The sequence below is a fragment of the Streptomyces sp. NPDC005494 genome (assembly GCF_042872025.1).
Classification (GTDB): Bacteria; Actinomycetota; Actinomycetes; order Streptomycetales; family Streptomycetaceae; genus Streptomyces.
The window spans coordinates 1,133,709-1,243,981 of the sequence record NZ_JBIAJR010000001.1; the positions used below are offsets into that span (position 1 = coordinate 1,133,709).

General features: G+C 70.6%; 106 protein-coding genes, 2 tRNA genes, 1 pseudogene and 1 riboswitch (1 of these 110 only partly in view). Of the genes and pseudogenes, 52 read left to right on the top strand and 57 right to left on the bottom strand.

What is annotated here, in order from left to right; genetic code table 11:
* Positions 1–63: 63 nt before the first annotated feature.
* Positions 64–1,191: an ROK family protein gene (locus ACFYQ6_RS05045; protein ID WP_388760585.1), complete on the bottom strand. Its 1,128-nt coding sequence runs from the start codon at positions 1,189–1,191 to the stop codon at positions 64–66.
* A gap of 56 nt (positions 1,192–1,247) precedes the next feature.
* On the opposite strand from ACFYQ6_RS05045, the gene ACFYQ6_RS05050 reads away from it, so the two are divergent.
* Together ACFYQ6_RS05050 and ACFYQ6_RS05055 are read left to right on the top strand one after the other, a co-directional pair.
* Complete coding sequence (locus tag ACFYQ6_RS05050) at positions 1,248–2,354, top strand: Gfo/Idh/MocA family oxidoreductase (protein WP_388760588.1); 1,107 nt, start codon at positions 1,248–1,250, stop codon at positions 2,352–2,354.
* On the top strand, positions 2,351–2,824 hold the full coding sequence (locus ACFYQ6_RS05055; RefSeq protein WP_388760591.1) for a heme-degrading domain-containing protein: 474 nt from the start codon (positions 2,351–2,353) through the stop codon (positions 2,822–2,824). The genes ACFYQ6_RS05050 and ACFYQ6_RS05055 overlap by 4 nt, the downstream gene beginning before the upstream one ends.
* A gap of 79 nt (positions 2,825–2,903) precedes the next feature.
* Here ACFYQ6_RS05055 and ACFYQ6_RS05060 read toward each other — a convergent pair whose 3' ends face one another.
* From ACFYQ6_RS05060 to ACFYQ6_RS05075, 4 genes are all read right to left on the bottom strand, one after another.
* A complete protein-coding gene (locus tag ACFYQ6_RS05060) occupies positions 2,904–3,764 on the bottom strand; it encodes a fumarylacetoacetate hydrolase family protein (protein ID WP_388760594.1) in 861 nt (286 codons plus the stop codon).
* 125 nt (positions 3,765–3,889) lie between these two features.
* Positions 3,890–4,660, bottom strand: coding sequence for a YidC/Oxa1 family membrane protein insertase (locus ACFYQ6_RS05065; protein WP_388760597.1), 771 nt, complete (start codon positions 4,658–4,660; stop codon positions 3,890–3,892).
* 87 nt (positions 4,661–4,747) lie between these two features.
* The gene (locus tag ACFYQ6_RS05070; protein WP_356734745.1) at positions 4,748–5,080 is read right to left on the bottom strand and encodes a DUF6412 domain-containing protein; all 333 of its coding nucleotides are present in this window, start codon (positions 5,078–5,080) and stop codon (positions 4,748–4,750) included.
* A 45-nt stretch (positions 5,081–5,125) separates the two neighbouring features.
* A complete protein-coding gene (locus ACFYQ6_RS05075) occupies positions 5,126–5,656 on the bottom strand; it encodes a winged helix-turn-helix transcriptional regulator (RefSeq protein WP_388760600.1) in 531 nt (176 codons plus the stop codon).
* 126 nt (positions 5,657–5,782) lie between these two features.
* Between ACFYQ6_RS05075 and ACFYQ6_RS05080 the strand changes: the two genes are divergently transcribed.
* Both ACFYQ6_RS05080 and ACFYQ6_RS05085 read left to right on the top strand, forming a co-directional pair.
* Complete coding sequence (locus tag ACFYQ6_RS05080) at positions 5,783–7,195, top strand: MFS transporter (protein ID WP_388760603.1); 1,413 nt, start codon at positions 5,783–5,785, stop codon at positions 7,193–7,195.
* A 316-nt stretch (positions 7,196–7,511) separates the two neighbouring features.
* On the top strand, positions 7,512–8,519 hold the full coding sequence (locus tag ACFYQ6_RS05085) for an SEC-C domain-containing protein (RefSeq protein WP_388760606.1): 1,008 nt from the start codon (positions 7,512–7,514) through the stop codon (positions 8,517–8,519).
* Positions 8,520–8,610: 91 nt separating this feature from the next.
* Here the strand turns inward: ACFYQ6_RS05085 and ACFYQ6_RS05090 are convergent, their stop codons facing one another.
* The 4 genes from ACFYQ6_RS05090 to ACFYQ6_RS05105 form a co-directional block, all read right to left on the bottom strand.
* A complete protein-coding gene (locus tag ACFYQ6_RS05090; protein WP_361571868.1) occupies positions 8,611–10,062 on the bottom strand; it encodes an extracellular solute-binding protein in 1,452 nt (483 codons plus the stop codon).
* Between the two features lie 29 nt (positions 10,063–10,091).
* Entirely contained in the window at positions 10,092–12,941 is a 2,850-nt protein-coding gene (locus ACFYQ6_RS05095) for a substrate-binding domain-containing protein (protein WP_388760611.1), read from the bottom strand.
* A gap of 5 nt (positions 12,942–12,946) precedes the next feature.
* Positions 12,947–13,447, bottom strand: a complete 501-nt coding sequence (locus ACFYQ6_RS05100) for a hypothetical protein (RefSeq protein WP_388760614.1) — start codon at positions 13,445–13,447, stop codon at positions 12,947–12,949.
* A gap of 308 nt (positions 13,448–13,755) precedes the next feature.
* Entirely contained in the window at positions 13,756–15,816 is a 2,061-nt protein-coding gene (locus ACFYQ6_RS05105; RefSeq protein ID WP_361571877.1) for a HEAT repeat domain-containing protein, read from the bottom strand.
* Between the two features lie 231 nt (positions 15,817–16,047).
* Here ACFYQ6_RS05105 and ACFYQ6_RS05110 point away from each other — a divergent pair, with 231 nt between their 5' ends.
* Both ACFYQ6_RS05110 and ACFYQ6_RS05115 read left to right on the top strand, forming a co-directional pair.
* The gene (locus ACFYQ6_RS05110; RefSeq protein ID WP_361571879.1) at positions 16,048–16,254 is read left to right on the top strand and encodes a hypothetical protein; all 207 of its coding nucleotides are present in this window, start codon (positions 16,048–16,050) and stop codon (positions 16,252–16,254) included.
* Between the two features lie 116 nt (positions 16,255–16,370).
* A complete protein-coding gene (locus ACFYQ6_RS05115) occupies positions 16,371–16,577 on the top strand; it encodes a DUF4287 domain-containing protein (protein ID WP_356734731.1) in 207 nt (68 codons plus the stop codon).
* 16 nt (positions 16,578–16,593) lie between these two features.
* On the opposite strand, the gene ACFYQ6_RS05120 is transcribed toward ACFYQ6_RS05115, so the two are convergent.
* Positions 16,594–18,972, bottom strand: a complete 2,379-nt coding sequence (locus ACFYQ6_RS05120; protein ID WP_388760619.1) for a SpoIIE family protein phosphatase — start codon at positions 18,970–18,972, stop codon at positions 16,594–16,596.
* A 326-nt stretch (positions 18,973–19,298) separates the two neighbouring features.
* Between ACFYQ6_RS05120 and ACFYQ6_RS05125 the strand changes: the two genes are divergently transcribed.
* From ACFYQ6_RS05125 to ACFYQ6_RS05145, 5 genes are all read left to right on the top strand, one after another.
* Positions 19,299–19,865, top strand: coding sequence for an SMI1/KNR4 family protein (locus ACFYQ6_RS05125; protein ID WP_388760622.1), 567 nt, complete (start codon positions 19,299–19,301; stop codon positions 19,863–19,865).
* 121 nt (positions 19,866–19,986) lie between these two features.
* Positions 19,987–21,834 (top strand): protein kinase, encoded by a 1,848-nt coding sequence (locus ACFYQ6_RS05130; protein ID WP_388760625.1) that lies wholly within the window; start codon positions 19,987–19,989, stop codon positions 21,832–21,834.
* A gap of 253 nt (positions 21,835–22,087) precedes the next feature.
* Positions 22,088–22,528, top strand: coding sequence for a very short patch repair endonuclease (locus ACFYQ6_RS05135; protein ID WP_388760628.1), 441 nt, complete (start codon positions 22,088–22,090; stop codon positions 22,526–22,528).
* Positions 22,529–22,895: 367 nt separating this feature from the next.
* Complete coding sequence (locus ACFYQ6_RS05140) at positions 22,896–23,348, top strand: HNH endonuclease (RefSeq protein ID WP_388760950.1); 453 nt, start codon at positions 22,896–22,898, stop codon at positions 23,346–23,348.
* Positions 23,349–23,475: 127 nt separating this feature from the next.
* A complete protein-coding gene (locus ACFYQ6_RS05145) occupies positions 23,476–24,285 on the top strand; it encodes a DUF6551 family protein (protein ID WP_388760631.1) in 810 nt (269 codons plus the stop codon).
* A gap of 157 nt (positions 24,286–24,442) precedes the next feature.
* Here ACFYQ6_RS05145 and ACFYQ6_RS05150 read toward each other — a convergent pair whose 3' ends face one another.
* From ACFYQ6_RS05150 to ACFYQ6_RS05160, 3 genes are read right to left on the bottom strand one after another with little or no spacing between them, the layout of a single operon-like run.
* Positions 24,443–25,108 (bottom strand): hypothetical protein, encoded by a 666-nt coding sequence (locus ACFYQ6_RS05150; protein WP_388760634.1) that lies wholly within the window; start codon positions 25,106–25,108, stop codon positions 24,443–24,445.
* A gap of 39 nt (positions 25,109–25,147) precedes the next feature.
* Complete coding sequence (locus ACFYQ6_RS05155; protein WP_388760637.1) at positions 25,148–25,342, bottom strand: DUF397 domain-containing protein; 195 nt, start codon at positions 25,340–25,342, stop codon at positions 25,148–25,150.
* A complete protein-coding gene (locus ACFYQ6_RS05160; protein WP_388760640.1) occupies positions 25,339–26,196 on the bottom strand; it encodes a helix-turn-helix domain-containing protein in 858 nt (285 codons plus the stop codon). The genes ACFYQ6_RS05155 and ACFYQ6_RS05160 overlap by 4 nt, the downstream gene beginning before the upstream one ends.
* Positions 26,197–26,369: 173 nt before the next feature.
* Here ACFYQ6_RS05160 and ACFYQ6_RS05165 point away from each other — a divergent pair, with 173 nt between their 5' ends.
* The 4 genes from ACFYQ6_RS05165 (at position 26,370) to ACFYQ6_RS05180 (ending at position 30,144) form a co-directional block, all read left to right on the top strand.
* Positions 26,370–26,801 carry an ATP-binding protein gene (locus ACFYQ6_RS05165; RefSeq protein ID WP_388760643.1) on the top strand — a complete coding sequence of 144 codons (432 nt, stop codon included), beginning with the start codon at positions 26,370–26,372 and terminating at the stop codon, positions 26,799–26,801.
* Positions 26,802–26,951: 150 nt separating this feature from the next.
* A complete protein-coding gene (locus ACFYQ6_RS05170; RefSeq protein WP_388760646.1) occupies positions 26,952–27,389 on the top strand; it encodes a hypothetical protein in 438 nt (145 codons plus the stop codon).
* 47 nt (positions 27,390–27,436) lie between these two features.
* The gene (locus tag ACFYQ6_RS05175; protein ID WP_361571926.1) at positions 27,437–27,754 is read left to right on the top strand and encodes a hypothetical protein; all 318 of its coding nucleotides are present in this window, start codon (positions 27,437–27,439) and stop codon (positions 27,752–27,754) included.
* A gap of 179 nt (positions 27,755–27,933) precedes the next feature.
* On the top strand, positions 27,934–30,144 hold the full coding sequence (locus ACFYQ6_RS05180) for a HelD family protein (RefSeq protein ID WP_388760953.1): 2,211 nt from the start codon (positions 27,934–27,936) through the stop codon (positions 30,142–30,144).
* 108 nt (positions 30,145–30,252) lie between these two features.
* Here the strand turns inward: ACFYQ6_RS05180 and ACFYQ6_RS05185 are convergent, their stop codons facing one another.
* Positions 30,253–30,717: a hypothetical protein gene (locus ACFYQ6_RS05185; protein ID WP_361571929.1), complete on the bottom strand. Its 465-nt coding sequence runs from the start codon at positions 30,715–30,717 to the stop codon at positions 30,253–30,255.
* A gap of 508 nt (positions 30,718–31,225) precedes the next feature.
* On the opposite strand from ACFYQ6_RS05185, the gene ACFYQ6_RS05190 reads away from it, so the two are divergent.
* On the top strand, positions 31,226–32,485 hold the full coding sequence (locus tag ACFYQ6_RS05190) for a MarR family transcriptional regulator (protein ID WP_388760650.1): 1,260 nt from the start codon (positions 31,226–31,228) through the stop codon (positions 32,483–32,485).
* 50 nt (positions 32,486–32,535) lie between these two features.
* On the opposite strand, the gene ACFYQ6_RS05195 is transcribed toward ACFYQ6_RS05190, so the two are convergent.
* On the bottom strand, positions 32,536–33,090 hold the full coding sequence (locus ACFYQ6_RS05195) for a peptidoglycan DD-metalloendopeptidase family protein (RefSeq protein ID WP_361571934.1): 555 nt from the start codon (positions 33,088–33,090) through the stop codon (positions 32,536–32,538).
* A 303-nt stretch (positions 33,091–33,393) separates the two neighbouring features.
* Between ACFYQ6_RS05195 and ACFYQ6_RS05200 the strand changes: the two genes are divergently transcribed.
* Positions 33,394–33,621 carry a hypothetical protein gene (locus ACFYQ6_RS05200; protein WP_145801301.1) on the top strand — a complete coding sequence of 76 codons (228 nt, stop codon included), beginning with the start codon at positions 33,394–33,396 and terminating at the stop codon, positions 33,619–33,621.
* Positions 33,622–33,845: 224 nt separating this feature from the next.
* On the opposite strand, the gene ACFYQ6_RS05205 is transcribed toward ACFYQ6_RS05200, so the two are convergent.
* On the bottom strand, positions 33,846–34,934 hold the full coding sequence (locus tag ACFYQ6_RS05205) for a tyrosine-protein phosphatase (protein ID WP_388760655.1): 1,089 nt from the start codon (positions 34,932–34,934) through the stop codon (positions 33,846–33,848).
* A gap of 396 nt (positions 34,935–35,330) precedes the next feature.
* Between ACFYQ6_RS05205 and ACFYQ6_RS05210 the strand changes: the two genes are divergently transcribed.
* Positions 35,331–36,197 carry a GyrI-like domain-containing protein gene (locus tag ACFYQ6_RS05210; protein WP_388760658.1) on the top strand — a complete coding sequence of 289 codons (867 nt, stop codon included), beginning with the start codon at positions 35,331–35,333 and terminating at the stop codon, positions 36,195–36,197.
* 183 nt (positions 36,198–36,380) lie between these two features.
* Here the strand turns inward: ACFYQ6_RS05210 and aac(3) are convergent, their stop codons facing one another.
* Positions 36,381–37,250, bottom strand: coding sequence for an aminoglycoside 3-N-acetyltransferase (gene aac(3), locus ACFYQ6_RS05215; RefSeq protein WP_388760662.1), 870 nt, complete (start codon positions 37,248–37,250; stop codon positions 36,381–36,383).
* Positions 37,251–37,565: 315 nt separating this feature from the next.
* Between aac(3) and ACFYQ6_RS05220 the strand changes: the two genes are divergently transcribed.
* Positions 37,566–38,246, top strand: coding sequence for a hypothetical protein (locus ACFYQ6_RS05220; RefSeq protein ID WP_388760665.1), 681 nt, complete (start codon positions 37,566–37,568; stop codon positions 38,244–38,246).
* A gap of 65 nt (positions 38,247–38,311) precedes the next feature.
* Here ACFYQ6_RS05220 and ACFYQ6_RS05225 read toward each other — a convergent pair whose 3' ends face one another.
* Positions 38,312–38,680, bottom strand: a complete 369-nt coding sequence (locus tag ACFYQ6_RS05225) for a YrdB family protein (RefSeq protein WP_388760668.1) — start codon at positions 38,678–38,680, stop codon at positions 38,312–38,314.
* Between the two features lie 296 nt (positions 38,681–38,976).
* On the opposite strand from ACFYQ6_RS05225, the gene ACFYQ6_RS05230 reads away from it, so the two are divergent.
* From ACFYQ6_RS05230 to ACFYQ6_RS05245, 4 genes are all read left to right on the top strand, one after another.
* Positions 38,977–40,656: a cellulase family glycosylhydrolase gene (locus ACFYQ6_RS05230; protein ID WP_388760671.1), complete on the top strand. Its 1,680-nt coding sequence runs from the start codon at positions 38,977–38,979 to the stop codon at positions 40,654–40,656.
* 329 nt (positions 40,657–40,985) lie between these two features.
* Complete coding sequence (locus tag ACFYQ6_RS05235) at positions 40,986–42,326, top strand: SGNH/GDSL hydrolase family protein (RefSeq protein ID WP_388760674.1); 1,341 nt, start codon at positions 40,986–40,988, stop codon at positions 42,324–42,326.
* Between the two features lie 236 nt (positions 42,327–42,562).
* Complete coding sequence (locus ACFYQ6_RS05240) at positions 42,563–43,051, top strand: DUF6882 domain-containing protein (protein ID WP_388760677.1); 489 nt, start codon at positions 42,563–42,565, stop codon at positions 43,049–43,051.
* Between the two features lie 190 nt (positions 43,052–43,241).
* Entirely contained in the window at positions 43,242–44,201 is a 960-nt protein-coding gene (locus tag ACFYQ6_RS05245) for an ATP-dependent DNA ligase (RefSeq protein ID WP_388760679.1), read from the top strand.
* 499 nt (positions 44,202–44,700) lie between these two features.
* On the opposite strand, the gene ACFYQ6_RS05250 is transcribed toward ACFYQ6_RS05245, so the two are convergent.
* The 3 genes from ACFYQ6_RS05250 to ACFYQ6_RS05260 all read right to left on the bottom strand — a co-directional run bounded on the left by ACFYQ6_RS05250 (position 44,701) and on the right by ACFYQ6_RS05260 (position 47,083).
* The gene (locus ACFYQ6_RS05250; protein WP_388760682.1) at positions 44,701–45,633 is read right to left on the bottom strand and encodes a Ku protein; all 933 of its coding nucleotides are present in this window, start codon (positions 45,631–45,633) and stop codon (positions 44,701–44,703) included.
* A 160-nt stretch (positions 45,634–45,793) separates the two neighbouring features.
* Positions 45,794–46,270 carry a GNAT family N-acetyltransferase gene (locus ACFYQ6_RS05255; RefSeq protein ID WP_388760685.1) on the bottom strand — a complete coding sequence of 159 codons (477 nt, stop codon included), beginning with the start codon at positions 46,268–46,270 and terminating at the stop codon, positions 45,794–45,796.
* 117 nt (positions 46,271–46,387) lie between these two features.
* A complete protein-coding gene (locus ACFYQ6_RS05260) occupies positions 46,388–47,083 on the bottom strand; it encodes an SDR family NAD(P)-dependent oxidoreductase (protein WP_361571965.1) in 696 nt (231 codons plus the stop codon).
* Between the two features lie 142 nt (positions 47,084–47,225).
* On the opposite strand from ACFYQ6_RS05260, the gene ACFYQ6_RS05265 reads away from it, so the two are divergent.
* The 4 genes from ACFYQ6_RS05265 (at position 47,226) to ACFYQ6_RS05280 (ending at position 50,949) form a co-directional block, all read left to right on the top strand.
* A complete protein-coding gene (locus ACFYQ6_RS05265; RefSeq protein WP_361571968.1) occupies positions 47,226–48,074 on the top strand; it encodes a helix-turn-helix transcriptional regulator in 849 nt (282 codons plus the stop codon).
* A gap of 148 nt (positions 48,075–48,222) precedes the next feature.
* The gene (locus ACFYQ6_RS05270; RefSeq protein WP_388760688.1) at positions 48,223–49,110 is read left to right on the top strand and encodes an excalibur calcium-binding domain-containing protein; all 888 of its coding nucleotides are present in this window, start codon (positions 48,223–48,225) and stop codon (positions 49,108–49,110) included.
* Positions 49,111–49,300: 190 nt separating this feature from the next.
* The gene (locus ACFYQ6_RS05275) at positions 49,301–50,143 is read left to right on the top strand and encodes a ketose-bisphosphate aldolase (RefSeq protein ID WP_388760691.1); all 843 of its coding nucleotides are present in this window, start codon (positions 49,301–49,303) and stop codon (positions 50,141–50,143) included.
* 26 nt (positions 50,144–50,169) lie between these two features.
* On the top strand, positions 50,170–50,949 hold the full coding sequence (locus ACFYQ6_RS05280; RefSeq protein ID WP_356734663.1) for a DeoR/GlpR family DNA-binding transcription regulator: 780 nt from the start codon (positions 50,170–50,172) through the stop codon (positions 50,947–50,949).
* A 39-nt stretch (positions 50,950–50,988) separates the two neighbouring features.
* Here ACFYQ6_RS05280 and ACFYQ6_RS05285 read toward each other — a convergent pair whose 3' ends face one another.
* Positions 50,989–51,519 (bottom strand): hypothetical protein, encoded by a 531-nt coding sequence (locus tag ACFYQ6_RS05285; protein WP_361571974.1) that lies wholly within the window; start codon positions 51,517–51,519, stop codon positions 50,989–50,991.
* A gap of 170 nt (positions 51,520–51,689) precedes the next feature.
* On the opposite strand from ACFYQ6_RS05285, the gene argG reads away from it, so the two are divergent.
* Positions 51,690–53,138 carry an argininosuccinate synthase gene (gene argG / locus ACFYQ6_RS05290; RefSeq protein WP_361571976.1) on the top strand — a complete coding sequence of 483 codons (1,449 nt, stop codon included), beginning with the start codon at positions 51,690–51,692 and terminating at the stop codon, positions 53,136–53,138.
* Between the two features lie 167 nt (positions 53,139–53,305).
* Positions 53,306–53,608 (top strand): hypothetical protein, encoded by a 303-nt coding sequence (locus tag ACFYQ6_RS05295; protein ID WP_361571979.1) that lies wholly within the window; start codon positions 53,306–53,308, stop codon positions 53,606–53,608.
* A gap of 236 nt (positions 53,609–53,844) precedes the next feature.
* Here the strand turns inward: ACFYQ6_RS05295 and ACFYQ6_RS05300 are convergent, their stop codons facing one another.
* Entirely contained in the window at positions 53,845–55,185 is a 1,341-nt protein-coding gene (locus ACFYQ6_RS05300) for a DUF445 domain-containing protein (protein WP_361571982.1), read from the bottom strand.
* A 153-nt stretch (positions 55,186–55,338) separates the two neighbouring features.
* Here ACFYQ6_RS05300 and ACFYQ6_RS05305 point away from each other — a divergent pair, with 153 nt between their 5' ends.
* Positions 55,339–56,601: an SGNH/GDSL hydrolase family protein gene (locus ACFYQ6_RS05305; protein WP_361571985.1), complete on the top strand. Its 1,263-nt coding sequence runs from the start codon at positions 55,339–55,341 to the stop codon at positions 56,599–56,601.
* 70 nt (positions 56,602–56,671) lie between these two features.
* On the opposite strand, the gene ACFYQ6_RS05310 is transcribed toward ACFYQ6_RS05305, so the two are convergent.
* Genes ACFYQ6_RS05310 through ACFYQ6_RS05325 form a run of 4 tightly spaced genes read right to left on the bottom strand, consistent with a single transcriptional unit; the run spans position 56,672 to position 60,054 of the window.
* The gene (locus ACFYQ6_RS05310) at positions 56,672–57,346 is read right to left on the bottom strand and encodes a DUF1707 domain-containing protein (protein WP_361572413.1); all 675 of its coding nucleotides are present in this window, start codon (positions 57,344–57,346) and stop codon (positions 56,672–56,674) included.
* 55 nt (positions 57,347–57,401) lie between these two features.
* Positions 57,402–58,370 carry an ATP-binding cassette domain-containing protein gene (locus tag ACFYQ6_RS05315; RefSeq protein ID WP_361572416.1) on the bottom strand — a complete coding sequence of 323 codons (969 nt, stop codon included), beginning with the start codon at positions 58,368–58,370 and terminating at the stop codon, positions 57,402–57,404.
* A gap of 18 nt (positions 58,371–58,388) precedes the next feature.
* The gene (locus ACFYQ6_RS05320) at positions 58,389–59,261 is read right to left on the bottom strand and encodes an ABC transporter permease (RefSeq protein ID WP_388760696.1); all 873 of its coding nucleotides are present in this window, start codon (positions 59,259–59,261) and stop codon (positions 58,389–58,391) included.
* Positions 59,254–60,054 carry an ABC-2 family transporter protein gene (locus ACFYQ6_RS05325; RefSeq protein WP_361571990.1) on the bottom strand — a complete coding sequence of 267 codons (801 nt, stop codon included), beginning with the start codon at positions 60,052–60,054 and terminating at the stop codon, positions 59,254–59,256. Before ACFYQ6_RS05325 ends, ACFYQ6_RS05320 begins: the two co-directional genes overlap by 8 nt.
* Before the next feature lie 148 nt (positions 60,055–60,202).
* Here ACFYQ6_RS05325 and ACFYQ6_RS05330 point away from each other — a divergent pair, with 148 nt between their 5' ends.
* The gene (locus ACFYQ6_RS05330; RefSeq protein WP_388760699.1) at positions 60,203–62,734 is read left to right on the top strand and encodes a transglycosylase domain-containing protein; all 2,532 of its coding nucleotides are present in this window, start codon (positions 60,203–60,205) and stop codon (positions 62,732–62,734) included.
* A gap of 39 nt (positions 62,735–62,773) precedes the next feature.
* Here ACFYQ6_RS05330 and ACFYQ6_RS05335 read toward each other — a convergent pair whose 3' ends face one another.
* The 3 genes from ACFYQ6_RS05335 to ACFYQ6_RS05345 all read right to left on the bottom strand — a co-directional run bounded on the left by ACFYQ6_RS05335 (position 62,774) and on the right by ACFYQ6_RS05345 (position 63,984).
* Positions 62,774–63,094 carry a multidrug efflux SMR transporter gene (locus tag ACFYQ6_RS05335; RefSeq protein ID WP_361571995.1) on the bottom strand — a complete coding sequence of 107 codons (321 nt, stop codon included), beginning with the start codon at positions 63,092–63,094 and terminating at the stop codon, positions 62,774–62,776.
* 36 nt (positions 63,095–63,130) lie between these two features.
* A riboswitch (guanidine-III (ykkC-III) riboswitch) is annotated at positions 63,131–63,196 on the bottom strand.
* Between the two features lie 55 nt (positions 63,197–63,251).
* Complete coding sequence (locus tag ACFYQ6_RS05340; protein WP_033298980.1) at positions 63,252–63,587, bottom strand: co-chaperone GroES; 336 nt, start codon at positions 63,585–63,587, stop codon at positions 63,252–63,254.
* Positions 63,588–63,663: 76 nt separating this feature from the next.
* Positions 63,664–63,984: a DUF3618 domain-containing protein gene (locus ACFYQ6_RS05345; protein ID WP_361571998.1), complete on the bottom strand. Its 321-nt coding sequence runs from the start codon at positions 63,982–63,984 to the stop codon at positions 63,664–63,666.
* Positions 63,985–64,113: 129 nt separating this feature from the next.
* On the opposite strand from ACFYQ6_RS05345, the gene bcp reads away from it, so the two are divergent.
* The 4 genes from bcp (at position 64,114) to ACFYQ6_RS05365 (ending at position 67,809) form a co-directional block, all read left to right on the top strand.
* A complete protein-coding gene (bcp, locus tag ACFYQ6_RS05350; protein WP_361572000.1) occupies positions 64,114–64,581 on the top strand; it encodes a thioredoxin-dependent thiol peroxidase in 468 nt (155 codons plus the stop codon).
* Positions 64,582–64,712: 131 nt separating this feature from the next.
* Positions 64,713–66,209, top strand: a complete 1,497-nt coding sequence (proP, locus tag ACFYQ6_RS05355) for a glycine betaine/L-proline transporter ProP (protein ID WP_361572003.1) — start codon at positions 64,713–64,715, stop codon at positions 66,207–66,209.
* Between the two features lie 148 nt (positions 66,210–66,357).
* Entirely contained in the window at positions 66,358–67,011 is a 654-nt protein-coding gene (locus ACFYQ6_RS05360) for an HNH endonuclease signature motif containing protein (RefSeq protein ID WP_361572006.1), read from the top strand.
* A gap of 714 nt (positions 67,012–67,725) precedes the next feature.
* Positions 67,726–67,809 (top strand) — tRNA-Leu (locus ACFYQ6_RS05365).
* A 57-nt stretch (positions 67,810–67,866) separates the two neighbouring features.
* On the opposite strand, the gene rdgB is transcribed toward ACFYQ6_RS05365, so the two are convergent.
* The 4 genes from rdgB to ACFYQ6_RS05385 all read right to left on the bottom strand — a co-directional run bounded on the left by rdgB (position 67,867) and on the right by ACFYQ6_RS05385 (position 70,360).
* On the bottom strand, positions 67,867–68,469 hold the full coding sequence (rdgB, locus tag ACFYQ6_RS05370) for an RdgB/HAM1 family non-canonical purine NTP pyrophosphatase (protein ID WP_361572009.1): 603 nt from the start codon (positions 68,467–68,469) through the stop codon (positions 67,867–67,869).
* A 20-nt stretch (positions 68,470–68,489) separates the two neighbouring features.
* Positions 68,490–68,879 (bottom strand): hypothetical protein, encoded by a 390-nt coding sequence (locus tag ACFYQ6_RS05375; protein ID WP_361572012.1) that lies wholly within the window; start codon positions 68,877–68,879, stop codon positions 68,490–68,492.
* Positions 68,880–68,981: 102 nt separating this feature from the next.
* Entirely contained in the window at positions 68,982–69,719 is a 738-nt protein-coding gene (gene rph / locus ACFYQ6_RS05380) for a ribonuclease PH (RefSeq protein WP_145801265.1), read from the bottom strand.
* A gap of 368 nt (positions 69,720–70,087) precedes the next feature.
* Positions 70,088–70,360 carry a glucose PTS transporter subunit EIIB gene (locus tag ACFYQ6_RS05385; protein WP_078597797.1) on the bottom strand — a complete coding sequence of 91 codons (273 nt, stop codon included), beginning with the start codon at positions 70,358–70,360 and terminating at the stop codon, positions 70,088–70,090.
* A 182-nt stretch (positions 70,361–70,542) separates the two neighbouring features.
* Between ACFYQ6_RS05385 and ACFYQ6_RS05390 the strand changes: the two genes are divergently transcribed.
* Positions 70,543–71,802 carry a PTS transporter subunit EIIC gene (locus ACFYQ6_RS05390; protein ID WP_388760707.1) on the top strand — a complete coding sequence of 420 codons (1,260 nt, stop codon included), beginning with the start codon at positions 70,543–70,545 and terminating at the stop codon, positions 71,800–71,802.
* Positions 71,803–72,061: 259 nt separating this feature from the next.
* Positions 72,062–73,324, top strand: a complete 1,263-nt coding sequence (locus ACFYQ6_RS05395) for a PTS transporter subunit EIIC (protein ID WP_361572019.1) — start codon at positions 72,062–72,064, stop codon at positions 73,322–73,324.
* Between the two features lie 77 nt (positions 73,325–73,401).
* Here the strand turns inward: ACFYQ6_RS05395 and ACFYQ6_RS05400 are convergent, their stop codons facing one another.
* Positions 73,402–74,154, bottom strand: coding sequence for an MBL fold metallo-hydrolase (locus tag ACFYQ6_RS05400; protein ID WP_361572418.1), 753 nt, complete (start codon positions 74,152–74,154; stop codon positions 73,402–73,404).
* A gap of 172 nt (positions 74,155–74,326) precedes the next feature.
* Here ACFYQ6_RS05400 and ACFYQ6_RS05405 point away from each other — a divergent pair, with 172 nt between their 5' ends.
* Positions 74,327–74,797: a type II toxin-antitoxin system PemK/MazF family toxin gene (locus ACFYQ6_RS05405; RefSeq protein ID WP_361572022.1), complete on the top strand. Its 471-nt coding sequence runs from the start codon at positions 74,327–74,329 to the stop codon at positions 74,795–74,797.
* Positions 74,798–74,941: 144 nt separating this feature from the next.
* On the opposite strand, the gene ACFYQ6_RS05410 is transcribed toward ACFYQ6_RS05405, so the two are convergent.
* The 7 genes from ACFYQ6_RS05410 to clpS all read right to left on the bottom strand — a co-directional run bounded on the left by ACFYQ6_RS05410 (position 74,942) and on the right by clpS (position 79,734).
* Entirely contained in the window at positions 74,942–75,892 is a 951-nt protein-coding gene (locus ACFYQ6_RS05410; protein ID WP_361572024.1) for a cysteine synthase, read from the bottom strand.
* Entirely contained in the window at positions 75,892–76,170 is a 279-nt protein-coding gene (locus ACFYQ6_RS05415) for a MoaD/ThiS family protein (RefSeq protein ID WP_361572027.1), read from the bottom strand. The genes ACFYQ6_RS05410 and ACFYQ6_RS05415 overlap by 1 nt, the downstream gene beginning before the upstream one ends.
* A 113-nt stretch (positions 76,171–76,283) precedes the next feature.
* Positions 76,284–76,397 (bottom strand): putative leader peptide, encoded by a 114-nt coding sequence (locus ACFYQ6_RS05420; protein WP_361572029.1) that lies wholly within the window; start codon positions 76,395–76,397, stop codon positions 76,284–76,286.
* Between the two features lie 121 nt (positions 76,398–76,518).
* Positions 76,519–76,953: a M67 family metallopeptidase gene (locus tag ACFYQ6_RS05425; RefSeq protein WP_361572031.1), complete on the bottom strand. Its 435-nt coding sequence runs from the start codon at positions 76,951–76,953 to the stop codon at positions 76,519–76,521.
* A gap of 112 nt (positions 76,954–77,065) precedes the next feature.
* The gene (locus tag ACFYQ6_RS05430; RefSeq protein ID WP_388760714.1) at positions 77,066–78,496 is read right to left on the bottom strand and encodes an amino acid permease; all 1,431 of its coding nucleotides are present in this window, start codon (positions 78,494–78,496) and stop codon (positions 77,066–77,068) included.
* Between the two features lie 302 nt (positions 78,497–78,798).
* Complete coding sequence (locus ACFYQ6_RS05435; protein WP_361572037.1) at positions 78,799–79,386, bottom strand: DUF2017 domain-containing protein; 588 nt, start codon at positions 79,384–79,386, stop codon at positions 78,799–78,801.
* A 39-nt stretch (positions 79,387–79,425) separates the two neighbouring features.
* Positions 79,426–79,734, bottom strand: a complete 309-nt coding sequence (gene clpS, locus ACFYQ6_RS05440; RefSeq protein ID WP_031100168.1) for an ATP-dependent Clp protease adapter ClpS — start codon at positions 79,732–79,734, stop codon at positions 79,426–79,428.
* Positions 79,735–79,822: 88 nt separating this feature from the next.
* On the opposite strand from clpS, the gene ACFYQ6_RS05445 reads away from it, so the two are divergent.
* Entirely contained in the window at positions 79,823–81,151 is a 1,329-nt protein-coding gene (locus tag ACFYQ6_RS05445; RefSeq protein ID WP_361572039.1) for a nicotinate phosphoribosyltransferase, read from the top strand.
* Between the two features lie 210 nt (positions 81,152–81,361).
* A complete protein-coding gene (locus tag ACFYQ6_RS05450) occupies positions 81,362–81,946 on the top strand; it encodes an isochorismatase family protein (protein ID WP_361572042.1) in 585 nt (194 codons plus the stop codon).
* A gap of 15 nt (positions 81,947–81,961) precedes the next feature.
* Here the strand turns inward: ACFYQ6_RS05450 and ACFYQ6_RS05455 are convergent, their stop codons facing one another.
* Together ACFYQ6_RS05455 and ACFYQ6_RS05460 are read right to left on the bottom strand one after the other, a co-directional pair.
* Complete coding sequence (locus ACFYQ6_RS05455; RefSeq protein WP_361572044.1) at positions 81,962–82,306, bottom strand: hypothetical protein; 345 nt, start codon at positions 82,304–82,306, stop codon at positions 81,962–81,964.
* Between the two features lie 122 nt (positions 82,307–82,428).
* Positions 82,429–84,828: an immune inhibitor A domain-containing protein gene (locus ACFYQ6_RS05460; RefSeq protein ID WP_388760719.1), complete on the bottom strand. Its 2,400-nt coding sequence runs from the start codon at positions 84,826–84,828 to the stop codon at positions 82,429–82,431.
* A gap of 380 nt (positions 84,829–85,208) precedes the next feature.
* Between ACFYQ6_RS05460 and ACFYQ6_RS05465 the strand changes: the two genes are divergently transcribed.
* Positions 85,209–85,499, top strand: coding sequence for a hypothetical protein (locus ACFYQ6_RS05465; RefSeq protein ID WP_361572049.1), 291 nt, complete (start codon positions 85,209–85,211; stop codon positions 85,497–85,499).
* Between the two features lie 21 nt (positions 85,500–85,520).
* On the opposite strand, the gene ACFYQ6_RS05470 is transcribed toward ACFYQ6_RS05465, so the two are convergent.
* The 3 genes from ACFYQ6_RS05470 to ACFYQ6_RS05480 all read right to left on the bottom strand — a co-directional run bounded on the left by ACFYQ6_RS05470 (position 85,521) and on the right by ACFYQ6_RS05480 (position 88,776).
* A complete protein-coding gene (locus ACFYQ6_RS05470; RefSeq protein WP_361572051.1) occupies positions 85,521–86,189 on the bottom strand; it encodes an RDD family protein in 669 nt (222 codons plus the stop codon).
* Between the two features lie 162 nt (positions 86,190–86,351).
* Entirely contained in the window at positions 86,352–87,152 is an 801-nt protein-coding gene (locus ACFYQ6_RS05475; protein ID WP_361572053.1) for a GNAT family N-acetyltransferase, read from the bottom strand.
* Between the two features lie 61 nt (positions 87,153–87,213).
* On the bottom strand, positions 87,214–88,776 hold the full coding sequence (locus tag ACFYQ6_RS05480; RefSeq protein ID WP_388760724.1) for an RDD family protein: 1,563 nt from the start codon (positions 88,774–88,776) through the stop codon (positions 87,214–87,216).
* Positions 88,777–89,026: 250 nt separating this feature from the next.
* On the opposite strand from ACFYQ6_RS05480, the gene ACFYQ6_RS05485 reads away from it, so the two are divergent.
* Positions 89,027–89,503 carry an SsgA family sporulation/cell division regulator gene (locus ACFYQ6_RS05485; protein ID WP_388760727.1) on the top strand — a complete coding sequence of 159 codons (477 nt, stop codon included), beginning with the start codon at positions 89,027–89,029 and terminating at the stop codon, positions 89,501–89,503.
* A 17-nt stretch (positions 89,504–89,520) separates the two neighbouring features.
* Here ACFYQ6_RS05485 and ACFYQ6_RS05490 read toward each other — a convergent pair whose 3' ends face one another.
* Positions 89,521–90,888, bottom strand: coding sequence for an FAD-linked oxidase C-terminal domain-containing protein (locus ACFYQ6_RS05490; RefSeq protein ID WP_361572061.1), 1,368 nt, complete (start codon positions 90,886–90,888; stop codon positions 89,521–89,523).
* Between the two features lie 97 nt (positions 90,889–90,985).
* On the opposite strand from ACFYQ6_RS05490, the gene ACFYQ6_RS05495 reads away from it, so the two are divergent.
* The gene (locus ACFYQ6_RS05495) at positions 90,986–92,614 is read left to right on the top strand and encodes a tetratricopeptide repeat protein (RefSeq protein ID WP_388760730.1); all 1,629 of its coding nucleotides are present in this window, start codon (positions 90,986–90,988) and stop codon (positions 92,612–92,614) included.
* A 995-nt stretch (positions 92,615–93,609) separates the two neighbouring features.
* On the opposite strand, the gene ACFYQ6_RS05500 is transcribed toward ACFYQ6_RS05495, so the two are convergent.
* Positions 93,610–94,659: a hypothetical protein gene (locus tag ACFYQ6_RS05500; protein ID WP_388760733.1), complete on the bottom strand. Its 1,050-nt coding sequence runs from the start codon at positions 94,657–94,659 to the stop codon at positions 93,610–93,612.
* 602 nt (positions 94,660–95,261) lie between these two features.
* Here ACFYQ6_RS05500 and ACFYQ6_RS05505 point away from each other — a divergent pair.
* Positions 95,262–95,545, top strand: a pseudogene (locus ACFYQ6_RS05505) (IS630 family transposase); the annotation flags it as partial.
* Positions 95,546–95,684: 139 nt separating this feature from the next.
* On the opposite strand, the gene hppD reads toward ACFYQ6_RS05505, so the two are convergent.
* Entirely contained in the window at positions 95,685–96,830 is a 1,146-nt protein-coding gene (gene hppD / locus ACFYQ6_RS05510; protein ID WP_388760737.1) for a 4-hydroxyphenylpyruvate dioxygenase, read from the bottom strand.
* Positions 96,831–96,951: 121 nt separating this feature from the next.
* Between hppD and ACFYQ6_RS05515 the strand changes: the two genes are divergently transcribed.
* The 7 genes from ACFYQ6_RS05515 (at position 96,952) to ACFYQ6_RS05545 (ending at position 103,456) form a co-directional block, all read left to right on the top strand.
* Positions 96,952–97,425, top strand: a complete 474-nt coding sequence (locus ACFYQ6_RS05515) for an Lrp/AsnC family transcriptional regulator (protein ID WP_145801239.1) — start codon at positions 96,952–96,954, stop codon at positions 97,423–97,425.
* A 16-nt stretch (positions 97,426–97,441) separates the two neighbouring features.
* Complete coding sequence (locus tag ACFYQ6_RS05520) at positions 97,442–98,089, top strand: ABC transporter permease (RefSeq protein ID WP_361572073.1); 648 nt, start codon at positions 97,442–97,444, stop codon at positions 98,087–98,089.
* Complete coding sequence (locus tag ACFYQ6_RS05525) at positions 98,082–99,359, top strand: ABC transporter ATP-binding protein (RefSeq protein ID WP_388760741.1); 1,278 nt, start codon at positions 98,082–98,084, stop codon at positions 99,357–99,359. Before ACFYQ6_RS05520 ends, ACFYQ6_RS05525 begins: the two co-directional genes overlap by 8 nt.
* Entirely contained in the window at positions 99,356–100,210 is an 855-nt protein-coding gene (locus ACFYQ6_RS05530) for an ABC transporter permease (protein ID WP_361572076.1), read from the top strand. Before ACFYQ6_RS05525 ends, ACFYQ6_RS05530 begins: the two co-directional genes overlap by 4 nt.
* Positions 100,207–101,178 carry a glycine betaine ABC transporter substrate-binding protein gene (locus tag ACFYQ6_RS05535; protein ID WP_388760745.1) on the top strand — a complete coding sequence of 324 codons (972 nt, stop codon included), beginning with the start codon at positions 100,207–100,209 and terminating at the stop codon, positions 101,176–101,178. The genes ACFYQ6_RS05530 and ACFYQ6_RS05535 overlap by 4 nt, the downstream gene beginning before the upstream one ends.
* Before the next feature lie 145 nt (positions 101,179–101,323).
* Entirely contained in the window at positions 101,324–101,938 is a 615-nt protein-coding gene (locus tag ACFYQ6_RS05540) for a helix-turn-helix domain-containing protein (RefSeq protein ID WP_361572081.1), read from the top strand.
* 195 nt (positions 101,939–102,133) lie between these two features.
* Positions 102,134–103,456, top strand: coding sequence for an MFS transporter (locus tag ACFYQ6_RS05545; RefSeq protein WP_388760748.1), 1,323 nt, complete (start codon positions 102,134–102,136; stop codon positions 103,454–103,456).
* Here ACFYQ6_RS05545 and ACFYQ6_RS05550 read toward each other — a convergent pair.
* From ACFYQ6_RS05550 to ACFYQ6_RS05575, 6 genes are all read right to left on the bottom strand, one after another.
* Positions 103,386–104,174, bottom strand: coding sequence for a S16 family serine protease (locus ACFYQ6_RS05550; protein ID WP_361572088.1), 789 nt, complete (start codon positions 104,172–104,174; stop codon positions 103,386–103,388). The two genes, ACFYQ6_RS05545 and ACFYQ6_RS05550, sit on opposite strands and share 71 nt — an antisense overlap.
* A gap of 125 nt (positions 104,175–104,299) precedes the next feature.
* A complete protein-coding gene (locus tag ACFYQ6_RS05555) occupies positions 104,300–104,941 on the bottom strand; it encodes a helix-turn-helix domain-containing protein (RefSeq protein ID WP_361572091.1) in 642 nt (213 codons plus the stop codon).
* A gap of 703 nt (positions 104,942–105,644) precedes the next feature.
* The gene (locus ACFYQ6_RS05560; RefSeq protein WP_388760751.1) at positions 105,645–107,426 is read right to left on the bottom strand and encodes a DEAD/DEAH box helicase; all 1,782 of its coding nucleotides are present in this window, start codon (positions 107,424–107,426) and stop codon (positions 105,645–105,647) included.
* Between the two features lie 165 nt (positions 107,427–107,591).
* Positions 107,592–107,960, bottom strand: a complete 369-nt coding sequence (locus tag ACFYQ6_RS05565; protein ID WP_388760754.1) for a type II toxin-antitoxin system death-on-curing family toxin — start codon at positions 107,958–107,960, stop codon at positions 107,592–107,594.
* Positions 107,960–108,157 (bottom strand): Arc family DNA-binding protein, encoded by a 198-nt coding sequence (locus ACFYQ6_RS05570; RefSeq protein ID WP_388760757.1) that lies wholly within the window; start codon positions 108,155–108,157, stop codon positions 107,960–107,962. The genes ACFYQ6_RS05565 and ACFYQ6_RS05570 overlap by 1 nt, the downstream gene beginning before the upstream one ends.
* A gap of 32 nt (positions 108,158–108,189) precedes the next feature.
* Positions 108,190–109,656, bottom strand: coding sequence for an MFS transporter (locus ACFYQ6_RS05575; RefSeq protein ID WP_388760760.1), 1,467 nt, complete (start codon positions 109,654–109,656; stop codon positions 108,190–108,192).
* 198 nt (positions 109,657–109,854) lie between these two features.
* Here ACFYQ6_RS05575 and ACFYQ6_RS05580 point away from each other — a divergent pair.
* A tRNA-Cys gene (locus ACFYQ6_RS05580) sits at positions 109,855–109,929 on the top strand.
* 282 nt (positions 109,930–110,211) lie between these two features.
* Here the strand turns inward: ACFYQ6_RS05580 and ACFYQ6_RS05585 are convergent.
* Positions 110,212–110,273: the 3' end of a twitching motility protein PilT gene (locus ACFYQ6_RS05585; RefSeq protein WP_361572102.1), read on the bottom strand. It continues 331 nt past the right edge of the window; the window shows 62 of its 393 coding nt (coding positions 332–393); the start codon falls outside the window, past its right edge; it ends in the stop codon at positions 110,212–110,214.

Genomic DNA, 110,273 nt, shown 5'->3' on the forward strand with positions numbered 1-110,273 from the left:
GTACTCCCCCGCTCGCCGCCCGCCCGGTCAGCCGTACCCGGTACCGGCAGCCTCCCCGCTCGGTCAGCTGTGCTCGCCCGCCTCGCCCGCGCGGCCGAAGAGCGGCGCCAGGACGAGCTGGGCGGCCCCTTCCGCGACGGGCCGGTCGCCGCCGCCGGCGACGGCGACGGGTACGGCGGCGGGGACCCCTTCCCGTCGGGCGCGCTCCTCGACCACCTCGCGGACGCCGCGCAGATAGGCCTCCTCGTGCGCGGCCACGGTCCGGCCGCCGAGGACGACCCGGTCGATGTCCAGCAGCCCGACGAGGTTGGCGGCGCCCGCTCCGAGGATCCTGGCCGCCTCGGTGACGTCACCCCGGGCGGCGGCGCTCAGGCAGAGGGCCTCGATGCAGCCACGCCCGCCGCAGTCGCACGGGGGGCCGTCCAGCTGGAGGGTCTGGTGGCCGAACTCCCCGGCGCCGGTACGGGCTCCGCGGTGCAGGGCGCCGCCGAGGACGAGCCCGGCTCCGAGGCCGGTGCCCAGGTGGAGATAGGCGAAGTCGGCGTCGGCGGGCTCGCGCAGCGCGAGGCCGAGGGCGGCCGCGTTGGTGTCCTTGTCGAGGACGACGGGCAGCCCGGTGTGCGCGGCGAGGGCGTCACGCAGCGGGTAGCCGTCCCACTGCGGGAACCCCGTGACCCGGTGCAGGACCCCGCTGCGGTGGTCGAGCGGGCCGGGGAGGGCGGCGCCCACGCCGAACACCTGGCGGTCCCCCGCCCCGGGGGCGGCTGCCCGTACCGTCTGCACGGCGTGGGCCGCTGTCGCGAGCACGTCCGCGGCCGGGGCTCCGAGGTCGAGCGGGAGGGCGTGGGTCGCGACCGTCGTGCCGGCGAGGTCGGCCAGGACGGCGGTGAGCTCGTCGCGGTCCAGGTGGAGCCCCACGGCGTATCCGGCGTCGGGGACGAGCCGCAGGACGGTGCGGGGCTTGCCGCCGGTGGAGGCGAGGCGGCCGGCTTCGGCGGCGAGTCCCTCCGCGCGGAGTCTGGCGGTGATCTTGCTGACGGCCTGCGGGGTGAGGCCGGTGCGCTCGGCGAGCTCCAGCCGGCTGATGCCCTGCTCACCGGCCACGCGCAGCAGGTCGAGGACGAGCGACGCGTTGTGGTGGCGCAGGGCCGGAAGATTCGCCCCGCCGCTCCTGCTGCTGCTCCTGTTCACGCCACCATTGTCCCCATCGCTTGCACTTTGGCAACAGCGTTGCTTAAGTGGTCGGTATGACTGCCAACGCTCCTCTCCGCGTCGGGCTCGTCGGCTACGGCCTCGCGGGCTCCGTCTTCCACGCCCCGCTGATCTCGGCGACCGGGGGTCTCGTCCTCGACACGGTCGTCACGTCGAACGAGGAGCGGCAGGCTCAGGCCCGCGCCGAGTTCCCCGGCGTACGGTGCGTCGAGTCGGCCGACGAGCTGTGGCCGCGCGCGGACGAGCTGGACCTGATCGTGATCGCCTCGCCGAACAAGACCCACGTGCGGCTCGCCAGGACCGCCCTGGAGGCGGGACTGCCGGTGGTCGTCGACAAGCCGCTCGCCGGCACGGCCGCCGAGGCCCGCGAGCTGGCGGCGCTGGCGAAGGAGCGCGGGCTGCTGCTCTCGGTGTTCCAGAACCGCCGCTGGGACAACGACTTCCTCACCCTGGCCGCCCTGATCGAGGAGGGCGAGCTCGGCGAGGTGCTGCGCTTCGAGTCCCGCTTCGAGCGGTGGCGTCCGCAGCTCAAGGGCGGCTGGCGCGAGTCGGGCGACCCGGACGAGATCGGCGGGCTGCTCTACGACCTGGGCAGCCATGTCGTGGACCAGGCGCTCACCCGGTTCGGCCCCGCGGTGCAGGTGTACGCGGAGTCCGACGTACGCCGCCCGGGTGCGGTGACCGACGACGACACCTTCATCGCGATCACCCACACCAACGGGGTGCGCTCGCACCTGTACGCCTCGGCCGTCACCGCGCAGCTCGGCCCGCGCTTCCGGGTGCTCGGCTCGCACGCGGGCTATGTGAAGTACGGCCTGGACCCGCAGGAGGCGGCCCTCCGCGAGGGCGCCCGCCCGGTGGCCGGTGTGCCGTGGGGCGAGGAGCCGGAGCAGCTCTGGGGCCGGATCGGTTCCGGCGAGTCGCCGCTGACCGGGGGCGGTGATCCGGTCCGTACGCTGCCGGGCGACTACCCGGCGTACTACGCGGCCGTCGCCTCGGCCCTGCGCGGCGAGGGGGAGAACCCCGTGACGGCCCTGCAGGCCGCCGCCGCGCTGGACGTCCTGGAGGCGGCGCGGCGCTCCGCCCGCGAGGGCGTGTCGGTCACCCTTCTCCCCCACCCCGACGAGGAGCAGCACGCATGAGCCCCAGCTCTCCGACCATCTCCGAGCTGATCGCGCAGGAGCGCCGGCTGACGCTGCCGCGCTTCGGCTACGAGGACGCCTACGCACTGGGCGGCCTGCTGGTCGCGCTGGCCCGTGAGCGGCACGCCCCGGTGGCGATCGACATCCGGCGGGGCAGCCAGCAGCTGTTCCATGCCGCGCTGCCCGGTTCGAGTGCGGACAACGACGCCTGGATCGACCGTAAGCGGCGGGTGGTGGAGCGGTACGGCGAGAGCTCCTACCTGGTCGGTACGCGTTTCCGGGCGAAGGGCACCACCTTCGAGGAGTCCTCGCGGCTCGACCTGGACACCTACGCCGCGCACGGGGGCTCGTTCCCCATCGCGGTGGAGGGCGCGGGCGTGATCGGCTCGGTCACCGTCTCGGGGCTGCCGCAGGCGGAGGACCACGCGCTGGTCGTCGAGGCGCTGGAGCAGTTCACCGCCAAGCCCTGAGCGACGGGCGACGGAAGCGGGGGCGGGCCGCCGGGTGTGTGACCGGCGGGCCGCCCCCGCTTCTGCGCGCCGCCCGCTCCTACGCGTCCTTGAGCTCCTGGCGCTGGCGTCCGAGCCCTTCGACCTCCAGCTCCACGACGTCCCCGGCGCGGAGGTACGGCTTCGGCTCGGGGCGGCCCATGGCCACGCCCGCCGGGGTGCCGGTGTTGATGACGTCACCCGGGTAGAGCGTCATGAAGTGGCTCAGATAGCGCACGACCTCACCGACCGGGAAGATCTGCTGGGCCGTCGTGCCGTCCTGCTTCAGCTCCCCGTTGACCCACAGCCTCAGCGGCAGCGCCTGCGGGTCGGGCACCTCGTCCGCGGTGACGAGCCAGGGCCCCAGCGGGTTGAACGTCTCGCAGTTCTTGCCCTTGTCCCAGGTGCCGCCGCGCTCGATCTGGAACGCGCGCTCGGAGACGTCGTGCGCGGTCGCGTACCCCGCGACGTGCCCGAGTGCCTCCTCGGCGGAGTCCAGGTAGCGGGCGGTGCGGCCGATCACGACGGCGAGTTCGACCTCCCAGTCCGTCTTCCGGCTGCCGCGCGGCACGAGCACCGTGTCCTCGGGCCCGACGACGGTGTCGGGGGCCTTGAAGAACAGGATCGGCTCCTCCGGGATCGCGGCCCCGGTCTCGGCGGCGTGGTCGTGGTAGTTCAGCCCGATGCACACGATCTTGCCGATCCGGCCGAGGGGCGGCCCGATCCGGAGGCCCTCGGCGTCGAGCGCCGGGAGAACGTCGGGCGTCTGCGCCGCCTCCCGGACCCGGGCCAGGGCGGAGGCGTCGGCCAGGAGCTCGCCGTCGATGTCGGCGACGAGGCCCGAGAGGTCCCGCAAGGTCCCGTTACGGTCAAGCAGTGCGGGGCGTTCCGAGCCCGCCGTACCCACTCGAAGAAGCTTCAACGGTCCATCTCCCCTTGGTCGAGATCCAGCCCGTCGATGGGTTGCGGCCAGCGAAAGGCTTGGCCGATCCTCCAAGACATCGGATCACTCCGCAAGACCCTGTTCACACACTGGACCCGGCAGGGCTAGACGGCGGGGGCCAGGGCGGACTCGGCCGCCGGGGTGTCCCGGTAGAGGTAGGCGCGTTCGAGGGCGGTCCAGGTGGTGCTGGTGACGATGTACAGCGCGGCAGCCAGCGGCACGAAGGCCACGGAGAAGAGGGTGAGGAAGGACATCAGCGGCATGACCTTCGTCATCGCCCCCATGCCGGGAACGGGCTGTCCGTCGGGGCCGGTGGCCGGGGTCATCGGGTTCGCCGCCATCTGCCGCTTGGTGCGGCCGTAGTTGAACGTGGCGACGGCGGCGACGATCGCGAAGAGCGCGAGGTAGACCAGGCCCTGCGCACCGAACGGCCCGCCCTCGGCCAGCGCGTCGTGCCAGCGCTCGCCGAGCGGAGCGCCGAAGAGTTCGTGACTCAGCAGCGAGTTGGGGTCCCCGCCGATCGTCCGGCTGGAGAAGAGGTGGTAGAGCAGGAAGAACGCGGGCATCTGGAGCAGGCTCGGCAGGCAGCCGGAGAGCGGCGAGACCTTCTCCTTCGCGTGGAGCTCCATGAGCGCCTTCTGCATCCGGTCGGGGTTCTTGGCGTGCTTCTTGCGCAGCTCCGCGATCTGCGGCTGGAGCTTGGTGCGGGCCTTCTGCCCGCGCGCCGCCGCCCGCGAGAGGGGGTGGACCGCCAGGCGCACGAGTGCGGTGAACAGGACGATCGCGGCGGCGGTGGACGCGTTCTGGAAGAGCGGCTGGAGCAGGTCGGCGAACGCGCCGACCAGGCTCGCGAAAGCGGACATGAATGCGGACATGGGTGAGCCCTCCGGGGGTCTCGTCGTGCCGGGAAGTGGTGAACTCGGCAGGACGACCCACGCAGCGGGTCGGAAGAAGCGTGCCCTCTACGCGGCCGTCAGGAGGGCGGAGCCGGGCGCTCGGGGCCTGGTGCGGCCCCGGGCGTCGGGGTCCCGTTGCGGAAGGAACGCGGTGCGCTTCTCCCGGTCCCGGATGGCGGTGCGCACCTTCGTGCGGGGCACGGGGCAGGCGCAGCGCGCGCTCATGACGGAGCAGGCGAGGAGCGCCGAGCCGGCGGCCGCGGTGGCGGCGAGCGCGACGGCGGCGGAGAGGCTGCCGCCTTCGGCGAGCAGGACCTCGGTGAGGAAGAGGACGAGGAAGGCCGCGGGGCGGAACAGGCGGGCGACGGCTCGGCGTACGCGGTTCATGGCGTCGTCCATGGGCCCTCCCCCTTCGCGTTTCGCCCGATCGGTGTCCTTCAGCCGTTATACACGATCGGCGTCCAGCGGCTGAAGGAGCCGGCGCGGGGTGAGCAGTGCGCGGCTGACGGGGTCCTCGGGGTCGGGGTCGAGTCCGGGGCCCGGCCGCATCTCCACGTCCTCGGGCGGTACGCCGGTGCCGCAGGCCGGACACTGCCCGTAGGCCCCGAGTTCCGTGCCGCAGCCGGCGTGGACGAAGAGGCGCATGGGGAGGGTGCCCTCGATGTGCTCGCGGCCCCAGAGGCCGAGGGAGCGCACGGTGGGCCAGAGCGCCTTGCCGCTGTCGGTCAGGACGTACTCGTCACGCGGGGGCGACTCCTGATAGCGGCGCCGGGCCAGGACCCCGGCTTCCGTGAGCGCCTGGAGGCGGGAGGCCAGGACGGCGCGCGGGATGCCGAGATGGCCGAGGAAGTCGTTGTAGCGGCGCACGCCGTAGAAGGCGTCCCGCACGACGAGCAGGGTCCAGCGCTCACCGACCACTTCGAGTGCGCGGGCGATGGAGCACTGCTGTGCCGCGTAGTCCTTGCCGAGAGCCATGCACCTCACCCTACTCCAACGGTTCGATGAACGAACCTACTCGTGGTAGCGTCACCGCCGTCAGGTTCATTCACCGAACCTTGAACGGGCCCGGGCACCACGGCGGGCCATTCCCGGAGGGACGTCATGACCCAGCAGTCCGTACAGACCGGCCCGGCACCCGTGCGGCGGCCCGCCCGCCCCCACCCCGCCCGCCGGCCCGGCGCGACCCTCGCCGTGACGAGCGCCGCCACCACCGTCGCGCTGATGAACTACACCGCGCCCATGACGGCCCTTCCCGCCCTCTCCGCCGCCTTCGCCACACCGCCCGCCGCCCAGGCCTGGCTGCTCAACGGGGCGCCGCTCGGCCTCGCGGTCCTGCTGCTCGTCGCGGGAAGCCTCGCCGACGACTTCGGGCGCCGCAGGCTCTTCCTCATCGGCACCCTCGGCCTCGGCGTCACCACCGCGCTCGCCGCCCTCACCACCGGCACCCTCGGCTTCACCCTGGCCCGCGCGGGCCAGGGTGCCGCCAGTGCCGCGATCCTGGCCACCAGCCTGGGCCTGCTGGTCGACGCGTATCCGGTGGGTCACGCACGGATCAGGGCGATGGGGGTGTGGGGAGCGTTCGTGAGCGCCGGGATCGCCCTCGGCCCGCTCCTGGCGAGTTCGCTCGGGACCCTCGACTGGCGTCTGACCTATCTCGCACTGGGCCTCGGCGCGTTCGTCACGGCCGCCTTCGCCTTCCGTACGCTCCGCGAGTCCCGGGCACCCCGCCCCGGGCGCCCGGACCTGGCGGGCGCCGCCGTGCTCGGGCTGGCGATGACCGCACTGCTCACGGCCCTCACCCTCGGCCGGGACGGCTGGCTGCGCGCCCCTGTGGGACTGCTGCTGCTCGCCGCGCTCGCCCTGACCGCCGTGTTCACCGCGGTGGAGCGCCGGGCCGCCGCCCCGGTGATCGCCCTGTCGCTGCTGCGCAGCCGCGCCTTCCTGGCGGCGTCGGCGGGCGGCCTCTTCACCGGGCTCTCCGTGATCGGCCTCTTCAGCTATCTGCCGACCCTGCTCCAGCACTCCCTCGCGCTCTCGGCACTCGACTCGGCCTGGCTGTTCCTGCTCTGGTCCGGCACCTCGTTCGTCGTCGCACTGCAGTCGAGGCGGCTGGCGGGCCGGGTGGCCGCGCGCCATCAGCTGGCGGCCGGTTTCGCGCTCCACGCGGTGGCCCTGCTGCCGATGCTCGGGACGCTGACCGGCACCGGCGGTGCGAGTACCTCGGTCTGGGCGCGCCTGGTCCCCGCCCTCGTCGTGGCCGGCGCGGGCAGCGGCCTGCTGAACGCGGCGCTGCCGCGCCTCGCGGTGGAGTCCGTGCCCCCGGAGCGCGCGGCCATGGGATCGGGCGCCAACAACACGGCCCGCTACCTCGGCTCCTCGGCGGGTGTCGCCCTGACGATCGCGGTGGCGACGACCCCGGCCGGCGCCGACGGGGCGATCCTGCTGTCCCTCGCCATGGCCGTGGCCGCCACGGTGGGCGTCCTGTTCCTGCGGGACCGCCGAACACGCTCCTGACGCGGCCCCCCTCCGCGCATCCGCACACACGCGGGGGCGTCCCGGCCGGCATGTCAGCACGCACACGGAGGGTCCCGGCCGGCAGGCCCGCAGGCGGAGACGTCCCGGCCGGCAGGCCCGCACGCGGAGGCGTTCCGTCCGCCATGCCCGCGCGCACCCGGAGGCGTTGCCTGCGGCACATCCGCAGGCACGCGGAGGCGCCTTTCCCCGCATATCCGCAGGCAGGCGAGGCGCCTCACCCGGCCGTCCGGCGGCTCCTCCGGGACTCGGCCCCACTCCCTCTCACCTCGCCCCCGTACCGCAGTACCGTGTGGCCATGCGCCCCGACACGCCTGCTGACCACATCACCGAAGCCGAGCGCCTGCTGCGCACCGCGGCGCAGTACCCCGAGGATCACGAACCGCTGTTCCTCCAGGCCGCGGCCCATCTGGAACTCGCCGGTGAGCGCCCTCGCGCCACCACCCTCTACGACGAACTGCTCGGTTCGTCCGACACCGCAGTCGAGAACCCGCATCTGGTCAAAGCCCTCAAAGCGGCCAACCTCTGGGAGTACGGCCACGAGGCCGAGGCCCGCGCGATCATCGACGGCCTCCGCATCGCGGCGCCGCTCGAAGCGGCTCCCTGGGAGATCGCCGCCGAGACCCTCGAAGCACACGACGAGCTGGAGTCGGCCCACGACTTCTTCTCGGCCGCACTGACCCTCCTGATCGCCCCTGGCGAGGAAGTCCCGTACGCCACACAGTCGCTGCTCATCGGCCGGCACCGGGTGCGCCGGCTGATGGGCGTAGCGCACGACCCGTGGGACGAGCTGGCCGACACCCTGCACACCGCCGCCGTCCCCCTCGACGAGCTGCACGACCCGAAGCGCCTGTGGTCGCTCGGCTCATCGGACCCGGGCGAGCTCCAGGCCGAGATCACCCGGCTCCGCGCCGAACTGGGCACCTACCGGACGGCGTTGTCCCGGCCCTTCCCCGTGGCGGTGCTGCACTGGCCCGAGGACGAGCTGCGTGAACTCCTGGCCGCCTACCCGGAGCTGGCCCAGGAGTACGTCTCGCACCAGGACCATCTGGCGCGCCTGGAGGCCGCGTTGAGGGACCTGCACTCCGCCGGTACGCCGAATCTTGGCATCGTGACGGGCACGGTGCCCTCCTACGAGGCGTTCGCCGCGTCGGAGGCCGCGTCCCCGTCCGACCCCGATCTCCTCCCGCAGTACGCGACGACCCTGGCGGCCCGTGGACGCGCCGTCCCGTGGCCCCCGGCCCGCAGCGCGGCGTGCTGGTGCGGCTCGGAGCGCTCGTACCGGGAGTGCCACGGCGCCGCCTGACACGGCGGGGCGGTGCACCGGCCGGCGGGCCCGTCCCGCAGGCCGGGCCGGCGCACCGGGCCGTGAACGCGGCGCGCGACCCGGCAGCCGGTCACCGCCCCGCGAACACGTCCCGCAGCTCGTCGTCGAGCCGGGCGGCGGCCTTGGCGGTGTCGGGTCTCCCCTCGGCCAGCAGCTCGTACACCCGGGACTGCAACAGCTGGGTGAACGCGCCGTAGTACGGGGTGCGCGGGCGCTGCACGGCGTCGTCCAGCACCGCGCGGAGCGTCCGGACGTACGCCTTGCGCTCGTCCTCACCCTGTTCCTCCGGCGCGCCCTCCCCCCGGGCGCCAGTGCCCGCCGCCTTCGGCGCGTCACCGCCCGGGCGGAGCGCGGCAGCGACGTCGGGCCAGCAGGGCGCCGGGGCGCTTCCGTACGACGAGGCGCGGGTAGCGGCGAAGCCCGCGTCGAAGAGACAGCTCTCGCTCCTCCTCGACGTCAGGAAGGTGATGAGCTCGCGGGCGTCCGCGGCGCGGGGCGAGTCCGCGGTGACGGCGAGGTTCTGCCCGCCGAGCACGGACCTGCCCGGCAGCCGGTTCACGGAGTACTGGTCCGGTTTCATCAGGTGGCCCAGCGCCTTGTAGACGTACGGCCAGTGGCGCAGGAAGGCGGCGCGCCCCTCGGCGAAGTCGGTCAGGGAGGCCGTCTCGTCGGAGGTGGCCGCGGCGGGCTGCACGCGCCCCTTGTCGACGCGGTCGAGGAGCTCGTCGAGCCCCGCCTTCAACCGGGTGGCGTCGGAGACGTAGTGCCCCTCACCGTCGGTGAGCTCGACTCCCACGCTCGCGAACGCCTCGACGGTGTTGACGGTCAGCCCTTCGTAATCCTTCAGCTGGGTGGTCCAGCCGGCCCGGTCGCCGGGGCCGGCCGGGTTCAGTCCGAGGGTCCTGACGGAGGAGTAGAGCTGCTCCCAGGTCCACTTGGCGGTGGGCTGCTTGTCCGCCTTCATGTCGGCCTTCGCCATGAGGTCGGGCCGGTAGTAGAGCAGCCCCACGTCGGTGTTGAACGGCCGGGCGTAGGAGCGGCCCTTCCAGACGGTGGTGGCGTGGACCTCCCGGATGAAGTCGAGGTCGTCCTCGGAGGCCGGTCCGGTGCCGGTGCTGTCGACGGGCATCGGGCTGATCAGCCCGGCCTCGGCGAACTCGGGTATCCAGGTGATGTCGAGGTTCACCACGTCGTAGCGGGCGCTGCCCGACTGGAGGGCGCCGAGGAGCTGGCTGCGCTGCTGGTCGGCGCCTCCCGGCAGTTCGACGAGCTTGGCCTGCTTGGCCGGGGAGCCGGCGTGCTGCCTGTTCCACTCCTCGACGAGCTGCTGGCGCACGCTGCCCGAGCCGGTGACGTCGAGCCCGCTGGCCACGACGATGGGCCCCTCGGCCGCCGGGTCCCCGTCGGCCGGCGCCGGCGTGCCGTCAGGCCCCGTACAGGCGGCGGAGGCGAGCGCGAGCAGGCAGCCGAGGGCGACGGCCGCTCTCGCCCGGCGGCGGCCCCGCCGGTCCGACCCGGTCATTCCGCGTCCCCCGTACCGGTCCGACCCGGTCATTCCGCGTCCCCCGTACCGGTCTTGGCGACCTCAGCCGCCAGTTCGGCCGCGATGTCGTCGGCCGGGTCGAGGCAGCGCCCGCCGCTCGCCGTGGCGAGCCGGTCACCGAACCGGCCCTGCGCGCAGGCGCCGTTCCGCAGCGAGACGGTCACGATCCGCACGAGCGGCTCCCCCCGTGCCTCCGCGACCAGCTCGGTCTGCTGGGCCTCACCGACGTCCTCGAAGTCCTCGCCGTCGGTGACCACCACGAGGAGCCGCGGTTGTTCCTCCTCGTCGCGCCCGCTCCGCAGGGTGCCCAGCGCCTCCTTCAGGCTCTTCGCCACGCGGGCGTCGTGGGCGACGGCCTCGGCACCGGCGACGGACCTCTGCGCGGTGGCCCGGGTGTGCGGGCCGAAGAGCACGGCGTCCGTGGCCGCCTCGCCCTTGGGGACGGCCATCAGCCATACGCCGTACGCGTCCCCGGCGCCCAGCGAACTCATCGAGCGTGCCACGAGGTCCTTGGCGCGTCCCGGGCCCTCCCAGAGCCGCTCGGCCGCCATCGAGGTCGAGTTGTCCAGGAGATACAGCACCTTTCCGGGGCCGAGCGCCTCCCGGTAGTCCTTCAGGGTGTCGCTCAGTGACGCGGTCACGTCCGTGCCCGCTCCGGTCGCCGGGACCTGTTCGCGAACGGCCGACGTGTTGTCCTCGGACCCCAGGACCGAGTCGTCGCCGGGGTCGACGGGGCCGCCCTTGCCGACGCCCCGGAAACCGTCGTCGGTGAAGCACCTCTGCGCGTCCGGGTCCGTGGCGAGCCAGTCGTAGAAGCCGCGGACGGCCGCCTCGCGGGCCTCGGCGTCACGCTCGGCCCCGTCCCACGTGACGCGGACGAAGGGCAGGTCGAGCATCGGTACGTCGGAGGGGTAGTGCGCGACGCGGTGCGCCAGGGCCTCCGTCGCGCAGGCGGGCCGCCCGGGCCGGCCCGCCGCCAGGTTGAACTGCGCCAGTGTCTGCTCCGGTACGAGGACCGCGGCCCGGTCCTCCAGCGTGTTGCGGGTGCCGTCGGCCAGGGCGCACATCAGTTCCCTCGCGGTCGAGGGCATGGGACGCATCGCCTGTGCCATGCCCCGTTCGAGCGTCGACGCCGGCTGGGCACCGGAGGCGGCGTAGAGGGCGTCGGTGGCGAGCAGGGCGCCCTCCGTGGCCTCGGGGTCGGGGCGCAGGATCTCGACCGCGCCCGGCTGGGCGGCCTCCAGACCGGAGATGATCGCGCCGAGCGGATCGTCCGTCTGCAGGGACTGCGCCAGGCTCATGGTGTCGGGCACGCCGAGGACCATCGGCGTGTAAGCGACGGAGCCCAGCCGGTCGAGGTCCACGACGCTCTTCCCCGCGTCCGCCGCGGTGTCCGCCGTCCCCGCACCGGCCGCACCCGTGCCGCCGTCGCTCGGCCCCTCGGCCGTCGCCCGCTGCCAGGCTGTCCCGGCGGCCGGTATCCAGATGTCGGGCTGCGCGCCGACGTCCCGCTGGGGCTGCGGGCAGTCGCCGGAGACGGGGCAGGCTTCGGGCTCCTGCCAGAGCGAGGAGGAGCGGAAGGCCGCCACGGCGTCGGCCGCCTTGGCGTCGTACACGTCGATGCCGACCGTCCGGCATCCGTCGCTGTCCCGCTTCGGATAGGCGTCGGCCGCCTTCTGGACGGTGGGCCGCAGATCGGGGTCGGTGAGCACGCGCAGTTGCAGGGGCGAGGCGCAGGCGACGTCGTCCGTGGAGCGCAGGAAGTGCCACAGCCCTCCGCCCGCCAGCACGAGGACACCCGCCAGGACGAGGACGGTCACACGGTTCACGAAGCGGCCGGGAGCGGGCAGCAGGCGGCGGGCGAAGGCGGGGAGCACCGGCCTCGTCCACCCCCTCGGCCGTCGCTCCAGGGGCCGGTTCGCGGGCCCCTTCGAGAGCCCTTGCGGGAGTCGCGGTCCCGGGGGCTCCGGCGGGGGCGTGACCGGCGGTGCCGGGGGACGCGGCTCCGCGTCCGTGGCGAGCGCGAGCACCACGTCGTCGCCGTGGCGCAGTTCGTCCGGAATCCAGGGGTGGCCGTCGATGGCTTTCAGCGCCGCCATCTCGTCGCGTATGCCGGCGACGAGCCGGGTGAAGGTGACGGGTTCGCCCTCGCTCGTGGTCAGCAGCCGGTGCAGGGCGGCCGTGAACTCCGTACCGGTACGGGGGTCGCCGGGCGGGATCTCCACCCCTGGCTCCGCCGCGGTGAGCAGGGCGAAGTTCTGCCCGGCGGCGGGGCTGAAGGCTCCCAGGGCGTTCCCGGCGAAGCAGCAGTCGAGGATGACGACGACCCAGTCGGCGCCGGCGTTGCGCAGCTCCGGCATGACGTCGTCCCGCCAGGACAGGGTGTCGACGAAGGGATGACGCCGGTCCCTGGTGACCCGCGAGTCGGTGAACATCAGGTTGAGGTCGCTGCCGTCGGGACGCACGATGCCGTGGCCCGCGAAGTAGACGACGAGCAGCCCGGTCACCTCGTCCCTGGCGGCGCTCAGCGCGGCGCGCACCTGGAGCGGGCCGACGCGTCGCCCACCGCTCCCCCGGGCGACGGCCTCCGGGGACCTCTCGCCGTCGGTCACGGGGCCGTCGGTCGCGGGGCCCTCGCCCACGCGACCCTCGGTCACGGGGCCGTCCGGAATGACGACGAGGTCCTCCGGGCCGAGCACCCCGGTGCGTTCGGCGGTCAGGGCCTCGCGCATGAGGCGGAGGTTGGTCGCGACGGCCGGGAGGTCGTTACGGGTCCCCGTGTAGCGCTCGACGCCGATGAGCACGGCTCTGTGCCGCTTGGCTCCGTTCTCCCGGCCGCGCGCGTTGTACGGCGGCACGGCCGCTAGTCCTGTCCGGGCTCGTCGCCACCGCGCGTCCGGTTGCCTCCGCCGGGTCCGGGCCCCGTGTCCGGGCCCTGGGGGTTCTCGCCGCCGGTGTCGCGGTCGGTGTCACGGCTCAGGCCGGAGCCCGGCCCGGCGGCCGGTCCGTCGAGGGTGACGCGCGGCGTCTCCTCCGGATCGGCGAAGCGGCGCCGGTTGCGGATCCAGGTCTCCACCGAGCGCCAGGCGTTCTCGGCCACGGTGCGGGCCAGCTCGACGGAGACGACGAGGATGATGTCCTGGATCAGCTCCCCGGCCATGGCGTCGCTCTGGGTGAGCGAGTCCTTGCGTTCCAGGCCGACTTCGCCCCGCTCCAGGGCGTCCTCCAGGACGGGAGCGTTCTGCAGCCAGGTGCGCAGGGCTTCGAGGTCGTCGCGCCGCGTGTGCGTCCCGCTGAGGACGATCCGTAACTCGATGCTCTGCCGCTCCGGTTCGAGCGCGCCAGTCCCCGCCGCGTCCGCCATGCCCTGCCCCCATCGGCCCCGTTGCCGTCGCCCCGATCGGGACGCCCCGCTGAACACAGGATTATTTCACGGCACTTGACACGGGGCACCCCTTTGTCGCGGGACATGTGAATTCATTGAACACTCCGGGTCGCGAAGTTACCGGTCACACGACCGCCGGGCGGGATGCTCGTGCTGGTCGGGACCGACTTCCGGCAACAGGCCGGACCGTCTCCGCGAAAGGCACCTGCCGACGACCGCGTGAGCGACCCTCCCGCCCTTCCCGTGATCCGTGGCCGACGACCTCACGATGTGCGTAGAGGTCGCTTTCACGATCGCGTCCACCGTGCCAGTGCTGACTTTGCGGCTGCTCGGACGCTGTCGATCCGGCTGTGGACGAGGGTGGACAAGACTGCATGTGCCTCCGCATCTCCGTTCCACCCCTGGGCAAGACTCTCGACGGCGCCCACGGTGACCTGAACGCTTCCGTCGGCTGGTGCGACCAACCGCAGCACGATGTCGCGTGCTGCGGTGTCGTCCGCCCAGCCTGCCGCGAGGCTCTGCACGACCAGAACGCGCACGTATGACGTTTTGTCGTTGGCGAGCAGGGCAAGTGCGTCGCGAGCAGTGCGGTCGCCCGGCCATCCCGCCGCAAGACTGCGCGCTGCCGTCCCTCGTACGGGGATCTCTGGTCGGCGAGCCGCGCGGAGCACGGCACCGCGCGCCTTCGGATCGCCGGCCCACCCCGTCGCCAGTCCTTCGACTGCTGCGACGGCCACTGGTTCATAGAAATCCGCGCTGAGCATGAAGAACGCGGCGAAAGCCTTCTCGTCGCCTGCCCACCCTCGCGCGAGACTGGCAAGGGCAGGGATCGTCACCTCAGGAATCCTCGATGCAGCGAGGTTCAGCAGTCCGGCGCGGGCCCGCGCGTCGCCGGCCCAACCCAGGCCGAGACTCCTGGCAATCGCCGCTGCGACGGTCGCCGCAACGTCCGGCTGATCAGCGTCCACCCATCTCAGGACGACGTCGCGCGCGCGAACGTCCCCAGGCCAGCCCGCCGCCAATCCTTCCGTGATCGCTGTTCGAACCAGCGCGTCCTGTTCGTCGCCGGCCACCTGGAGGATGGCGGCGAAACCACTTTCGTCACCTTGCCAAGCGGCGGCGATTCCCTCCACCGCGGCCGCCCGAACCGCAGCGTGCTCGTCGCGCGTCAGGCGGACGAGTTCATCGCGGATCGTTTCGTCCCGGCGCCATATTTCGACCAGCCCCTTGGCTGCGGCAGCTCGGACCTCGGCATCGGTGTCCCAGGTGAGGCGGAGCAACGCTTCGTGGGTGCTGGGTTGCTCCGGCCAATTGCTCAGAAGGCTGGCCAACGCGCTGATCCGGGGCTCGGCGTCCGGCAATTTGGTCGCAGCGAGCAGAACGGCGAGCGCGTCACCGGGTTCGAGCGCGCCTGCCGAGTTCAAAATGGCGGTGAGTGCGTCGTCGCGCCGGTTGATTGCCTGCGCGGTCCGCAGCGCGCCGGCGATGTCGTCCAAGGCACCTTGTTCGAGAAGGTCGCTCGGGAGGAGGGGGGCCGAAACAGATGTGGCGGACTCCGGCGGACCGGCGGCAGCGGATTGCGCGATGTTCGGATTGAGCATCAGGCGGCATACGTTGCTGCGCGCCTGTTCCCAGAGCACCTCCAGCCTGGCGACACGAGCAGCCGCCAGCTCAGCTTCCTGTTCCGCGGTCTGTTTGTGAAAGATCGCCAGGCGGGATTCCTCCTGCAGGCGGTTGAGCTGCTCCGCGTCGTCAGGCGCACGATGAGCGAGGGAAGCACTGACATCGTGCCTGGAAATGGCTTCTCGTAGCGTACTGGTGATCTGCCACATGGTCGTGACGAGGAACTGTGCGTCACGAAGGGCGCAGCGCAACTGGAACTCTGTGTTGCGGGCGCTCTGCAGGTCCACTTCGAGGCGTAACCTTGCGACAGTCTCGACCTGTGCGACGGAAGCTTCCGGTGGGTGAGTCGGGGTCGCCGACCGGGGCTCCGCCGGGCGCTCCGCAATAGCTTTCAAAAGGGTCCGCGCCATGTTCCAGCGTTGCTGATGTTCTTCGGCACTCAGCCGGGCAGCTCGACTGGTGATCGCCAGGAAACAACTGGTGAACGGTACAGGTGGAGTGGGGAGGGCCTGACCTTTCAGTAGTCGATCGATGGTCGACTTGGAGCATCTCATCGCACTGATGGGATGCTCCGGATTCTTACCCGAAGCCTGCTCCGCCTGGGCAGCTCGCTGAAACGCGGCCGCGATGTCTCGCGTCGTCAGCCCTGCCTGCCGGACTTGGTCCCGCAAGAAGGTGGCGAAGTCCTGGCGGGGATCGACGCCGGCCCCCTTCCTGTCGTACATGCCGCCCACCTCACTTCTGTCCTGGGATCCGGTCCCGGAATGGCCCACCAGGTCCCGCAAGCCTCTGCACCTGCGTGGTCCGTGCTCGTACTGACCTGTACCGCACCGGTTTCCGTCCCAGCCGGTCCCAGCCTGTCCCAGCGACGCTTGAAGACCACCACGTGGCCGCTGATCCTCCCTGCACCCGCTCGAACTTGAAGGAGTTCGGGCCCAGCGAGGGGATCCTGAACCATGCACGGTACGTCGCAGTATGCCGCCGCCACGCAGGCCGGCGCACAGACTCTGGCCGCGGCGAGCGAACTGTTCCTGTCCGCCGTCCCTGAATTTCTGGGCGCGCTGACCGCCGCCGTCGTCATCGGCCTGGCCACACAGCTTCGACAGCGCCTGCGCCGTCGCGCGGAGAATCGACCCACACGCGGGCAGGACAACACGGAGTGAAGCATCCTCACGGTGTACAGAGCTCTTCACCTACGCACCGATTACTTCGTCGCCCTCCGGCAGTCATCAACACCGACAACCTCACCACCACGACGACGAACAGACAGGACACGGACATGACCGCAGCTGTGAAGGGCCCCGCCAGCTACTTTCCCTCCATCGAGAAGAAGTACGGCCGCCCGGTGGCGGAGTGGAAGGAACTCATCCGCTCCTCGCCCCTCACCCGCCACATGGAGCTCGTCGCCTGGCTCAAGACCGAGCACGGCCTGGGCCACGGCCACGCCAACGCCCTCGTCGCCCATACGCTCGCGGAGGGCGAGTAGGGCGTATCCGGCCTTGCTAGGGCCTTTCAGAACCCCCGGTGTTCTCGGGTTTCGCCTGGTCCCGGGGGTTCGCCCGGTCCCCGGGGTTCGCCGCACCCTCGGCGTCCTCTTCCTCCGCCTCGGGCATGGCCTGCTCCGACCAGACGGTCTTGCCCTCGGCGGCGTACCGGGTGCCCCAGAGCGAGGCGAGCTGCGAGATGATGAAGAGTCCCCGCCCGCCCTCGTCGACCGCTCCGGCGTACTTCATGTACGGGGCAGTGCTGCTGCCGTCCCGGATCTCGCAGGTCAGCCCCCGGTCGAGGATGAGGCGGAGCTCCACCGGCGGACTGCCGTACCGGACGGCGTTGGTGACCAGCTCGCTGACGATCAGCTCGGTCGCGTCACCGGTGTCGCCGTCGACGTGCCATCCGGCGAGTGTCTTGGACGTGAGGCGGCGCGCGGTCGCCGGCGCCGTCTTGTCGTAGGGGAGCTCCCAGGCGGCGTACCGGTCGTCGGGCATCGCATGGGTCCGGGCCAGGAGGAGTGCCCCTCCCCTCAGTTCCGCGGAGTCGGGCAGGGCGTAGGCCACGGCGTCGCACAGGTCCCGCAGCGGCCGGTCCGTCCGGGAGAGCACCTGCCGCAGCACTCCTGATCCCGGCTCGGCGTGACTGCTCAGCGCCGCGCTGTGCAGCGCCACCAGGCTGCCCTCGCGGACCGGGAAGGTGACTGCGGCCACGGGTTCGCGGCCGGTCGTCCCCAGGGGCGGCCCCTGGGGCACCTCGACCGCCGACGCGGTGCCGTCCACAGCGATGACGAGGGGCGCGGGGTGGCCCGCGGAGGCCACGGTGCACGACTCGGTGAACGGGTCGTACACGGCATACGCGCAGGTCGCGGTCAGTGGCTCCCGGTGCAGCGGATCGCTGGCGGGCAACTGGGCACGTTCCTCCGCGAGCCGCGCCGCGGTGTCGTACAGCCGCGCGAGCAGTTCGTCGGGTTCCAGGTCCAGCGCTGCCAGGGCCTGCACGACGGTCCGCAGCTGCCCCATGGTGGTGGCCGCGTGGATGCCGCGCTCGGCGACCTCCCCGATGACGAGCGCCGTCCGGGCCCCGGAGAGGGCGACCGTGTCGAACCAGCAGCCCGCGCCACCGCCGGGGAGCAGCAGATGGTCGGTCTCGACCGCGGGCTGGACCGCCGGACGCTGCGGCAGGAGACGGCGCTGGAGGGCGCTGGCGATCGTGTACTCGTGGACGTACCGGCGGGCGTTGTCGATGCCGAGGGCGGTCCTGGACGCCATCGCCTCCACTGCGGGGACGTCCACTTCGGTGAAGGGCTCGGAGTCGCCGCAGCGGTAGAGACTCACCAGCCCGAGGACCGCGCCGCGCAGGGTCAGCGGCGCCAGCAGGAGCGAGTGGGCACCGATCTCCCGGACGGAGTGCGCACGCGCGGGGTCGGCATCGGCCCACGTGATGTGGTCGACGGGAACGACGCGGATCTTCAGGTCGGTGAGGGCCCGCTGGTAGGGGGTCCCCGACGGCACGGCCCGTACGTCCCCGACGGGGTGCGCGGGCTCGCTGCTGCCTCTGTACGCGGCCCGCCGCAGCGGCACGTCACGGCCGAGCGGCCCCGGCTGAGGGTTCTCGCCCCGCAGTACGTTGTCGACGACCTCCACGGCGCAGACGTCCGCGTAACCGGGCACCAGTGCCTCGGCCAGGTCCCGGCAGGTGGTCTCGACGTCCAGCGTGCGGCCCACGGTGTCCGTCACGGCGGCGAGAGCCTTGCTCCGGACCTGCCGCCGTACGCGGTCGGTGATGTCGACGACGGAAACGGAGACGCCCAGGACCTTGTCGTGGTTGTCCTGGCGGATCCCGTGCCCCTCCTGGAGCCGGAACACCGTCAGGGAGAGGGTGCGCTGCCCACCCGGTACGCCCTCGGGCGCGGCCCGGAACGGGCGCTCCACGCCGGGCACCCCGGTGCGCAGAACCTCCCGCACGTAGGCCTCCATCCGCTCCGGCTCCTCGAAGGCACACACCTCGCGGAACGGCCGCCCTCGCAGCCGGGCGGTCTCGTCCGTGTCGGGGTCGGCGGACGGGTCGCTGATCCGCAGGAGGCGGAGCTCCGGATCGAGCACGTGGACGCGTATGTGCGCCTGCGTGAACATCACGTCGAGCAGCGCCGCCCCGAGGGCGTCCCCGCCCTGGTCGTCTGCCCAGACGCCCCACCCCTCGCCCGCGAGCGGCGCCAGCCGGAGCCCTTCGGACGGCCCCCCGTCACCCCGCTCGCTCTCCCGCGCCAGTACGTCCATGACGTGCAGTCCCAGCGCATCGGCGGTCGCGGGCCCGAAGCGCTGTTCGGCCGCACGGCTCCACCCGGTGACGACTCCGGCACCGTCCACGACCATCAGGGGCGCATCAGCCATGAATCCAGCTCCTTCGCCCCCTCACGGGACCCGCGACCGGGCCTCCGCGCACGACGACACGTACCGGACCAGCATCGGCCCCGGACCCGCCCCCCGCGACCGGAGCGCTACTGGGCCCCCGCCGGCGGGGGCCCTGTACTGGTGGGGGCGTGACATCGGTGAGGGCCGGCATGGGTGGGGGCCTGGCATGGGTGGGGCCTGGCATGGGTGGGGGGTGGCATGGGTGGGGGCTGGCATGGGTGGGGCCTGGCATCGGTGGGGGCCTGGCATCGGTGGCGCCGTGGGGGGCCTGATGGATGTCAGTGCAGCCGCATAGCCTGCGCCCCATGCTCGACGACACCGCACACGCGACCGACCGCAGTTTCCCCGCCGCCCTGGCCGCGGTGGCCCAGGTGGACTTCTACTACGGGCACGACACCACGGGCGAGGCCGCCGACGAAGGGGACTACCGCATCGACTTCGAGCCGTACACGGAGTTCATCTCCCGCGAGGCAACCGTCGAGTCGTTCCGCAGCTGGACGGGAGGCAAGGACATCGACGGGGACACTTACCTCATCTTCGGCCAGGACGGCACAGGCGGCCAGGCCATGATCTGGCGCACCCGCCCGGGCCGGCCCCTCGCCGACCAGCCGGTTGTCTTCCTCGGCTCCGAGGGCGAGTGCGGCATGGTGGCGGGGAACCTCTCCGACTTCCTGTGGGTCCTGGCGGACGGCTTCGGCCCGCTGGAGGTCACCTGGGAGGACGAAGAACTCACCTCCGCCCCCGACGAAGCCCTGACCCGCCTCGCAGAACGCCATGCGACGACACCGCGCCGGACGGCGAGGCAGATCGTGCTGGAGGCCCGGGCGGAGTTCCCCACGTTCGCGGAGGACATCTGGGCGATGTGTCGGTGAGTCGGGGTGGGGAAGTAGCTGCGGCGGTGACCACCGGCCCGGATCCGCCCCTGTGGCACTGCCTGCCGCGCCATACTGCTCCGTGGTCGGCAGTGACGAGCCAGACGTACACGGGGGACGGATGCAGCCACACGATGTGCTCGAGCAGCGTTACGCACTCGCCGAGCTGCTGGGACGTGGAGGGTTCGGCCAGGTCTGGCGGGCCTTCGACAACAGGGTCAGACGACAGGTAGCGGTCAAGATCGGCTATCCGCAGTCGGCCGACGAGGCACGGCGTTTCGCTCTGGAAGCCGAGCTCGCGGGCAATCTCATGCATCCGAACATCGCAGCTTTGTACGACTACGGCGAAACCCGGCACGCGGGCCGGGAACTCATCTATTTGGTGATGGAACTGGTCCCGGGCGAGACACTCGCCAGTATCCTCGGCCGCGGCGTTCCGCCGGTCTCGTCCTCCTTGGCCTGGGCCCAGGACATGTGCAAGGCGCTGGGAGCTGCCCACAGCAACGGCGTGGTGCACCGGGACGTGAAGCCCTCCAACGTGATCATTACAGGCCCCGGGACGGGAACGGCCAAGGTCCTCGACTTCGGTATCGCCAAACATCAGGCACACACAGCCATCACCGCTGAGGGGCAGATCATCGGGTCCGCTCCCTACATGGCACCGGAGCGCTGGAACAGCAGCGCACCAGTCGACGGACGAGCCGATCTGTACGCCCTGGGCTGTGTCCTGATGGAGCTGTTGACGGGGCAGCTCCCCTTCACCGGGAGGGAAGCACACGAACTGCTCGCCCAGCATGTCGCGGCCGCACCTCCCCGCCCCGGTTCACTGCACCCGGGTCTGCCGGATGCCGCCGACCGGTTGGTGCTGGATCTGCTGGCGAAGGACCCCGCAGAACGTCCTGCGACCGCCGAGCAGGTCTTCGCCCGCCTGGCGGAGATCATCGCTCATGCCCGACACCCCACCGCGCACCGCTCAGAGCCCGGCCCCCACGCCCCGTACTCCGCATACACTCCCACGGCACAGGAAGCCGCGACGGGCCGGAAGAGCGATCCAGCCGCCCGGCAGAGCGACGCGATAAGACAGGCACTCACCCGGCGACTCGACGCGGTCCTGGCCCATCATTCGACCGGCGACGAGGCGGAGTTCGTGCGTCTGCTGACACTGCTGGTCCACGACCTCATCCAAGAGCTCGGTCCGGACGATCCTCTTACCGTCGAGGCGGGCTATCAACAGGCGATGCACTCCTGGCAGTCGGTCCACGACCGGAGCAGGCTGGAGAACATTCTTCCCCGGCTGATCCGTGTTCTCGGAACCGAGCACCGCCGAACCATTGATGTCCATGCCGTCCTGACGGGAGACATCGCCGCGCGAGGCAACGTGGACGGCAGGCCCTACATCCCCGAACTCGAGGAGATCATCGCTCGGTCCGCACGGTTGCTGGGCCCGCACGACCCGATCACCCTGACCGCCCGGCTCGACCTGGCCGATGCCCTGGACCGCGACTACGTGCAAGGCCAGGCCGTGCGCACCACCGGCCCCCGCACAGACGAGCAGGCAGGCCGTCGTCGTGCTCTCCTGGAACCGCTCCTGCCCGACCTCGTCCAAGGGCTGAGCGCCGACGACGGCCGCGTCGTCGCTACGACACTTCGCCTGGCCCTGGACACCTACCAACTGGGCGACTACCGCGCGGCTCTCCCCCTGTACGAACGGCTGCTGCCGACCACACCAGCAGCGCTGGCGAGGAGCGACGTGCGCCTGCGGATCCAGCACGCACACTGCGTCGCGGAGAACGAAGAGCCCGAACGCGCCCTGGCATTGCTGGACACGTTGCTCAGCACGCTCAGAAACCGGCCCGGCAACGACTACGCGCGCCAGGCACCTCCGGCACTCGCGCTGCGTACCGCGCTCAAGAAGCAGTTACGGAGGCCCCAAGGGGCTGGAGACATCCGTACCTGGTTCCGCCGGTGAGTCCGACGCAGTCCTGCGAAAGCGGGCGCATGTCAGTTCGACCACGGTGGGGCACTCAGGGACCTGTGCGCTCCAGAGGGGCCATGCCGCGGCGTAGACCCCGGGGGCGTGCCTAACGCCTTCTCTCCAGTGGCCCCGACACCCCCGGAGGCGGCGTCGCAAGAGTCCGGTGCGGTTCCGCGCCGTCGATTCGAGCAAGAGCAATTTCGCTGTCATTGATCCCAAGAGGGCTGAGCGTAGGAAACTGGCAGTGATGAGCATCGCCAAGCCGTCCTCCCCAAGCGTCTCGGCCCGGATGAGCCGCCAGGCACGCCGCGATACCGCACCCGAAGTGGCGGTCCGGAAGCTGCTACACGCGTCCGGCTACCGCTATCGCCTCAACGAGCGTGTGCCGGCCATGTCCCGGCGGACGATCGATATCGCCTTCACCCGGGTCAAGGTGGCTGTGTTTCTGGACGGCTGCTTCTGGCACGGCTGCCCCGAACACGCCACGCAACCGAAGGTGAACGCTGGGTGGTGGCGTCAGAAGCTTGATCGCAACATGGCGCGGGATCTGGAGACCACCGAGCATCTGCATGCTGCCGGGTGGACGGTCCTACGCTTCTGGGAACACGAGTCGGCGGCGAAAGTGGCCTTGCAGGTGGCGCAGGCGGTGGATCGTGCGAGGTCGAACCGAGCTGAACGGCGGGAATGAGCCCACTCGCAGCGTGTAGCCCGGCCGCCAAAAGCGAGGACACGAACATCGGTACGATGCCCGCATGCGGAGCCCTTCATGGACATGGGACGAACTACTGCTGGTCTGCGCACGAGTAGTCGAGAACGACTGGCGTCAACTACGCACTTACCAGCCAGCCACCGAGCAGCTTGCGGACCTGCTGCGCTCCCTCCCTCTGCACGACACGGCAGCGCGAGCGCTACCAGAGTTTCGCTCCGCTGCGAGCGTCAGCCGAAAAAGCGCAGACCTGATTACGAATCGCCCTGGGTACGCCCGGCAGGCGACGCGCGGAGGCCACCTCACCGCGTTGGTCGCGGAAGCCTTCGTCACGCGCAGGAGCGAGATGATGGAGGCGGCAGTGGCGATCGAGAATGGAATCAGCTCAGGCGAACTGATCAAGATCCCGCCTCAGCCCGATGAGGTTGACACCGACGGGTACGCGGCCCGTGAAGGAAGACTTCTCGCACGCTGGGCACTCTTTCGCGAGCGAAACCCTTCTCTCCGCAGACGAAAGATCGCGGAGGCAAGCCGCCTTGGGCGCCGAATCCAGTGCGAGGTCTGCAGTTTTCACTTCGCAGACCTCTACGGCCCTATCGGTCAGGACTACATCGAGGTACACCACGTACAGCCCCTGCACATCTCGGGCCCACGCGAGACTCTGCTCCGAGACCTCGCTTTCGTCTGCGCCAACTGTCACAGGATGTGCCACAGGACTTACCTGGGTTCGACCTGGCGCACGCCTGACACCTTGCGTTCGATGATGGCCGGTCACCCTCGCCTACCTTGTAACGCCGTTTAAAACACGCTTGGTTGACGGGCCGTCACTGCAGTCCCAGTGGCAACCAGATGTGTAGTATTCATGGAGACGCTGCATCCCCTCCGGCATGAAGCCATCCTCCTGAAGGCAGCGTCGAGAGGTGCGAAACATGGCCAAGAAGTATGCCTACACGCTCCCGCAGCACCGCGTTGAGCATGGCGTTTCAATTCCCGTCGATGAACTGATGATCGACGACAAGGCTCAGCGGACTCTGAACGAGCCGCGAGCGCGGAGCATGGCAAACAACCTCGTCCCGGAGGCACTCGGCACAATCGTGGTGTCTCAACGCTCGGACGGTCTGCGCTACATCGTCGACGGCATGCACCGCTGGCACGCCTCCAAGCTGACAGGCATAGCCGAGTTGGTGGCTGAGGTCCATCACGGGCTCGACCAGCAGGAGGAAGCGGTCCTTTTCCTGATCAAGAACAGGGAATCGAGCAAACCCACCCCCCTCGACGAGTACAGGATCGGCCTGACCGCTGGCCTGCCACTGTTCGTCGACACTGAGTCCGCTCTGCAAGCACGCGGTTTGACGATGGGCTCCACAGGCACCAATACGGTGGGCGCGGTCGCCGGTGTTCTACGCATCACTGACCTCTACGGGCCCCAGGTGCTCGAGAGGACGCTCAAGGTGGCGGAGGACGCTTGGGGGCGCACGAAGGAGACTTGGGACGGCATGCTGCTCGGCGGAATTGGGATGTTCCTGGGACGTCACGGTGACGAGATCGAGGATGGTGCGCTCGCCTCCAAGATCGGCAAAAAGGACCCCGCCTTCCGCTGGCGCGCGAACATCACCGCCCTGGCATCCGCAGGAGGCACGCGCCACAGTGGCACTGGCTCCAGGGTCAGCACTTGCTACACCCTCATCGTGACCGAGTGGAACAAGGGTAGGCGTACAGAGAACCGCATCGACGCGTAGGTGTAGAGAGCGGGGGCTTCGGAGCCCTATCGCAACTTGGCGTCGGTCCCTTCGTGACGGCCCGTCGGAGGACTAGGCGGGCCGTTTCGGATCCGTGGTTGGTCGCGGGTGCGGGGAGGCGCCGTCGGCGCGTCGAACGGCCTGCCCGCCCTCACGGTCAGGACACGTTGATGTTCTGGTACCGAGTGTTCGGCTCTCCGCTGGCGTACACGCGTGGGGAGGTGAACACCCCGGCCAGGTTGGTGGCCTTGATCGTGCCGGCGGGCAGTCGCAGGCCGTAGTGCTCGCCCATCAGGCGGTACACGTCACGGATGTCGGGGATGTGCAGCCCCCACTCGTCCGGTTCGTCGGGGAAGTCGGGGTCCGGGTCAGCGGTACCGAGTGCGACCTCGGCGATCATCCGCTGAGTGAGCGGATGGTCCTCGCGGATCGACTCGTGCACCTCGCCCTCGTAGTAACTCCAGTCCAGTTTCCCGTCAACGATGACGTCCGCAGTCGGCGGGTCCATCGTCGTGTCCTGGACGATCAGCCACGTGCGGCCTTCCCACAGGTGCCGCAAGGATTCGGGGCGTTGCGCATAGAAGCCGTCGCTGCCCGCGCGCAAGGCGAACGCCCAGCCGGCGTACTCGCCCAGCCTCGCGTAGTCAGGGACGTCGCTGGTCCGGTGCAATGCGGCGTTGAACGCATCGGGCGACATGACCCCCAGGGCGGGATCGGCCCCCAGCATCGCCGCCAGTTCGGCGATACTTACGCCCTTGACCATCTCCAGGTAGAAACCCCAGTCGGCGTCGTCCTGTATGTGCTCGAACGCGTCATCGATCATGGCGTGCAGTGTGGCAGCCGCCTGTGACACACCAACGGCTCAGCGGCGAAGACCCTCAGCAACAAGCACCGTGAACGCGGACCAGGCCTCGGGGGAGACCGTCAGCGCCTGCCTCTGCGTGTCCTTGGAGTCCCGCACCCACACGCTCTCGGCGCTCACCGCGATCTCGACGCAGTTGTCGCCGGAGCTGCCGCTGTAGCTGCTCTTGAACCACGCCGGCTCTGTGGTGCTCATAGTGCTCCTCGCATCTGCTCCAGCAGGCTTACTGTGGCTTCGCGGCCGAGGGCCTGCGAGCGCAGCTTGCCATAGCGCTGGAGCATGGCGCTCACGTCTTTCGGTGACGTGATGAGAATGCTCGACTGCTGCCCCTCCGAGTATCCGACCCACTCGTGCTGCTGGGTCTCGGCGAGGTACATCAGACCGTCGATGCCCGCGTGGTCGTACTGGCACAGCGGCATCACCTGGATCTCGACGTTCCGTCGCCCGCCCTGATCCAGTAGGTGGTCCAGCAGTTGCCGGGTAACTTCGGGGCCGCCCATGCGACGTTCCAAGAGCGCCTGTTCGATGATGAAGCTGTACGCGGTGTTCGGCTTTGCGGTCAGGAGTTGCTGACGCTCCAGTCGTGCGGTCACCTGGTGCTCGATCTGCTCGCCGGACAGGGGCGGCAGGCGTCGCTCGAAGATTGCGCGGATGTACGCCTCGGGCTGCAACAGCCCCGGGATCGCCCGGCACTCGTAGGCGTACAGCGAGATCGCGTCCTCCTCGATCGCCGCCCACTGCAAGAACCACGACGCCAGCCCCACCTTTCGCGTCAGGCTGCTCGCCGCCGCCGCCAGTACCCGTGCCGCCGTCGCCCCCAGTACCTCCTCCGAGCGGTCCAGCAGGTCTCTCGGCGGGAATCGTTTGCCCTGTTCGATCTTGGCGATGTACGCCGCCGAGTACTGAACCCGGGGCGCGAACTGCTCCTGTGTGAGGCGGGCTTCGTCTCGGAGTGCCTTCAGCACCGCGCCGAACGTCTTGAGGCTGTCGGACAGCTCCGGCTCGCCGCAGTTCGCACCGGCCCTGACGCCGCCGTGGTCCATGGCCATTCACGGCCGCCTCTCCCCTGTGGTGAGCCTCCGGGCCCACCCGTGCCGTACCGTGCGCCACACCGATGGTCACGCATCGTGACCCTCCCAGTCCAGTGCGTGCACCAGTACAAGTCGATCTGTATGGGTGCCGTGCCTGCCGCCGGCCCCTCACCCCGGCGAGGCTGAGGCGCATGCCAGTCCTTCGCAGTCATTCCCCCGCCCCCGCGCGGGTGTTCGTCCAGCGTTTCTCCGCCACCCGGCGCGGTGCGCGTCTCGCGCGGCTTCTCGCCGCGCTTCAGCTCGTCGAGTGGGGGCGGCCCCGTGGGACGGACGGCCACGAGGCGGTCACGCTCGTGGTGGCGGAGTTCGCCGCGAACGCCGTGCTGCACGGCCGCGTCCCCGGCCGGGACTTCGCGCTGCTCCTCCGCCCTGACGATGTCCAGGGCGTCATCCGCGTCGAGGTGTCCGACACCCACCCCGCCCGGCCGGCCCTCGTCACGCCGGCTGCCGATGCGGAACGCGGGCGCGGGCTGGTCCTCGTCGACGCTCTCGCCACCCGTTGGGGTGTCCGCGACCGAGTGGGTCCGGGCAAGACGGTCTGGGCGGAGCTGCCCTGGGCCTGAACGCAGACGCGGAGCTGTCCTGGGCCTGAACGCCAACGCGGAGCTGCCCTGGCCGTGCATGCCAACTGGGCAGGCCCAGTACGGTCCGTCGGGCGCTTCCCGGCTCTCGCGGTCGTCTGTACCCTGTAGCCGATCTGGGGGGAGACGGAGATGACCATGCGCCCGAGGGTGCTGTTCGCCCTGCTCGTCGGCTCGCTCCTGCTGACCGGCTGCGGCTCGTCCGGGGCCGGTCAGGTGTCGGGAGACGCCGTCAGAGCCGTGAGCCTCAGAGTCAGCGGCGGTATCGCGGGGGTCGAGCGCGGCATCGACGTCAGCCCTGGCGGGGAGGTCTTCCTCACCCGCCGCGGGGGTGCCCGCGAGCCGGCGGACGCGTTGACGCCGGCCGAGTCCGAAGAGCTCAGCACCCTTGTCGAAGCGGTGGACTTCGGCGGTCTTCCCTCGCGCAGCATCTCCGAGAGCTCCAGCGACCGCTTCGAGTACCGCTTGCAGTACGGCGGTCACACCCTGCTCACCGACAAGAGCGAGGACCTGGGCCCGGTGGACGACCTGATCTCCCATCTCGACAGCTGCATGCAGAAGCGCACCTGAGGGCGGACACCCGTTCGCTGCCTGCGGGGGTGCGCCATACTCCCCGCATGCCTGCGCCCATCGGTCCCGTGATCCTCTTCGACGACGACCTGTACATGTACGTCCTCAAGGACCGAGCGTCCGCCGAGGCGTGGTGGGAGATGCCCGACGAGTACGCCTGTGGGTTCGACGCCCTGGCCAGACCGCTGCGCATGACGGGTGAGCCGCATCGGGTCACGCTCGAACTGACGGGTGACGAACCGGCCGAGACGGACCTGCGCCGTCGTGTCGGCGAGCACTACCGGCGTTTCCTGCGCCAGGAGGCGCCGCCCGAGGCGACCGGCCTTGCGGCGTTCGTGGCGGGGTTGCCGGTCGACGTCTCGTAATGCCGCTCCGGGTTTGACGGCACATCCCCTGCGGACCTGCTCGACAATTGCGGGGCGGGGATTAGTTCACGTATATTGGATGGTTCTGTGCGCCCATAGAAAAAGGCCCCTCACCGGGGGCCAACAAGAATCACCATATCCGCCAGGGAGCGATTTTGTCAACTCGCGAAGACGTCGAATTGCAGAAGGAGCAGCAATTCATCGACCGGCTGTACGACCGGGTCGATGCCCTGCGCGGAATCGCCGCCGAGGGTGTCGAGGACGCGTTGACGCCGGTGGGGAACGGTCTGCAGGCGCGGCACGAGCGCGATGTGCTCGTCGCGGAGCGGGCCGGGCTGCTGGCTGCCCTGAACGCGGTGGACGGTTCCCTGTGTTTCGGCCGTATCGATCTCTCCGACGGCGCCGCGCACCATATCGGCCGTATAGGAATTCGTGAGGACGACACCGAGCACACGCCCCTGCTGATCGACTGGCGTGCGCCGGTCGCGCGGCCCTTCTATCTCGCCACCGGTCATACGCCCATGGGTCTGCGCCGGCGCAGACACCTCACCACCGAAGGCCGTGCGGTCACCGAGCTGCACGACGAGATCCTCGATCTGGGGGACAGCGAGCGCACCGGTTTCGAGGACCCGAGCGGGGACGCGGTGCTGCTCGCCGCGCTGGGTTCGGCCCGCACCGGCCGCATGGGCGACATCGTGCGGACCATCCAGGCGGAACAGGACCGCATCATCCGTGCCCCGCACCGCGGAGTGCTGGTCGTGGAGGGCGGACCCGGTACGGGCAAGACGGCGGTCGCGCTGCACCGGGCGGCCTTCCTGCTGTACGAGCACCGGGAGCTGCTGGCCAAGCGCGCGGTGCTGGTCGTGGGCCCCAATCCGGCCTTCCTGCGGTACATCGGCGAGGTGCTGCCCGCCCTCGGTGAGACCGGGGTGATGCTGGCGACGCAGGCCGAGCTGTTCCCCGGCGTCCACGCCCGGGGCACCGACACCCCCCGCGCGCAGGCCGTCAAGGGCGGTGCGGGCATGGCCGAGGCCCTCGCCCTCGCGGTGCGCGACCGGCAGGGACTGCCCGAGCCCGGCGCCCCCATGGTGATCCCGCACGACGACGGGGACCTCGTCCTGGACTGGGAGATCGCCTACGAGGCCCGGCAGGCGGCACGCGAGACCCGGCTGCCGCACAACCTCGCCCGTCCGTACTTCACGTTCCAGGTGATCGACGCGCTCACCGCGCAGCTCACCGAACGCATCGGCGCGGACCCGTACGGCGGCCCGAACTTCCTGGGCCCTGACGACATCGCCCAGCTCGGCAAGGGCGTCGCCGCCAGCGAGGAGGTGCACGCGGCCGTCGGGGAGCTGTGGCCGCTGCTCACCCCGGAGGGGTTCCTCGCCGACTATCTGGCGGAGCCGGTGTACGTGGAGGACGAGGACGCCGAGGCCATCCGGCGCGCCCCCGGTGAGGGCGAGTGGACTCCCGCCGACGTGCCGCTCCTCGACGAGGCCGCGGAACTGCTGGGTTCCGACGACAGCGCGGCGCGGGCCGCGGCCGAGGCCGAGCGCCAGGAGCGGGTCGCCTACGCGCAGGGCGTCCTGGAGCTGTCGCGGGGCTCGGAGTCGTACGAGTTCGAGGACGAGGAGTCCGAGGTCCTGGCGGCGCACGACATCATCGACGCCGAGCGGATGGCCGAGCGGCAGGAGGAGGCCGATCACCGCAGCGCGGCCGAGCGGGCCGCCGCCGACCGGACCTGGGCCTTCGGCCACATCATCGTCGACGAGGCGCAGGAGCTGTCACCGATGGCGTGGCGGCTGCTGATGCGCCGGTCGCCGACCCGCTCGCTGACCCTGGTCGGGGATCCTGCGCAGACCTCGGAGGAGGCGGGCGTCGGCTCGTGGGACCGGATCCTGGAGCCGTATGTCGGCGACCGTTTCGAGCATGTGCGGCTGGGGGTCAACTACCGTACGCCCGCCGAGATCATGGAGCTGGCGGCCAGGGTCCTGCGGGCGCAGGACCCGTCGTTCGAGCCGCCGGGGTCGGTGCGGTCCACCGGTGAGGAGCCGTGGACGCGGGATTCCGGTCCGGATCTGGCGGGCGCGGTCGAGCGGGCCGTCGCGGAGCTGACGCCCGAGGAGGGGCGGCTCGCCGTCATCGCGCCGCGTGAGCTGCACGAGGAGATCGCGGGCCGGCTCGACGGGGTCACGGTGGGCGCAGAACCCGACCTCACGCGTGCCGTGGTGCTGCTCGGCCCGCGCGAGGCGAAGGGGCTGGAGTTCGACCACGTGCTGGTCGTGGAGCCCGGCCGGTTCGGGACGAGTGACCTGTACGTGGCGCTGACCCGCGCGACGCAGCGGCTGGGCATCGTGCACCGTGAGGAGCTGCCGGAGTCGCTGCGCTGAGCGGTGCGTGAGGACCCGGGGGAACGGACCCGCCCCGCACCGGTCGCACCCTGAGAACGGATCCGCCCCGCACGGTCGACCCGGTGCGGGGCGGACACGGCCGGCGGATCAGTTGCAGGCGTGGGCCCAGCCCATGTCGGGGCGCCAGGTCTTCTCGCCGGAGGACGCGCCCTTCCAGCTGAACGTCGCGACGACGCCGAAGCTGTTCGTCGGCCACTTGCACGGGTCGATCTTGGCGGTGGCCGCCGAGTCCGTGGTCGCGAACCAGCCGTCGTAGTCCTGCTTGGACTTCACGGTCACCCAGCCGCTTCCGTTGAAGCGCTGAAGCTTCACATTGGTGACCTTGACCGAGAAGTTGCCGCCACCGGCGGCGTCAGTGATCTTCGCCCGCGCCTGGTAGGTGTCGGTGGTCTCGTCCCACCAGACGGTGGCGCAGCGCTTGACCTGGGTGCCGTAGCACTCCCACGCGCTGTCCGCGGACGCCGATGCCGGGGTGAGCACGATCGCCGCGCCGAGCGTCCCGGCGACCAGTGCGCCGACGGTTGCGAATCGGCCTGCACGCTTGAGCCCCATGAATGTCCTCCCGTTGGGCCGGTGATTTCCGGAACCGTATCGACGGATCGGCAGTGACCGAGCGGACGTGCGGGGCGGTTGCGCTGCTGTGACAAAGTCAGCATTCGGTTCCTTTTATCCATGGCACCGTGACGGAAGTGACTGACGGCCCCGGCGCTCGGAGTTCGGGGAGCGAAACCCGAGCCTCGGGATCCGAACTCCGGTCCGGCCGATTCACACCTTCGAGCGACCGGAATCGCCCCCTCCGGCCGAAGCCCGAGCTTCGGGATCCGGGGGCCGGGATTCGAGGGCCGGGATTCGAGCGATGCTTTTGACCGGTGGGGAAAGAAAGGGGGTCAGGGAAAACCTCCCTGACCTCCCCTGCCCCGTCACGGCCAGCAAGTATGACTAATCGTGACCGACTTGCGGCGGAGCGTTGCGGCTGCCTACGGTGCGAGAACCAAACGACCCCGACACGGTGTTGGACGCACCGGACGGGGTCTGACCGCAAGATCGAAAGAGCGATCCCGTGGCTATCCAGCACCCTAGCTCCGCCGTGCGCGCACCCGCATCCTCGCGCCCGTACCCGATGGCCAAGCCCGGATACGGCAAGCGCTCCATGCCGGGCCAACTCCCGAGCCGTGCAGACGACTTCGCGCTGCTGCCCGTCCGCGAGCGGTACATCGCCGGGTTCATCGACCGGCTGCCCGACGGCGCGTCGATGGACGTCAAGAGCCTCGCCAAGCAACTGCCCTTGTACGGCCAGCAGGCCGTCGGCTCGGCACTGAGGGCCCTGGCCACGGCGGGGCATCTGCGCCGCGTACGGTGCCTCGTCGGCGAGCTGGGGCAGGTCCGCTGGGTCTCGCGGACGTTCTGGTCACGCACCGCCCGCGACAACGAGTGGTGGGCAGCGATCGAGGTCACCCCGGCGACGGCTCCCGTAGCCGCCCGGCCCTCGGCTCCGGCTCGCGTAGCCGCCCCGACCCCGGCTCCGGCGACGGCTCCCGCAGCCGCCCCGCCCACGGCTCCGGCGACGGCTCCCGTGGCCGCCCCGACCCCGGCTCCGGTGGCGGCTCCCGTAGCCGCGTCGTCGCCGGTCGCGGCGGCAGGACCCGCACCGGCCCGTAGCGAAGCCCCGGGGCCGGCCCCGGCTCCCGCAGAGGCGCCCGCAGAGACCCACGATGCCCCCGGTGCCCCCGAGGTACTCACGGCCCTGGCCCCGGTGCCCATGGAGGCTGCGACGCCACCCGTACGCCCCGGCCCCTCGTCGTCCGAGCCCGTCGCTCCGCCCGCACCTCGCGCCCTGCCCCAGCAGCGCATCCCGGCGGAACCCTCCCCCGCCTACCTGGCACTGGCCCAGCTCGGCCGCGTCGACTCCCGGCTGACCCTGTCCGCCGCCGACTGCGCGGTGCTGGAGGCCCGGGCCGCCCAATGGTTCGCGCGCGGCGTGGACGCGGACTACCTCACCCAGGCGCTCACCGCCGGGCTCCCGCCCCGGGTCGACTCCCCCGTCGGGTTCGTACGCCGCAGGCTCACCGACAAGATCCCGCCGCACGTGCCCGCCGTTCCGTCGCCGCCCCCGCCGGGTGCGCCCGTGCACCGCGTGATGCTGGAGTGCGCCAAGTGCGGGGCGCCGGGGCGCCCGGAGGCGCTCCCCGACGGTCTCTGCCGCCCCTGCCGGACGTCCCCGGAGGGCACCGGGGCCGAGGACGCGGCCACGGCCCCGCCCGGGGCGCCGGACGTCCGCGCGCTCGCCGCCGGGCTCCGGGACCTGCTCAAGTCGCCCTGAACACACCGCAGTCCCCGCACCTGGCGGGGACTGCGGTCACACGCCCGGGGTCAGGCGTAGTTGTTCACACTGACCGGCCGGGTCCCGGTCCACGGCGTCCAGCCCTGCAGGGTGGCGGGCACGCCCACGCGGGTGTTGCAGTTGATCACCTGGAAGTGCAGATGCGGCGCGGTGGAGGCACCGGTGCTGCCCGTGTAGCCGACGATCCGGCCCTGCGGGACCCAGTCGCCCGGCTCGTAGAACGACTGGTTGAGGTGCGCGTAGTGGGTGCACAGCCCGTTCGAGTGCCGGATGAGGACCTCGATGCCGTTCTGCCAGTATGGCGACCAGTTCGAGTAGACGATCGTCCCCGCCTGCGCGGCGGACACCTCGTAGTTGGCGGGGAGCCCGAAGTCCCAGGCGTACTCGTTGTAGGGGCCGGTGTGCGAGTACGTCCCCTCCGGCCCCTGGGTGACGGTGTACGCCTCGCCCGCCGGGTACGGCAGCTCGTAGTAGTAGTCCACGGCAGCGGCCGGTGACGCCCCCACCATCGTGATGCCCACCGCAGTCAGCAGCGCGCTGGCGCCCACCGCGATGCGGCGCAGAACCCTTTTCGTTCCGCCCATGTGCGTCTCCGTCCGTCTTCCACGAGGACCCGACTCCGCGTCCCGACGGGGCGGAGGAAGGCAAGCTTCCGGCGCTGCCGACCTGGCGGACAAGGGCCCTCGGGGCCTCTGTCCGGTCCCTGCCATCGGCCCGCCGGTCGTACCCGTGGACACCGGCCGGCAGTCCTTCGGGACCCCCGGACCCATGACAGGACCTGGCCGACTTCACGCCTCGACGCGGGAGGGGATTCCGGCCACGCCGAACAGAACGGAGGTGACCTTCCCGGAAAGCGGGGCACCCGCAGTCCGAGGAGGCCCGTATCCATGAGTGCAACAAGCAAGAAGAAGTCCAGGTCCAGGCTGTACCTGTCTCTCGGCACCACCGCTTTCGGCGCGCTGGCCGTCGTGAAGGAGGCCAAGCTCGCCCGGGAGGAGAACGACACCCTCCGTGCGATCGACGCCCTCGTCTCCACGGCCAAGATCGTCACCGGTCTCGCGGTCCTCTACCGCGAGCTCAAGCGTCTCGGTGACGACGACGTCCTGCTGGGCTGAGAACGCACGGACGGAGCCGGCCGGGTGTCCCCCCGAGTCCCCCTGACTCGAGGCGATCCCCCGGCCGGCTCCGTGCGTGCGGGGCGCCGAACGCGGCAGCGGAGGCCGGCCCGCCGGCACGGGTCGGCCCACCGGCACGGCTCGCCCGCACCGGCAACGGGTGAGCCCATCGGCACGGCTCGACCCACCGGCACAGGGTCAGCCCATCGGCACGGCGGCAGGGGTCAGCCCACCAGCAGGTCTCGCTTCAGTTCGCGTACGTCCTTGGCGTCCAGGCCGAGCGCCTTCTTCCCGTACGCGCCGAACGAGCCGAACTCCTCGCCCACCTCGTCGAAACCGGAGTTGAGGTACTCGGCGCGCACGTCCAGCAGCGGCTTGTAGACGGCGGCCTGCGCGGCCGGCATGGAGGCGAGCGCCGCGGCGTTGGCCTCCGCGCGGTAGTCGTTGGAGGCGAGGTAGTCCTGCATGACGGTCGAGCGCGGCACGCCGAGCGTGGTGAGCAGAGCCGCGCCGGCCCAGCCCGTGCGGTCCTTGCCCGCCGTGCAGTGGAAGACGACGGCGTGGGCGGAGTCGTCCGTGATGCCGCTGAAGACCGTGCGGTAGGCGGCCTTGGCGGTGTCGCCGCTGACCATGAACTTCTCGCCCTCAACCATCATCGCGACGCCCTCCTCGGGGGTCGTCGGCATGGCGGTGAAGGCCGGCGAGCCCGCCAGGACGTCGGCCACGACGTGCGTGCCTCCGGCCGGTACGCGGTCGGGAGCGGCGGAGCGCTCGGACTCCGTGCGCAGGTCGTAGACCGTACGGATCGAGAGCCGGCGCAGCTTCGCGAGGTCCGCGGTGGTGAGCTTGTCGAGCGCGTCGGAGCGGTAGATCTCGCCCATCTTCACCCAGTGGCCGTCCGTGGTGCGGTAGCCGCCCGCGTCACGGAAGTTGACGCTGCCTTCGAGTGCGATCAGCCGGTCGGCGAGGTGCAGGGAGCCACCGCGCTCGGGCACCAGGTCGAACCACTGGCGATCGGCGGCGGGCAGCCCGCGCACGGTGACCTTGCCCGTCGCCCCGCCCGAGGCGACCGTACGCCCGCCGGCCTTGACGGCGACGCGGTGCGTGCCGGGCGCCTTCCACTCGACCGTGTAGGAGCCGTCGTCGAGCGCGGTGACCTTCGCCTGCGTGAACGGGATGCGTGCGTGCGATTCCCGCGACGGCGAAGCGAAAGCGGGGGCGCTGTGCGCGGAGGCCACCGGGGCGGTGATCCCGACGAGGAGAGCGGCGGCCAGGACGCAGGAGGAGGCCTTGGCGCGAGCTATGTGTGTCATGCATGGATCGTCAGCGGGCTTGACGATTCCCGTCGTAACGGGTGGTGAACGGGGGCACAAACCGAGCAGAACTCCGCGAGTCTCGGTGCGCCCCGCGCACTCCGTGAGCCTGGCAGCGCGCCGCGCGCTCCCTGAGCCTGGGCTCCCGGTGCGCGCACGCCGTGAGCCTTGGTGCGCGCCGGGTCCCGCCTCAACCGCCCTCGTACGGACGCGCCCTGACCAGTCCGCTCCGGTAGGCGGTGGGCGGTGGCAACGAGCCTGGGGATGTGGGGCCGGCCGGTGGCAGGGGGCCTGCACCCACGGCCCGCACCCACCCCACCGCATCGGGCACAGGAAGTCGGGTCCGGCAAGGTGGGTCCTTCCTAACGTGAGGAAGCGAAAGGGAAGGAGTCCGGGATGCTGGAGCGGCTGAACCAGGCCATGGAGCACATCGAGTCCCACCTCGACCAGCCGATCGACGTGGCCGGTCTCGCGCGGATCGCGGCGACGTCGGAGTACCACTTCCGGCGGATGTTCTCCGCGCTGGCGGGCCTGCCGCTGTCGGAGTACATCCGGCGCAGGCGGCTCACCGTGGCGGGCGCCGAGGTGCTCGCCGGCGAGCGGACACTGCTCGACATCGCCACGCGCTACGGCTACGGCTCGGGCGAGGCCTTCGCCCGGGCGTTCCGCGCCATGCACGGCGTGGGGCCGGGCGAGGCCCGGCGGACCGGTGCGTCCCTGCACTCCCAGCCACGGATGTCCTTCCGCCTCATCGTCGAAGGGAACAGCAGCATGCGATACAGGATCGTGGAGAAGGACGCCTTCCACGTGGCCGGGAAGAAGGTGCGCGTACCGCTCGTGCACGAAGGGCTCAATCCGGCGATCGCCGACTTCATCCGGGGCATCGCGCCGGACACGCTGCGTCGCATCAGCGCCTTGGCGGACCAGGAGCCTGCGGGGATCGTCGGCGTCAGCGACCAGCTCGACCCTAGCCGGGCGGAGGGCACCGAACTCGACTACTACCACGGGGTGGTGACGGGCGCGGAAGTGCCCGAGGACCTGGACTCACTCGCCGTACCGGCGGGCACCTGGGCCGTCTTCGAGCACTCCGGGCAGTTCCCGCAGGCGCTCCAGTACCTGTGGCGGGACGTGTTCACGCAGTGGTTCCCGTCGAACCCGTACGCGAGCAGGCCGGGCCCGGAGATCCTGAGCGTGCGGGTGTCCGAGGACGGCAAGGAGGCGGACGCCGAGCTGTGGATCCCGGTGGAGCGGTCAGCCACCTGAGCCCGCCCGCGGCGGGCCGGACAGGGCCGCTCCGGAGCGGAGGCGGGCCGGGAGGTGCGGACCGCTGTCGAGCCCGGGGGCGCGGTCCGCTGACGGGCCCGGGGGCGCGGTCCGCTGACGGGCCCGGGGGCGCGGTCCGCTGACGGGGGCGCGGTCCGCTGACGGGCCCGGGGGCGGGCTCCGTCAACGGGCAGCGCCGCCCAGCTTCTCCTCGATCCAGGCCAGGCCGAAGTCCAGTACCTCGCCGGCCTCGAAGAGATGGCTGTCGGCGGCTCCGACCAGGCCCCGCCTGCCGATTCCGGCGGCCAACATGTCCCGGACGATCGTCTCGAAGGGGTCCTGGCCCTCCGGCGTGTGGGCGGAGTAGTCGAAGGCCCCGCCGGAGGAGTCGATGTCGCGGAAGCGGCGCCAGACACGCCGGCCGTCGATCAGGACCGGCTGTTCGTACTCCACGAACAGCTTGTCCGGCGCGTCGGCGAGCGCTTCCGCGTGGTGCAGAAGGGTGAGTGTCTCCAGCGGGGCGCCCAGCATCAGGACCCGGCCGCCCAGGGCGACCAGTCGGGCGAGCGGGCTGCCGGGGCCGTGCGGGTCGTCCCACGGATGGTCGGCGGTCAGTTCCTCGGCCGCCGGCCCGAGCGCGGCGAAGCTCACGTCGGGGTGCCTGCTGCGGACGGCCCCCGGCCAACGGCGCAGCGCCTCGGGGAGACGGCCGTTGTCGTGGTCGGCCTCGCTGACCACCGGGTCGTACGCCGGATGTTCGGCCCACACCGCGTCCTGCCAGGGCTGGGGCCAGCTCGTGAAGTCGTACGGCGGGGCGTCGTTCCACCCGCAGGTCACCATGAGGGTGCCGCGCTCCCCCACGGTCTCGCGCAGGGCGCCGACGAGGGTTGGGGCGCCGCCGGCCACGTAACCGATGGCGGACATCCGCGTATGGAACATCACGACGTCGCCCTCGCGGAGGCCGAGCGCGGTCAGATCGCGGACCAGCCGGGCCCGGGTGACGGGGCCGTCCGCACGGGCGAGCAGGGTCTCTTCCGGGGTCGGGTCTGCCATGGGGCCCGACGGTACCTCCCCCGCGCCTCCCGCACGGCCGACGGGCACTTCCGGGGGCCTGGGCTGCCCTCTGTTGCAACTCGGCTGCCCTCTGTCGCAACTCGCTGCCCGAAGCCGAGGCACTCGTCCTCGATGCCTGAAGCCGCGGCACTCGTCCTCGATGCCCGACGGCCGAGGCACTCGTCCTCGGAACGAAGCCGAGGCACTCGTCGCACCCGGGAACCGCCGCCCGCCGTCCGGCCGTCCTCACGGCCGGACAGCCGCGCGGGTCACAGCGAGTGCCGCGTGGGACACGCCAGGTTTCCAAGGAGCAGCATGACCGCCGACGGCAGTACGCGAACCCGGAACAGCCGCCCAGGGAGCGCTATTTCGCCCGCCTCCCCGTCGGGACGCGGCGCCCGCAAGGTACTTCTGGACTGCGTGAAGCCCGCGCTGATGCTCACGCTCCTGCTCGGAACCACCACGGCCTGCCTGTCGTCGGAGGACGGCGGTGCCTCGTCCTCGGGGAACGGCAGTCAGAAGTCGAGGGACTGGAAGGTCGGCGACTGCGCGGGCCCCGACACCAGCCAGTCGAAGGACGGCTTCCAGGGGCTCGACTGCGACGACCCCAAGGCGACGATCAAGGCGCTCGCGGTCAAGGACGGGGAGATCTTCGCCGGCGCCGTGGAGTGCCCGGCGGGCACGGACGAGATCATCTCGGTGAAGGTGTCCTTCGGCGGGAACGCGGCCACCAGCGGCATCCCCAGCAAGACGATCTGCGGCCGCAACCTCTCCGGCGACCACCCCGGTGACGCGGGTGCGGGCGGCGGGCAGCTCGTGGTGGGTGACTGCGTGGACGACCAGGCGAAGGAAGTGGCCTGCGCGACCGGCGGCGGGAACAAGGTGCTCGCCCTGACCAAGACGGCCGAGGAGTGCCCGGCGGAGGCGGACAACCCGATCGAGCTCTTCCCGAGCCCCGGCCGCCCGTACGACGCGATCTGCACCAGCAAGGCCTGACGGACGGACCGGCGGCCGGGCCCCGCGCCCGCGTGGCGCGGGGCCCGGCGGACGGCCGGCGCCGGTCAGGCCCTCCGGTGCATCAGGGCCTTGCGGTCCAGGGTGGCGAGGGCGGTGTTGCCCGCGACCACGACGGCGAAGACGGCGGCCACCTCCCCGTGGCCCAGGGCGTACAGCGCAGCCACGGCAGCACCGAACACGAGCGCCTTCACGGCCAGAACGCCCGCCGTCGGCAGGGGGGTCCGGGCCTTCGGGGCGGCGAACATCCCCCACAGGACGGCCGCCACCGCAGGCGCGGCCACGGCGAGGACGATCCGCAGCGCGATGTCGCCCCCGCTCCGCCACCCCCACCAGGCGAGGAGCCCGAGGGCCGCGACCTCCAGGAGGAAGGCCAGTCCCTCGTTGAGCATGTGCAACGGGGTGGGAAGCGTCATCGAGCGGCCATCCTTCGTCGAGCGCGCGGAGCGTCATTGAAACAGACGTTCTCCTCACCGGGCCTGCGATCGCAGGCAGTTGAACAGTCGTCTTCGGCCCGGTCCCCCTCGGACACGTCCGCCGCGAATCACGCGAGGCTGCAACGAGAGAGGCCCGATGTCTTGACGTGCTCCTGCCGAGCTGGCTTTATGGGAGCGCTCCCACCTCCTCCCCGATGTGCGAGCCGTCCGATGTTCGACGTGTTGCAAGTGTTCGATGTTCGGTTCATCCGGCGCTCACCCTTTCTGGAGTCGCAGTGAGAACAGCAACGAGTACGGCGCGAAAAAGCCCCTTGACGGTGTTGATGAAGAGCCTGGCCGCCCTTCTCGGCATCACCCTGCTGGGCGCGCTCGGCCCGGCGGCGGCGCAGGCCGCCGAGACCGAGCCGGCGCGGGCCGCCGCCACCGGCCTGCACATCAGTGACGGCCGCCTCCTGGAGGCCAACGGCAACGACTTCGTCATGCGCGGCGTCAACCACGCCCACACCTGGTACCCGGGCGAGACGCAGTCGCTGGCCGACATCAAGGCCTTCGGCGCCAACACCGTCCGCGTCGTCCTCTCCGACGGCCACCGGTGGACGAGGAACGGCCCCGACGAGGTCGCGGGCATCGTCGACGACTGCAAGGCCAACCGCCTGATCTGCGTACTGGAGGTGCACGACACCACCGGTTACGGCGAGGACGCCGCGGCGGGAACACTCGACCACGCGACCGACTACTGGATCAGCCTCAAGGACGTCCTCGCGGGCGAAGAGGACTACGTCATCATCAACATCGGCAACGAGCCCTGGGGGAACACCGACCCCGCCGGCTGGACCGCCCCCACGACCGCCGCGGTGCAGAAGCTGCGCGGCGCCGGCTTCGCCCACACGATCATGGTCGACGCCCCCAACTGGGGTCAGGACTGGCAGGGCGTCATGCGCGCCAACGCCCAAGCCGTGTACGACGCCGACACCACGGGCAACCTGATCTTCTCGATCCACATGTACAGCGTCTACAACACCGCGCAGGCCGTCACGGACTACCTGAACGCCTTCGTGAACGCCGGACTCCCCCTTCTCATCGGTGAGTTCGGTGGCCCCGCCGACCAGTGGGGCGACCCGGACGAGGACACCATGATGGCCGCGGCCGAGCAGCTGGACCTCGGATACCTGGCATGGTCCTGGAGCGGCAACACCGACCCGATCCTCGACCTGGCGATCGACTTCGACCCGAGCCGCCTGAGCTCCTGGGGCGAGCGCATCTTCCACGGCGCCAACGGCATCGCCCAGACGTCGAAGGAGGCCACCGTCTTCGGCGACGGTGAGCCGGGCGACACCCAGGCACCGACCGCCCCCGGCACCCCGACCGCATCGGCGGTGACGGCCACCTCCGCCACCCTGACATGGCCCGCGTCCACCGACAACGTTGCCATCGCGGGGTACGACGTGGTCCGCGTCAGCGGCGGCGCCGAGACCGCCGCGGCCTCGTCGACCGGCAACACCGTCACCGTGACCGGGCTCACCGCCCAGACGGCGTACGACTTCGCCGTCTACGCCCGGGACGCCGCGGGCAACCGCTCGACGCGTTCGGCGACGGTACGCGTCACCACCGACGCGAGCGGCCCCACGCCGGGCGTCGGCTGCTCCGTCGGCTACAAGGTGGTCGGCCAGTGGCCCAACGGCTTCCAGGGTGAGATCACCATCCGCAACACCGGCACCACCGCCATCAACGGCTGGAACCTCGGCTTCTCCTTCGCCAACGGCCAGACCATCTCCAACATGTGGGGCGGGACGCCCACGCAGACCGGCTCCAAGGTCAGCGTCGCCCCCGCCGGATACACCGCCGCGATCGCCGCGAACGGCTCCGTCACGGTCGGCTTCACCGGCACCACGGGCAGCACCAACACCGCCCCGACCGCCTTCACGCTCAGCGGCAACGCCTGCACCACGGCCTGATCCGGGCCCGGCCCTCCGGCCGGCGGGGGCACCACCCCCGTCGGCCTCGGCCACACCCTCCTGCGCGGCCTTACCTCGCCCGTGAACCTCGGCCACACCCTCCCGCGCCGCCCGGCCTCCCCCGCCGGCCTCGGCCACCGGCTGCGCCCCACCTCGCTGGGCACGCCCCAGGGGCGTGACACCTCGAAAGTTTTCGAAGCTTTCGGAGCATTGACCGAAAATTATCGGAGCGGCTAGCCTGCCGCTCGAATCCCCGGACGTCAGTGAAGACGCCGTCCACATCCATGGATTCACTCTGCTTCCCCCACCCAGCCAGAGGGAGCACCACCGTGATCCGCAGATCGTCGATCCTCAGCCTGTTCGCCGCCGCGGTACTGACCGCCGCCGTGGTGTCCCCCGCACTCGGCGCCGGGGACGGGCACGGTCCGGGCAGCTCACCGGCGCCGGACGAGCGCAACGCCCGCTGGGTGAGCACCTGGACGTCCATGCCGCAGCTGACGGAGCCGGGCAACATGCCCCCGGCACCGTTCACCCAGGACGGCTCCGTGCTCACGGACGCCACGCTGCGGCAGACGGTCCACGTCTCGGCGGGCGGCGAGCACATCCGGCTGCGCTTCTCGAACGCTTTCGGAGGCACCGCGCTGCCGATCACCAAGGTCTCCGTCGCGCTGCCGCTGGACGGCAAGGCGGGCACCAGCGCGATCACCCCGGGGACCACCCGCCCGGTGACCTTCCAGGGCCGCTCCTCGGTCTCGGTCCCGGTGGGCGCGCAGGCGGTGTCCGATCCGCTGGACTTCACGCTGGCGCCGGGTTCGAACCTGACGGCGACGGTGTACCTGGCGACCGGTCAGGCCTCCACCTCGATCACCTCGCACCCCGGCTCCCGTACGACCTCGTACCTGCGCGCCGGGGAGCACGTGACCGACGCCGACCTGCCCGGGGCGACTCCGACCGACCACTGGTACTTCCTCAGCGGCGTCGAGGTCTGGTCCAGGAGCACCACCTCGGCGGCCGTCGTCCTCGGCGACTCGCTCACCGACGGCCGGGGCTCGACGACGAACATGAACAACCGCTGGCCCGACCTCCTGCTGAAGCGCCTGGAAGCCGGGGCGGCCACGTCGAAGACGGCGCTGGTCAACCAGGCGGCCGGCGGGAACCGGCTGCTCAACGACGGTCTGGGCCCCAACGGCCTGGCCCGCATCGACCGTGACGTCCTGGCCCAGAGCGGCGTGGACTGGCTGCTCGTCTTCGAGGGCATCAACGACATCGGTACGGCCGAGGCCACCGCGGCCGCCCAGCGGCAGGTCGCGGCCGACGTGATCGCGGCGTACGAGCAGATCGTCACCCGGGCCCACACCCACGGCATCCGCGTGTACGGGGCGACGCTGACGCCGATGGGCGGCAACACCGGCTACGACGACCCGGAGGGCCACCGCGAGCAGGCCCGGCAGACGGTCAACACCTGGATCCGCACGAGCGGGCGCTTCGACAGCGTGATCGACTTCGACCGGACCGTCCGCGACCCGCAGGCGCCCCGGCAGCTCCTGGCCTCCCTGGACACCGGCGACCACCTCCACCTCAACCCCGCCGGCTACCAGGCACTGGCCGACGCGGTCCCCACCCGGCTGTTCCGCCAGACCCCGCTCCCCCGGGGCTTCGGCTACAACTGACGGCCTGACTGCCGTACCCCGGGGGCCCGTACGTCGACACAGGCACAACCTGGGGCCGCACGCCGATGCAGGTGCTGTGACGTCGCCCCGCCCGTGGCCGGCCCGAGGGACCAGGAGGAAGACTGTCCGCGGGAGGGGCCGGGTCGCCGAAGCCAGGCCCCTGCCCGCCGCCCTGCGGGTTCCGCTCGGCAGCCCAATGGGAGGATCTTGCCCACAGCGCTGTACGAGGAGGCAAGGTGAAGGACAGCTCGCGGCACGACCACTCCAACTGGGAGGAAGTCGTGCTCGCTGCCCGTGAGCGGGCCCGCGCGAAGCAGTCCCGCATGGTCGAGCACTACGGACTGTCAGGCGACGTGCAGTACCACTGGTCCATGGACGACGCGCGGATCACCTGGACCCGCGACGGGGCGACGTTCCTGACCGGTCGGCTCACGATGATCGGCAGCGTGAGTCCGTCTCGGAAGACGTGGCTATGGGCCTGGGCCAACGAGTCACTGCCGCGCCCCGTGGTGGGCGACATCGAACAGGTGCGGCGCTTCGGGGAGGCGAACGGCTTTCCCGTCCTGCCGTGGCCGGGCTTCGACTACGACCCCGAACTCGTGGCCGAGGCTCGGATGGTCGCGGCGTCCGTGCTGGACGCCGAGGGCCTCTGGGCAGATTCTGCGGACGACGTTCAATTCCACTTCGCGATCCACGACTTGACGCCGACGGTGGGACGGCCGTGATGCCGCGTGACCTTCGGGGCCTCCGGCAGGCTCCGAGAACCGGGATCGGGCGGCGGGGTTCCGCGTTCCCCTGAGCAGGGACGGCGACCTGCCGGTAACGGTTTCCGGTACCTCTTCACCGAGCCGGGCGCACCGGGCGGCCGCGCGTGCGTGTGCCGCCCGGCGGCGTCTCAGCTGAGAAGCTGCCGCCATGACGCTTTTGCCCCGGATCGCCCCCATGCTCGCCACCCCCGGTCATCTGCCGCCCGCCGCCACCGCCGAGCAGTGGGCGTACGAGGTGAAGCAGGACGGCCAGCGCGCCATGGTCTATCTGCCGGGGGACGGTTCGGTGCGGTTGCTCGCCAGGTCAGGGGCCGACATCACCCCGGCCTATCCGGACCTGGCGGCGCTCGGGCCGACGCTCGACGGCGTGCCCGCGGTGCTCGACGGCGAGATCGTCGCGCTGGACCGTGAGGGGCGCAGCGACTTCGAGCGGCTGCAGTCGCGGATGGGGCTCTCCGGATCACCGGCGAAGGCGGCCCGCATGGCCCAGCGGGTGCCCGCCCACCTGGTGCTGTTCGACGCCGTGTTCCTGGGTGACAGGAGCCTCGTTCCGCTGCCGTACGCGGAGCGCCGGGCGGCCCTCGAAGGGCTCGGGCTGCACGGGCCGCACTGGTTCACCCCCGCGGTGGTCGTCGGCCACGGCGAGGAGGCCCTGACCATGACACGGGAGGCCGGGCTGGAAGGCCTGATCGCGAAGCGGCTGAGCTCGGTCTACGAGCCCGGGGTCCGCTCCCGCAGCTGGATCAAGATCCGCCATGCCCGCACGGTGGACGTGATCGTCGGCGGCTGGGTTCCCGGCCGTGGCCGGCTGGGCGGCCTCCCCGGCGCGCTGCTGGTCGGCGAGCGGCACGCGGGCGGACTGCGCTACGCGGGCAGCGTCGGTACGGGGTGGAGCGACGCCGAGCGGGCCAGGCTCGCCGAGCTGCTGCGGGTCGCCGCGGTCGACACGTGCCCCTTCGACGAGACCCCGCCGGTGTCCGGCGCGCGATGGGTGCTGCCGCGGCTCGTCGGGGAGGTGCGCTACTCGACCCGTACGAGGGCGGGGCGGCTGCGGCAGCCCTCCTGGCACCGGCTGCGACCGGACCTGGCCCCGGACGACCTCGGCTGATCCGGAGGCCCAGACGGAGGCCGATCCGGAGGCCCGGGACGCAGGCCGATCCGGAGGCCCAGGACGCAGGCCGATCCGGAGGCCCGGGACGCAGGCCGATCCGCAGGCCCGGGACGCAGGCCCGGGACGCAGGCCCGGGACGCAGGCCCAGGACGCAGGCCCGGGACGCAGGCCCGGGACGCAGGCCCAGGACGCAGGCCGATCCGGAGGCCCGGGACGCAGGCCCAGGACGCAGGCCGATCCGGAGGCCCGGGACGCAGGCCCAGGGCGCAGGCCCGGGACGCAGGCCCAGGCGCAGGCCCGGGACGCAGGCTCATCCGGAGGACCGGGACGCAGCGTAGGCGCAGCAACAGTCCAGGCGGGTGCCGCCCGGCCAGGAGTCGGCGCGGCACCAGGCCGGGCGGGGGAACCTCCCGGCCAGGAGTCGGCGCGGCACCAGGCCGGGCGGGGGGAACCTCCCGGCCAGGAGTCGCCGAGGCCGGCGGGCGCGCCGCTGCCGTCAGGAGGCGGTCCGCTTCCGGGCGGCCGTCTTGCGGGCCGGCTGCTTCTTGGCCGCCGTCTTCTTGGCGGCCGTCCCCTTCTTCGCCGGGGCGGCCTTCTTCCGGGTGCGGGGCTTGCCCGGCGTCATCTCGTGCACGGTCGCGTCCTCCCCGCGCGTCTCCTTGGCCGCCTTCACCGACGCGTTCAGCGCCGCCATGAGGTCCATGACCTTTCCGGGCTCCTCCTCCTCGCCCCCGGCCGCCGCCGGGAGCGCCTTCCCCTCGGACTTGGCGGCAAGGAGCTCCTCCAAGGCTTCCCGGTAGCGGTCGCGGAAGCCGGAGATGTCATCCAGGGCCATGCTGTCGGTGAGCTGCACGGCCCGTTCGATCTCGCCCTCGTCGAGCTCCGCCTCCCGGGGTGCCAGCGTCTCGGGGCTGCGGATCTCGTCCGGCCAGCGCATCGCGTGCAGCACGATCGCGTCGTCCCGCACCCGCAGCAGGCCGAGCCGCTCACGGTTGTGCCAGGCGAACTTCGCGACGGCGACCTTGTCGCTGCGCTCCAGCGCCCGCCGCAGCAGCGTGTACGGCTTCGCCGCGACCTGGCCGTCGACCGCGAGGTAGTAGCTGTCGCTGATCCGTACGGGGTCGATGCTGTCGGCCTCGACGAACGCGACGATCTCGATGGCCTTCGCCGTGGGCAGCGGCATCCGGTCCAGTTCCTCGTCGGTGACGGGCACGGTCCGGTCCTTGGCGACCTCGTACCCCTTGCCGATCTCGTCCTGGGAGAGGACCTTGCCGTCGACCTCGCACACCTTGCGGGTACGGATCCGGCCCATGTCCTCACGGTGGTACTGGTGGAAGGAGATCGAGTGGTTCTCGGTGGCCGACACCACCTTGATGGGGATCGTCACCAGCCCGAAGCTGATCGCTCCGGTCCACAGGGGCCGCGGCATCCGTACCTCCAGACCCCCCTGACGGCTTGGCCGGGAGGCGGACCGGAGCGCCTGGAAGGGAGAACCAGCCCGAGAGGGCCGAGGCGCGGCCGGGCCACCGCCCGTATCCCCGATCCTCGCGCCCCCGCCCCCGGAACGCATGTGGATCACCGCGTCCGGGTCAGGCTCGCGGCAGGTCCATCTCGGCGACCACCTGGTCCTCGCTCATCTCGCCGGTCCTGCGGAAACCGAGCCGGAGGTAGAAGTCCTCGGGGCCCTGCTCCCCCTGCGACCAGGTCACGGTGATCCGCTTCTGCCCGCGCCGCAGGATCTCCTCGCAGACCGCCTCCACGGCGAAGCGACCGTAGCCCTTGCCCTGCTCGCCTGCGGCGACGGCCAGCCGCCAGAGACCGGAGCGCGGCCGGTCCTCGGGGTTCGCCGGGTCGAACCGTACGTCGAAGAACGCCATCACGAAGCCGACCAGCCGGTCCCCGTCGAAGACCAGCCGGGGCCAGGCGGTCTCCGGATCGGCGTACGCCTCGGCCAGCGACCGCGCGACGGGGGCCACGAACCGCTCCTGCTCGGGTGCGACCTTCAGGCGGCAGGCTTCGAGGACGTTGTCCGGGGTCACCTTTTCCAGGCGCAGCGTGGCTGTCATACGCGCACCGTACGAGCGTCCTGGGGCATCAGGCCATCGAATTGAGCACCCGGCCGGGAGGGTCCTCGTCGAATCGGGCACCCGGCCGGGAGCGTCCTCGCGGAGCCCGCCCCGGTTTCACCAGGCGGCGGTTCCCTCCGCGTCGAAGAACCCGCCGGTAGGGCCGTCGGCTCCGACCAGAGCCATGCGGACGATGATGTCCGCGCCCTCCTCCACGGTGTTGGTGCCCGTGTGGTGGTTGAGGTCGGTGGCGGTGTAGCCGGGGTCCACCGCGTTGAACCGGATGCCGGGGTAGGCCTTCGCGTACTGCGAGTTCACCATGATCAGCGCGGTCTTGGAGGAGCAGTAGGCGAGCGCCGGCACGGTGGACTCGATGCGGCTCGGGTCCGTCGTCGCCGCGATCGAGCCGAGTCCGCTGGCCACGTTGACGACGACCGGGGACGGACTCGCCTCCAGCAACGGCAGGAAGGCACGGGTCACGCGCACGGCCCCGAAGACGTTGGTCTCGTACGTGTACCGCATGTCGGCCCCCGTCACCTCGCCCACGGGCTTGCGGACGCCCGCGATCCCCGCGTTGTTGACGAGGACGTCCAGCCCGCCGGCGTCCTTGCGCACGAACTCCGCGGCGGCCTCGACGGAGTCGTCGTCCGTGATGTCGATCCGGACGAAGCGAGCGCCGAGCCGCTCCGCGGCGTCCTCCCCGAGCCGGACGTCGCGCGCCCCGGCGTAGACGGTGTGCCCGGCCTCGACGAGGCGGCGGGCGGTCTCGAAACCGAGGCCCTTGTTGGCGCCGGTGATGAGGGTGGTGGTCATGGCTGTGCTCCCGTGTTCGTCAGGTGATCGGGTCGGGTTCGCCTTCACCCTGCTCGCCGCGCCGGGGAACAGGCAGTACCCGCCGTAGCGGGGGGACTGCCAGTACCAGGCTGTCGCGGGGCACCACGCGGATACTGGAGGGGTGAGCGCATCCAAGGACGGCAACGAGCTGGGCAAGGCCCTGCACGGCTGGCGGGACCGGATCTCCCCGCAGACGGTCGGGCTGCCGGCGGGCGGCGTACGGCGGGCAGCGGGGCTGCGCCGCGAGGAACTGGCCCAGCTGGCCACCCTCTCGGTCGACTACATCACCCGCCTCGAACAGGGCAGGGCAACCTCCCCCTCGCCGCAGGTCCTCGCCTCCCTGGCCCGCGCCCTGCGCCTCTCGGCGGCGGAACGCGCCTACCTCTACCTCCTCGCGGGCCAGCCCGAACCCGGCCCCGGCCACATCTCCACACACGTCCCGCCCGGCCTGCGCCGGCTGCTCGACCAGCTGAGCGGCGCACCGCTGAGCGTCCACGACGCCGCCTGGAACCTCATCGAGTGCAACCCCCCGTGGGCGGCCCTGTTCGGCGACCCCTCCGCGCTGCGCGGCCGTGAACGCAACATCGTCTGGCGGCACTTCACCGGCAGGCACGGCCGGATCGCCCAGACCCCCGCGCAGCGGGCCGACTTCGAGGCGTCCACGGTCGCCGACCTCAGGGCGGCCACCGCCCGCTACCCGGCGGACCTCGGCCTGCGCTCCCTCGTCAGTGACCTGCGGGAGGCCAGCACCGTCTTCGCCGGGCTGTGGGACTCCGGCATCGTGGGCACCCACGCGTCCGGCACCAAGACCGTCCACCACCCGGAGGCCGGCCGGCTGACTCTGTCCTGCGACGTCCTCGTCGCCGCGGGCAGCGACCTGCGAGTCGTCGCCTACACGGCGGCCCCCGGCAGTGAGGCCGCCGCCGCGCTCAACCTGCTGAACGTCATCGGGACCCAGGCGATGACCTGACCCGGTCGGCCTCCAGACCTCCCCCGCCACTTCTTCACATCTTCGTCACAATTCCGCTTCCTTTCCGTGGAAGAGCTCCGCCGCGCCGTCCGCCGCTGCGAGCATCGCCCCTCGACTGCACGGCAGTTCGGCACGCCTTGGGGGGCACATGAAGAAGCGAAGGACACACGGCAGGCTCAGGACGCCGGCGGGGGCCGCGGTCCTGCTGCTGACCCTGGCGGGGTGCGGCGGCGGCGACGGCACGAGCCAGGCCACGGAGCCGGTGGCGGCGTCGGCCTCACCCACCGGGGTGCGGGCGTTCGCGCCGGCCGACGACACCGCCACGACGGAGGCCGGCCAGGAGGTCGCGATCGAGCCACTGGCCAACGACCTCGTGACCCTGGAGGGCGGCAAGGAGGCGCCCCTCCTGGACACCTACGAGGCGTCAGGACTCACCGTCACCGTGGAGAGCCCGACGCCCCACGGGACGGTCACGGTCGACGGCACCTCGCTCACCTACACCCCCGCCGACGGGTACGGCGGTGAGGACGAGTTCACGTACGAGGTCGCGGCGAAGGACGGAGGCCCGGCCGGCGCGAGCGCCGTCGTGCGGATCACCGTCTCCGAGCCCACCCCGTCACCGACCCCGACGCCCACGCCCACGCCCGCGGTCGCGCGGACCCCGAAGGCGAAGGCCCCACCGGTGGAGCCGTCCGTGTACTACAGGAACTGCGACGCCGCACGGGCCGCGGGGGCGGCTCCCGTCCGGCGCGGCGACCCCGGATACGCCTCCCACCTGGACCGGGACGGCGACGGGGTCGGCTGCGAGCCGTACGGGTCGTCAGGATCGAGCGGCGGGTCGTCCGGGGGCTCCTCCGGGGGGAGTTCGAGTACAGGCTCCTCCGGGGGCTCCTCCGGGGGCTCTTCCGGCGGGAGCGGCACCTACTACGCCAACTGCACCGCCGTACGTGCCGCGGGAGCCGCGCCCATCCACCGGGGCGACCCGGGATACGGATCCCACCTCGACCGGGACGGCGACGGAGTCGCCTGCGAGTAGCCCGGGCCGTCACCCCGTCAGCCACCCGGTCAGCACCTCGTCAGCCACCTCGTCAGCCATCTCAGCAGCCGCCTCCGGCCCTCGCCGGGGGCGGCTGCTCTTTTCCAACATGCTTCAAGCACGCTATAAATGAGCAACTTCGAGCATTATTCGCCTGGGTTCACGCAACCCGCACCCGCGAAGGACGCCCATGCCGCTCATATCCACCGGTGACATCACCCACGGCGCCCTGACCGATGCCACGGGCGTCGGGGCCTTCAACGTGGTGCAGATCGAGCACGCGCAGGCCATCGTGAGCGGGGCGGAGGCGGCCGGGCTGCCGGTGATCCTCCAGGTCAGCGAGAACACCGCCCGCTACCACGGCTCCCTCGAACCGATCGGGCTCGCCTCGCTCGCCGTCGCCCGGGCGGCGGGCGTACCGGTGGCCGTACACCTCGACCACGCCGAGTCGGCCGGGCTGGTGCACGAGGCGGTCCGGCTCGGCTTCACCTCCGTCATGTTCGACGCGTCGGCGCTCCCGTACGAGGACAACGTGACCGCGACCCGCGAGATCGTGGTGCACTGCCACGCGCGCGGGGTCTGGGTGGAGGCGGAGCTCGGCGAGATCGGCGGCAAGGACGGCGCGCACGCACCCGGGGTGCGCACCGACCCGGCCGAGGCCCGGGCGTTCGTCGAGGCGACCGGGGTCGACGCCCTCGCGGTGGCGGTCGGGAGTTCCCACGCGATGCTGACCCGCGACGCCGTCCTCGACTTCGCCCTGATCTCCCGGCTGCGCGACGCGGTGGCCGTCCCGCTCGTCCTGCACGGCTCCTCCGGCGTCGGGGACACGGGGCTGGCCACCGCGATCGGCGCGGGCATGACGAAGGTGAACATCTCCACCCACCTGAACAAGCTGTTCACCAGGGCCGTCCGCACCTATCTGGACACCCACACCGAGGCGGCCGACCCCCGCGCCTACCTCGGCCCGGCCCGCGACGCCGTCGCCGCGGAGGTGACACGCCTGCTGGGCATCCTGGCCCGGCCCGGACGATAGGGTTCGCTGCGAGCAAGGAGGACCAGGTGGCGGCACACACACGATGGACCCGGCTGCTGGAGATCCTCGGCGACCAGGGCCATCTCGACGTACTCGACGCCGCCGAGCGGCTCGGCTGCTCCGCCGCCACCGTCCGCCGCGATCTGGACGAGCTCGCCCGGCAGAATCTGCTGACCCGCACGCGTGGCGGCGCGGTGGTGAGCACCGTGGCCTACGACCTGCCCCTGCGCTACAAGGCGGCCCGCCGCGCCGACGACAAGCAGCGCATCGCGAAGGCCGCCGCCGAGCTGATCCCCACGGGCTCCACGGTCGGCATCAACGGCGGCACGACCACCTCCGAGGTGGCCAGGGAGCTGGCGGTACGGCCGGAACCGTCGGGCGGCGGCGTGGCGCTGACCGTGGTGACCAACGCGATCAACATCGCCAACGAGCTCGCGGTGCGCCCCCAGGTCAAGATCGTCGTCACCGGCGGGGTGGCCAGGCCGAATTCGTACGAACTCGTCGGCCCTCTGGTCGACACCGTCCTGCGTACCCTCGCGCTGGACTTCACGATCCTCGGGGTGGACGCCGTCCACCCGCGGTTCGGGGCGGCCACGCACGACGAGTCCGAGGCCGGCGCCAACCGTGCCCTCGCCGAGTGCGCGGGCACGGTGATCGTCGTCGCGGACTCCTCCAAGCTCGGCCGCCGGGCCTTCGCCCAGGTCTGCGAGACGAGCGCGGTGTCGGTCCTCGTCACGGACAAGGACGCCCCCGAGGACGTCGTCCAGGAATTCACCGGCCTGGGGATCGACGTCCTGCGCGTGTGACCGGAGGACGTCCTGCGGGCGGGCGACCGGACCGGATGGTCAGCGGTAGTCCTCCGGGTGGCCCTGCATCCAGGTGTTGATCCGGTCCCGGGTACCGATCAGTTCGCTGCGGTGCTTCTCCAGGTTCGGGGTGGAGACGTCTCCGTCCAGCGTGGTGCGCAGGGCGCCGACCCAGGCGATGGGCTCCTTGAAATGCCCGGGGCCCTTCTTGTCCGCCTTCATCGATGTGTCCAGCCGGTTCAGCTCGTCGTTGACCCGCCCCAGGAAGTAGGCGCAGTTCGCGCCCCCGGGGGTGCAGCCGTCCTGGTAGGTCGCCTGGAGTCCGGCGAACGCGTCACGGACCAGCTCCGGCGCGTTCGGGTCCTCCTGGATGATCAGCGTGGGGGTGGGTGAGGGCGTGGGCATCAGGGACGCCTCCGCCTTGTCGGCCGCCGCCTCCGCCACCGACGGATCCACGTACGGCACGTCGCCGCCCGGCCCGTCCGTGGTGGTCGCCGCGCTGCACCCTGCCAGCAGCGCTCCCAGGATCACGGCCGGTATCGCGGCCCGCAGACCCGTACGCATCAACATGAGGCCCCCCTCGTTCGGTGTGCCCAGACCCTATAGCCACCGGTGCGCCGTCCGGCGGCCGGATCCCGCGCGGCAGTGCGTACGGATCGGCGTCGGGCGGCCTGAACAGGCAGGACGAGATCCACTCCGCGCCATTTGCATATACATGCGACGCAGTGCATACTCTTCCTATGTCTAAGGTTCTCACCTCCCTGCCCACCGGCGAGCGCGTCGGCATCGCTTTCTCGGGCGGCCTCGACACCTCGGTCGCGGTCGCGTGGATGCGCGACAAGGGTGCCGTCCCGTGCACCTACACCGCCGACATCGGCCAGTACGACGAGCCCGACATCGCCTCGGTGCCCGGCCGCGCGAAGACCTACGGCGCCGAGATCGCGCGCCTGGTCGACTGCAGGGCGGCACTGGTCGAGGAGGGCCTGGCCGCACTCGCGTGCGGCGCGTTCCACATCCGCTCCGGCGGACGCGGCTACTTCAACACCACGCCGCTCGGCCGCGCCGTGACCGGCACGCTGCTGGTCCGGGCGATGCTCGAGGACGACGTCCAGATCTGGGGCGACGGCTCGACGTTCAAGGGCAACGACATCGAGCGGTTCTACCGCTACGGCCTGCTCGCCAACCCCCACCTGCGCATCTACAAGCCGTGGCTCGACGCCGACTTCGTCACCGAGCTCGGTGGCCGCAAGGAGATGTCGGAGTGGCTGGTCGCCCACGGGCTGCCCTACCGCGACAGCACCGAGAAGGCCTACTCGACCGACGCCAACATCTGGGGCGCCACGCACGAGGCCAAGACGCTGGAGCACCTCGACACCGGCGTGGAGACCGTCGACCCGATCATGGGCGTCCGCTTCTGGGACCCCTCGGTCGAGATCGAGACCGAGGACGTCACGATCGGCTTCGAGCAGGGCCGCCCGGTGACGGTCAACGGCAAGACGTTCGCCACCCCGGTCGACCTGGTCATGGAGGCCAACGCCATCGGCGGCCGGCACGGCCTGGGCATGTCGGACCAGATCGAGAACCGCATCATCGAGGCCAAGAGCCGCGGCATCTACGAGGCGCCCGGCATGGCCCTCCTGCACGCCGCCTACGAGCGCCTCGTGAACGCCATCCACAACGAGGACACCCTCGCCCACTACCACAACGAGGGACGGCGCCTCGGCCGGCTCATGTACGAGGGCCGCTGGCTGGACCCGCAGGCCCTGATGGTCCGTGAGTCGCTCCAGCGCTGGGTCGGCTCGGCCGTCACCGGCGAGGTCACCCTGCGGCTGCGGCGCGGTGAGGACTACTCGATCCTCGACACCACCGGCCCCGCGTTCAGCTACCACCCGGACAAGCTCTCCATGGAGCGCACCGAGGACTCGGCGTTCGGCCCGGTGGACCGGATCGGCCAGCTCACCATGCGCAACCTCGACATCGCCGACTCGCGCGCCCGGCTGGAGCAGTTCGCCGGCCTCGGCCTCGTCGGCACGTCCCAGGCCTCCCTGATCGGTGCCGCGCAGGCGGCTGCGACCGGCCTGATCGGCACCATGCCCGAGGGCGGCGCCCAGGCCATCGCCTCCCGCGGCGAGGTCTCCGGCGACGACGAGCTGCTGGACCGCGCCGCGATGGAGTTCGGCACCGACTGACGCGCCGCCCAGGTCCCCGGGCCCACCGACCGGCGCGCCCGGGGACCTTCACGAGGCCGGCCGGCGCGCCCGGGGACCTTCACGAGGCCGGTCGGCCGGCCCGCCCCGGGTCGGCCTATCCTCGTAATCTCGGACACGGGGTACGCAGGAGAGCGAAGGTGGCGGACATGGCGAAGGTACCGGCAGCGGCGGTGGCGGCGAGCGGTCTCGTCGGCGGATACGCGATCGCACGCTGGACCGGAAAGCGCCCTCTGGGCGGCGTGGCCCTGGCCGCCGCAGGATCGGTCGCGGCCTACGAGTGGAACCGGCAGTCCGGCGCCAAGGCCGCCACCGGCCTCACCCTCGCCTACGTCGCCGCGTTCGCCGGCTCGCACCCGCTCGCCAAGAAGGTCGGCGCCTGGCCCTCGGTGTTCACCGTCGCGGGAGGCCTCGCCGCCGCCTCATGGGCCGTCACCCGTCGCGCCTCCTGAGAACCTCGTGCCCCCGGCGCGCCTCTTGAGAAAGTCCGTGCCCGGGGATTGAACACGGGCGCCGCGGGGTGCGTACTGAAGAGCAACTCCCCGCGTGACCCGGGGGCGTGCCCGTACGACAGGACAGGCACGCCTCCGGTCCGCACCGGCGTGCGCTCCGGGGCGCGCCGGAATGCGCCCGGCCGGCGTCCCCTCCGCACCGCGCCGGTCCACTCCGCCGCCGCCGGCGGAGGAGGTCAGCCGCCGAGCGCCCGTGACACCGAATAGATCACCAGACCCGCCAGCGCACCCACCACCGTTCCGTTGATCCGGATGAACTGCAGATCACGGCCGATGTGCGCCTCGATCTTCCGGGACGTCTGCTGCGCGTCCCAGCCGGCCACCGTGTCGCTGATCAGTGACGTGATCTCCGTCCGGTACGTCGTGACGACGTACGCCGCGGCGTCCTCCAGCCAGCCCTCCAGCTTGTTCTGGAGCCGCTCGTCGGTGGCGAGCCTCGCACCCAGCGAGATCAGCGAGGCCCTGGCCCGCAGCCGCAGTTCGCTGCGCTCGTCCTCGGCCGCCGCCATGATCATCGCGCGGACGGACGACCAGGCGGACGCGATGACGTCCTGGACCTCCCGGCGCCCCAGGATCTCCGACTTCAGCCGCTCGACCCGGGCCCGGGTGTCCCTGTCCGTCTGGAGGTCGGCCGCGAAGTCCGTGAGGAACGTGTCGATCGAACCGCGCGCCGGATGGCCCGGCATGTCCCGCATCTCCGTGACGAAGCGCAGCAGCTCCTTGTAGACCCGCTCCCCCACCCGCTTGTCCACGAACCTGGGCGTCCAGCCCGGCGCGCCGCCCTGCACCGCGTCCATCACGGAGTCACCGTGCAGCACCAGCCAGTCGTGCGCCCGTACGCAGACGAGGTCGACGACCCTGCGGTGACCGCCGTCCGCGACGACCTTCTCGAGCATCTTGCCCATGCCCGGGCCGACTTCCACCGCGTCGGCCCGCCGTGTGATCGCCTCCCCGACGACGGCCTGCACGTCTGCATCCCGCAGCACGGTCAGCGCACCGCGCAACGCGGTCGCCAACTCGGCGGTCACCCGGTCCGCGTGAGCGGGCTCGGCCAGCCACGTCCCGAGCCGGGCACCGACACCCAGCGCGTGAATTCGGTCACGAACGACGTCTCCGGAGAGAAAATTCTCGCCCACGAAGGAACCGAGTGACTCTCCCAACTGGTCCTTCTTGTTGGGAATGATGGCGGTGTGGGGGATGGGCAGGCCGAGCGGACGCCGGAAGAGCGCCGTGACGGCGAACCAGTCCGCCAGCGCACCCACCATTCCAGCCTCGGCAGCCGCCGCGACGTAGCCCGGCCAGCCGCTTACCCCCGCGTTCTCCGCCCAGGTGGCGAGGACGTACACGAGCGCGACGAGCAGGAGCAGACCCGTGGCGGTGGTCTTCATACGGCGCACACCGCGCCGCTTCTCCTCGTCGGCGGCGGTGTACGCGAACCCGCCGGCCGACGGCCTCGGCCTCTGCCCGTCCGGAGGCCCGGCCCCCACGGTCGTTCCCTGTCCCGCGTCCTGTTCCATCCGCTCCACCCGTCCGCGTACGCGTCACGCCGTGCCGTACGCATTGTCCCTACCTCACCTACTCCTGGGCCGCACGTCGAGTTCCCCGGGGCCTGTCGCATCATGAAAGCAACCCGAACACCGGGTCGAACATTGCAAGGAGAAACACCACAGATGCCCAGGCGCCAGGGGTATGCCCTGCTCATCGCCCTCGTGGCAGGCACCGCCGCGCTCGCCGCCGCCGTCGCGTTCGGAACCTCGCTGATCACCGGGCAGCGGCAGACACCGCTCACCGGAACCGAGAACCACGCGGCGGCCCGCAACCAGGCCGCACCGGCCCACTCCACCGGCACCTGGGTCGTCACCTGGACCGGAGCCCCCGTCAGCGCCGAGCCGGACGCCGCCCAGGGCTACCCCGGACGCACCATCCGCAACATCGTGCACACCAGCATCGGTGGCGACGCCGCCCGCATCACCCTGTCCAACCTCTTCGGCGCCGCACCGCTCGTCATCGACCAGGCCGCCGTCAACACGAGGCCGGTCACCTTCCGCGGCCTGCCGACCGTCACGGTCGCCGCGGGCCGACAGGTCGTCAGCGACCCCGTGATCGTCCCCGTCGCCCCCGACGCCGACCTGGAAGTCACCCTGCGCACCCCGTACGCCGCCGGGCCCGTCACCCAGCACCCCAACACCCACCAGACGTCCTACCTGGCCGACGCCGACGGCACCTGGAGCACCACCCGCTGGCGCTACCTCACCGCCGTCGACGTCCGCAACGAGGCGTCACCCGGCGCGATCGTCGCCATCGGCGACTCACTCACCGCCGGCAGCGGCTCCACCACCGACGCCGACTCCCGCTGGCCGGACCTCCTCGCCGACCGGCTGGGGCACCGCTACGGGGTCGCCAACCAGGGCATCGCGGGCAACCGCCTCCTGCGCGACAGTCCGCTCACCCGCGGCGGCGTACAGAACATCGGCGGCCCCGGCGCGGCCAACCGCTTCGAACGGGACGTGCTCTCCGTCGCCGGAGCGAAGACCGTGATCATCGCGCTGGGCATCAACGACGTGCAGCAGAGCCCCCAGGAGACCGACCCCCAGCGCATCACGGCCGGGCTCCGCGCCCTCACCGAACGCGCGCACGCCCGGGGACTGCGGGTCGTCGGCGCGACGCTGACGCCCTTCCGGGGCTACCCGACCTGGACACCGGAACGCAACGCCGTACGCCTGGCCGTCAACGACGAGATCAGGTCCGGCGGGATCTACGACGCCTTCATCGACTTCGACCGCGCCGTACGCGACCCCTACGCGCCCGACCGGATCCTGCCCGAGTACGACTCCGGCGACCGGCTGCACTTCAACGACGCCGGATACCGCGCTATGGCCCAGGCCATCGACCTCGCCGCGGTCGAGGGCACCCCGAAGGCCGACGTGTTCTGACCTGACCCGCCCCGGCCGTTCCGTACAGGGCGGCCGGGGCCGTGCACCGAAGAGCGCCGGACGGTCCCGCTCAGCCGAGCTCCTTGCGCCCGTCCCCCGAGTCCGGGTTCTGCAACCGCAGCCGCTCCTGCTCCTGGAGCCGCCGCTTCTGCGCCTTGCTCCGCTTGCGCTCCACACCGACCCCGCCCATCAGCGCGAACCCCGTGACCCGCACCCGCGGTGAACCCGGCGCCGGTTCCGGATCGTCGTCGAGCTTGGAATGCTCCCCGAAGCCGCCCATCAGGCCGAGACCCCGCACCTGCACATCGAGGTCCGGCGGCACGGTCACCTGGATACCGCCCATGATCGTGAAGCAGCGGATCACCACCTCACGCTCCGCGAAACGGGCCTCGCGCAGATCGATCTCGCCGCCGCCCCACATCGCGAACGCCGTGAACCTCGGGCCCACCGTCCAGTGGCCCTTCCGGCTGAACCCGCCCCAGAAGGCGAAGCCGCCCGAGGACGTGGCGCTGCCACCGATTCGCGCCGGCCAGTCGGTGGACGAACCCCCCGCCGAAACCTCCCCGGTCACCGGCCGGGCCGGCGCCGGAAGATCACGCACGAGCGGCTCCAACTCCCCGTGCGTCCGCGCCCGGTACGTCGCGTCGAGCCGTTGCTCGAACTCGTCCATCTCCAGCCGGCCCTCGGCCACGGCCTCCCGCAGCGTCTCCGCGATCCGCTCCCGCTCCGCGTCGGAGGCACGCATGTCCGGGTTTTCACTTGTCATACCGCGCACCCTATAGAGCGATCGCGGAACGGGCCTAGAGACCCGAATCCGACACGTACATCTTCGCGATCACGGACTCGATGTCCGGCTCCCGCACCGACAGATCGACCAGCGGATACTCCGCGGCGATCCGCGCCACCAGCGGCGCCGCCGACCCCGCCGCCGGGAACGCCAGCCACTGCCGCGGCCCCTCCACCTTCACCACCCGCGCCGAAGCCTCCGGCCCCAGCTCGATCGGGGGCATCTCACGCTCCAGATCCACGACCAGCGTGCGTTCGCTCCGCCCCACCTCGTGCAGCCCGGCGAGCGCCCCGTCGTACACCAGACGGCCGTGGTCGATCACCATCACCCGCTTGCACAACTGCTCGATGTCGGTCAGGTCGTGCGTGGTCAGCAGCACCGTCGTCGACCGCTCCGCGTTCAAGTCCCGCAGGAAGCCACGCACCTTGGCCTTGGAGATCACGTCGAGCCCGATCGTCGGCTCGTCGAGGTACAGCACCTCCGGGTCGTGCAGCAACGCCGCCGCGATGTCACCCCGCATCCGCTGCCCCAGCGACAGCTGCCGCACCGGCACCTCCAACAGGGCGCCCAGATCGAGCAGTTCGACGCAGCGGTCCAGATTCTCCCGGAAGCGGGCGTCCGGGATGCGGTACATCCGGTGCATCAGCCGGTAGGAATCACGCAACGGAAGGTCCCACCACAGCGTCGTACGCTGCCCGAACACCACACCGATCCGGTGCGCCAGCTTCGTACGCTCCCGGGCCGGATCGATCCCCGCGACCCGCAACCGGCCCCCGCTCGGCGTGAGGATGCCCGTCAGCATCTTGATCGTCGTCGACTTGCCCGCCCCGTTCGGCCCGATGTAACCGACCATCTCCCCGCGCGGCACCCGGAAACTGATCCCGTCCACCGCCCGCACCTCGCGCCGCTCCCGGCGCATGAAACCCGTCTTGCGGCGCACGTCGAAGACCTTCTCGACGCCGTCGAGCTCGATGAAGTCCATCTCGTCCACGCCCACTCCTCAGCTTCCCGTACTGCGGTAGGACCGAAGCCCCACCCGCCACGCCAGTCCCGCAAGCACCCAGCACCCCACCGCCACCAGCGGCGGCAGGAACGCCACCCACCGCGGCAGATCCAGCGGGTAGTCCCGGCCCAGCACGTACAGGGCCGGCAGCCAGCTCACGAACGCCAGCGGCACCACGAACGTCACCCCGCGCACCAGGTCCTTCGCGAACACCGACGGCGGATACTGCAGCAACGTCGTCCCGCCGTACGTGAACGCGTTCTGCACCTCGGACGCGTCCTGCGCGAAGAACTGGAACGCCGCCCCGACCACGAACACCGCCCCGAACACGGCCGCCCCGCTCAGCACCATCATCGGCAGCATCGCGACCTTCAACGGCGTCCACTCGATGTCCAGCACCAGCAGCGCATAGCCCAGCACCAGCAGCCCCTGCGTGATCCGGCCGAGCCTCCGCAGCGCGAACCGGTCGGCGGCCACCTGCGCCAGCACCGGCACCGGACGCACCAGCAGGGTGTCCAGCGTCCCGTCCCGCACCCGCCGCCCCAGCCGGTCCATCGACCCCAGCACCAGGTCGGCCAGCCCGAACGCGGTCGCCGACGCCCCGTACAGCAGTGCGATCTCCGGCAGTGTGAAGCCGCCCAGCACGTCGACGTGCGTGAACATCAGCATGATCGTGACGAAGTCGAAGCCCGTCGCCACGAAGTTCCCCACGGCCGTCATCACGAACGACGCGCGGTACGCCATCGTCGAACGCAGCCACATCGCCACGATCAGCCCGTACGCCCGCACCCCCTCGACCACCCGCGAACGCTCGGCGAAGACGATCCCCGACTCCGCGGCGACGGCACCCTCCACCCCGGCCTCAGCCACCCTGGACCACCACCCTCCTGGTCGCCACCGACTGCAGGAGCCGCCCCGCGAGCAGCAGCACCACCGCCCAGCCGGCCTGGAAGGCGTACGCCCCGGCCAGGTCCCAGCCCGCGTACGTACCGAGGAACACATCGGCCGGCACCTGCAACAGGGAGGACCACGGCAGTGCGCGGGCCACGTCACCGAGGACGCCGGGGAACAGGTTCAGGGGCAGCAGCATCCCGGAGAAGAACAGCCCCGCCAGCCAGGCGATCTGCATCGCGCCCGCCCCGTCCATCAGCCAGAAGGCCGACAGCGCCACCAGGAAACGCACCGCGAAGCTCACCACCACCCCCAGCGCCACCGACACCAGGAACGCGAGCCAGGTCCACGGGGAGCCCGGCAGCGCCAGATCGAAGGCCATCGCACCCAGCACCATCGGCACGATCCCGCGGCCCAGCAGATGGAACGCGGCCCGCCCCAGGTCCCCCGCCATCCACCACAGCTGCAGATCGGCGGGCCGGTACAGATCGACCGCGATGTCGCCCGTACGGATCCGCTCCATCAGCTCGTCCTCGAAGCCGCCGCCCATCATCGCGCAGGTCATCAGCAGGGCCTGACCCAGCCACACATAGGTAAGCGCCTGCGACATGTCGTACCCGCCGAGGTGCGGACGCTCGTCCCACAGGGCGATGTAGGTGTACGCCATGATGAAACCGAAGACGGTGTTGGTGAACACCCCCGCGAGCGTGGCCACCCGGTATGTGGCGTGCCGCCGGAACCCCCCGGCCGCCACCACGGCATAGAGCCGCACCCCGCCCCCTCTCCTGGCCCAAAGCGCACGACCCTAGTCGACGGCTCATCGGCGCCGCGACCCCATTTCCGCTGCGCTGGTTCCGAGGGTTATCCGTCCGAAAAGTGCACTATGGGATAATCATCCGCAGTCGAGGAGCCTCCCACTCATGAACCACGAGCCACCGCAGCACGGCGGAGACCCTGGTCAGCAGCCCCCTCAAGGCTGGGCCCCCCGGGACGCCTCGACCGCGGCCTCCGCCCCCGACCCCGAGCGCCCGGACGGCGCAACAGCCACCAAGGGGCGCGCAAAACGCCCCAAGCGGCCCAAGCGCACCGGCTGGCGCCGGATCATCCCCACCTGGCGCATGGTCCTCGGCGGCGTCCTCCTCCTCGCCCTCCTCCTCGTCGGCGGCTTCATCGCCGGCTACCAGATGATCGACATCCCCGCCGCCAACGCCGCCGCGACCGCAGAGGCCAACGTCTACGTGTACGCGGACGGGAAGACCGTCATCGCCCGGGACGGCGAGATCAACCGCGAGAAGATCCCGCTGGACCGCATTCCCCCCACCATCCAGCACGCCGTACTCGCCGCCGAGGACCGGGATTTCTACTCCGAGGACGCCATCGACATCAAGGCCACCCTCCGCGCCGGCTGGAACACCGTCACCGGCAAGGGCAGGCAGGGCGGTTCCACCATCACCCAGCAGTACGTCAAGAACTACTACCTCGGCCAGGAACAGACGGTCATCCGCAAGGCCAAGGAGTTCTTCATCTCCATCAAGCTCGACCGCGAGAAGAGCAAGGACGAGATCCTCGAGGGCTACCTCAACACCAGCTACTTCGGACGCAACGCCTACGGCATCCAGGCCGCCTCCCACGCCTACTACGGCAAGGACGTGGAGGACCTCGACACCGGCGAGGGCGCCTACCTCGCCTCCCTGCTCAACGCCCCCAGCTCGTACGACGTCGTCGCCCACCCCGAGAACAAGAAAGCCGTCCTCGCCCGCTGGGACTACGTACTCGACGGGATGGTCGAGCACGACTGGCTCAGCGCCGCCGACCGCGACGCGATGACCTTCCCCGTCCCCGACAAGGCCAAGCCCGCCACCGCACTCTCCGGACAGCGCGGCTACATCGTCCAGGCGGTCGAGGACTACCTCAGCGCGAACAAGATCATCGACGCGGACACCCTCGCCACCGGCGGCTACCGCATCACCACCACACTCCAGCAGAAGAAGCAGGACGCCCTCGTCGAAGCCGTCAAGGACAACGTCCTCTCCAAGACCAGCGACGACCGCGCAGCCGACCGCAACGTCCGCGCCGGAGGGGCCTCCATCGACCCCGCCACCGGACACGTCGTCGCCCTCTACGGCGGAATCGACTACACCAAGCAGTTCGTCAACAACGCGACCCGCCGCGACTACCAGGTCGGATCCACCTTCAAACCGTTCGTCCTCGCCGCCGCCCTCGCCAACGGGTCCACCACCCAGAAGGACCGGGCCATCACCCCCAACACCCGCTACGACGGCACCAACGAACGCACCGTCCAGAGCTCCACCGGATCCACCGGCTACTCCCCCGCCAACGAGGACGACGTCGACTACGGCTCCATCACCGTCCGCGAGGCCACCGACAAATCCGTCAACGCCGTCTACGCCCAGATGGCCCAGGACGTCGGCCCCCAGGAGGTCAAGGACACCGCGATCGCCCTCGGCATCCCCCGGAACACCCCCGACCTCACGGCCTCCCCCTCCATCGCGCTCGGCCCCGCCACCGCCAGCGCCGTCGACATGGCCTCGGCCTACGCCACCCTCGCCGACCACGGCAGACAGCGCCCCCACACGCTCGTCGCCAAGATCAGCAAGAACGGCACCGAACTGGACCTCCCCGCACGGAAGACCCGGCAGGCCATCAGCCGCGAAGCCGCCGACACCACCACCTCCGTCCTGCGGAGCGTCGTCGACGGCGGCACCGGCACCGCCGCCCTCGCCGCAGGCCGCCCCGCGGCGGGCAAGACGGGCACCGCCGAGGAGGACAGGGCCGCCTGGTTCGCCGGATACACCCCCGACCTCGCCACCGTCATCGCCGTCATGGGCCAGGACCCCGAAACCGGCGTCCAGAAACCGCTCTACGGAGCCCTCGGCCTCGCCCGCATGAACGGCGGCGGAGCCCCCGCCCAGACCTGGGCCGCCTACACCCGGGCCGCCCTGGAAGGCAGCGCGGTGCAGGCCTTCGAACTGCAGGCCGACGAAGGCCCGGAGGAGCCCGACCCGGACGAGAGCCCAGGGGAGGACGGAGACACCGAGGAAGCGGAAGAAGGCGACACCGAGGAGGCCGGGGAGAGCGACGACCCACCGGGCCGCGAGAGCTCCCGCGAGGACGGGGACGGCACCCGGTCACGCACACCGGACGCCACCTACGGCACGCCCCGCGACCGCCGGGAACCCGGCACCGCCACCCAAGCCGACGCACCCGCCCGCGCCACCCCCGGCCAGGAACCCGGCACCACCGGCGACAGCCGCCCCGGCGGAGACAGGACCGGCGGTGACGGAAGGAGCGGCGACAGGGCCGAGCAGGGCCGGGACGAAGGCGCGCGAGCCGAAGAAGGCCGACCCGGGAGCGGGCGGACCGAAGACCGGCGGACCGAAGACGGGCGGACCGGCGACGCGGCGCCCGCGCACCTCCCGGCCCGCCCCTGAGCCCCGTACCTGAGCCCCGTCCTTACGCCGGGACGGCCCTCAGTGCCCCGAGGTCGCCTTCAGGCCCACCACAGCCACCAGCAACAGACAGACGAAGAAGATACGGGCGGCCGTCACCGGCTCGTTCAGCACCAGCATCCCCATCACCGCCGCACCCGCAGCACCGATCCCGACCCACACCCCGTACGCCGTCCCGATCGGCAGCGTCTTCGCCGCGTGCGACAGCAGCACCATGCTGGCCACGATCCCCAGACCGGTGAACACACTCGGCCACAGACGGGTGAACCCCTCGGTGTACTTCATCCCGATCGACCAGCCCACTTCCAGCAGACCGGCCACGACCAGCAGAACCCACGCCACGACAGCACCTCCACGACGAAACACGCGAACAACACGGGTGCGTCGTCTTTGCGGAAACCCGGTACGGCGCGTCTCGTCGGGGTCACACCACCGTAGCAACAAACAGGCAGAGGGCCCGGTGACAACCGTCACCGGGCCCTCTCGCCACTACCAGGGCCTACAGATACAGCCCGGTCGAATCCACCGAACCCTCGAAGCGGTCCGCCGCCACCGCGTGCAGATCCCGCTCACGCATCAGCACGTACGCCACACCGCGGACCTCGACCTCGGCCCGGTCCTCCGGGTCGTACAGCACCCGGTCACCCGGCTCCACGGTCCGCACGTTCTGACCGACCGCGACCACCGCGGCCCACGCCAGCCGCCGGCCGACCGCAGCCGTCGCCGGAATCAGGATGCCCCCGCCCGACCGCCGCTCGCCCTCCGGCGAATCGGACCGGACCAGCACACGATCGTGCAGCATCCGGATCGGCAGCTTGTCGTCGGTGTTGCTCATGCCGTTGTCGCTCACGACCCGAAACCTACCTGCCCCGAGGCGCCTCGCACGCCCCAGGGCCGACCCGGAACCGCCCTCAGCGCTTCCTGCCCCGCACCGAAACCGTCAGCAGGGCCACCGCACCGGCCACCACCACCGCCGCCGGAATCACCCTCGCCAGCCGCGGCTTGCCGTCCTCGGCCACGAACTGCGCCTTCACGTCCGACACCGACCGGTTCACCGCGACGAACGCACGCCCGGCCGTCCGGTCCACCGTCGACGCAACCTTGGCCTTCGCGTCACCGATCATCGTCTTCGGGTGCACCCGCACCCCGATCTCGTCCAGCACCACCGCAAGCTGCGCACGCCTGCTGATGATGTCCGCCTCGATCTGCGCAGGGGTCCTGGTATCCGACACTGCGCCGCCTCCGTGGTCGTCGTCGGGTAAACCTTCATCGACAGTCTGTCAGCTCGGCCGCTCCTCCACCCGGCGGCACCCCCTATTACGCTCGGTGCCACACACCCCGTGCGCCACTCGAGGAGAGACATGAGCGAGCGACTGCAGACCGGCGACCCCGCCCCCGCCTTCACCCTTCCGGACGCCGACGGGAAAGAGGTCTCGCTCGCGGACCACAAGGGCCGCAAGGTCATCGTCTACTTCTACCCCGCCGCTCTTACCCCCGGTTGCACCAAGCAGGCCTGCGACTTCACCGACAACCTCGACGTCCTCGCCGCAGCCGGATACGACGTCATCGGCGTGTCGCCCGACAAGCCGGAGAAGCTCGCCAAGTTCCGCGAGAAGGAGAACCTCAAGGTCACCCTGGTCGGCGACCCCTCCAAGGAGACCCTGGAGGCGTACGGCGCCTACGGCGAGAAGAAGCTCTACGGCAAAGTGGTGACGGGCGTCATCCGCTCCACGATCGTCGTCGACGAAGAGGGCAAGGTGGAGCGGGCCCTCTACAACGTCAAGGCGACGGGCCACGTGGCCAAGATCCTCAAGGACCTCGCCATCTGAGGCCGGATTCGTGGGGGTCCTGGCCGAAACATGCTGTGAGCGAGATCGCATTCACCTGCCGATCCGGTTTGCAAACGCCATGACCGCGCAGAAGCCTTTCCTGGAACACCGTTCGACGAAAGGACCCGGCCATGGCGGCCTCCGACCCCCACAAGGCGGCCGACCCTGAAGCGGTCAAACGCCACCCCGCGCTCTTCCGGGCCATCAGGAAGCGCCAGAACCCCCGCCTCCGCCGGACCGACATCACCGTCACCGACGACCAGGCGGTCAAGCGCGCGGTCAAGGCGGCATCACTCGGTAACGCCATGGAGTGGTTCGACTTCGGTATCTACTCCTACCTGGCCGTCACCATCGGACACGTGTTCTTCCCCTCCGGGAACGACACCACCCAGCTCCTCTCGTCGTTCGCGACCTTCGCCGTGGCCTTCCTCGTCCGGCCCCTCGGCGGCATGTTCTTCGGCCCCATGGGTGACAAGCTCGGCCGCAAGAAGGTCCTCGCCCTCACCATGATCCTCATGGCGATCGGCACCTTCGCGATCGGACTCATCCCCTCCCACGACACCATCGGTGTATGGGCCGCGGTCCTGCTCATCTTCTTCCGGATGCTCCAGGGCTTCTCCACCGGCGGCGAGTACGGCGGCGCGTCCACCTTCATCGCCGAATACGCCCCCGACAAGCGCCGCGGCTTCTTCGGCAGCTTCCTCGAATTCGGCACACTCGCCGGATACGTCGGCGCCGCCGGACTCGTCACCCTGCTCTACGCCCTCCTGGACGACGGCCAGATGGAGTCGTGGGGCTGGCGCATCCCCTTCCTCGTCGCCGGCCCCCTCGGTCTCGTAGGCCTCTACCTGCGACTCCGCCTCGACGAGACCCCAGCCTTCCAGAAGCTGGAGGGCGGCACCGCCCACGCCACCGAAGCCGCCGACCACGTCGAGACCACGGCCAAGGGCGACCTCGCCAAGATCTTCCGCCAGTACTGGCCGACGCTCATCCTCTGCATCGCCCTCGTCGGCGCGTACAACATCGCCGACTACATGCTGCTCTCGTACATGCCGACGTACCTCTCCGACGAGCTCGGCTACAGCGAGACCCACGGGCTGCTCATCCTGCTCGGCGTCATGGTGTTCCTGATGCTGATCATCAGCCGGTTCGGCAAGCTCTCGGACCGCTTCGGCCGCAAGCCCCTGCTGATGACGGGCATGCTCGGCTTCCTGTTCCTGTCCCTGCCGGCGTTCCTGCTGATCCGCCAGGGCAGCATCCCGGCGATCATCATCGGCATGCTGATGCTGGGCCTCTCCCTGGTCTGCATGCTGGGCACCATGTCCGCCGCGCTCCCGGCGCTGTTCCCGACGAACGTCCGCTACGGGTCCCTGTCGGTCGGCTACAACCTCTCGGCCTCCATCTTCGGCGGCACGACACCGCTGGTGATCACCGCCCTGATCAGCTGGAGCGGCTCGAACCTCATGCCGGCGTACTACGCCATGGCGGCGGCCCTGGTCGGCGTGATCGCCGTGGCCTGCATGAAGGAGACGGCGAACAAGCCCCTGGCCGGCTCCCCTCCCTCGGTCGAGACGGCGGAGGAAGCGGCGGAACTGGTCCACGCCCAGAGCCCGGACCCGAAGTTCTGACCCACGCACGTCCCTGCGGAAGGGCCCGTACCGCTGCGAAGCGGTACGGGCCCTTCCGCATCTCATCGCATTACGGACGTGACCATCCGATTACCGGTTCGTTGCTCCGTACGAGGCCGCGAACGCGCGGCCGGATACGGAGGGGGACATGCTGGTAAGCCCGTATACGCAGGAGCGCCTCGTGGAAGCGGCCTCGTCGTCACGGACGCTCTCGGAGGCGCTCACGAAGCTCGGGGTGGACCCGAAGAGCTCGTCGCGGCCATACCTCCTCGACCGCATGAAGAAAATGGGCATCACCACGGCGCACTTCGAGCGCGAGGGCGCTCGATGGACCAGGGAAGTCTTGGAGCCCGTGGTGGCCGCAGCAACGAGCGTGTACGAGGTCCTCCACCGCCTCGGCCTCGAAGCGGTGGGGGGCCACCACTCCAACATCAGTCGACGCATCAAGGCATACGGCATCGATACTTCGCACTTCGCCCAGCCGCCCAAAGCCGGGATGAAGCAGCGTCGCCGCACCCCACAGGAGCGCCTGGTGGAGGACACTTCGCCGCGTGCCCGCCGCGTTCCGGGTGCCCGTCTCAAGCCCGCGATGTCGGCACTGGGCGTGGCGGACCGCTGCGCCCTATGTGGGACAGAGCCGGTTTGGCGAGGGCGGCCGCTCCCACTCGAGGTCGACCACATCAACGGTAACTGGCGCGACAACCGTCTGGAGAACTTACGACTTCTGTGCCCCAACTGCCATTCGGCGACCGACACCTATCGCGGTCGCGCCAAGGGCCGCCGAGCACAGGACAGTCGATGACCCAGAAACGGAAGTACACACGCGAGGTGCTGGCCGAAGCAGCGGAGCACTGCTCAAGTATCGACGGAGTCATAGCCTTCTTGGGCGCTCAACCCCATGAGCACCTTCGCCGCTATCTACTACGGCGGTTCGCCCACTACGGTATCGACGTCTCCCACTTTCCTCACCACCGTTCCGACACCGTCGCAACGCGCCCGCCCTCGGACATGCTCCGTGAGTGCGTGGCGAACTCCCGCTCTCTGGCCGAGCTGCTGCGAAAGCTCGGGCGCCGGGACAACGGGCACCAGCGAAAGCCCCTACGCCAGTGGATCGCGGAAGAAGGCCTGACAACCGCACACTTCCTGGGCCAAGGACACCAACGCGGCATGCCATCGACGACGCCCAGCAGACGCCCCACGGACGTGCTGGTGAAGCATGACGGGAAACGCCGTACGAAGACCGTGCTGTTGCGTCGAGCTCTCTCCGCGATCGGTGTCCCCGAGCGATGTGCCGAGTGTGGAACCAGCCCGGTCTGGCGTGGAAATCCGATCACCCTGGAGATCGACCACATCAACGGCGACTGGAGCGATGACCGCGCCGAGAATCTCCGCTTCCTGTGCCCGAACTGCCACGCAGTCACCAGCACCTGGTGCCGCGGGGGTACACGCCGAACAGCACACCCTCAAGACTTGCTTACCACCTCAACAGCCCGCCCGGTACGATGACAGACAGCCAGCGGCGGTGGTGCAATGGCGACACAGCAGACTTAGGATCTGTGGCCCGTGAAACGGCTTGAGGGTTCGAATCCCTTCCGCCGCACGAGGACGGCCTACGAATCGAAGGATTGATTCGTAGGCCGTTTTCATGCCCAGCGCCTCACCCCACCAGTTCCCGCACCACCGGCACCAGCGCCCGGAACGCCTTGCCCCGGTGGCTGATCGCGTTCTTCTCGTCGGGTGTGAGCTCCGCGCAGGTCCGGGTCTCGCCCTCCGGTTGGAGGATCGGGTCGTAGCCGAAGCCGTAGCCGCCGGCCGGGGCGTGGCGCAGGGTGCCTTCGAGGCGGCCCTCGACCACGCGTTCCGTGCCGTCGGGCAGAGCCAGGGCCGCGGCGCAGGCGAAGTAGGCGCCGCGGTGGGGGTCGGAGATGTCGCCGAGCTGGGCGAGGAGCAGGTCCAGGTTGGCCTTGTCGTTGCCGTGGGCGCCGGCCCAGCGGGCCGAGAAGATGCCGGGGGCCCCGCCGAGTACGTCGACGCAGAGGCCGCTGTCGTCGGCGATCGCGGGGTGACCGGTGGCCTGGGCCAGGGCGTGGGCCTTGAGGAGGGCGTTCTCGGCGAAGGTGACGCCGGTTTCCTTGACGTCGGGGATGTCGGGGTACGCGTCCGCGCCGACGAGGTCGTGGGAGAGACCCGCGTCGGCGAGGATCGCGTGGAGTTCGGTGATTTTCCCGGCGTTGCGGGTGGCGAGGATCAGGCGCGTCATGCGTCGATTATCGCTGCCTGCTACGGGGTGCAGACCTTGCCGATCTCCGTGGCGGCGTCCGTGACCGGGGTGATGTCGGGCGTCGCGTCGCCCTTCTCGATGGAGTCGCGGACGTTGGTGACGCCGGTCTGGAGGTCGTCGACGGCCTTGCCCAGGTCGGCGTTGTCCGTGGTGTCGCCGAGGTTGTCGAGTTCCTTGTCGATCTGGTCCAGGGCTTCGGTCGCCTGCGTCGGGTCGTCGGAGGCGGTGGATACGGCCTGCTGGAGGTTGTCGACGCTGGTGGCGATGGCGTCGGCGGTGCGTACGCAGTCCAGGGCCTTGTCCACGGCGCCACAGCCGACGGCGGCGGTGAGAGTCAGCAGGGTGGCCGTGACGGCTAGTGCGGTGCGGTGGTGGCGGCGCGAGGCCATGGTGCGGTCCCTCCCCGGGGGCGGATACGTGGACGGACGCACGGTTCGACCCGTGCGCCCGTACTCATCACGACGCTGTGCGCTGCGTATTTGGTTGCTTCTTTACTCGCCGAGTGTGCGGGCGAGTGCCGCTTCCTGGAGCTTGGCCAGGTCGGCGCAGCCGGCGGTGGCGAGGTCGAGGAGGGCGTTGAGCTCGGTGCGGTCGAAGGGTTCGGCCTCGGCGGTGCCCTGGACCTCGACGAAGCGGCCGTCGCCGGTGCAGACGACGTTCATGTCGGTCTCGGCGCGGACGTCCTCCTCGTAGCAGAGGTCGAGGAGGGGGGTGCCGTCGACGATGCCGACGCTGATGGCGGCGACGGTGCCGGTGAGGGGCTTGCGGCCGTGCTTGATGATCTTCTTGCCCTGGGCCCAGGCGACGGCGTCCGCGAGGGCGACGTAGGCGCCGGTGATGGCGGCGGTGCGGGTTCCGCCGTCGGCCTGGAGGACGTCGCAGTCGAGGACGATGGTGTTCTCGCCGAGGGCCTTGTAGTCGATGACCGCGCGCAGGGAGCGGCCGATGAGGCGGCTGATCTCGTGGGTGCGTCCGCCGATCTTGCCCCGTACGGATTCGCGGTCGCCGCGGGTGTTGGTGGAGCGGGGCAGCATGGAGTACTCGGCGGTGACCCAGCCTTCGCCGCTGCCCTTGCGCCAGCGCGGGACGCCTTCGGTGACGGAGGCGGTGCAGAAGACCTTGGTGTCGCCGAAGGAGATGAGCACGGAGCCTTCGGCGTGCTTGCTCCATCCGCGTTCGATGGTGACGGGTCGGAGCTGTTCGGGGGTGCGGCCGTCGATACGAGACATGGCGCCGAGCCTATCGGCTGTGGCGGCGGGGTCCGTTCGGGTGCATGACGGGGCCCGGCGGGGTGCGCGGCTGGCGTACGGCGGGGCGCGCGGCGCGGGTGTGTGCGGTGGCGTGCGCGGGCGCGTGGTGCGGCGCGGGTGTGTGCGGCGGCGTGCACGGACGTGTGGCGCGGTGGGGTGCGCGGGCGCGTGGTGCGGATGTGCTCGGAGGGGTGCGCGGGCGCTTGTGGCCGGCGTGCGCGGGCGCGGGGTGCACCGTGGCCTGCACCGCGCGGGTGTGGGGCGGGTGCAGCGCAGGCCCCGCTCCGGGCCTGTGGGCGGGGAGGGGGCCTGTGTGCGGACGCGGGTGGGCCGGCGGGGTCAGCCGGTCACATCATGTCTTCGATGTCGGCGGCGATGGGGTCGGCGTCGGTGCCGATGACGACCTGGATCGCGGTGCCCATCTTGACGACGCCGTGGGCTCCGGCGGCCTTGAGCGCGGCTTCGTCGACCTTGCTGGGGTCGTGGACCTCAGTGCGGAGGCGGGTGATGCAGCCTTCGATCTCGTCGATGTTCTCGATACCGCCGAGGCCGGCGACGATCTTCTCAGCCTTGCTGGCCATGTCCTTCTCCCTGGTCTGTGCGTGCGTGGGGCGGCCCACCGTGGGTCCGTTTCGTCACGGTAACGCACGGTTGGCCCAACTTCACGGGCGGGTAACCGCGCTGTCCCCAATGATGACGATCACCGGCGCCCTGCCTTCCGGCCGGGCTCCGCACCGTATCGCAACTGGTCTACACCAGTTTGCAACGACCGCCAAACCTGGCGTGTTCCGGGAGGATGCCGATGAGCTCGAACGCGGCGACACAACCGCAGCGGAAGTGGTGGAACGGGCCGGTCCAGGGCTTGCAGAAGGTCGGCCGCAGCCTGCAACTGCCGGTGGCCGTCCTGCCCGCCGCGGGCCTCCTCGTCAGCCTCGGCAACCTCTTCGACTCCTCGCTGCACGGGGCCTTCTGGGACAAGTTCGCGAAGGTCCTGCTCAACGGCGGTACGGCGATCCTCGACGGGGAGGTGGGCCTGCCGCTGCTCTTCTGCATCGGTGTCGCGATCGGCTTCGCCAAGAAGGCGGACGGCTCGACGGCGCTCGCCGCAGTCGTCGGCTTCCTCGTCTACCGGGGTGTACTGGCGGCCTTCCCCGTGGACGACACGATGACCGAGGCGACGCCGGACGGGGTGCCGCAGAACCCGGGCGTCCTGGGCGGCATCATCATCGGCCTGCTGACCGCCGTGGTCTGGCAGCGCTACCACCGCACCAAGCTGGTCGACTGGCTCGGCTTCTTCAACGGCCGGCGGCTGGTCCCGATCCTGATGGCGTTCCTCTGCGTGATCCTGGGCGTGCTGTTCGGCCTGCTGTGGCAGCCGGTGGGCGACGCGCTGACCTGGTTCGCCAAGCAACTGATCGATCTGGGCGCATGGGGTGCGGCGATCTTCGGCTTCGCCAACCGGCTGCTGATCCCGATCGGCATGCACCAGTTCCTGAACACGTTCTTCTGGTTCCAGGCGGGAGAGTTCACCGGCGACGACGGCGGCACGGTCCAGGGCGACATCTCGCGGTTCTTCGCCGGGGACCCGTCGGCGGGGCAGTTCACCTCGGGCTTCTTCCCGATCATGATGTTCGGCCTGCCGGCTGCGGCGCTGGCCATCGCCCATTGCGCCCGCCCGGAGCGGCGCAAGGAAGTGTCCGGCCTGATGCTGTCGGTGGCGCTGACGTCCTTCGTGACCGGGGTGACGGAGCCGCTGGAGTTCTCGTTCCTCTTCGTCGCCCCGCTGCTGTACGGGGTGCACGCGATCCTGACCGGTGTCTCGATGGGCGTGACCTGGGCGTTCGGGGTGCATGCGGGGTTCAGCTTCTCGGCCGGGTTGATCGACTACGTCGTCAACTGGCATCTGGACACGAAACCCTGGCTGATCATCCCGATCGGGCTGTGTTTCGCGGTGATCTATTATGTGATCTTCCGCTTCGCGATCACGAAGTTCAACCTCCAGACCCCAGGGCGCGAGCCCTCGGAGGAGGAGGAGAAGATCGAGGAGGACCTCACGAAGTAGAGGCCTCCCGAGCCCTTCCGCGCGGCCCCCGGACCTGACGGTCCGGGGGCCTTCGCCGTGTCACCCAGGGTGGCGGCGGAACTACGCGGCAAAACGGGAGACATTCGCAGGTTCCTTATCTAACCCTCACCGTGCTAAAACTGGTCTACACCACTGAGTGGTCCAGACCACGCGCGCGTTTTCCCGCCGCGTTCCTCGAGTCGCCGCCCCCGAAAAAACCCCCTGTCCCTGGCGGCGCCTTGCCAACTGGAGGAAGTTGATGAGTACGGACACCGCTCCGGCGGCCCCCGCGAAGAAGCGGGGCGCCGGCGTGTTCCAGGGCCTGCAGAAGGTGGGTCGCAGCCTCCAGCTGCCGATCGCCGTGCTGCCGGCAGCGGGCATTCTGCTCCGCCTCGGCCAGCCCGACGTCTTCGGGGCCGAGGGCCTCGGCTGGGGCAAGGTCGCCACGGTCTTCGCGAGCGCCGGTGACGCGGTCTTCGCCAACCTGCCGCTGCTGTTCTGCGTCGGTATCGCCATCGGCTTCGCCAAGAAGGCCGACGGCTCCACCGCGCTCGCCGCTCTGGTCGGCTTCCTGGTCTACAAGAACGTGCTGACCGCGTTCCCGACCTCCGACGCCGTCGTCAACACCACGGCCAACAAGGGTGTGGACGTCGCTGCGACGTACAACGACCCCAAGGTCTTCGGCGGCATCATCATGGGCCTCCTGGCCGCCGTCATATGGCAGCGCTACCACCGCACCAAGCTGGTGGACTGGCTCGGCTTCTTCAACGGCCGCCGTCTCGTCCCGATCATCATGGCCTTCGTCGGCACCGTCATGGGTGTTCTCTTCGGTCTGGTCTGGGAGCCGATCGGTGACCTCATCACCAACTTCGGTGAGTGGATGACGGGTCTGGGCGCTGTCGGCGCCGGCGTCTTCGGTGTCGTCAACCGTGCGCTGCTGCCGGTCGGCATGCACCAGTTCGTGAACACGGTGGCCTGGCAGGAGATCGGTTCCTTCAAGGACTCCGCGGGTGCCATGTGGCACGGCGACCTCCCGCGCTTCTTCCACGGCGACCCCACCGCCGGTCAGTTCATGTCCGGCTTCTTCCCGATCATGATGTTCGCGCTGCCCGCCGCCGCCCTGGCGATCACGCACTGTGCCCGCCCGGAGCGCCGTAAGGCCGTCGGCGGCATGATGATGTCCCTGGCCCTGACCTCGTTCGTCACCGGCATCACGGAGCCCATCGAGTTCGCGTTCATGTTCATCGCGCCGCTGCTGTACGTGATCCACGCGGTGCTGACCGCCGTGTCGATGGCCGTCACGTGGGGCCTGGGCGTGCACCACGGCTTCAGCTTCTCGGCCGGTGCGATCGACTACTTCCTGAACTGGAACCTGGCGTCCAAGCCCTGGATGATCATCCCGATCGGTCTGGTCTTCGCGGTGGTCTACTACGTGGTCTTCCGCTTCGCCATCACGAAGTTCAACCTCACCACTCCGGGCCGTGAGCCCGAGGAAGAGGTCGAGGACCTCACCAAGGCGTAAGCCTTACCGGCCCCGGCACCGCAACGGCGAAGCCCCCACCTCCCGCGAAGGGACGGTGGGGGCTTCGCCGTTGCCGGTCAGACTTCGTACACCGCGCCCGGAACGGCCAGCTCGACCGGTCCGTCGTAGACCTCGCGGGCGTCGGCGAGGTTGCGTTCGGCGTCCGTCCACGGCGGGATGTGCGTGAGGACGAGCCGTCCCGCTCCGGCGCGCGCGGCGTACTCGCCTGCTTCGCGGCCGTTGAGGTGGAGGTCCGGGATGTCCTCCTTGCCGTGGATGAACGATGCTTCACAGAGGAACAGGTCGCTGCCCTCGGCCAGTTCGGCCAGTGCTTCGCAGGTGCCCGTGTCGCCCGAGTACGTGAGCGCGCGGCCGTCGTGCTCGACGCGGATGCCGAAGGAGTCGACGGGGTGGCAGAGCTTCTCCGTACGGACCGAGAAGGGGCCGATCTCGAACGACCCCGCCTTCAGCGTGTGGAAGTCGAAGACCTCGCTCATCGCGTGGTCGGACGGGGTGTCGGCATGTGCGGTGGTCAGCCGCTGCGCGGTGCCCTCGGGTCCGTACACGGGGATCGCTGCGGGGGGCCCGCCGTCGAAGCGGTAGTAGCGCACGACGAAGTACGCGCACATGTCGATGCAGTGGTCGGCGTGCAGGTGGCTGAGGAAGATGGCGTCGAGGTCGTACAGACCGACATGGCGCTGCAGCTCGCCGAGGGCGCCGTTGCCCATGTCGAGGAGCAGCCGGAAGCCGTCGGCCTCTACGAGGTAGCTCGAGCATGCCGAACCCGCGGAGGGGAACGAGCCGGAGCAGCCGACGACGGTGAGCTTCATGGAGCGTGAACCTCCGAGGCCTGGGAACGGGGAGGGTTCGTGCGGTTCGTCGAGCGTAAGGCGCTGGACCACCGGTCGCTCCTTCAGGGCCTGCCGTTGTGGGGGAACTCACCTGTGGTGTCACCGGTTCGATGGAAGGCGGGGCGGTGTCGCTCGCCGGTACGGTCGGGACATGAACACGTGGTGGTGGGTGGCTCTGGTCGTCGTGGTCCTGCTGGCTCTGGTGGCGACGGTCTCGGACGCGCGGGGGCGGGGCGGCCGTGGGCCGCGGCGTCCGGGCGGGCGGGTTCGTCCGCCGGGGCGTGCTCCGGAGCGGAAGGGTGCGCGTCCGCGCGGTGGTCCGCGGCCGGGGGAGATCTGGTGGGCGCAGGTGCCGTACGAGGACGGGCCGGGGTCCAAGGACAGGCCGTGTCTGGTGCTGTCGGTGCGGGGCGGCACGGCGGTGGTCGCCAAGATCACGAGCAGGCGTCACGAGGGGCGGCCGGGGGTGATCGCGTTGCCTGCGGGGTCGGTGGGTGACGCGCGGGGGCGGCAGAGTTTTCTGGAGACGGACGAGCTGCGGGATGTGGCGGTGTCGGGTTTCCGGCGGAAGGCGGGCGATCTGGACCCGGAGGTGTGGGGGCAGGTCCGCGGCCGGGGGTGACCGTGGCGGGTCCGGCCGCGCGCGGCCGGAGACCGCAGTCCGGTCGGCTGTGGGGAGACCACAGACGGGCCGAATGTCCGGGAGTCATGCGGAAGGCGCGGGGCGGGTTGTCCGCGCCGCGCCTTCCGGTGGTGCTGTGCCGGGTCAGGCCCAGAGCTGGCCTTGCAGGGTCTCGATGGCTGCTTCGGTCGTGGGGGCGGTGTAGACGCCCGTCGACAGGTACTTCCATCCGCCGTCCGCGACGACGAAGACGATGTCGGCGGCCTCCCCGGCCTTGACGGCCTTGCGGCCGACGCCGATGGCGGCGTGGAGTGCGGCGCCGGTGGAGACGCCCGCGAAGATGCCCTCCTGCTGGAGGAGCTCGCGGGTGCGGGTGACGGCGTCGGCGGAGCCGACGGAGAAGCGGGTGGTGAGCACGGACGCGTCGTACAGCTCGGGGACGAAGCCCTCGTCGAGGTTGCGCAGGCCGTAGACGAGGTCGTCGTAGCGGGGCTCGGCGGCGACGATGCTGACGTCCGGCTTGTGCTCCCGGAGGTAGCGGCCGACGCCCATGAGGGTGCCGGTGGTGCCGAGGCCGGCGACGAAGTGTGTGATGGACGGGAGGTCGGTGAGGATCTCGGGTCCGGTGGTGGCGTAGTGGGCGCCGGCGTTGTCCGCGTTGCCGTACTGGTAGAGCATGACCCAGTCGGGGTGTTCGGCGGAGAGTTCCTTGGCCACGCGTACGGCTGTGTTGGAGCCGCCCGCCGCGGGGGACGAGATGATCTCGGCGCCCCACATGGTGAGCAGGTCACGCCGTTCCTGCGAGGTGTTCTCGGGCATGACGCAGACGATGCGGTAGCCCTTGAGCCTGGCGGCCATGGCGAGCGAGATGCCGGTGTTGCCGCTGGTGGGTTCGAGGATGGTGCAGCCGGGGGTCAGGCGGCCGTCCTTCTCCGCCTGTTCGACCATGTGGAGCGCGGGGCGGTCCTTGATCGAGCCGGTGGGGTTGCGGTCCTCGAGCTTGGCCCAGATGCGGACGTCCTCGGACGGGGACAGCCGCGGGAGGCGGACCAGCGGCGTGTTGCCGACGGCCGCGAGCGGGGAGTCGTACCGCATCAGCGCATGCCGCCTGCGACGGCGGGGAGGATCGTGATGCTGTCGCCGTCGGTGAGCTTGGTGGAGATGCCGTCGAGGAAGCGGACGTCCTCGTCGTTGAGGTAGACGTTGACGAAGCGGCGGAGCTGGTCGCCGTCGACGATGCGCTCACGGATGCCGGTGTGGCGGCTGTCGAGGTCGGTGAGGAGGTCGGCGAGGGTGTCACCGCTGCCTTCGACCGCCTTGGCGCCGTCGGTGTAGGTGCGGAGGATGGTCGGGATGCGGACCTCGATGGCCATGGCGTGGGCTCCTGTCGAATGCGGGGAGGTGGCGTGGGGCGCGCGTTTGGGTGCCCCCGCGCAGGGGTGGTGCGTACGTGGTCGCGCTCGGACCGCGGCTCAGGCCGGGCGGTTCACGGGCAGGCGTAAGCCGGACACATCGCGCTGGAAAGCCTGCACAGGTCGACGTGCAGCCGCGCGACGAGCATCGCGCCCGGCGTCTTTTCGCTCACGTCATGGAGAACCATGGGCTCATCGTATCGATTCCCCACCCCTGAATCGGAGGGCTGTCCCACATGGTGGATGGTGAGTGTTCGCCAGTTGGACAGGCGGCGCCGGAGGCGGAGCTTCCGGCGCCGTCGGCGCGGGTCAGGCGGCGGGGGGATAGGCCTCGACGATCTCGACGTCCTCCTCGGTGATCTCGCCGTCCACGATGCGGTACGAGCGGAACTGGAAGGGGCCGGCGCCGTCGGTGTCCGCCGTGGAGACCAGGACGTAGTGGGCGCCGGGCTCGTTGGCGTAGGTCAGGTCGGTGCGGGAGGGGTAGGCCTCGGTCGCGGTGTGGGAGTGGTAGATGATCACCGGCTCCTCGTCGCGGTCGTCCATCTCGCGGTAGAGCTTCAGCAGGTCCGTCGAGTCGAACTCGTAGAACGTGGGTGAGCGCGCGGCGTTGAGCATGGGGACGAAGCGCTCGGGGCGGCCCGTTCCGGCCGGGCCCGCGACCACTCCGCACGCCTCGTCGGGGTGGTCCGCGCGGGAGTGCGCGACGATCTGGTCGTAGAGCGCCTGGGTAAGGGTCAGCATGGCGCCCAGGATAAGCAGACGGGCCCTCGCGTACCGGGGAGTGGTACGGAAGGGCCCGTATGCCGGACAGGGCCGTTGGGGCGGCCGGTGTCCCGGGTGGCCGTCGCGCGGTTCAGCGCTTGGCGAAGGCGGTGTTCTCGGGGTTGCGCGCCTTGAGCACCAGGTAGGAAACGCCGAGGATCAGGCCCCACACCGGTGCGCAGTAGAGGGAGATCCTGGCGTCCTTGTCGACGGCCATCATGACGATGACGAGGCCGATGAACGCGAGGGCGAACCAGCTGGTGAAGGGTGCGCCGGGTGCCTTGAAGGAGGACTGCGGCAGTTCACCTCGGTCGGCCTTGGCGCGGTAGCGGATCTGGCAGACCAGGATCATGATCCAGGCCCACATGCCGGAGATGGTCGCGAAGGAGACGACGTAGTTGAACGCCTCTCCGGGCCACTGGTAGTTGATCCAGACGCCGACGAGCATCAGTGCGGCGGAGAAGGTGGTGCCGACGAGCGGGAGGCCGTTCCTGGTCAGCTTGGTGAAGGCCTTGGGGCCCTGTCCGTTGAGCGCCAGGTCCCGCAGCATGCGTCCGGTGGAGTACATGCCGGAGTTGCACGAGGAGAGCGCGGCGGTGAGCACGACGAAGTTGACGATCGCGGCGCCGATGCCGAGGCCCATCTCCTCGAACGCGGCGACGAACGGTGAGACGCCGGGCTTGAAGGTGCTCCACGGGACGACGGACAGGATCATGATGAGCGCGCCGACGTAGAAGACGGCGATGCGCCACGGCACGGTGTTGATGGCCTTGGGCAGGACGGTCTTGGGGTCCTTGGACTCGCCTGCGGTGACGCCGACGAGTTCGACGGCGAGGAAGGCGAACATCACGATCTGGAGGGTCATCAGCGTGCCGCCGATGCCTTCGGGGAAGAACCCGCCGTCGTTCCAGAGGTTGGCGACGGTGGCGGTGTCTCCGGCGTCGGAGAAGCCGAGGGTGAGGACTCCGGCGCAGATGAGGATCATGCCGAGGATCGCGGTGACCTTGACCATCGAGAACCAGAACTCGAGCTCACCGAAGAGCTTCACCGAGATGAGGTTGGCGCCGTACAGGATGACGGTGAACACGAGGGCGGAGAGCCATTGCGGGATGTTCCACCAGTACGTCATATAGGTGGCTGCCGCGGTGACTTCGGTGATTCCGGTGACGACCCAGAAGAGCCAGTACGTCCATCCGGTCACGAAGCCGAAGAACGGTCCGAGGAATTCGCGTGCGTACTCCGAGAAGGAGCCGGAGACCGGGCGGTACATGAGGAGTTCGCCGAGGGCGCGCATGATGAAGAAGATGACCAGGCCCGCGATGGCGTACGCCAGGATGAGGCTCGGGCCCGCTCTGTCGATGGCTTTGCCGGCGCCGAGGAAAAGCCCCGTGCCGATGGCTCCGCCGATGGCGATCATCTGGATCTGGCGGGCTCCCAGGCCACGCTGGTAGCCCTCGCCTGCCGGGGCGTCGACGGCCTTCGGGCCGCCCGCCTCTCCGTTGTCGACCTGCGCCGATGTCATGGTGGTGCGCCTTTCTCCACGCCGATCCGCGCCGCCTTCGGCGTCGGATCAGGTCCTGATCCCCCCGGATATGGATGGAGTGCCGCCGGCGTTCGGCCGGCTCGTAGCGCCCCGGGGACAGGGGTGGCGTCCCCGGGCGGTCGTGAAGATTTATCACGACCGGCAAGGGACGCCGTCGGACATTATGTGGCGCACACCACAGGAAAAAGCGGACAAGCGTTTCCAGGCGCTGCAAAGAACGCCGTTCAGGTGACGGGATCGTTATTCGGATTTGAGCGTCCGTTGAGCGAACCCGGGCGGCCTCAGTCGGGCATCAGCGTTTCGACGAGTGTTTCCTGGAGGGCGCCGAGCCAGAGGTAGGCCATGACCATCGGCTTGCGCGGATCGCTGTCGGGCAGGCGGTAGAGGGATCCGTCCTGGCCCTCGTCCTCGTCGGAGACCTCGAGGCGGGTGCCGATGGTGAGCCGGAGGTCGTTCAGGGCGCCGAGCCAGTGGTGGCATTCCGCGGTGGTCAGGGAGAGCACCGCTCCGTCGTCGGCGACGGGGGCGAGCGCGTCGAGCGTCCGTACGACGGCGAGCGCGTCGTCGCGCTTGCGGGTGCGCAGGTCGTTCTCCGTGAAGCGGCGGAACTCGGAGGAGGCCTCGCGCAGCTCCTTGTCCTCGTCGCCGTACGCCTCGGGGAAGAGCCGGGCCAGGGCGGGGTCGGTGGGCGGCTCGCTGGGGCCCTCGGCGAACAGGGCGGCGAGCGGGTCCTCGCCGTCGGCGGGTTCGTCGCCCGGTCCGATCAGTTCGAGCAGCTGGACGGCGAGGGAGCGCAGGATGGCGATCTCGACCTCGTCGAGCGCGACGGACGCACCGCCGCCGGGGGTGGCCTCGAAGTGGCCGGCCATGAATTCTCCGATGATGGGTCGGACGGAGGGCAGCGAAGGTCAGTTGCGGTCCTGGGTCAGGGTGGCCCAGAGCCCGTAGCCGTGCATGGCCTGGACGTCGCGTTCCATCTCCTCGCGGCTGCCGCTGGAGACGACCGCTCGGCCCTTCTGATGGACGTCGAGCATCAGTTTGTGCGCCTTGTCCTTCGAGTAGCCGAAGTAGGCCTGGAAGACATACGTCACGTAGCTCATGAGGTTGACCGGGTCGTTGTGCACCAGCGTCACCCAGGGGACGTCGGGCTCGGGGACGGCGAAGGTCTCCTCGGCCGATTCGGGACGTTCGATCTCTACGGGGGCAGCAACGCTCACCTACCCCATGCTGCCACCAGGGAGGGGTGCGCGCACAAACGGAGCCCCCATCTCGTCACTTTGACGAATAGGGAGTAGCATCCCCGACATGAACTCAGCGGACCTTGGGCGACGGGTCGGTGTGCCGTCGACCGCACTCTTCACCGACCAGTACGAGCTCACGATGGTGCAGGCCGCTCTGCGGGCGGGCACCGCGGACCGGCACTCCGTCTTCGAGGCGTTCACCCGGCGGCTGCCCGAGGGGCGGCGCTACGGCGTCGTCGCGGGTACCGGGCGGGTGCTGGACGCGGTGGAGAACTTCCACTTCGACGACGAGATGCTCGGCTTCCTGCGCGACCAGCGCATCGTGGACGGACCCACCGTCGACTGGCTGGCCGACTACCGCTTCAGCGGTGACATCTGGGGCTACCCGGAGGGCGAGGTGTACTTCCCGGGCTCGCCACTCCTGCGGGTCGAGGGCTCCTTCGCCGAGTGCGTGCTGCTGGAGACCGTGATCCTGTCGATCCTGAACCACGACTCGGCGATCGCCGCCGCCGCTTCCCGGATGTCGGCCGCGGCGGGTGGCCGGCGGCTGATCGAGATGGGCGCCCGGCGCACGCACGAGCTGTCGGCGGTGGCCTCCGCCCGTGCCGCGTACGTCGGCGGCTTCCACACCACCTCGGACCTGGCGGCGGGGTTCCGGTACAACATCCCGACCGTCGGGACGAGCGCGCACGCCTTCACGCTGCTGCACGACAGCGAGCGGGACGCCTTCCAGGCGCAGGTGGACTCGCTGGGCCGGGGGACCTCGCTGCTGGTCGACACCTACGACGTGACCGAGGCCGTCCGTACGGCTGTGGAAGTCGCGGGTCCCGAGCTCGGTGCCGTACGCATCGACTCGGGTGACCTGCTGCTGGTCGCGCACCGGGTGCGGCAGCAGCTGGACGAGCTGGGCGCCACGGAGACGAAGATCGTGGTGACGTCCGACCTGGACGAGTACGCCATCGCCTCGCTGGCCGCGGCGCCCGTCGACGCGTACGGGGTCGGCACGCAGCTGGTCACCGGCAGCGGGCACCCCACGTGCTCCATGGTCTACAAGCTGGTGGCACGGGCGCGGTCCGCCGATCCGGCCGATCCGCTGCTCCCGGTGGTGAAGAAGTCGCTGGGCGCCAAGTCCTCGCGGGGCGGCCGCAAGTGGGCGGCGCGCCGGCTCGACGGGGCCGGGGTGGCCGAGGCCGAGGTGATCGGCACCGGAGACGTCCCGGCGGAGCTCGCGGACCGGCAGGTGCAGGTGCAGCTGGTCAAGGGCGGTGAGGTGATCGTGCGGGAGCCGCTGGAGGCGGCGCGTGAGCGGCACCTCGCGGCGCGCGCGCAACTGCCGATGTCGGCGATGCAGCTGTCCCGGGGCGAGCCGGTGCTGCCCACGGAGTACGTGTGAGACCGTCCGGCGCCCGCCGGGCCCTCCCGTGCGCCGGAGGGCGCGCCCGCCCGTCCGGTCCGGCCCGCCCGTCCGGTTTCGGCCGGGCCCCACGGGAGAGCCGATGTGTGTGCCCCCTCCCGCCCGGTGCGCCGATTCTCTAGGCTCGGTGACATCCCCACCGTGCATGCCCCGCACGACCCGCCGGCCCCCCATCGAAGGACAACCGTCATGCATCGCGCCTTGATCGTCGTCGACGTTCAGAACGACTTCTGCGAGGGCGGCAGCCTCGCGGTGGCGGGCGGCGCCGATGTCGCCGCCGCCATCACCGACCTGATCGGTGCGGCACAGCCCGGATACCGCCATGTGGTGGCCACCCGGGACCATCACGTCGACCCGGGTGACCACTTCTCCTCGGCGCCGGACTTCGAGCACTCCTGGCCGCCGCACTGCGTCGCCGGCACGGAGGGGGTGGGCTTCCACCCGAACTTCGCTCCCGCGGTCGCCTCCGGCGCGATCGACACCGTCTTCGACAAGGGGGCGTACGCCGCGGCGTACAGCGGCTTCGAGGGGGTCGACGAGAACGGCACCGGGCTCGCCCAGTGGCTGCGCGACCGCTCCGTCACCGCTGTGGACGTCGTCGGTATCGCCACCGACCACTGCGTACGGGCCACCGCCCTGGACGCCGCCCGCGAGGGCTTCGTCACGCAGGTCCTGCTGGACCTGACCGCCGGTGTCGCCGAGGGGACCACGGCGCGGGCCCTGGAGGAGTTGCGGACCGCAGGCGTGGAGCTGTCCGGGAAGCCGGTCGTCTGAGCCCCGCAGATCCGCTCAGGCCGCCGGGCGGGCGGGTCCCGCGTATCCGGAGGTTCCCAGCAGGGCCCGTATGGGGTGCCAGAGCTCCTGGGCGGCCTGGGGCGCCGTGCGCCACAGCAGGCCGTCCGGGTGGTGCAGGACCGCCGTGACCTCGTCCGGGGTGGGCGGCTGGGCGTTCCCCCTGAGGTAGACCGCGCGCAGTCCGAGGTTGCGCAGCCTGGTCAGGGCGCGCGCCCGGTTCGCCGCGTGCACCAGCACCCGTACCGGTGCTCCGGGGCCGGAGCCGCCGGACGGGCTGTTCAGGGTCAGTGCCACCACCACCGTGCCGTTGGGCAACCTGCAGAAACCGCCGCCTGCCATGCTTCGCGCTCCCCCGTGAGACTTCGTGTCAATAAGGATCCGGTAGGACGCACCTAAACACGATCGGCCGCCGCCCGCTAGAGGGCGACGGCCGATCATGCTTTGACCTGCGGGTTTACCGACTACTTGGTCGAGGGGCCGACCTTCACCGTGATCGTCGAGCCGTCGAGCGGCTCGTCCACGATGGAGATCCGGGTGTTGGTGTCAGAAACCTTGACACTTCCCGTCGGGTTCTCCTCGTACCAGTAGGTGCCCTTGCGGTCGTCGAAGACGGGGACGCCGAGCGACGGCTTGATCTTGAGCGCCACGTCCGCGTTGTGCAGCGTGAAGCCCTTGTTCGGGTACCAGCTGAACGGTGCGTCGAAGGGCTGGATCTTGTTGCGCAGGAGCGAGCCGTTCGTCCACTTCAGCGGCTTGGCGTGCGAGTCCACCGGCAGGATCAGACCCTGGCCCGGGTGGGCCGAGGTGTTGTTGTCCTTCTGCGAGGTGTCCCAGAGCCAGACCATCAGGCCGTTCTGGTACGCGTAGTGCTCGACCCAGTCGGGACGGGTGGTGGAGAAGCCGAAGTTGTACGGGCCGACCTCGAGGGTCTTGTCGTACGAGACGTACTGGCGGTTCTCGGCGATGTAGTACTGCGGGTAGTCGTTGGTGAACGACTCACCGATCCGCGAGAAACCCTTGGCGGTCCAGCCGTTGTCGTCGCCCTCGGCGTTGTCCGTGAAGAGCGCGGAGCCGTCGGCGGTGACCGTGATGGCGTCGGCCGCGAAGCCCTTGCCGCCCGCGCCGCCGTCCGTCTGGTAGCGGAAGCGCAGGTCGATCTTCTTGCCCGCGTAGGCGTCCAGCGGGAAGACGAGCTTCTTGTACGCGCCGGAGACGTCGGTCAGAGCCGGCTTGTCGCTGGCGTCACGCGGGATGGCCTGGCCGTCGGCCGTGCCGTCGAGCGCGGTCCAGCTGCTGCCGCCGTTCTCGGACACCTCGGTGTAGAGGTAGTCGTAGTCGGCCTCGATGTCGTACCAGCCGGACAGGTCCAGCGAGGCGGACGTCTTCCCGGTGAGGTCGAGCGAGCGGGTCAGGGTGTTCGACAGGTCGTCACCCATGTCGCTCCACCACTGCTTCGAGCCCTCCGCGGGCTTCGTGACCGTGGTGGTGACGGCCTTATCGGGCAGCTCGACGACCAGCGCCTGCTTGTTCTTGGTGTTGTACTCCGCGACGCCCAGCTTGTGCGTGGAGGCCGTGGCCGCCTTCGCCGAGGCGTAGTCGAGCCAGCCGAGCTGGAGCTTGTCCCAGGCGGTCATGTCGCCCGGGAGGTTGCCTATCTGGCCGTCGCCGGTGCCGAGCCAGGAGCCCGCCGACATCAGGGACCAGAAGCCGACGGAGTTCTCGCCGCCGCCGGAGGTGTCGTACAGGTCCGGGAGGCCGAGGTCGTGACCGTACTCGTGGGCGAAGACGCCCAGGCCGCCGTTCTCGGGCTGCGCGGTGTAGTCGCCGACCCAGATGCCCGTGTCACCGATCTGGGCGCCACCGGCCTTGTTGCCCTCGGGGCCCGTCGCACCGGCGTCGGTCTTGTACGCGTACCAGCGGTGCGCCCAGATGGCGTCGGTGCCCTGGACGCCGCCGCCCGCGGACTCGTCCTCGCCGGCGTGGACCAGCTGGAAGTGGTCGATGTAGCCGTCGGACTCGTTGAACTCGCCGTCACCGTCGAAGTCGTAGCGGTCCCACTGGTCGTACTGCGCCAGGTCGGCCTTGATCTGGTCCAGGGTGCGGCCCTGGGCCTTCTGGTCGGCGACCCATGCGTTGACGCCGTCGCGGACGGTGTCCCAGACGTTGGCGCAGTTGGTCGAGCCGCAGTAGTTGGAGCCGTAACGCGCCTCGTTGTACGGGACCTTGACCCAGTCGGAGACCTCGCCGTCGACCGAGTAGCGCCCGGAGGACGTCTTCTCGTAGTACGTCTTCAGCGAGTCCTTGCCCTTGCCCTCGCCGAAGTAGAGGTCCTGGAAGTGGGCCTGGTTGTAGTCGGCCTGCCAGGCGGTGCTGTTGTCCTTCGCCGGGTCCGGCTCGGCTATCTCGTTGTGCAGCGGGCCGGGCGTGCCGCCGAACTTCTTGACCGGGGGCTTCGGGCCGTCGCCGTCCGGGTCGAACATCGTCGTGTCGTCGACCTGGTCGCCGAACTCCACGAGGATGGTGAAGATCTTGTCGGTCGTCTCGCGGCCCAGCTCGACGTACTTGCTCTTGCCGAGCTTGACGACCTTGGAACCGCCCTTGGTCGTCACCTTCTTGTCGCCGGACAGGACCTGCTCCAGCGCCGCCTGGCGCTGGGCGTCCTGCTCCTTGCTGAAGGGGCCTTCGAGGTCGTGCTCGTGCGCCTTGACCGGCGCGGGGTCGCGCCGGTCCACGACGGGGGCGTTCGATCCTGACGTCCTGTCATCGGCCTGCGCGGTGGCGAAGGCCGATGCCGTCGCCGCGGTGGCGGCCAGGCACACGGCTACGGCAGCCGCCCGTATCGCCCGTCTCTGAGTGGTCACTTGATGCAGTCCTCCCCGGCGTTCGCGTCCGCGGCCAGGGGGTGAAGAAGGGCCGCGCGCGGATTAACGCGTCACAAGTGACGACATTGGATCGGAGTTATGAGAGAAAAGACAGATCTTGACTTGAACAGGCCAAGTGCACTATGCGGGAGTCCACTTCCGCTATCCGGACGGAACCCGAGCGGGGCCGGCCGCCGACCGGCGCGCCCACGGCTCACTCCGGCATCCGCGTGACTCAGTGCGCCCCCTGTGCACCGGTACCGTGGGTTAGGTCACGCTTACTGGCCGTTCCTCAGGGGCATCCACCGTCGTAGAGTCGATTGACAGTGCGAACGAGTCGAGAGACTCCCCCATCCGACGCCCCGAGGACGGATACCGCCATGCCGCGTCCGACTGCCGCACAGATCTCCTTCGGTTCGGCCACCGTCGTCTTCTCGGCCCTCGCCATGCTGCTGCTGTTCCGCGCGGAATCGGGTGTCGCCGTCGCCGCTGTGTGCACCGCGGCGCTGGTGCTCGGGCTGCTGGTCGCCATGAGCGTGCCCGCGCGCACGAGGACGGCCCGGAGGGTGGCACCCGTACCCTCGTCGGTCCGGGCGCACCGCACGATCGAGGACATCGAGATCGCCGCCGCCCAGCGGCGCCGCATGAGCGAGCACTCGCTGCACCGCTGACCGGCCCGGCCGCCCGCCGGCTCAGGGGACGCTGACGACCACGGTCTTCCCGGCCTTGTCCTGGAGCCCCTGCCGGTAGGGCTTGTCGGTGAACATCAGCACGATGTTGATCAGCCACCACAGGCACGGGCAGCACAGCAGGGCCGGGAGCCAGAGCACCACGGCCCGCATCAGCGAGGAGCTCGTGTCGGGGACCGAGCCGTCGTTGAGCATCGCGACGCGCATCTTCAGCAGCCGCTTGCCGGGGGTCCTGCCGTCCTTGTGCGTGAAGTACGTGTCGTAGGCGACGTACACCACCAGGCCGATCAGCGACCAGACCAGCTGATGCCCGCTGTAGGTGTTGCCGACCGCCGTGCCGAAGTCGTCGTTGCCGTCGTCCGAGGTGACGTCGACCGCCCCGCCGAAGGGCAGCGAGATCAGATACAGCGGGATCGAGATGATGAGGAAGTCGATCAGCCGCGCCAGGATCCGCCTGCCCGGCTCCGCGAGCGGCGGCATGCCCGCCAGCGGGTCGGCACCGCCGTACGGGCCGCCGCCGTACGGGCCCTGACCGGGTGGCGGGGGCGGAGGCGGAGGCGTCCCACCGCCGTAGGGCGAGCCACCCGGCCCAGGCCCCTGCGGCGGCCTCTTGGAGAAGGGGTCGTCCTCGGGCGGCTGACCGGGCGGCGGGGGCGGTGGTTCGTTGCTCATGGGGGCAGTGCACCCCGCCCCGCAAACACCCGCAACGGCTGAGGTCCCTTCGGGGGACGGGGCGTCAGCACACGGGCGTACGGGCCGCTTCCGGGCCGCCGGCGACGAGGGGCCGCCACCCCCGCCGACATCCAGTGGGAATGCCCCGGGGAGGCGGCGGTCCTAGTCCTTCAGCGCGTAGAAGGCCATCGGGGAGTTCGGTTCGAACCCGATGCGCGGGTACACGGGCGCGCCGGCGGCGGTCGCGTGCAGGGTCGCACGGGTCAGCCCGGTGGCCCGGCCGCCCTCGTACAGGGCCTTGCGGGTCACCGCCTCGCCGTAGCCCCTGCGCTCCCACCCGGGGGCCGTGGCGACGAGCACGACGAACAGACGGCCGGCCGCCTCCACCGTCGCCGCGCACGTCACCGGCACGCCGTCCCGCAGGCCCAGGTAGGCGTGCACCCCGTCCTTCCACAGCGCGGAGCCGACGAGGCCGTCGCGGCCGTCCTCCAGCGGGAATCCGTACGCCTGGGAGTTGAGGTCGGCGTACGCCCGCAGGTGTTCGTCGGTGCTCACTCGGACGAACGTCAGGTCGGGGTGGGCCGGTGCCGGGAGCGGCAGCAGGTCCCCGGCCATGCCGGTGCCGGGAAAGGCGTGCACGAGGCCCGCCTGCCCGGCCGCCTCGCCGAGTGCCGCGCGCGCCTCGGCGGTCAGGAGGTCCTCGAAGACCCACAGGAACCCCGGCCGCTCCTTGGCGCGCATGATCTCCGCGACGTGCCCCAGGCGCTGCCGTACGAGTGCCGGGTCCGCGCCGACGTCGGTCAGGGTGACGCAGTTCCAGAAGGCGAAGCGCGAGTCGGCCCACCGTACGGCGATGCCCGGCAGGTCGCGCACGTCCGCCGCCGCGTCCCGGTCGAGCACCATCGCCCGCCAGCCCACGACCAGTTGCTCCATCGACTCGATCGCATCCGCGAGATTCTGCACCAGGGCTCCTGGAGGGAGGTGGGACGGAGGGGGTGTGTGCCGGCAGGGACGCGGGGCTCGCTCAGCCCGCGACGAAGGTACGGGCCGCCTTGTCGTGCCAGCACTGGCGCCAGGGACGGTCGATCAGGCACCAGAGCACGTTGACCACGCCGATCACGAGGAGACCGAGGACCCCGTACACGAGCCAGCGGCGCAGCGCCGCGCCCAGGGCCGGGGAGTCGTGGGACTCGATGTCGCGCACCTCCAGGCCGCACAGCTTCTTGCCCAGCGTGCGGCCCCACTTGGCGGTGGGCAGGGCCTCCAGGACGAAGCCGAGCACCAGGAACGCGGCGATCGCCCCGCCGAGGAGTCCGGCGGTGGTGGCGTCCAGGAGCCAGACGGTGACCGTCTCGCCGGACTGCTTCGCCGCGTCGATCTTCTGGTCGATGTGGTCCGTGGCCCGGGTGGCCAGCGGGAAGCCGATCGCCCCGACGAGCGCGCCGAGCACGACCGTGTCGACGATCCGGGCGGCCAGTCGTCTCCCGAGGCCCGCGGGCCTGGCGGAGGCCTGGGCCCGGGCCAGTTGCTGGAACGGGTCGTCGACGGGCGGCTTCCACGGCACCACCGGCTGCTCCGCGCGGGCGCCCTGCTGCGGGGCGGGTACGGGGCTTGGCTGCCGGGGCTGCTGCGGCCGGGCGGCCTGCTCGGGCTGGGCGAGCTGGTGGACCTGCTGCGCCCAGGAGGCGGAGCCGCCGCCGGGGCCCGGGGTGAGGGGGGTGGGCAGCGCCGGCGGCTGCGCCTGGCGCGGGGCCGGAGCCGGTGCCGGGGCGGGGGCCGGAGAAGGCGCGGAGGGCCGTCGGGCGGCGGCGGGCGGCGTCGCGCGGATCGACATCGTGCCGTCGGCGGGGGCGGTTCCTTCGTCGCGCGGGCGCGGGGGCCGGGAGGTGCCGGCGGGGCCCACGGCCCGGATCGTGACCGTGCCGTCGGTCGGCGGGCGGCCCGCGTCGCCGGCGCCCGGCCGGTCCAGGCGGATGGCGACGGTGCCGTCGGACACGTCGCCGTTGCCGTTGCCGTTGCCGTCCCGCATGCCGGGCAGGGCGCCGCGGGTCGGGTCCGGGACCTCGGTGCCGCGGGGGTCGGCCGGGGCGCTGTCCGCCGGTGCGGCCGGGGCCGGAACCGCCGGAACCGCCGGTGCCGGTGCGGCCGGTGCGGCCGGTGCGGGTGCGGCCGGTGCGGGATCCTGCGTACGGGGATCCTGGCCGCCCCAGGAGACGCGGCGGTCGCGTTCGCCGCCGAAGCCGGTCTGCCGGGAGGTGTCGGCCTGCCACGCGGTTGCGGGCCGGGGGCGGCTGGGGGCCACCTCCGGCTCGGCGCCGGCGCCCGGGGCGTTCGCCTCGGCGCCGTCGACCTCGTCGAGGTACATGGGGCCGGTCTCCTCCACCGGAGCGGGCCGCCGCGGGGCCGCGTCCGCGGCCTGGGCGGGCTGCGCGGCCGGAGTCGTCTCGCCCTGCTGGGGCGCGGGCCGGCTGGTGCCGGGGACCCACGAAGCTCCGTTCCAGTACCGGACGTATCCGGGAATGGACGGGTCGGGGTAGTACCCCTCGCGGGGGCTTTCGTCACCGGGTGCCGGGGTTGGGGCGCTCATCACCGTGGTCCCGTATCTCTTCGAGGCCTCAGGCCGGCCGGCCGTCGGGGGGTGGCCGACCTCAATACAAGGGTCCACATCTATCAGACAGCCGGCTGCCGCCGGGCCTGTCCTGGTGTTTGGACCACTTTCCGGGCCGCCGGAAGTTTTTCTTGGAAGTCGCGTCATAGACGTCCGGGAGGGCGCTCTCTCCTTGTGCGGACCGGTCATGGGACCGGCCCCTACGAGCATCGGAAGGTCGTGCACCCTCATGCAGAACGCCGTGGAACGCGAGCTGGAAGTGAAACTGGTCCTGTCGCCGGAGCGGTCCATCCCCGTGCCCGCCCGGCTCTCGTACTTCACCGACGACCCGTTCGCCGTGCACATCACCTTCCACATCGGCTCCGATGCGCCCGTCCACTGGACGTTCGCGCGTGAGCTGCTCGTGGAGGGGGTGTTCCGGCCGTGCGGGCACGGGGACGTGCGGATCTGGCCGACCAGGGTCGGTGACCAGGGGGTCATCTGCGTCGCGCTGACCTCGCCCGACGGCAACGCTCTGCTGGAGCTGCCGTCGGCGGTCGTGGCCTCCTGGGTGGAACGCACCCTGCGGGTGGTGCCGCCAGGTACGGAGAGTGAGCTGCTCGGGCTGGACGGGGCGCTCGCCGAGCTGCTCACCCCGATGCCGGCCGACGACCTGTGGCTGAGCGACCCCTGGTCGCAGGACGAACCGCAGGACGGCGAGGCCTGAGCCGTGGGGCGCGGCCGTCAGAACAGTTTGCCGGGGTTGAGCAGGCCGAGCGGGTCGAAGGCGGCCTTGATGCCGCGCTGCAACTCAAGTCCCACCTCGCCCAGTTCGCGGGCGAGCCACTCCTTCTTCAGTACGCCGACGCCGTGCTCGCCGGTGATGGTGCCGCCCAGTGCGAGGCCCAGCGCCATGATCTCGTCGAAGGATTCGCGGGCCCTGCGCGACTCGTCGGGGTCCGTGTGGTCGAAGCAGACGACGGGGTGGGTGTTGCCGTCGCCCGCGTGGGCGCAGACGCCGATGGTGAGCCCGAACTTCTCGGCGACGGCGGCGGTCCCTTCGAGCATGGCGCCCAGCCGGGACCGTGGCACGCAGACGTCGTCGATCATGGTGGCGGACTTGACGGCCTCCAGCGCGGGGAGGGACATCCGGCGGGCCTGCAGCAGGAGTTCCGACTCGGCGGCGTCCTCGGCCGGTACCACCTCGGTGGCGCCCGCCGCCGCGCACAGCTCGCCGACGGCCGCGAGGTCGGCGCCGGGGTCGGGTGTGTCGAAGGCGCAGAGCAGGAGCGCCTCGGTGGTCTCGGGGAGTCCCATGGAGGCCATCGCGTTGACGGCACGCACCGTCGTACGGTCCATCAGTTCGAGGAGTGACGGAGTGTGTCCCCGCTCCATGATCCGGCACACGGCGTCACAGGCGGCGGCCGCGGAGGGGAACTCGGCGGCGAGCACGAGCTGCTGCGGCGGCCGGGGCCGCAGGGCGAGGACGGCCTTGACGACGATGCCGAGACTGCCTTCCGAACCGACGAAGAGACGGGTGAGGTCGTATCCCGCGACGCCCTTGGCGGTGCGGCGCCCGGTCTTCAGCAGCCGGCCGTCGGCGAGGACGGCCTCCAGGCCCAGGACGTACTCGGCGGTGACGCCGTACTTCACGCAGCACAGTCCGCCGGACGCGGTGCCGATGTTGCCGCCGATGGTGCACATCTCCCAGCTCGACGGGTCCGGGGGGTAGTACAGCCCGTGCTCGTCGACGGCGCGGGACAGCGTGGCGTTGACGACGCCGGGCTCGACGACCGCGATCCGGTCGACCGGGCTGATCTCCAGGATGCGGTCCATCTTCACCAGGGAGAGCACGATGCAGCCGTCGGAGGCGTTGGCCGCACCCGACAGTCCGGTCCTGGCGCCCTGGGGCACGACGGGCACCCGGAGCTCGGTGGCGGTCCGCATGACGTGCTGGACCTCCTCGACCGTGCGCGGCAGCACCACGACGGCGGGGGCGCCCGCCTCGCAGAAGCTGGCCATGTCGTGGGCGTACGAGGCGGTGACGGCCGGGTCCGTGATCAGTGCCTCGGCGGGAAGACCTGTGCGCAGTCGTTCGAGGAGTGCGTCCATGATCCAAGCGTGACACCCGGGGCCAATGGTGTGAACCCGTCTGCGTCAGCCTTCGCGCAGCGCGATGCGATCTTCGTACTGACGCAGAGTGATGGCCATGGATGCCAAGCCGCAGCAGAACCCGGAGCCCTCCCCCTCCACCCTGCCGCCCCAGGGTGCGACGTCCGTCCCGCCACCTCCCGCGCCGATGCGCACCACGCTGCGCAGGGCGGCGTTGGGAGCGGTGGCCGGTGCCGTGCTCGTGGCGGGCGCGGTGATCGCCGTACCCGGTGACGAGGAGGCGTCCGCACCGCCCACGCCGGGGCCCGTGGCGCGGGCCGAGGCCGCCGCGGCGGCGGGCTCCCCGGCGTCCCTGTCCGACCTGACGGCGCTGATCGGGGACCGGCAGAAGTGGGTCGAGACGCACCCGGCGGACGCGCCGTCCTGGGCGGTGCTGGGCACGGCGTACGTCGAATGGGGGCGCCGGTCCGCTGACGCCGCCTACTACACCCGGGCGGAGCAGGCACTCCAGCGGTCGCTGGCGGCCCAGCCCGGTGAGCGGGGCAACACCCCGGCCTGGGTGGGCCTGGGAGCGCTCGCCAACGCGCGGAACGACTTCCTCGCCGCGAAGAAGTGGGGCGAGACGGTCCGCACCCGGCAGCCGAAGGACTGGACGGCGTACCCCGTCCTGATCGAGGCGTACAGGGGCCTCGGGGACTACGCGGCGGCCGCGAAGTCCGTGGAGAAGTTCGGGACGCTGCGCAAGGGCTTCCCCGCCCTCGCCGGAACCTCGCAGATGTACCGCGACCAGGGCTGGCGCGAGGATGCCCTGGCCACCGCCCAGGAGGCGGCGGACCGGGCGGCCACACCCGCCGAGAGGACGGCGGCGCTGCACCGTCTCGGGGAACTCGCCGCGGAGCGCGGGGAGCCCGCGGAAGCCCTCGCGCAGTACGACGCGGCCCTGCGCACCGATCCGGGGAACCTCGCCTCCCGCGCGGGCCGGGCGCGTGCCATGGTGGCGCTGGACCGCACGGACGAGGCGCTGGCGGACTACCGCACGGTGACGGCGAAGCTCCCCCGCCCGGAGTACGTGCTCGAACTGGGTGAGCTGTACGAGTCACTGGGCCTGGACGGCGACGCCCGCACCCAGTACGCCGAGCTCCGTGAGCTCCTCGCCGAGGCGCGGACGGCCGGCGTCGACGAGTCGCTCACCGAGGCCCGTTTCGAAGCCGACCACGGCGACCCGGAGGCAGCGGTGGAGCTCATGCTCGCGGAGTGGGCCGCGCAGCGCCGCAGCTCGGCGGTGGCGGACACGCTGGCCTGGTCCCTGCACCGGGCCGGGCGGACGGAGGAGGCGCTCCAGTACGCGGAGAAGGCGGTGGAGACGGGGGTGCGGGACGCCTCGTACGCCTATCACCTGGGGGTCATCGAGAGTGCCCTGGGCCAGGACGGTCCGGCCCGCGGGCATCTGGAGGAGTCGGTCCGGACGAACCCGGACTTCTCCCCGCTGGCCGCTCCGCTGGCGCGGGAGGCCCTGGACGCCCTGGGCGAGCCCGCGGCCGGCGGCCCGGCGGACATGGGGCCCGCCCCGGAGCCCTCCGCGGAGCCCTCCGCGGAGCCCTCCGCGGAGCCGCAGCCGGAGCCGGGGTCCGGGCCGAAGGCGGAGGAGGAACCGAAGGCGCAACCCACCCGGTCGGCGGCCTCCTCGCCGCCCGCCACGAAGTCCGGGGCCACGGCGTCTCCGTAGGAACACGCGCAGGGAAGGGGCCCGCACGCCCGGCGGGAGTGGGCCCCTTCTGTCTGCCCCGGAGGGTTGGCGCGCCTGAGCCGCGCCCGGCGAAGGCCGGCCCCTGGCCCACGGGGCGCAAGTCCGAGGACGTCACTGCCGGAATCTTCCGGAGGATCCGGCGGCGAAACAGGCTCGGACGGCTCGAAGCATGATTCGGATCCGTAGCTGACCGCCGGCATCACTGGTGTTTGCTGTGCTTCCTGAACGACCGGGGGTGCACCACGCCGGTGCGGGACGAGCACGATGTCGGCGGCCGGACCGTGGACCGCCCACGCACGTCGCCCCCGAGCACCGGTAGGCCTGCTCAGCACCGCGTGTGAGGGGCCCGGACGCCGCGTCCGGGCCCCTCACACGCGCGATCGAATGACAGGGTCCGGGAGCCTGCGCGTGCGGGATCCCGGGAGCTCAGCCGCACGCGGGCTTTGCGGGCCGGGAATTTTCCTCACCGAACGGGGACGGAGAAAACCCCATACCGGTCCAATAGACCGCAACGGCTGATTTCACAGTGGAGCCGTCGAAGGCGAAGAACATTTCCGTCCGGTAGTCAGCGTTTCCCTTTGGACCGCCCTCAAGGACCAGCAGCCTTCCCCCCTGCCGACCCTTAGCGCCTGGAACTTCAGTGGAACTAATCACACGAGGTTCGGGGTCTGCGCCCAAGCAGCTCGCCCTCGAAATCTTCAGTTCGTCGCGACAGGCCCCCTTGTTGAGCGAATGTTCATCGCACAACTTTCTTGGACTTTCCTGAGCGACCTGCACGATCTCGCTAAGCCCCTGCCGAGCCTGCGCATCACTAACCATTTCGCTAGGGCCATTTTTCGAGCAGGAAGAGAGCGCGAGGACAGAAAGCGCAGCGAGGACACCCCAACGATTCATTTTCAAGTCCTTCAGAATTGCGAAAATGCGCCCAGAAGAGAAGCCATCACCCTGGGCGCATTTCCGGGTCCTTGTGGGGCCTACAGGCCGTAGCCGTTCGTCTTGCTCCAATAGGTCCAGTTGGGACGGGAGCACGTCTGACAGACACTTACGGTGACCTTGTGCTGTGTGTCGCGCGCGTATCCCGTGTTGCCGTAGAAGTAGCTGCTGAACTTTCCAGCCTGGGAGTACTTGTTGATACGCTTTTCGTCGCAGTGCGTGTACGAGCCGCCAGCACCCACAGTGGCGAAGCTGATGGACAAGTCGATCGTCCGGCAGTCACCGTCGGAATCCCTTGTGGGCGCCCAGTCAACCCACTTCAGAGCTGAGCCGTCCTCGCGCCGCTGTCCGATACCGCATTCGGTGAGCCTTGACAACGCGCTGGAGTCGCAGGTGGCCCTCATTCTTATGCCGTAGTAGTTGTACGACTTGTTGCCGTCGTTGCGCTCCACGTACTTGTCGGCACAGCCATCGTTCCAGGTGTCGTCGTAGTGGACTCGGGCAAAGCAGACGACGTTGTACCGTTCGATCTTCGCATCCGCCGCAGCGGCCATGGGAGCGGCGGCGCTTCGCGGTCCGGGTTCGGTCTCAGCGCCGTCATTATCCGTCTCAGCAGCATCCGTCACCTCCAGGGCGACGGGGCAGGGCTGCTCCTCGGTCAGCTCCACCATGGCTGGGTCAGCGCCTCCGTCCTCCTCGGGCAGGCTGACGTATGCGACACTCCGCACCTGCGACGCGACGACGACGAACTCGTCCTGCCAGTGACAGCCGTCGTCCATCGCCAGCCTGGATGCGACCTGGTTCGACAGGTCCAGCACCTTGTAGTTGCTGCGCAGTTCCGCATCCGAGTAACCCGCCAGCGGCGAGGTCGGGTCGGCCGCGACAGCTCGGTCCCGGAACTCATCCAACAGGGCATCGCCCTCGGATGCGAGGGAGACGTCAGTGGAGTTCGTTGCGCTCAGTTTTACAACTGCAGGCAATACGGCGTTGTCCGCGGCCGAACCTTCCTGCGGTTCGAGAGCAGAAGCAGAGGAACTGAGCGCCGTAAAGCACAGGGCTACTGCAGCGGCCCTGAAGAAGTTTTTGGGCAAGGGTTTTCCGATCCTGAGCCGAAAGCGAGTCCACTTACACGCGACGTACGGACGGTGAACGATCATGTTCGAAGAGAAAGGTATAGGCCAGTACGCCGGGGCGTCTAGAGGCGTAAACCGGCCACAACAGCCAGTACCTGTGGCGCGCGCCATGCATGAAACGGCAGTTGCATATTATTGGGACATCGGGGCCCGACTGAGGAGAAAATTTCCACTCGCCCCCTTGCCCCCTTGCCCCCTTGCCCCCTTACCCCCGAAGGGAAACGGAAGCAGCAATTCCGTGGAATTGGACATTCCGATTAGGGGCCCGTGTGACGTTGTGATCAGTTGGCGATCTCGTGACCTGAGTCGCAGGTTCGTCGTTGGTTGCTCATGAGCCGGTCAGGTCCGAATTCCGCCGTTTTTGTCGGTGCCCGATGCGCAGCGGGCTGTGCCGGACTGTCGGGTGCGTCGTCGCACGACGGCGCCAGGCTCTGGATCAGCGCTCGAGGCCGTGCTGGAGTACGCCGAGGGACACTCTCGAGCCTGGAGGTGTCCCGTCGGCTGAATAGTGCTGCCGACACGGTCCGCACCTGGCGGCGGCGTTTCATCGAACGGGGTCCGAGACGTTCAAGCTGTCCACGGACCCGTTCTTCATCGACAAGGTCCGCGATGTCGTGGCCTCTACCTGGGTCCGCCGGCGCGGGCGCTGGTTCTCTGCGTGGACGAGCAGTCGCAGATCCAGGCCCTGGACCAGTCCCAGCCCGCGCTGCCGATGCTGCCGGGCGTACCGGAACGACGAAGCCACGACTGCATCCGTGCCGGCACCACAACCCTGTTCGCGGAGCTGAAAGTGGCAACCTGCAAGGTGATCGGCTCACTGCACCGGCACCATCGGGCTACTGAGTCCAAGCACTCGAACGCGACGTCCGGGCCTGGGTCGCCGACCGGAACGACCACCCACGGCCCTTCATCTGGACCAAGACCGCCGACGAGATCCTCGACAAAGCAGCCGCCTACTGCCGGCGTATCTCGGACTCAGGTCACTACAGGTTTCCGCGCTTCTCCTGCTCGCGCTCGATCGCTTCGAACAGGGCCTTGAAGTTGCCCTTGCCGAACCCCATCGAGCCGTGCCGCTCGATCATCTCGAAGAAGACGGTCGGACGGTCCTGGACCGGCTTGGTGAAGATCTGCAGCAGGTAGCCGTCCTCGTCGCGGTCGACGAGGATCTTCAGCTCGCGCAGCGTCTCCACGGGCACCCGGGTCTCGCCCGCCCACTCCCCCAGGGTGTCGTAGTACGAGTCCGGGGTGTCCAGGAACTGCACCCCCGCCGCCCGCATGGCGCGTACGGACGCGACGATGTCGTTCGTCGCGAGCGCGATGTGCTGGACGCCGGCGCCGCCGTAGAACTCCAGGTACTCGTCGATCTGCGACTTCTTCTTGGCGATCGCCGGCTCGTTGATGGGGAACTTCACCTTGAGCGTGCCGTCGGCGACGACCTTCGACATCAGGGCGGAGTACTCGGTGGCGATGTCGTCGCCCACGAACTCCTTCATGTTCGTGAAGCCCATGACCTTGTTGTAGAAGGACACCCACTCGTTCATCCGGCCGAGCTCGACGTTGCCGACGCAGTGGTCGATGGCCTGGAAGGTCCTCTTGGCGGCGGGCTCGACGATCGGGTCGGCGGCCGTGTATCCGGGGAGGTACGGGCCGTCGTACCCGCCGCGCTCGACCAGCGTGTGGCGGGTCCTGCCGTACGTGGCGATGGCGGCCAGGACGACCGTGCCGTGCTCGTCCTTGACCTCGTACGGCTCGGTGATGCCCCGCGCACCGTGCTCGACGGCGTACGCGTAGGCCGCGCGGGCGTCGGGGACCTCGATGGCGAGGTCGACCACGCCGTCGCCGTGGGCGTGCACGTGGTCGGCGAGGAAGGTGCCCCACTCGGTGGACGCCTTGATGACGGAGGTGAGGACGAAGCGGGCGGATCCGTTGGTCAGGACGTAACTCGCGGTCTCGCGACTGCCGTTCTCCGGTCCGGAGTAGGCGACGAGCTTCATGCCGAAGGCGGTCGAGTAGTAGTGCGCCGCCTGCTTGGCGTTGCCCACGGCGAAGACCACCGCGTCCATTCCCTTGACCGGGAAGGGATCGGCCTGCCGGGCGGTGTCGGGGGTGGTGTGCAGAGTCTCAGTCATGACCGCAGGTTCCCGCCGCTCCGCAAGGTGCGCAACAGTTCGCCGCCTCACTGGTCAATGTGTCCACCCTCCGGCGAGGATGGGCGGGCTATCTGTACAGGCTGACCATCGGAGACGGATCATGGCGATCGATCATCTGGACGGCCGGCTCATCGTGCTGCTGGCCCGCGAGCCCCGTATCGGTGTACTGGAGGCGTCGCGCCGGCTGGGTGTGGCGCGCGGGACCGTCCAGGCGCGGCTGGACCGTCTTCAGTCGAATGGCGTCATCCGGGGGTTCGGCCCGGACGTCGACCCGGCGGCGCTCGGCTACCCGGTGACCGCCTTCGCCACGCTGGAGATCAAGCAGGGCCAAGGCGCCGATGTACGTGCCCATTTGAGTGGCGTGCCCGAGGTGCTGGAACTGCACACGACCACCGGGCACGGTGACATGTTCTGCCGGCTCGTGGCCCGCTCCAACGCCGATCTCCAGCGGGTGATCGACCGGGTCGTGGGCTTTGATGGCATCGTCCGGGCCTCCACGGCGATCGTCATGGAAAACCCGGTACCCCTGCGTATTATCCCGCTGGTTGAGCAGGCTGCAGAGGACACCGACTGAGCCTACGGAGCACCATGTGAACTTCTGGGAGTATCTGGGCACCCGCCACGATCAACTGCTCACCGACACGTACCAGCATGCCAGCGCCGTCTTCCAGTGCATGGTCATCGCCACCGTTCTCGGCGTCCTGATCGGTGTCGTCAGTTACCGCAGCGGCTGGGGCGGCTCACTGGCGATCACGTCCACCTCGGCGATTCTCACCATCCCCTCGCTCGCGGCGATCGGCCTCCTGATCCCGCTGGTCGGCCTGGGGGTCCCGCCCACGGTGATCATCCTGACCCTGTACGGGCTGCTGCCCATCGTCCGCAACTGCATCGTCGGGCTGCGCGGGGTCGACCCGTCCCTCGTCGACGCGGCGAAGGGCATCGGGATGTCCCGGACGAGGCGGCTGCTCAAGGTGGAACTGCCGCTCGCGTGGCCGCCCATCCTCACCGGCATCCGGGTCTCCACCCAGATGCTGATGGGTATCGCCGCCATCGCCGCTTACGCCTCGGGTCCCGGGCTCGGCAACGAGATCTTCCGCGGACTCGCCTCACTGGGAAGTGCCAACGCCATCAACCAGGTCCTCGCCGGCACGGTCGGCATCGTCATCCTCGCCCTGCTCTTCGACGCCGCGTACGTACTGCTCGGGCGGCTCACCATCCCTAGGGGGATCCGTGCCTGAGACCGCCACAGGGCCGACGGAGTGGTCCGGGGACCGCGCCACCGCTTCGGCCGCCTCCGGTGCGACCATCCAACTGGAGAACCTCACGAAGTCCTATCCCGGCAGCCCCGCCCCCGCGGTGGACGAGGTGTCGATGGACATCAAGGCCGGCGAGACCGTGATCCTCGTCGGCCCCTCCGGCTGCGGCAAGTCGACCACGCTGAAGATGATCAACCGCCTGATCGAGCCGACGTCCGGGCGGATCAGGATCAACGACGAGGACGTCACCGACATGGACCCGGTGAAGCTGCGCCGCAAGATCGGTTACGCCATCCAGTCCTCCGGTCTCTTCCCGCACATGACGGTCGCGGAGAACATCGCGCTCGTACCGAAGATGACCGGCTGGTCGAAGTCCGGGGTGAAGGACCGGGTCGAGGAGATGCTCGACCTGGTGGGTCTCGATCCCCGGGAGTTCCACGGGCGTTATCCCCGGCAGCTCTCCGGCGGCCAGCAGCAGCGTGTGGGGGTCGCGCGGGCGCTGGCCGCGGATCCGCCGGTGCTGCTGATGGACGAGCCGTTCGGGGCGGTGGACCCGATCACCCGCGACCACCTCCAGGACGAGCTGATCCGGCTCCAGCACGAGCTGCACAAGACGATCGTCTTCGTCACCCACGACTTCGACGAGGCCATCAAGCTGGGCGACCGGATCGCGGTGCTCAGGGAGCGTTCGCACATCGCCCAGTTCGACACCCCCGAGGCCATCCTCACCAACCCGACGGACGACTTCGTCTCGGGCTTCGTGGGCGCCGGAGCCGCGCTGAAGCGGCTCAACCTGACGCGGGTGCGGGACGTGGGGATCGCCGACTTCCCCACGGTGACCGTCGAGGACCCGCTCCAGTCGATCTTCAACAAGCTGCGGGACGGTCAGCACAACGAGCTGCTGATGCTGGACCGCCGCAACCGCCCCTACAAGTGGCTGCGGCGCGGCGACCTGATGCGGGCCAAGGGCTCGCTGGCCCGGGCCGGGCAGCTGGTGCACGACACGGTGACCCGGGACGCGACGCTGCACGACGCCCTGGAGGCCGTACTGACCGACAGCGGCGGGCGGGTCGCCGTGACCGGCCGGCGCGGCGAGTTCATCGGGGTCGTCGACATGCAGACCCTCATGAACTCCGTGCAGGAGCTTCTGGAGGCCGACCGGCTCGCCGCGATGGAACACGAGCACGATCTGGAGGAGCTGCGCGCCCACCGGACGGGCCAGGAGCTGGAGGGCGGTGGCAGCGGGCTATGACCCCCAGTCATCAGGCGCCCCCCAAGGGGTCGCGACCGCCCGGGGAGCACGACGTGGGAGGCCACGCCTTCCGTGACGAGGAGGCGGAGCCCTCCGCCCCGGCGCCGGGTCCCGCGCGACGGATCACCTGGCAGAAGCTCGTGGTGGTGCCGGCGGTCTGCGCGGTCGTCCTCGTGGCGACCTATCTGTGGATCACCAACGTCGACCTCGACTCGGTGGCGGAGAACTCACTGGCCGGCGACACCGTGCAGGTGCGCTGGTGGCAGCACGTCCGGCTGACCGCGATCTCCACCTTCTGGGTGCTGATCATCGCCATCCCGCTCGGCATCGCGCTGACCCGGCGGGGCCTGAAGAAGGCCGCCCCCGGGGTCACCGCGCTCGCCAACATCGGGCAGGCCACGCCCGCCATCGGGCTGCTGGCGCTGCTGGTGATCTGGCTGGGCATCGGCCCGTCCACGGCCATCATCGGCATGGTGATCTACGCCGTCCTGCCGGTGCTCTCCAACACGGTGGCGGGCCTGAACTCGATCGAGCCGACGCTCGTGGAGGCCTCCCGGGGCATCGGCATGTCGGCGATGGGCACGCTCACCAGGGTCGAGCTGCCGCTCGCGGTCCCGCTGATCCTCGCGGGCGTACGCACCGCCCTGGTGCTCAACGTCGGCACGGCGACCCTCGCGACCTTCGGGGGCGGCGGCGGACTGGGCGACCTGATCACGTCGGGCATCCAGACGCAGCGCATGCCGGTGCTGGTGCTGGGTTCCGTGCTGACGGTGGTGCTGGCACTGCTGGTGGACTGGCTGGCGTCGCTGGTCGAACTGTGGCTGACGCCGCGCGGACTGGAGGAAGCGTGAGGGCACGTACGGGCCTGGCGTCGACTGCCGCGCTCGCCCTCCTGCTCACGGGGTGCGGGCTGAAGAGCGGGTCGCCGCTGGTGGACGAGGTGGAACCGGGGTCGATCGGGCAGGGGCAGCCGCTCAAGGGTGCCTCGCTGACGGTGACCTCGAAGAACTTCAGCGAGAACATCATCCTCGGGCAGATCATGGGCCTGATCTTCAAGGCGGCCGGGGCCGAGGTCCTGGACCGGACGAACCTGCCGGGGTCGATCAGCGCGCGCGAGGCGGTCGTCAAGGGCGAGGCGGACGCCCTGTACGACTACACGGGCACGGCGTGGATCACCTATCTGGGTCATGCGGAGCCGGTCGCCGACCCGCAGAAGCAGTACGAGGTGGTCCGCGACGAGGACAAGGGCAACGGGGTGACCTGGCTCCCGCCGTCCACGCTCGACAACACGTACGCCCTGGCCATCAGCAAGAAGAACAACGCCAAGTACAAGCTGAAGACGCTCTCGGACGTGGCCGCGCTGGCGAAGAAGGACCCGAAGGCGGTGAGCGTGTGCGTGGAGAACGAGTTCGCCTCGCGTGACGACGGGCTGCCGGGCATGCAGAAGAAGTACGGGATGGACCTGCCGGCCGCGAACATCCAGAAGATGGACGCCGGGATCATCTACACCCAGGTGTCCGAGTCCGACTCCTGCCTGCTCGGCGAGGTGTACACCACCGACGGCCGCATCAAGGCGATGAACCTGGACGTCATGGAGGACGACAAGCAGTTCTTCCCCAACTACAACGCGGCCCCTGCCATCCACACGGCGACCCTGAAGAAGTACCCGGAGATAGCCGAGCTGCTGGCCCCGGTCACCGACGTGCTGACCACGCCGCTCGCGCAGGAGCTGAACTCCAAGGTCGACGTGGACGGGCAGGACCCGCACGAGGTGGCGAAGGACTGGCTGATCGAGGAGGGGTTCATCCAGGAGGGCTGAACGGCTGGGGAGTTACGGACGCGGAGTCACGGGCGCGGAGTAACGCACGGGGAGTTACGGCCGGAGAGCTACGGCCGGAGACTTACAAAGAAGGCGTTGCAAAAAAGGTGTTGCAAAGCAGTCTTTGCAACTCTATGGTCGTGGCATGCCTCCGAACGAGTCCGAGGACCGGCCGGTCCCGTACGCCGACGACCCGAAGATCCACCACGTCGACACCCGCACCCTGCGCGGCCTCGCCCATCCCCTGCGCATCCGGCTGCTGAACACCCTCCGGGAGTTCGGCCCCGCCACCGCTTCCGGACTCGCCGAAAGGCTCGGCGAGTCCAGCGGGGCCACCAGCTACCACCTGCGCCAGCTCGCGGCGTACGGCTTCGTCGAGGACGACCCGGAGCGCGGCAAGGGGCGCGAGCGGTGGTGGAAGGCCGTCCACATGGGCAACACCTTCAACACCAGCACCTTCCTGGACCACCCGGACGCCGAGGTGCGCGGAGCGGTCGGCGTCGTGCTGCACGAGGTGGCGACCACGCACGCCCAGGAGCTGAACACCTGGCTCGGGACGATGCACGAATGGCCCGAGGAGTGGCGCCGGGCCTTCGACCTCAGCGACTTCAAGCTGCGCCTCACGCCTGAACTCTCCATGGAACTCGCGGAGAAGATGCAGGAGCTGGTGAACAGCTACCGGGGCCGTGTCCCCGAAGGCACCGAGGGGTCGGCCGTCGTCCGCACCCACATGCACCTGTTCCCGCGCCCCACCGACTGAGGGGATCACCGCCATGCACAGCGACGTCCATCTTCTGCTCCACACCTACCGCGCCGCCGAACTCCGGCGCGAGGCGGCCGATTTACGCCCGGCACGCCCCGGACTGCGCCACCGGATGGGCTGGACACTCGTCGGCCTCGGCCTGCGTCTCGCCCAGGCCGGGCCGCCCCCGGCCCGCACCCCGCGAGCGGTCTGATGGCGCCGGGGGGAAGACCTGCGCGGCGCCGCACCCCGCTCGCCGCGGTCCTGGCCGCGAACTCCATCTCCACCGCGGGCACGTCACTCACCCTGATCGGCGTCCCCTGGTTCGTCCTGGAGACCACGGGGAGCGCCGGCCGGGCCGGAGTGGTCGCCTTCTGCGCGACCCTGCCGATCGTCGTCGCAGCCCTGGTGGGCGGGCCTGTCATCGACCGGCTGGGGCGGCGTCGCGTCGCGGTCGCCTCCGACCTGATCTGCGGCGCGGCCGTCGCCACCGTCCCGCTGCTGCACCACGCCGGCGCCCTCGAGTTCTGGATGCTGTGCGCGCTCATGGCCCTGAACGGTTTCGCGCACACCCCGGGCAACACGGCGCGTTACGTCCTCGTACCCGACCTCGCCGAACACGCGGGCACCACGCTCGCGCGGGCGGCGAGCCTCTTCGACGCGGTCTCGCGCGGCGCCCGCATGGTCGGTGCCGCACTGGCGGGGCTCCTGATCGCGGTCGCCGGCGCCGAGACCGTGCTCCTGCTCGACGCGGCCACCTTCGCGTCGTCCGCCCTGCTCGTCGCGGCGGGCGTCCGGGGAGTCCGGGCTGCCGAGCCGCGCAAGGCGGTCTCCCCCGTCTCACTGCGGGCGTACCGCGCCGAACTGAAGGAGGGATACGCCTACCTGCTGGGCAATCGGCTGCTGCTCGCCGTCGTGGTCATGGTGATGTTCATGAACGGCACCGACCAGGGCTGGAACGCCGTCCTGCTGCCCGTGCACGCCGAGGGCGAGCTGGGCGGGGCGACCGACCTGGGCCTGCTCACCGCGCTGTTCGGCGCGGGCGGCCTGACCGGCGCGCTGCTGTACGGGGCGGTGGGGCACCGTTTCTCGCGGCGCAGCGTGTTCGCGGTGTGTGTGGTGCTGTGCGGCGCGCCGAGATTCGTGGTCGCCGCGCTGACCGGGACGACTCTGCCCCTCGCCGTCACGATGGTGCTGGGCGGCGTCGCCGGCGGCATGCTCAACCCGATCCTGACGACGGTGACGTACGAACGCGTCCCCGAGGAACTGCGCAGCAGGGTGTCCGGCGCGCTCACGGCGGGCTGCGAGCTCGCCATGCCGGTGGGCGGTCTCGCGGCGGGCCTGCTGGTCGAGGGCATGGGCGCGACCGGGGCGCTGCTGGCGATGGGCGGGGTCTACTTCCTGGCGACGCTGAGCCCGCTCGTCTTCCCCGCGTGGCGCGGGATGGAGAGTCCGAAGCCGCAGGTCAGCAGCTCGGGACCGTGCCTCCCTGATCCAGGGAACGCAGCGAGGACACCGCACCCTTCAGCGTCGTGACGGGGATCAGCCGCAGCCCCTCCGGCTGTTCCGCCTTCGCCTGCTTGCACTCGGCCTTCGGGACCAGGAAGACGGTCGCGCCGTCGCGCCGTGCCGCCTGCGTCTTGAGGGAGACCCCGCCCACCGCGCCGACGGTGCCGTCCGCCTCGATCGTGCCCGTACCGGCCACGGTGCGTCCGCCGGTCAGGTCGCCGCCGGAACCGTCGCCGTCCAGCTTGTCGATGATGCCGAGCGAGAAGAACAAGCCCGCGCTGGGGCCGCCCACGTCGGCGAGGTGCAGGGTGACGTCGACGGAACCGGGCTTCCTGTCCAGGTAGTGCAGGGCCGCGTCGACGGCGACGTTCTGCGACTCCTTCATGTCCTGGAGATTGTGCTGCTCGATCTCCTTCTCGGAGTCACCGGTGGGGTAGACGGAGTCGCGCGGCATGACCGCCCGGTCCGTCCGGAACCAGCTGTCGACCACGTCCGCGATCCCGACGTCCGCCGAAGGCGCGGTCGCGACGATCGTCGTCATGCGCAGCTCACCGTCGGTGGTCCGGGTCGGCGCGCCCTTGATCGTGATGACGGGCTTCCCCTTGTCGTCCCCCAGGACGTCGGCGGTGCTGCCGGGCTGCGCCACGGTGAACGGCAGGGGCGCGAAGGCGGCCGTGCCGAACAGGGCCAGGACCGGCAGCGCGCAGAGGGCGAGGGCGCGGGGGCGAGAGAGACGAAGGGCCACCCGGCCAATCTATCCGCAGGCCACCCCGGACACCGACCTGCCCCTGCGCCGCCGGGGTGGCCGGGCGGGGCGAGGGGAGCGATCGGCCGGGGTGGCCGGGCCGGTGTCTCCTGTGCGGGCGGGGCCTAGCGGAGGGCGTCCGCGACCTCGCGGGCCGCGTCGAGCACGCGCGGGCCCACTCGTTCCGGTACGGCGTCGGCGAGCATGACCACGCCCACGCTCCCCTCCACGCCGGACACCCCGACCAGCGGCGCCGCGGCCCCGCAGGCACCGGCTTCGAGTTCGCCCTGGGTGAGCGTGTAGCCGGGGTGGTCGGCCGTCTTCTGCCGGGCGGTGAGGATCGCCCGGCCCGCGGCGCCCCGGTCCAGGGAGTGGCGGAAGCCGGCCCGGTAGGCCACGTGGTAGTCGGTCCAGGTCGGCTCGACGACGGCGACCGCGAGCGCGTCCGAACCGTCGACGAGTGTGAGGTGAGCGGTGGCCCCTATGTCCTCGGCCAGGGAGCGCAGGGCGGGCAGCGCCGCCTCCCTGACGAGCGGGTGCACCTGCCGGCCCAGGCGCAGCACGCCGAGGCCCACCCGGGCCCGGCCGCCCAGGTCACGCCGTACGAGGGCGTGCTGTTCCAGGGTGGCGAGCAGTCGGTAGACCACGGTGCGGTTGACGCCGAGTTTGTTCGACAACTCGGTGACGGTCAGGCCGTGATCGGTATCGGCGAGCAACTTGAGGACACGCAGTCCCCTGTCGAGCGTCTGAGAAGTCTCCGCGGTCACGACGCCCTCTCCCTCTTGGTGAGCGGGGCGGTTTCTCTTGCGGATGCCGACGCCGGTCCCACGGCGACGCACCGAGAGGCCGCCGACTGGCCATGGCACCGGCTGCGCTCCGAGGCCACATTGCCACGGGGCGTTCATGTTTCGGGGACATTAGCGAGCGGGTCCGCTCAGCGGAAGACCTCGTCCAGAATCCGGTCTCCCCCCGGAACGCGACGACATAACCGCCGGTCAGCGAGGAAGCGTCCGGAACGCGAACATCTACGCGCGTTCAAGTCGGGTGACGTATTCGCGACGCTCCGTACATCAGATGTGAACGTTTGTTAACAGGCCGTGAAAACATGGCACAAAAATTTCCGGCATCCGGTCACTCACCGGCGCCCGCCCGCCCTCGCACGCCCCTCCCCCACCCCGCCGTGCGCGGGCGTACAGGCGAGGCGGGACCGCACGGGCCGCCGGGTCGTGAGGCAGGAGAAGGCGTGTCGCCTCCGGGCACGGAAACGGGTCCGGTGCGGGCATCCCCGCACCGGACCCGTCACTCCCCCGGGGTGTCCGTCCGCCCACCGCGCGTCAGGTCCCTGGGGCTACGTCCGCCCACCGCGCGTCCGGTCACCCCCCAGGGACACGTCCGCCCGCCGCGCGTCCCGTTACTCCCCGGGCCCGTCCGTCTACCGCGCGTCAGGTCACCCCCCGGGGGCCTGTCCGTCTACCGCATGCGGGTGGCCCACTCCTGGACCTTCTTGATCCGGTCCTGGATCTGCCCGGCCGTCGCCTCCGCGCTCGGCGGACCGCCGCACACCCTCCGCAGCTCGGTGTGGATCACGCCGTGCGGCTTGCCGCTCTGGTGGGTGTACGCCGAGACCATCGTGTTGAGCTGCTTGCGCAGTTCCAGCAGCTTCTTGTGGGTGACCACCGGCCGCTGGTCGGCCGCCTTCTCCAGCAGGTCGGCCTCGGCCGCGGGCTTCTGCCTGCTGTGCGCGATCTGCCGGGTCTGCCGCTTCTGGAGCAGCAGCTGCACCTGGTCGGGTTCGAGGAGTCCCGGAATCCCGAGGTAGTCCTGCTCCTCCTCGCTCCCGGGGTGCGCCTGCATGCCGAACTCGGCACCGTCGTACAGCACCCGGTCGAAGACCGCGTCGGACTCCAGCGCCTCGAAGGGCAGCTGCTCCTCGGTCTCCTCGTCCTCCAGCTTCTCGGCGTCCGCGAGGAGCTGGTCCTCCTCGGCGAACGGGTTCTCCTCGTCGTTGCCCTTCTTCGGCTTGTCGAGCACGTGATCGCGCTCGACCTCCATCTCGTTCGCGAAGTCGAGCAGCATCGGGATGGTCGGCAGGAAGACCGAAGCCGTCTCGCCGCGCCTGCGCGACCGCACGAAACGTCCGACGGCCTGGGCGAAGAAGAGCGGCGTCGAGATCGTCGTCGCGTACACCCCGACCGCGAGGCGCGGCACGTCGACGCCTTCCGACACCATGCGGACCGCGACCATCCAGCGCGATTCGTCCTGGCTGAACTTGTCGATGTTCTTGGACGCGGCCTTCTCGTCGGAGAGGACCACGGTCGGCTTCTCACCGGTGACCGACTTGAGGATCTTGGCGTACGCCCGGGCCGACTCCTGGTCGGTCGCGATGACCAGCCCGCCCGCGTCCGGGATGCCCTTGCGTACCTCGGTCAGCCGCTTGTCGGCGGCGGCCAGCACATTGGGGATCCAGTCACCGGTGGGCGCGAGCGCGGTGCGCCAGGCCTGACCGATGGCGTCCTTCGTCATGGGCTCGCCGAGCCGCGCGGCGATCTCGTCGCCGGCCTTCGTGCGCCAGCGCATGTTGCCGCTGTAGCTGAGGAAGATCACGGGGCGGACGACACCGTCGGCGAGCGCGTTGCCGTAGCCGTAGGTGTAGTCGGCGGAGGACCGGCGGATGCCGTCGTTGCCCTCCTCGTACGCGACGAAGGGGATCGGGTTGGTGTCGGAGCGGAACGGCGTACCGGTGAGCGCGAGCCGGCGGGTCGCCGGGTCGAACGCTTCCTGGCACGCCTCTCCCCAGGACTTGGAGTCACCGGCGTGGTGGATCTCGTCGAGGATCACCAGGGTCTTGCGCTGTTCGCACCGGTTGCGGTGGAGCATGGGGCGCACGCCGACACCGGCGTACGTGATCGCGACCCCGTGGTACTCCTTGCTCACGGGGCCCGCGCTGTAGTCGGGGTCGAGCTTGATCCCTATGCGGGCCGCGGCCTCCGCCCACTGCTTCTTGAGGTGCTCGGTGGGCGCGACCACGGTGACCTGCTGCACCACGTGATGGTGCAGCAGCCATGACGCGAGGGTCAGCGCGAAGGTGGTCTTCCCGGCGCCGGGGGTGGCGACCGCGAGGAAGTCCCGCGGCTGGTCCTGGATGTACTTCTCCATGGCACCCTGCTGCCAGGCACGCAGCTTCCCGGCGGTCCCCCAGGGGGCGCGGCCGGGAAAGGCGGGTGAGAGGTGGTGGGAGGCGGTAGTAGTCACGGTCTCCGGTTCGGGGCACTCGGGTACGTGGGGCGCTGGCCGTACGGACCCTCAGCGGCTCCGTACGCGATACGACAACCGGGCCACCCTACCGGCGGGGGGAGCGGAACCCCGTACGAATCAGCAGTGGCTCGGCACTGCTGAGACCCGCTTCACAGGGGACGGTCACCTGGCGAAGCGGGGCAGCTGCTCCGCGATCTTGACCATGTCCAGCGCTCCTTGGCATACATGCAGCACAAAGCGCTCGGCCTCGTCCACATCGAAGTCCTCGTCCAGCGGATGCCCGTTGATGTGGAGGAAAACCCAGGTCGCGTACCAGGCGATGCGCTTGTTGCCGTCGACGAGCCCGTGGTTGCGGGCCAGGGATTCCATGAGCGCCGCGGCCTTCTGCCACACGTCCGGATAGGCGTCCTGGCCGAACACGCTCGCCTGCGGTCTCGCCAGTGCAGAGTCGAGCAGCCCGTAGTCACGTACATCGGCGGTGCCCAGCCTGTCCGCGAGGTTCAGCAGCTCGGGCAAGGTCAGGTACTGCATCAGGCCAGCCTCCGGTTCAGCTCCTCACTGACCTTCAGCACGTGATCCGCTGCCTCGTTGAAGAGGCGCGCGTGTTCGTTTATGGCCGTGATCACCGCATCGTGGGCGAAGGACTGCATGCTTCGCCCCTCCGCCTCGGCGCGCGCACGCAGGGCGTCCAGCTCTTCCTCGGTGAACCGCAGATTCAGACCAGCCATGGACGAATGGTACCGCGTGGTACCACTCGGTGCTAAGCGTCTGTCCGTACGCGCGTAGCCACCCACACCCCCAGCAGCGCCACCACAGCCATCGGCAGGAACACCGCCGCGAAAGCCCCTGGGTGCGCCCCCGCGGCACCACTGCCGACGGCCCCGTGGGCCGCCGCCCCTACCGCCCCGCCGCCCAGCGCGGCGAAGGCGGCGCCACCGCCGGTGAGCAGCAGCACGTTCGCCAGGCCGTCCGAGATCTGCAGCGCGGCGGAGTTGCCGCCCGCCTCCTCCGGGGCCGACAGCTTCAGCAGCAGCACGCTCGTCGAGGCGATCACCATGCCCATGCCGAAGCAGCCGACGCCCCAGACCACCGCAAGGGTCCACACCGGGACCGCCTCCAGCAGCACGGCGGGCGCCGCCGCGATGGACAGGGCCACCAGCACCATGCCGAACACCATGAGGGGCTCCCGGTGCCCCTCCAGCCGCGGCCGGGCCAGTACGTAGGAGCCGAGAGCCCACGTGAGGCCGCCGGCGGCCAGCGACAGCCCTGCCATCGTCGGGGAGAGCCCGCGCTGGGTCACGAGCATCAGCGGCACGAACGACTCGGCGGCGATGAACGACCCGGCCGCGACCCCCCGCAGCAGGATCACCGCGGGCAGCCCACGTGCCGCCCGTACCGTCCCCGGGGGCAGCAGTCCGAGCACAGCCGGTACGAGGAGCGCCACGCCGGCCAGGGCCGGCAGCAGCGAGAGCCAGCGCAGCTCCTGCCCGGCGTACTGGAGCAGTCCCGCGCCCAGCGAGATGCCCAGGGCGAGCCGGATACGCCGCCGGTCGAACGGCTGAGCCCCGGCCGCCGCATCGGCCGGCCCGCCCGCCATACGCCGGATCGCGGGCAGGGCGAGGCCGAGCGGCAGGAGGATGAGCACGGGGATGCCGACGAAGACCCAGCGCCATCCGAGGTGCTCCGTCACGGTCCCCGAGGCGAGCGGCCCGACGACGGACGGCACGATCCACGCCGCCGAGAAGGCGGCCATGATCCCCGGCCGGATCCGCTCCGGGTAGGCCCGCCCGATGACCACGTACAGCGCCACGATCACGAGCCCGCCGCCGATGCCCTGGACGGCCCGTCCCAGGATGAACACCCACATGCTCGCGGCGGTCCCGGAGAGCAGCAGACCGGCTCCGAACGCCCCGATCCCGCCGGCGAGCGGCGCGAGCGGTCCGCGCCGGTCGGCCCACTGCCCGGACAGCACCATGGCGAAGAGGCTGGTGGTGAAGTACGCGGAGAAGGCGAAGGCGTAGAGCGGGATGCCGTGCAGTTCACGTGCGGCCACGGGCATCGCCGTACCGACGGCGGTCGCCTCGAAGGCGATGAGCAGCACGACGGAGACGATGCCGATGCTCAGGGCCCGGTACGTGCGCCCCAGGACGCCTTCCACCGGGGCGGGGGCGGTGGTCTCCACGAGGGCGGCGGTGACCTCGGCGTCACGGGGTTCCAGGGCGGTCATGAGCCTCAGAGTAAGGGCCGCACCAGCAGGTGACCCCTGTCGGGGGGAGGGTATCGATCTCGTCCCTTGGTCGTACGACCGCGGGCCCGCCCCTCCGCGTTCGTGAACGCGGCATGGCAGTCGCGTTGCAGCGCGCCCATGGGCCTTGAGACCGGCCCCACCCCGCCCGTACGGTCGACAGCAGATCAAGAAACGCACGGCCGTGTGCCCGAGTGGTTCAGGGGCTCGACTGCAACTCGAGTTACACCGGTTCGAATCCGGTCACGGCCTCCAGCAGACAGCGACGGCCGCCCCCATGGCGTGGGGCGGCCGCTTCTGCGTGCGCACGCGGGCCTGGAACCACCTCAGGGCTTCGACCGCGCCTTCCGGGCGCGCTCCTCGGACCCCCGCATCTCCATGATCCGGAAGACATGGGAACTCGCCCGCTTGCGCGCGCTCCCGCTCGTGAACAGTGAGGCTCTTCTCCAGCTAATTCCGGGCTTTCCGGGCTTTCCGGGGAGCATGCTGACTTGGCGCTGACTCTTGAAGAGGATTCCGGACCGGGATCGCGGGAGGTCAGACGGTGCGCACGACGGGGGCGGGCTTGATGTCCAGGGCATCGATGAGGGCGTGGATGT

Coding starts and splice junctions, on each gene's coding strand:
- ACFYQ6_RS05050 (WP_388760588.1), top strand. CDS start 1,248: ATGACTGCCAACGCTCCTCTCCGCGTCGGGCTCGTCGGCTACGGCCTC.
- ACFYQ6_RS05055 (WP_388760591.1), top strand. CDS start 2,351: ATGAGCCCCAGCTCTCCGACCATCTCCGAGCTGATCGCGCAGGAGCGC.
- ACFYQ6_RS05065 (WP_388760597.1), bottom strand. CDS start 4,660: ATGTCCGCATTCATGTCCGCTTTCGCGAGCCTGGTCGGCGCGTTCGCC.
- ACFYQ6_RS05070 (WP_356734745.1), bottom strand. CDS start 5,080: ATGGACGACGCCATGAACCGCGTACGCCGAGCCGTCGCCCGCCTGTTC.
- ACFYQ6_RS05075 (WP_388760600.1), bottom strand. CDS start 5,656: ATGGCTCTCGGCAAGGACTACGCGGCACAGCAGTGCTCCATCGCCCGC.
- ACFYQ6_RS05080 (WP_388760603.1), top strand. CDS start 5,783: ATGACCCAGCAGTCCGTACAGACCGGCCCGGCACCCGTGCGGCGGCCC.
- ACFYQ6_RS05085 (WP_388760606.1), top strand. CDS start 7,512: ATGCGCCCCGACACGCCTGCTGACCACATCACCGAAGCCGAGCGCCTG.
- ACFYQ6_RS05090 (WP_361571868.1), bottom strand. CDS start 10,062: ATGACCGGGTCGGACCGGCGGGGCCGCCGCCGGGCGAGAGCGGCCGTC.
- ACFYQ6_RS05100 (WP_388760614.1), bottom strand. CDS start 13,447: ATGGCGGACGCGGCGGGGACTGGCGCGCTCGAACCGGAGCGGCAGAGC.
- ACFYQ6_RS05105 (WP_361571877.1), bottom strand. CDS start 15,816: ATGTACGACAGGAAGGGGGCCGGCGTCGATCCCCGCCAGGACTTCGCC.
- ACFYQ6_RS05110 (WP_361571879.1), top strand. CDS start 16,048: ATGCACGGTACGTCGCAGTATGCCGCCGCCACGCAGGCCGGCGCACAG.
- ACFYQ6_RS05115 (WP_356734731.1), top strand. CDS start 16,371: ATGACCGCAGCTGTGAAGGGCCCCGCCAGCTACTTTCCCTCCATCGAG.
- ACFYQ6_RS05120 (WP_388760619.1), bottom strand. CDS start 18,972: ATGGCTGATGCGCCCCTGATGGTCGTGGACGGTGCCGGAGTCGTCACC.
- ACFYQ6_RS05125 (WP_388760622.1), top strand. CDS start 19,299: ATGCTCGACGACACCGCACACGCGACCGACCGCAGTTTCCCCGCCGCC.
- ACFYQ6_RS05130 (WP_388760625.1), top strand. CDS start 19,987: ATGCAGCCACACGATGTGCTCGAGCAGCGTTACGCACTCGCCGAGCTG.
- ACFYQ6_RS05135 (WP_388760628.1), top strand. CDS start 22,088: ATGAGCATCGCCAAGCCGTCCTCCCCAAGCGTCTCGGCCCGGATGAGC.
- ACFYQ6_RS05140 (WP_388760950.1), top strand. CDS start 22,896: ATGGAGGCGGCAGTGGCGATCGAGAATGGAATCAGCTCAGGCGAACTG.
- ACFYQ6_RS05145 (WP_388760631.1), top strand. CDS start 23,476: ATGGCCAAGAAGTATGCCTACACGCTCCCGCAGCACCGCGTTGAGCAT.
- ACFYQ6_RS05150 (WP_388760634.1), bottom strand. CDS start 25,108: ATGATCGATGACGCGTTCGAGCACATACAGGACGACGCCGACTGGGGT.
- ACFYQ6_RS05155 (WP_388760637.1), bottom strand. CDS start 25,342: ATGAGCACCACAGAGCCGGCGTGGTTCAAGAGCAGCTACAGCGGCAGC.
- ACFYQ6_RS05160 (WP_388760640.1), bottom strand. CDS start 26,196: ATGGCCATGGACCACGGCGGCGTCAGGGCCGGTGCGAACTGCGGCGAG.
- ACFYQ6_RS05165 (WP_388760643.1), top strand. CDS start 26,370: ATGCCAGTCCTTCGCAGTCATTCCCCCGCCCCCGCGCGGGTGTTCGTC.
- ACFYQ6_RS05170 (WP_388760646.1), top strand. CDS start 26,952: ATGACCATGCGCCCGAGGGTGCTGTTCGCCCTGCTCGTCGGCTCGCTC.
- ACFYQ6_RS05175 (WP_361571926.1), top strand. CDS start 27,437: ATGCCTGCGCCCATCGGTCCCGTGATCCTCTTCGACGACGACCTGTAC.
- ACFYQ6_RS05185 (WP_361571929.1), bottom strand. CDS start 30,717: ATGGGGCTCAAGCGTGCAGGCCGATTCGCAACCGTCGGCGCACTGGTC.
- ACFYQ6_RS05195 (WP_361571934.1), bottom strand. CDS start 33,090: ATGGGCGGAACGAAAAGGGTTCTGCGCCGCATCGCGGTGGGCGCCAGC.
- ACFYQ6_RS05200 (WP_145801301.1), top strand. CDS start 33,394: ATGAGTGCAACAAGCAAGAAGAAGTCCAGGTCCAGGCTGTACCTGTCT.
- ACFYQ6_RS05205 (WP_388760655.1), bottom strand. CDS start 34,934: ATGACACACATAGCTCGCGCCAAGGCCTCCTCCTGCGTCCTGGCCGCC.
- ACFYQ6_RS05210 (WP_388760658.1), top strand. CDS start 35,331: ATGCTGGAGCGGCTGAACCAGGCCATGGAGCACATCGAGTCCCACCTC.
- ACFYQ6_RS05220 (WP_388760665.1), top strand. CDS start 37,566: ATGACCGCCGACGGCAGTACGCGAACCCGGAACAGCCGCCCAGGGAGC.
- ACFYQ6_RS05225 (WP_388760668.1), bottom strand. CDS start 38,680: ATGACGCTTCCCACCCCGTTGCACATGCTCAACGAGGGACTGGCCTTC.
- ACFYQ6_RS05245 (WP_388760679.1), top strand. CDS start 43,242: ATGACGCTTTTGCCCCGGATCGCCCCCATGCTCGCCACCCCCGGTCAT.
- ACFYQ6_RS05250 (WP_388760682.1), bottom strand. CDS start 45,633: ATGCCGCGGCCCCTGTGGACCGGAGCGATCAGCTTCGGGCTGGTGACG.
- ACFYQ6_RS05255 (WP_388760685.1), bottom strand. CDS start 46,270: ATGACAGCCACGCTGCGCCTGGAAAAGGTGACCCCGGACAACGTCCTC.
- ACFYQ6_RS05260 (WP_361571965.1), bottom strand. CDS start 47,083: ATGACCACCACCCTCATCACCGGCGCCAACAAGGGCCTCGGTTTCGAG.
- ACFYQ6_RS05270 (WP_388760688.1), top strand. CDS start 48,223: ATGAAGAAGCGAAGGACACACGGCAGGCTCAGGACGCCGGCGGGGGCC.
- ACFYQ6_RS05275 (WP_388760691.1), top strand. CDS start 49,301: ATGCCGCTCATATCCACCGGTGACATCACCCACGGCGCCCTGACCGAT.
- ACFYQ6_RS05285 (WP_361571974.1), bottom strand. CDS start 51,519: ATGTTGATGCGTACGGGTCTGCGGGCCGCGATACCGGCCGTGATCCTG.
- argG (WP_361571976.1), top strand. CDS start 51,690: ATGTCTAAGGTTCTCACCTCCCTGCCCACCGGCGAGCGCGTCGGCATC.
- ACFYQ6_RS05295 (WP_361571979.1), top strand. CDS start 53,306: ATGGCGAAGGTACCGGCAGCGGCGGTGGCGGCGAGCGGTCTCGTCGGC.
- ACFYQ6_RS05300 (WP_361571982.1), bottom strand. CDS start 55,185: ATGGAACAGGACGCGGGACAGGGAACGACCGTGGGGGCCGGGCCTCCG.
- ACFYQ6_RS05305 (WP_361571985.1), top strand. CDS start 55,339: ATGCCCAGGCGCCAGGGGTATGCCCTGCTCATCGCCCTCGTGGCAGGC.
- ACFYQ6_RS05310 (WP_361572413.1), bottom strand. CDS start 57,346: ATGCGTGCCTCCGACGCGGAGCGGGAGCGGATCGCGGAGACGCTGCGG.
- ACFYQ6_RS05315 (WP_361572416.1), bottom strand. CDS start 58,370: ATGGACTTCATCGAGCTCGACGGCGTCGAGAAGGTCTTCGACGTGCGC.
- ACFYQ6_RS05330 (WP_388760699.1), top strand. CDS start 60,203: ATGAACCACGAGCCACCGCAGCACGGCGGAGACCCTGGTCAGCAGCCC.
- ACFYQ6_RS05340 (WP_033298980.1), bottom strand. CDS start 63,587: ATGAGCAACACCGACGACAAGCTGCCGATCCGGATGCTGCACGATCGT.
- bcp (WP_361572000.1), top strand. CDS start 64,114: ATGAGCGAGCGACTGCAGACCGGCGACCCCGCCCCCGCCTTCACCCTT.
- proP (WP_361572003.1), top strand. CDS start 64,713: ATGGCGGCCTCCGACCCCCACAAGGCGGCCGACCCTGAAGCGGTCAAA.
- ACFYQ6_RS05360 (WP_361572006.1), top strand. CDS start 66,358: ATGCTGGTAAGCCCGTATACGCAGGAGCGCCTCGTGGAAGCGGCCTCG.
- rdgB (WP_361572009.1), bottom strand. CDS start 68,469: ATGACGCGCCTGATCCTCGCCACCCGCAACGCCGGGAAAATCACCGAA.
- ACFYQ6_RS05375 (WP_361572012.1), bottom strand. CDS start 68,879: ATGGCCTCGCGCCGCCACCACCGCACCGCACTAGCCGTCACGGCCACC.
- rph (WP_145801265.1), bottom strand. CDS start 69,719: ATGTCTCGTATCGACGGCCGCACCCCCGAACAGCTCCGACCCGTCACC.
- ACFYQ6_RS05390 (WP_388760707.1), top strand. CDS start 70,543: ATGAGCTCGAACGCGGCGACACAACCGCAGCGGAAGTGGTGGAACGGG.
- ACFYQ6_RS05395 (WP_361572019.1), top strand. CDS start 72,062: ATGAGTACGGACACCGCTCCGGCGGCCCCCGCGAAGAAGCGGGGCGCC.
- ACFYQ6_RS05400 (WP_361572418.1), bottom strand. CDS start 74,154: ATGAAGCTCACCGTCGTCGGCTGCTCCGGCTCGTTCCCCTCCGCGGGT.
- ACFYQ6_RS05405 (WP_361572022.1), top strand. CDS start 74,327: ATGAACACGTGGTGGTGGGTGGCTCTGGTCGTCGTGGTCCTGCTGGCT.
- ACFYQ6_RS05410 (WP_361572024.1), bottom strand. CDS start 75,892: ATGCGGTACGACTCCCCGCTCGCGGCCGTCGGCAACACGCCGCTGGTC.
- ACFYQ6_RS05415 (WP_361572027.1), bottom strand. CDS start 76,170: ATGGCCATCGAGGTCCGCATCCCGACCATCCTCCGCACCTACACCGAC.
- ACFYQ6_RS05420 (WP_361572029.1), bottom strand. CDS start 76,397: ATGGTTCTCCATGACGTGAGCGAAAAGACGCCGGGCGCGATGCTCGTC.
- ACFYQ6_RS05425 (WP_361572031.1), bottom strand. CDS start 76,953: ATGCTGACCCTTACCCAGGCGCTCTACGACCAGATCGTCGCGCACTCC.
- ACFYQ6_RS05430 (WP_388760714.1), bottom strand. CDS start 78,496: ATGACATCGGCGCAGGTCGACAACGGAGAGGCGGGCGGCCCGAAGGCC.
- ACFYQ6_RS05435 (WP_361572037.1), bottom strand. CDS start 79,386: ATGGCCGGCCACTTCGAGGCCACCCCCGGCGGCGGTGCGTCCGTCGCG.
- ACFYQ6_RS05445 (WP_361572039.1), top strand. CDS start 79,823: ATGAACTCAGCGGACCTTGGGCGACGGGTCGGTGTGCCGTCGACCGCA.
- ACFYQ6_RS05450 (WP_361572042.1), top strand. CDS start 81,362: ATGCATCGCGCCTTGATCGTCGTCGACGTTCAGAACGACTTCTGCGAG.
- ACFYQ6_RS05455 (WP_361572044.1), bottom strand. CDS start 82,306: ATGGCAGGCGGCGGTTTCTGCAGGTTGCCCAACGGCACGGTGGTGGTG.
- ACFYQ6_RS05465 (WP_361572049.1), top strand. CDS start 85,209: ATGCCGCGTCCGACTGCCGCACAGATCTCCTTCGGTTCGGCCACCGTC.
- ACFYQ6_RS05470 (WP_361572051.1), bottom strand. CDS start 86,189: ATGAGCAACGAACCACCGCCCCCGCCGCCCGGTCAGCCGCCCGAGGAC.
- ACFYQ6_RS05480 (WP_388760724.1), bottom strand. CDS start 88,776: ATGAGCGCCCCAACCCCGGCACCCGGTGACGAAAGCCCCCGCGAGGGG.
- ACFYQ6_RS05485 (WP_388760727.1), top strand. CDS start 89,027: ATGCAGAACGCCGTGGAACGCGAGCTGGAAGTGAAACTGGTCCTGTCG.
- ACFYQ6_RS05490 (WP_361572061.1), bottom strand. CDS start 90,888: ATGGACGCACTCCTCGAACGACTGCGCACAGGTCTTCCCGCCGAGGCA.
- ACFYQ6_RS05495 (WP_388760730.1), top strand. CDS start 90,986: ATGGATGCCAAGCCGCAGCAGAACCCGGAGCCCTCCCCCTCCACCCTG.
- hppD (WP_388760737.1), bottom strand. CDS start 96,830: ATGACTGAGACTCTGCACACCACCCCCGACACCGCCCGGCAGGCCGAT.
- ACFYQ6_RS05515 (WP_145801239.1), top strand. CDS start 96,952: ATGGCGATCGATCATCTGGACGGCCGGCTCATCGTGCTGCTGGCCCGC.
- ACFYQ6_RS05530 (WP_361572076.1), top strand. CDS start 99,356: ATGACCCCCAGTCATCAGGCGCCCCCCAAGGGGTCGCGACCGCCCGGG.
- ACFYQ6_RS05540 (WP_361572081.1), top strand. CDS start 101,324: ATGCCTCCGAACGAGTCCGAGGACCGGCCGGTCCCGTACGCCGACGAC.
- ACFYQ6_RS05545 (WP_388760748.1), top strand. CDS start 102,134: ATGGCGCCGGGGGGAAGACCTGCGCGGCGCCGCACCCCGCTCGCCGCG.
- ACFYQ6_RS05565 (WP_388760754.1), bottom strand. CDS start 107,960: ATGCAGTACCTGACCTTGCCCGAGCTGCTGAACCTCGCGGACAGGCTG.
- ACFYQ6_RS05570 (WP_388760757.1), bottom strand. CDS start 108,157: ATGGCTGGTCTGAATCTGCGGTTCACCGAGGAAGAGCTGGACGCCCTG.
- ACFYQ6_RS05575 (WP_388760760.1), bottom strand. CDS start 109,656: ATGACCGCCCTGGAACCCCGTGACGCCGAGGTCACCGCCGCCCTCGTG.